The 115343-nt window shown below is 36.4% G+C and carries 84 protein-coding genes, 1 tRNA gene, 3 rRNA genes, 3 pseudogenes and 1 riboswitch (2 of these 92 only partly in view); of the genes and pseudogenes, 58 read left to right on the top strand and 33 right to left on the bottom strand.

The annotated features are described in order from the left end of the window. From ACPUVN_RS08045 to ACPUVN_RS08010, 8 genes and pseudogenes are all read left to right on the top strand, one after another. Window positions 1-2266 carry the 3' portion of an efflux RND transporter permease subunit gene (locus ACPUVN_RS08045; RefSeq protein ID WP_426357110.1) on the top strand. It extends 866 nt beyond the left edge of the window, so 2266 of the gene's 3132 nt are visible here — the last part of the coding sequence; its start codon lies beyond the left edge, outside the window; the stop codon is at window positions 2264-2266. A 209-nt stretch (window positions 2267-2475) separates the two neighbouring features. Further along, on the top strand, window positions 2476-4671 hold the full coding sequence (locus ACPUVN_RS08040; RefSeq protein WP_426370399.1) for a cytochrome c3 family protein: 2196 nt from the start codon (window positions 2476-2478) through the stop codon (window positions 4669-4671). Between the two features lie 1089 nt (window positions 4672-5760). Beyond that, entirely contained in the window at window positions 5761-6204 is a 444-nt protein-coding gene (locus tag ACPUVN_RS08035; RefSeq protein ID WP_426357112.1) for a hypothetical protein, read from the top strand. 313 nt (window positions 6205-6517) lie between these two features. Further along, window positions 6518-6893: pseudogene (locus ACPUVN_RS08030) on the top strand (DoxX-like family protein). Continuing rightward, the gene (locus tag ACPUVN_RS08025) at window positions 6890-7342 is read left to right on the top strand and encodes a thiol-disulfide oxidoreductase DCC family protein (protein ID WP_426370398.1); all 453 of its coding nucleotides are present in this window, start codon (window positions 6890-6892) and stop codon (window positions 7340-7342) included. The pseudogene ACPUVN_RS08030 and the gene ACPUVN_RS08025 overlap by 4 nt, the downstream one beginning before the upstream one ends. 147 nt (window positions 7343-7489) lie before the next feature. Further along, window positions 7490-8637, top strand: a pseudogene (gene yiaY / locus ACPUVN_RS08020) (L-threonine dehydrogenase). A gap of 203 nt (window positions 8638-8840) precedes the next feature. Beyond that, entirely contained in the window at window positions 8841-10202 is a 1362-nt protein-coding gene (locus tag ACPUVN_RS08015; protein ID WP_426357116.1) for a DEAD/DEAH box helicase, read from the top strand. A gap of 166 nt (window positions 10203-10368) precedes the next feature. Further along, on the top strand, window positions 10369-11160 hold the full coding sequence (locus tag ACPUVN_RS08010; RefSeq protein WP_426357117.1) for a hydratase: 792 nt from the start codon (window positions 10369-10371) through the stop codon (window positions 11158-11160). A gap of 90 nt (window positions 11161-11250) precedes the next feature. Here ACPUVN_RS08010 and ACPUVN_RS08005 read toward each other — a convergent pair whose 3' ends face one another. The 7 genes from ACPUVN_RS08005 to ACPUVN_RS07975 form a co-directional block, all read right to left on the bottom strand. Beyond that, window positions 11251-12075, bottom strand: a complete 825-nt coding sequence (locus tag ACPUVN_RS08005) for a redoxin domain-containing protein (protein ID WP_426357118.1) — start codon at window positions 12073-12075, stop codon at window positions 11251-11253. Window positions 12076-12435: 360 nt separating this feature from the next. Beyond that, window positions 12436-13356 (bottom strand): carbohydrate kinase family protein, encoded by a 921-nt coding sequence (locus tag ACPUVN_RS08000; protein WP_426357119.1) that lies wholly within the window; start codon window positions 13354-13356, stop codon window positions 12436-12438. Next, entirely contained in the window at window positions 13356-14891 is a 1536-nt protein-coding gene (locus tag ACPUVN_RS07995) for a mannitol dehydrogenase family protein (RefSeq protein WP_426370397.1), read from the bottom strand. Before ACPUVN_RS07995 ends, ACPUVN_RS08000 begins: the two co-directional genes overlap by 1 nt. 154 nt (window positions 14892-15045) lie before the next feature. Further along, window positions 15046-16761, bottom strand: a complete 1716-nt coding sequence (locus ACPUVN_RS07990; protein WP_426357121.1) for a purine-cytosine permease family protein — start codon at window positions 16759-16761, stop codon at window positions 15046-15048. 175 nt (window positions 16762-16936) lie between these two features. Next, a complete protein-coding gene (locus ACPUVN_RS07985; protein WP_426357122.1) occupies window positions 16937-17893 on the bottom strand; it encodes a sugar-binding transcriptional regulator in 957 nt (318 codons plus the stop codon). Window positions 17894-17988: 95 nt separating this feature from the next. Further along, window positions 17989-18666, bottom strand: coding sequence for an HAD family hydrolase (locus ACPUVN_RS07980; protein WP_426357123.1), 678 nt, complete (start codon window positions 18664-18666; stop codon window positions 17989-17991). Between the two features lie 918 nt (window positions 18667-19584). After that, window positions 19585-19944, bottom strand: coding sequence for a DUF3718 domain-containing protein (locus ACPUVN_RS07975; RefSeq protein WP_426357124.1), 360 nt, complete (start codon window positions 19942-19944; stop codon window positions 19585-19587). Window positions 19945-20004: 60 nt separating this feature from the next. Beyond that, window positions 20005-20098, bottom strand: a riboswitch (cyclic di-GMP riboswitch). 404 nt (window positions 20099-20502) lie between these two features. Here ACPUVN_RS07975 and ACPUVN_RS07970 point away from each other — a divergent pair. The 5 genes from ACPUVN_RS07970 (at window position 20503) to uxuA (ending at window position 27306) form a co-directional block, all read left to right on the top strand. After that, window positions 20503-21687 carry an acetyl-CoA C-acyltransferase gene (locus tag ACPUVN_RS07970; protein ID WP_426357125.1) on the top strand — a complete coding sequence of 395 codons (1185 nt, stop codon included), beginning with the start codon at window positions 20503-20505 and terminating at the stop codon, window positions 21685-21687. A gap of 479 nt (window positions 21688-22166) precedes the next feature. Then, window positions 22167-23393 (top strand): ROK family transcriptional regulator, encoded by a 1227-nt coding sequence (locus ACPUVN_RS07965; RefSeq protein ID WP_426357126.1) that lies wholly within the window; start codon window positions 22167-22169, stop codon window positions 23391-23393. A gap of 40 nt (window positions 23394-23433) precedes the next feature. Beyond that, the gene (locus tag ACPUVN_RS07960) at window positions 23434-24390 is read left to right on the top strand and encodes an adenosylmethionine decarboxylase (RefSeq protein WP_426370396.1); all 957 of its coding nucleotides are present in this window, start codon (window positions 23434-23436) and stop codon (window positions 24388-24390) included. 91 nt (window positions 24391-24481) lie between these two features. Next, complete coding sequence (locus tag ACPUVN_RS07955; protein WP_426370395.1) at window positions 24482-25597, top strand: enoyl-CoA hydratase/isomerase family protein; 1116 nt, start codon at window positions 24482-24484, stop codon at window positions 25595-25597. Between the two features lie 527 nt (window positions 25598-26124). Next, window positions 26125-27306 (top strand): mannonate dehydratase, encoded by a 1182-nt coding sequence (gene uxuA / locus ACPUVN_RS07950; RefSeq protein ID WP_426357129.1) that lies wholly within the window; start codon window positions 26125-26127, stop codon window positions 27304-27306. Between the two features lie 198 nt (window positions 27307-27504). On the opposite strand, the gene ACPUVN_RS07945 is transcribed toward uxuA, so the two are convergent. Further along, the gene (locus tag ACPUVN_RS07945; protein ID WP_304368086.1) at window positions 27505-28233 is read right to left on the bottom strand and encodes a FadR/GntR family transcriptional regulator; all 729 of its coding nucleotides are present in this window, start codon (window positions 28231-28233) and stop codon (window positions 27505-27507) included. Between the two features lie 314 nt (window positions 28234-28547). Between ACPUVN_RS07945 and ACPUVN_RS07940 the strand changes: the two genes are divergently transcribed. The 5 genes from ACPUVN_RS07940 to rrf all read left to right on the top strand — a co-directional run bounded on the left by ACPUVN_RS07940 (window position 28548) and on the right by rrf (window position 36862). Continuing rightward, on the top strand, window positions 28548-30026 hold the full coding sequence (locus ACPUVN_RS07940; RefSeq protein WP_426357130.1) for a mannitol dehydrogenase family protein: 1479 nt from the start codon (window positions 28548-28550) through the stop codon (window positions 30024-30026). Window positions 30027-31357: 1331 nt separating this feature from the next. Beyond that, window positions 31358-32904: ribosomal RNA gene (locus ACPUVN_RS07935) — 16S ribosomal RNA — on the top strand. A 100-nt stretch (window positions 32905-33004) separates the two neighbouring features. After that, a tRNA-Ile gene (locus tag ACPUVN_RS07930) sits at window positions 33005-33081 on the top strand. A 411-nt stretch (window positions 33082-33492) separates the two neighbouring features. Next, a 23S ribosomal RNA gene (locus ACPUVN_RS07925) occupies window positions 33493-36389 on the top strand. A 358-nt stretch (window positions 36390-36747) separates the two neighbouring features. After that, a 5S ribosomal RNA gene (gene rrf, locus ACPUVN_RS07920) occupies window positions 36748-36862 on the top strand. The 16S, 23S and 5S rRNA genes sit together here with 1 tRNA gene alongside, the layout of an rRNA operon. Window positions 36863-37497: 635 nt before the next feature. On the opposite strand, the gene ACPUVN_RS07915 is transcribed toward rrf, so the two are convergent. Beyond that, window positions 37498-37947, bottom strand: a complete 450-nt coding sequence (locus ACPUVN_RS07915) for a GNAT family N-acetyltransferase (RefSeq protein ID WP_426357131.1) — start codon at window positions 37945-37947, stop codon at window positions 37498-37500. A gap of 120 nt (window positions 37948-38067) precedes the next feature. Here ACPUVN_RS07915 and ACPUVN_RS07910 point away from each other — a divergent pair, with 120 nt between their 5' ends. Then, complete coding sequence (locus tag ACPUVN_RS07910; protein WP_426357132.1) at window positions 38068-38601, top strand: VC2046/SO_2500 family protein; 534 nt, start codon at window positions 38068-38070, stop codon at window positions 38599-38601. A gap of 220 nt (window positions 38602-38821) precedes the next feature. Here ACPUVN_RS07910 and ACPUVN_RS07905 read toward each other — a convergent pair whose 3' ends face one another. The 8 genes from ACPUVN_RS07905 to ACPUVN_RS07870 all read right to left on the bottom strand — a co-directional run bounded on the left by ACPUVN_RS07905 (window position 38822) and on the right by ACPUVN_RS07870 (window position 46587). Then, complete coding sequence (locus ACPUVN_RS07905) at window positions 38822-39292, bottom strand: YchJ family protein (protein ID WP_426370394.1); 471 nt, start codon at window positions 39290-39292, stop codon at window positions 38822-38824. 82 nt (window positions 39293-39374) lie between these two features. Continuing rightward, window positions 39375-39806, bottom strand: a complete 432-nt coding sequence (locus ACPUVN_RS07900) for a hypothetical protein (RefSeq protein WP_426357134.1) — start codon at window positions 39804-39806, stop codon at window positions 39375-39377. 922 nt (window positions 39807-40728) lie between these two features. Continuing rightward, window positions 40729-42741, bottom strand: a complete 2013-nt coding sequence (locus tag ACPUVN_RS07895; protein WP_426370393.1) for an AAA family ATPase — start codon at window positions 42739-42741, stop codon at window positions 40729-40731. Further along, complete coding sequence (locus ACPUVN_RS07890) at window positions 42742-43314, bottom strand: AAA family ATPase (protein ID WP_426357136.1); 573 nt, start codon at window positions 43312-43314, stop codon at window positions 42742-42744. Between the two features lie 704 nt (window positions 43315-44018). Then, entirely contained in the window at window positions 44019-44426 is a 408-nt protein-coding gene (locus tag ACPUVN_RS07885; RefSeq protein ID WP_426370392.1) for a lysozyme inhibitor LprI family protein, read from the bottom strand. Window positions 44427-44465: 39 nt separating this feature from the next. Beyond that, the gene (locus ACPUVN_RS07880) at window positions 44466-44768 is read right to left on the bottom strand and encodes a YciI family protein (protein WP_426357138.1); all 303 of its coding nucleotides are present in this window, start codon (window positions 44766-44768) and stop codon (window positions 44466-44468) included. Window positions 44769-44797: 29 nt separating this feature from the next. Next, entirely contained in the window at window positions 44798-45343 is a 546-nt protein-coding gene (locus tag ACPUVN_RS07875; RefSeq protein WP_426370391.1) for a septation protein A, read from the bottom strand. Between the two features lie 434 nt (window positions 45344-45777). Next, window positions 45778-46587, bottom strand: coding sequence for a hypothetical protein (locus ACPUVN_RS07870; protein WP_426357140.1), 810 nt, complete (start codon window positions 46585-46587; stop codon window positions 45778-45780). A gap of 519 nt (window positions 46588-47106) precedes the next feature. Here ACPUVN_RS07870 and ACPUVN_RS07865 point away from each other — a divergent pair. From ACPUVN_RS07865 to ACPUVN_RS07805, 13 genes are read left to right on the top strand one after another with little or no spacing between them, the layout of a single operon-like run. Beyond that, window positions 47107-47382: an STAS domain-containing protein gene (locus tag ACPUVN_RS07865; protein WP_426357141.1), complete on the top strand. Its 276-nt coding sequence runs from the start codon at window positions 47107-47109 to the stop codon at window positions 47380-47382. 38 nt (window positions 47383-47420) lie between these two features. Then, window positions 47421-47780, top strand: a complete 360-nt coding sequence (locus tag ACPUVN_RS07860; RefSeq protein WP_426357142.1) for a response regulator — start codon at window positions 47421-47423, stop codon at window positions 47778-47780. 10 nt (window positions 47781-47790) lie between these two features. Next, entirely contained in the window at window positions 47791-49956 is a 2166-nt protein-coding gene (locus ACPUVN_RS07855) for a chemotaxis protein CheA (protein ID WP_426370390.1), read from the top strand. Then, on the top strand, window positions 49956-50474 hold the full coding sequence (locus tag ACPUVN_RS07850) for a chemotaxis protein CheW (RefSeq protein WP_426357144.1): 519 nt from the start codon (window positions 49956-49958) through the stop codon (window positions 50472-50474). Before ACPUVN_RS07855 ends, ACPUVN_RS07850 begins: the two co-directional genes overlap by 1 nt. A gap of 15 nt (window positions 50475-50489) precedes the next feature. Next, window positions 50490-50972 (top strand): chemotaxis protein CheW, encoded by a 483-nt coding sequence (locus ACPUVN_RS07845; protein WP_426370388.1) that lies wholly within the window; start codon window positions 50490-50492, stop codon window positions 50970-50972. A gap of 38 nt (window positions 50973-51010) precedes the next feature. Beyond that, window positions 51011-53296, top strand: a complete 2286-nt coding sequence (locus ACPUVN_RS07840; protein ID WP_426370387.1) for a methyl-accepting chemotaxis protein — start codon at window positions 51011-51013, stop codon at window positions 53294-53296. A gap of 9 nt (window positions 53297-53305) precedes the next feature. Continuing rightward, window positions 53306-54145, top strand: a complete 840-nt coding sequence (locus ACPUVN_RS07835) for a CheR family methyltransferase (RefSeq protein WP_426357148.1) — start codon at window positions 53306-53308, stop codon at window positions 54143-54145. Window positions 54146-54181: 36 nt separating this feature from the next. After that, window positions 54182-54847: a chemoreceptor glutamine deamidase CheD gene (gene cheD / locus ACPUVN_RS07830; RefSeq protein WP_426357149.1), complete on the top strand. Its 666-nt coding sequence runs from the start codon at window positions 54182-54184 to the stop codon at window positions 54845-54847. Between the two features lie 21 nt (window positions 54848-54868). Next, a complete protein-coding gene (locus ACPUVN_RS07825; protein ID WP_426357150.1) occupies window positions 54869-55939 on the top strand; it encodes a protein-glutamate methylesterase/protein-glutamine glutaminase in 1071 nt (356 codons plus the stop codon). Then, entirely contained in the window at window positions 55929-57122 is a 1194-nt protein-coding gene (locus ACPUVN_RS07820) for a methyl-accepting chemotaxis protein (RefSeq protein ID WP_426370386.1), read from the top strand. Before ACPUVN_RS07825 ends, ACPUVN_RS07820 begins: the two co-directional genes overlap by 11 nt. A 28-nt stretch (window positions 57123-57150) precedes the next feature. Further along, the gene (locus ACPUVN_RS07815) at window positions 57151-57459 is read left to right on the top strand and encodes an STAS domain-containing protein (protein WP_426357152.1); all 309 of its coding nucleotides are present in this window, start codon (window positions 57151-57153) and stop codon (window positions 57457-57459) included. Window positions 57460-57461: 2 nt separating this feature from the next. Continuing rightward, window positions 57462-59189, top strand: a complete 1728-nt coding sequence (locus ACPUVN_RS07810) for an ATP-binding SpoIIE family protein phosphatase (protein ID WP_426357153.1) — start codon at window positions 57462-57464, stop codon at window positions 59187-59189. Window positions 59190-59236: 47 nt separating this feature from the next. After that, window positions 59237-60631 (top strand): diguanylate cyclase, encoded by a 1395-nt coding sequence (locus tag ACPUVN_RS07805; RefSeq protein ID WP_426370385.1) that lies wholly within the window; start codon window positions 59237-59239, stop codon window positions 60629-60631. A 50-nt stretch (window positions 60632-60681) separates the two neighbouring features. Here the strand turns inward: ACPUVN_RS07805 and yfaE are convergent, their stop codons facing one another. From yfaE to ubiG, 5 genes are all read right to left on the bottom strand, one after another. Further along, window positions 60682-60984, bottom strand: coding sequence for a class I ribonucleotide reductase maintenance protein YfaE (gene yfaE / locus ACPUVN_RS07800; protein WP_426357155.1), 303 nt, complete (start codon window positions 60982-60984; stop codon window positions 60682-60684). Between the two features lie 52 nt (window positions 60985-61036). Continuing rightward, on the bottom strand, window positions 61037-62167 hold the full coding sequence (gene nrdB / locus ACPUVN_RS07795; protein WP_426357156.1) for a class Ia ribonucleoside-diphosphate reductase subunit beta: 1131 nt from the start codon (window positions 62165-62167) through the stop codon (window positions 61037-61039). Window positions 62168-62255: 88 nt separating this feature from the next. Then, on the bottom strand, window positions 62256-64529 hold the full coding sequence (nrdA, locus tag ACPUVN_RS07790) for a class 1a ribonucleoside-diphosphate reductase subunit alpha (RefSeq protein WP_426370384.1): 2274 nt from the start codon (window positions 64527-64529) through the stop codon (window positions 62256-62258). A 390-nt stretch (window positions 64530-64919) separates the two neighbouring features. Continuing rightward, complete coding sequence (locus ACPUVN_RS07785; protein ID WP_426357157.1) at window positions 64920-65576, bottom strand: HAD-IA family hydrolase; 657 nt, start codon at window positions 65574-65576, stop codon at window positions 64920-64922. Window positions 65577-65583: 7 nt separating this feature from the next. Beyond that, the gene (gene ubiG, locus ACPUVN_RS07780) at window positions 65584-66294 is read right to left on the bottom strand and encodes a bifunctional 2-polyprenyl-6-hydroxyphenol methylase/3-demethylubiquinol 3-O-methyltransferase UbiG (protein WP_426370382.1); all 711 of its coding nucleotides are present in this window, start codon (window positions 66292-66294) and stop codon (window positions 65584-65586) included. Window positions 66295-66673: 379 nt separating this feature from the next. On the opposite strand from ubiG, the gene gyrA reads away from it, so the two are divergent. The 9 genes from gyrA to pyrF all read left to right on the top strand — a co-directional run bounded on the left by gyrA (window position 66674) and on the right by pyrF (window position 77207). Beyond that, the gene (gene gyrA / locus ACPUVN_RS07775) at window positions 66674-69361 is read left to right on the top strand and encodes a DNA topoisomerase (ATP-hydrolyzing) subunit A (protein WP_426370381.1); all 2688 of its coding nucleotides are present in this window, start codon (window positions 66674-66676) and stop codon (window positions 69359-69361) included. Between the two features lie 156 nt (window positions 69362-69517). Next, window positions 69518-70603 carry a 3-phosphoserine/phosphohydroxythreonine transaminase gene (gene serC, locus ACPUVN_RS07770; RefSeq protein ID WP_426370380.1) on the top strand — a complete coding sequence of 362 codons (1086 nt, stop codon included), beginning with the start codon at window positions 69518-69520 and terminating at the stop codon, window positions 70601-70603. A 1-nt stretch (window position 70604) separates the two neighbouring features. Beyond that, window positions 70605-71885 carry a 3-phosphoshikimate 1-carboxyvinyltransferase gene (aroA, locus tag ACPUVN_RS07765; protein ID WP_426357161.1) on the top strand — a complete coding sequence of 427 codons (1281 nt, stop codon included), beginning with the start codon at window positions 70605-70607 and terminating at the stop codon, window positions 71883-71885. An 85-nt stretch (window positions 71886-71970) separates the two neighbouring features. Further along, on the top strand, window positions 71971-72660 hold the full coding sequence (gene cmk / locus ACPUVN_RS07760) for a (d)CMP kinase (RefSeq protein ID WP_426357162.1): 690 nt from the start codon (window positions 71971-71973) through the stop codon (window positions 72658-72660). A gap of 100 nt (window positions 72661-72760) precedes the next feature. After that, window positions 72761-74428 carry a 30S ribosomal protein S1 gene (gene rpsA, locus ACPUVN_RS07755; RefSeq protein WP_426357163.1) on the top strand — a complete coding sequence of 556 codons (1668 nt, stop codon included), beginning with the start codon at window positions 72761-72763 and terminating at the stop codon, window positions 74426-74428. A gap of 81 nt (window positions 74429-74509) precedes the next feature. After that, window positions 74510-74809: an integration host factor subunit beta gene (gene ihfB, locus ACPUVN_RS07750; protein WP_426370560.1), complete on the top strand. Its 300-nt coding sequence runs from the start codon at window positions 74510-74512 to the stop codon at window positions 74807-74809. Between the two features lie 102 nt (window positions 74810-74911). Continuing rightward, window positions 74912-75142, top strand: a complete 231-nt coding sequence (locus ACPUVN_RS07745) for a lipopolysaccharide assembly protein LapA domain-containing protein (protein WP_426357164.1) — start codon at window positions 74912-74914, stop codon at window positions 75140-75142. Window positions 75143-75161: 19 nt separating this feature from the next. Next, complete coding sequence (gene lapB / locus ACPUVN_RS07740) at window positions 75162-76328, top strand: lipopolysaccharide assembly protein LapB (RefSeq protein ID WP_426357165.1); 1167 nt, start codon at window positions 75162-75164, stop codon at window positions 76326-76328. A gap of 183 nt (window positions 76329-76511) precedes the next feature. After that, on the top strand, window positions 76512-77207 hold the full coding sequence (gene pyrF, locus ACPUVN_RS07735; protein WP_426370379.1) for an orotidine-5'-phosphate decarboxylase: 696 nt from the start codon (window positions 76512-76514) through the stop codon (window positions 77205-77207). A 114-nt stretch (window positions 77208-77321) separates the two neighbouring features. On the opposite strand, the gene ACPUVN_RS07730 is transcribed toward pyrF, so the two are convergent. From ACPUVN_RS07730 to ACPUVN_RS07715, 4 genes are all read right to left on the bottom strand, one after another. Continuing rightward, the gene (locus ACPUVN_RS07730; protein WP_426357167.1) at window positions 77322-78308 is read right to left on the bottom strand and encodes a YeiH family protein; all 987 of its coding nucleotides are present in this window, start codon (window positions 78306-78308) and stop codon (window positions 77322-77324) included. A gap of 4 nt (window positions 78309-78312) precedes the next feature. Continuing rightward, window positions 78313-79290 (bottom strand): TauD/TfdA family dioxygenase, encoded by a 978-nt coding sequence (locus tag ACPUVN_RS07725; RefSeq protein ID WP_426357168.1) that lies wholly within the window; start codon window positions 79288-79290, stop codon window positions 78313-78315. A 9-nt stretch (window positions 79291-79299) separates the two neighbouring features. Next, window positions 79300-80259, bottom strand: a complete 960-nt coding sequence (locus ACPUVN_RS07720; RefSeq protein ID WP_426370378.1) for an aldo/keto reductase — start codon at window positions 80257-80259, stop codon at window positions 79300-79302. A gap of 210 nt (window positions 80260-80469) precedes the next feature. Further along, complete coding sequence (locus ACPUVN_RS07715) at window positions 80470-81219, bottom strand: GntR family transcriptional regulator (RefSeq protein WP_426357170.1); 750 nt, start codon at window positions 81217-81219, stop codon at window positions 80470-80472. 224 nt (window positions 81220-81443) lie between these two features. On the opposite strand from ACPUVN_RS07715, the gene ACPUVN_RS07710 reads away from it, so the two are divergent. The 3 genes and pseudogenes from ACPUVN_RS07710 (at window position 81444) to ACPUVN_RS07700 (ending at window position 88069) form a co-directional block, all read left to right on the top strand. Then, window positions 81444-83519 (top strand): alpha-xylosidase, encoded by a 2076-nt coding sequence (locus ACPUVN_RS07710; RefSeq protein WP_426370377.1) that lies wholly within the window; start codon window positions 81444-81446, stop codon window positions 83517-83519. 164 nt (window positions 83520-83683) lie between these two features. After that, window positions 83684-85411 carry a solute:sodium symporter family transporter gene (locus ACPUVN_RS07705; protein WP_426357172.1) on the top strand — a complete coding sequence of 576 codons (1728 nt, stop codon included), beginning with the start codon at window positions 83684-83686 and terminating at the stop codon, window positions 85409-85411. A 251-nt stretch (window positions 85412-85662) separates the two neighbouring features. Further along, a pseudogene (locus tag ACPUVN_RS07700) lies at window positions 85663-88069 on the top strand (TonB-dependent receptor). Between the two features lie 386 nt (window positions 88070-88455). On the opposite strand, the gene ACPUVN_RS07695 reads toward ACPUVN_RS07700, so the two are convergent. Next, entirely contained in the window at window positions 88456-91020 is a 2565-nt protein-coding gene (locus ACPUVN_RS07695) for an EAL domain-containing protein (protein WP_426370376.1), read from the bottom strand. Window positions 91021-91651: 631 nt separating this feature from the next. Here ACPUVN_RS07695 and ACPUVN_RS07690 point away from each other — a divergent pair. Then, a complete protein-coding gene (locus tag ACPUVN_RS07690) occupies window positions 91652-92284 on the top strand; it encodes a fasciclin domain-containing protein (RefSeq protein ID WP_426370375.1) in 633 nt (210 codons plus the stop codon). Further along, entirely contained in the window at window positions 92253-92864 is a 612-nt protein-coding gene (locus ACPUVN_RS07685; protein ID WP_426370374.1) for a hypothetical protein, read from the top strand. Before ACPUVN_RS07690 ends, ACPUVN_RS07685 begins: the two co-directional genes overlap by 32 nt. A gap of 671 nt (window positions 92865-93535) precedes the next feature. Here ACPUVN_RS07685 and glpD read toward each other — a convergent pair. Then, on the bottom strand, window positions 93536-95038 hold the full coding sequence (gene glpD, locus ACPUVN_RS07680) for a glycerol-3-phosphate dehydrogenase (RefSeq protein ID WP_426370373.1): 1503 nt from the start codon (window positions 95036-95038) through the stop codon (window positions 93536-93538). 210 nt (window positions 95039-95248) lie between these two features. Further along, the gene (locus tag ACPUVN_RS07675) at window positions 95249-96007 is read right to left on the bottom strand and encodes a DeoR/GlpR family transcriptional regulator (protein ID WP_426357178.1); all 759 of its coding nucleotides are present in this window, start codon (window positions 96005-96007) and stop codon (window positions 95249-95251) included. A 289-nt stretch (window positions 96008-96296) separates the two neighbouring features. On the opposite strand from ACPUVN_RS07675, the gene glpK reads away from it, so the two are divergent. After that, window positions 96297-97775, top strand: a complete 1479-nt coding sequence (glpK, locus tag ACPUVN_RS07670) for a glycerol kinase GlpK (RefSeq protein WP_426370372.1) — start codon at window positions 96297-96299, stop codon at window positions 97773-97775. Between the two features lie 185 nt (window positions 97776-97960). On the opposite strand, the gene ACPUVN_RS07665 is transcribed toward glpK, so the two are convergent. Next, window positions 97961-99670 carry a proline--tRNA ligase gene (locus ACPUVN_RS07665; protein ID WP_426357180.1) on the bottom strand — a complete coding sequence of 570 codons (1710 nt, stop codon included), beginning with the start codon at window positions 99668-99670 and terminating at the stop codon, window positions 97961-97963. Window positions 99671-99863: 193 nt separating this feature from the next. Between ACPUVN_RS07665 and ACPUVN_RS07660 the strand changes: the two genes are divergently transcribed. Then, complete coding sequence (locus ACPUVN_RS07660) at window positions 99864-100346, top strand: GNAT family N-acetyltransferase (RefSeq protein ID WP_426357181.1); 483 nt, start codon at window positions 99864-99866, stop codon at window positions 100344-100346. 103 nt (window positions 100347-100449) lie between these two features. Here the strand turns inward: ACPUVN_RS07660 and ACPUVN_RS07655 are convergent, their stop codons facing one another. The 3 genes from ACPUVN_RS07655 to ACPUVN_RS07645 all read right to left on the bottom strand — a co-directional run bounded on the left by ACPUVN_RS07655 (window position 100450) and on the right by ACPUVN_RS07645 (window position 105360). Beyond that, on the bottom strand, window positions 100450-100875 hold the full coding sequence (locus tag ACPUVN_RS07655; protein ID WP_426370371.1) for an RNA-binding S4 domain-containing protein: 426 nt from the start codon (window positions 100873-100875) through the stop codon (window positions 100450-100452). Between the two features lie 201 nt (window positions 100876-101076). Further along, window positions 101077-101964, bottom strand: a complete 888-nt coding sequence (locus tag ACPUVN_RS07650; RefSeq protein ID WP_426357183.1) for a response regulator — start codon at window positions 101962-101964, stop codon at window positions 101077-101079. 9 nt (window positions 101965-101973) lie between these two features. Beyond that, on the bottom strand, window positions 101974-105360 hold the full coding sequence (locus tag ACPUVN_RS07645; RefSeq protein ID WP_426357184.1) for an ATP-binding protein: 3387 nt from the start codon (window positions 105358-105360) through the stop codon (window positions 101974-101976). Between the two features lie 477 nt (window positions 105361-105837). Between ACPUVN_RS07645 and ACPUVN_RS07640 the strand changes: the two genes are divergently transcribed. From ACPUVN_RS07640 to ureC, 10 genes are all read left to right on the top strand, one after another. After that, window positions 105838-106830 carry an outer membrane beta-barrel protein gene (locus ACPUVN_RS07640; protein WP_426357185.1) on the top strand — a complete coding sequence of 331 codons (993 nt, stop codon included), beginning with the start codon at window positions 105838-105840 and terminating at the stop codon, window positions 106828-106830. Window positions 106831-106951: 121 nt separating this feature from the next. After that, window positions 106952-108238, top strand: coding sequence for an urea ABC transporter substrate-binding protein (urtA, locus tag ACPUVN_RS07635; RefSeq protein ID WP_426357186.1), 1287 nt, complete (start codon window positions 106952-106954; stop codon window positions 108236-108238). A 190-nt stretch (window positions 108239-108428) separates the two neighbouring features. Then, window positions 108429-110114 carry an urea ABC transporter permease subunit UrtB gene (gene urtB, locus ACPUVN_RS07630; RefSeq protein ID WP_426357187.1) on the top strand — a complete coding sequence of 562 codons (1686 nt, stop codon included), beginning with the start codon at window positions 108429-108431 and terminating at the stop codon, window positions 110112-110114. Then, on the top strand, window positions 110114-111346 hold the full coding sequence (gene urtC / locus ACPUVN_RS07625; RefSeq protein ID WP_426357188.1) for an urea ABC transporter permease subunit UrtC: 1233 nt from the start codon (window positions 110114-110116) through the stop codon (window positions 111344-111346). The genes urtB and urtC overlap by 1 nt, the downstream gene beginning before the upstream one ends. Then, on the top strand, window positions 111343-112212 hold the full coding sequence (urtD, locus tag ACPUVN_RS07620) for an urea ABC transporter ATP-binding protein UrtD (RefSeq protein ID WP_426357189.1): 870 nt from the start codon (window positions 111343-111345) through the stop codon (window positions 112210-112212). Before urtC ends, urtD begins: the two co-directional genes overlap by 4 nt. Further along, window positions 112209-112904, top strand: a complete 696-nt coding sequence (urtE, locus tag ACPUVN_RS07615; RefSeq protein ID WP_426357190.1) for an urea ABC transporter ATP-binding subunit UrtE — start codon at window positions 112209-112211, stop codon at window positions 112902-112904. Before urtD ends, urtE begins: the two co-directional genes overlap by 4 nt. Before the next feature lie 15 nt (window positions 112905-112919). Then, window positions 112920-113831, top strand: coding sequence for an urease accessory protein UreD (locus ACPUVN_RS07610; protein ID WP_426357191.1), 912 nt, complete (start codon window positions 112920-112922; stop codon window positions 113829-113831). Window positions 113832-113905: 74 nt separating this feature from the next. After that, window positions 113906-114208 carry an urease subunit gamma gene (gene ureA, locus ACPUVN_RS07605; RefSeq protein WP_426357192.1) on the top strand — a complete coding sequence of 101 codons (303 nt, stop codon included), beginning with the start codon at window positions 113906-113908 and terminating at the stop codon, window positions 114206-114208. A gap of 11 nt (window positions 114209-114219) precedes the next feature. Next, entirely contained in the window at window positions 114220-114561 is a 342-nt protein-coding gene (locus ACPUVN_RS07600; RefSeq protein ID WP_304368448.1) for an urease subunit beta, read from the top strand. Between the two features lies 1 nt (window position 114562). After that, window positions 114563-115343, top strand: partial view of an urease subunit alpha gene (gene ureC, locus ACPUVN_RS07595; protein ID WP_426357193.1) — the beginning only. The gene runs 923 nt beyond the window's last position; only the first 781 of its 1704 coding nucleotides appear in the window; it begins with the start codon at window positions 114563-114565; its stop codon lies beyond the right edge, outside the window.

Raw genomic sequence — 115343 nt, 5'->3', positions numbered from 1 at the left:
AACACCGTCACAAATTGCCGATGCCATTGAAAACATGTGGCCAGAAATACTGGCTATGCTGCCACCTAATGCAGGCATTGCGATAGTTGATGACGATGCAAAAAATTATCAAAAACGCTTAAGTTTATTATTAAGTAATGCCTTTATAGGTTTGCTATTAATTTTAATAATTATGAGCATCTTCCTACAATTTAAACTCGCCTTTTGGGTTGTCGCCGGCATCCCTAGTGCTTTTTTAGGCGCAATGTTATTTTTACCCAGTTTTGATGTCTCTATCAATATGGTGTCAATGTTTGGTTTTATTGTGGCATTAGGCATTGTTGTTGATGATGCGATTATTGCCGGGGAAAATATTTATTCCCATATGCAAGACGGTATGTCATTTGAGCAAGCTGCAATCAAAGGGGCAAATGAAGTTGCTAAGCCGCTCACCTACGCTATTTTAACCAACATTGTCGCTTTTTTACCGCTGTTGTTACTGCCGGGCAGTATGAAGTTATTATTTGGCGCAATTCCTATTGTTGTTGTACTTTGCTTTGCGGTTTCTTGGGTTGAGGCGTTATTTATTCTTCCGTCACATTTGGCCCATATTAAAGAAAAAACACCCAATAAATTTGAAAAATGGTTTAGTGGTATACAAAACACATGCAATAGTAAATTAAACCATTTTATTGAAAATATTTACTTTCCACTGCTTAACAAATGTTTGAATTGGCCTAGTTTAGTTTTATCTATTGCCAGTTTTATTTTCTGCATCGTGATTGCCTATGCGCTTAGCGGAAAAATGGGCTTTAGTTTATATCCTAAATTAGATGGACGTTGGGTAAAAGCTAGTTATGTGATTTCTGAAACGACCACAGAAAAAGAAGCGTTTATATTAAGAGATGCACTCGAGAAAAGTGCGCAGTCTATGATCAAAGATAGAGCACTGCAAAGCAGCGTGGTGAGCACGCGAAGCATCATTCGCGATAATAGTGTTGAAGTGGCTTTGTTGTTAGTTGAGAGTGAAGAGCGTGAATACGCGACAAGTGATATAAAAGAATTTTGGCGTGAACATGCAAAGCCTTTAGCTAAACTGGGTAAGTTAAGCTTTAGCGGCGCAAGGCGTGGCTCTAGTGCATTAGCTACAGCCTCGTTAACCATCGAACTTCGTCACAGTGATAGCGGTGTACTGGCACTGGCGGCTCAAGAGACCGTCGACTTTCTTGATACTAATGAATATGTTGTTGCCACCGTTAATTCAATGGAAGAAGGTAAACCTCAGTGGAAATTAACGCTTAATCAAAACGGCAGGGCCTTGGGTTTAGATGCCGCTGATTTATCAGCTCAAATGCGCGCATCTTTATACGGCGCAAGAGCGCAAAGACAACATCGCCTACGTAATGAAGTGACGACGTTAGTGAGATTACCTGAACACGAACGTACAGATGTAAATAAAATAGAGTCAATGCTAGTGCGCACTAAAGCAGGTGGTTACGCACCGCTTGGCAGCGTAGCAACCATAAATAAAGTCTTAGCACCGGGTTTTATTCTGCGTCGCAAGGGGCAACGTGTAGAAAAAGTAGGGGCTGAAATACTCCCTGAAGAAAATATACCCGCCGTAACCAAACAAGTGAGAAATTATTTGGTACCGGAATTAGAAGGGCGCTACCCTGGTATTAACGTTGTCTTTGGTGGTGATCAAGAAGAAATAGCCAACAGTGTTTCTAGGCTAGAGCTAGGAACAGGGTTTGCGCTAGCAGGGATATATATTTTATTAGCAATTGCCTTTAGAAGTTATTCTCAACCATTAATTATTATGGCTATTATTCCTTTTGGTGCTGTGGGCGCTATTCTAGGACATATGGCACTGGGGTTTGGCTTAAGTGTGGTGAGTTTAATGGGGATGCTAGCACTCGCTGGCGTGGTGGTTAACGACAGTTTGATCCTCGTGGAGTATGCGAATAAAAAAATGGCGCAAGGTCTCTCTGCAATGGAATCTATTAAGGAAGCCTGTAGAAGACGTATTAGACCTATTTTACTCACGACTATTACCACGTTTTTTGGTTTAGCGCCGATGGTGTTTGAAACATCACGACAAGCTCAGTTTGTTGTTCCTATGGCGGTATCGTTAGGTTTTGGTATTTTATTCACTACGATTGTGTGTTTATTAGTCTTACCGGCTTTGTGCCTTGTTATCAATCAAGATATTAAAGAAATTAAACGTGAGGGGGTGAACCTGCCACTCATTAAAGATCAAAGCGCGCAAGACACTATTAAGGGGTAATTCATCCTAGGTGGGGGCACTAAAAACCTGATGAGCGGTTAGCATAATCAGATTTTATACATACTTTGATAGTTTTGGTTAAATTGACAATGTATTATCAATCTATTATCAAAGTATTGAGGCTTGAATAAGCAGCTGATTAATCATCATTACGACGTTAATTATTTAAGTAAGTTATTTTGTTAAATTATTTTAAGGTAAGTAAAATTTTGAAGTTTTATCATTCTTTTTATCTGGTGTTACTCGGTTTGTTCTCGGCATTTTCTATACAAGCTTTTGAGGTCGAAGAGCACAGTTTTCACAAGGCTAACGCTATATCAAATCAGCAGTGCATTTCATGCCATGAGCAATCTCAACATGATTGGCAACAATCTGATCACAGTAAAGCCATGGCGCTTGCCGATAAAACGACAGTTTTAGCTGATTTTGATAATAAACAGGTTGAGCATTATGGACAAAAAGCTAATTTTTTTATTAAAGATAATCGTTACCAAGTCACTATTTCCTATGATGATAAAACAGATACTTACCCAATAAAATACACCTTTGGTCATTTTCCGCTTCAGCAATATTTAGTTGAAACTGAGCCTGGAAAATTACAGGTGTTACCCTTTGCTTGGGACGCAAGAGAAAAGTCTGACGGCGGGCAGCGGTGGTATCACAACTATAGCCATGAAGAAATTCAACCTGAAGATAGGTTACATTGGCGTCAACCATTACAAAATTGGAATGGCATGTGTGCCGATTGTCATTCTGATGGCTTAGTCAGAAACTATGAAACAAAAGACAACAGTTTTGACACACAGTTCGATAATATCAACGTTGGTTGCTTATCTTGTCATGATGATATGTCTACTCATGCAAAAAAAGCCATAAAACCAAAGACGGGTACTAATTTTACAGCGTCTAATCACCGCACTGGGCAATGGCTAAGAAGTCTTGGCGACAAAACTGCACATTGGCAAGGTGAAAAACGTGATAATGAGTTTATGGATGGTTGTTTTGCTTGTCATTCATTACGTGCACCATTAAACGATGGTATTAAACCGAACACACCGTTTTTAGATCAATTTACCCCACAACTATTAGCATCACCCAATTACTATGCCGATGGTCAGATCAAAGAAGAAGTGTATGTTTATGGCTCATTTTTACAAAGTAAAATGTTTGCAGCAGGGGTTAATTGCCTAGACTGTCATGACAAACACACCATGAAATTAAAGGTAGAAGGTAACGGTTTATGCCTGCAGTGTCATGGCAGCGAGGTTTATAATGTAAAAGAACATCATCAACATGAGGATAATACGAGTGGCGCACAGTGTGTTAATTGCCATATGCCTGAAAACACCTATATGGGCGTTGATGACAGGCGTGATCATAGTTTTAAAATTCCTCGCCCTGATATTTCACAAGCGTATAACACGCCTAATGCCTGTACAAAGTGTCATGAAGATAAATCGAATCAATGGGCAAGTGAGAGTTTAGAGAAATGGCATGGTCAACCTAAGCTATTACTGACGAGCAAAGAATATTTAATGGCATTAAATTCAGGACAAGCCATCGATATTGAGCAGCATTTAGCGATTATTGCTGATGTTCAACTTGATGTCATCAGTAGAGCCACCGCTATACAATTACTGAGTTACACTACGCAAACAATAACGGCCGAAATTCTAGTGCCTTATCTGAGCCATTCTGAAGGGTTAATCAGGTTAAGTGCTGCGAATATCGCTACATTATTACCTCCTAACGATAAGGTGAAATACCTTTCACCATTGCTACAAGATCAATACAAATCAATAAGAATTGCCGCGGCACGAGGTTTAATTACCAGTGAAATATCGGCTGTTGATCAACCGCTGTTTGATAAAGCATTTAAAGCATTAATTCATTCGAATGAAATTAGTAGTTGGCGCGGTGAAGGCCTTGCTAATCAAGGTGTCATTGCGATTGAATTGAATAGATTAAGTGATGCAGAGAAATCATTTATAAAGGCAATTAAAGTAGAACCTTACTTTTTAACCGGCTACATTAATTTGGCCGATATTTACCGTGCTCAACAAAAGCCATTTCAAGTAGCTTCAGTGTTGTCGAAGGGGATAAAAAACAATCCTAAATCAGCCGATTTACATTACTCTTACGGATTGCACTTTGTACGTCAGAAACAGTTAGATAAAGGGATCGAACATTTTAACAAAGCCATGACATTAATGCCTGATAATGCGCAATATGCTTATACTTATATACTGGCGTTAGATGGTGCAGGGCAGAGTGAAGAAGCCTTAACTAAATTAAAAACGTTAATCGTAAGTTATCAAAATAAGGCGCAATTGAAAGAGCTAGGCTTGTACTTATCGCAAAAATTACGCAATAAAGCCTACTATGACTTCTTTTTATCTATTTAAGTTCATTTAAGGCTTCTCAGTTGTCTAAGGTGTTTTGATTGTTTACGAGATAGCTATCTTATGGGAATTGATTAAATGATTGCTAGACAATCGACGGTGGTAAATTTTATTTAAATGGAGTTATACCAATTTGATTAATTATCTACTCATTTTTGTAATGGTTAACATAGAAAATCAGATCACTTTGCTCTTACTGATGTACCGACAACACACAATATCATCGTTCATACCATTAGAAGGTTTTGGGCATTTATAGCGCTTCAATGCGAAGCGTTTAGTTATCTTTAATTCAAATAGAATAGTGCATAAAGTGGTAATTCTTATAGTAAGATTATTCTGATTGCAGCAGTCAACTAATACTAATAAAAGGAAAAAATACGCTATGTTTTCTATCTTAATAAGGGGGAATAGTCATATCAACTTTATTATTTTAGGTGATTTTAGGCTACAGAAAATAAGAAATATTCGGTGGTATACCTTTTTGGCTCTGTTAATTGATAAGCCAAAAAAATTGTAATTTGTTCCGAATATTAATCATGTATATTACGGTTATATTGGCCTGTAAAGCCGCTTGTTATTCGGAATAAAAACACTAACTTATTGATTTTAAATATGTAAGAGCCGGTCTTGAAAACCGGCAAGGGTTTATAGCCCTTCTAGAGTTCAAATCTCTATCTCACCGCCACATTCTAAAAAACCGCTAATTTATTAGCGGTTTTTTTTCATCTAGAATTTATGAAATATCAAACTTAGGGGTTATAGCGCTAAATCTTCAGTAGAGTTCAAATCTCTATCTCACCGGCACATTCTAAAAACCCATTAATTTATTAACTGTTTCTTACGTCTAAATTTGCATATTTCAATAATAGCGAATACATCACAATACTTGTATAGAGATAGCTAATATAGCGTTTCTCTTATTCATTACTCGCTGAGAAATTTAATAATTGCCATTATATTTTCATTAAAACAGGAAAAAGCTCTATTTTTAGTATTAAATTGTTATAGTGGTTAAATAAAATACTGATTGAAATTCGTATTATAAAATTTATAACAACAATTGTAGTTTTAATTAAGGAGGGAGGTTAAATGAGTAATGATAAAAGCACGTTAATAATTAAAAATGAAAACCTATTTAGAACCCTAGTTTTTTCACCCGTTGCTATTTTATTGATAATATTTGGAGGTGAGTTTTTAGCATCATCTGGATTGTTTTTCTTTAAAGTTATCTACGTATTGATTGGCTTGTATTCTACACTTTGTGCGCTCGCATATGGTGCTTACTATACAAATGATCTTTATGAGGGCGGAGAAGAAAGTTTTATTAAAAACGACAATTTATTTAAAGCGATTGTTTTTACCCCATTGGCCATTCTTTTTACGTTTTTCGCCTTTGATTCAATAGCCGCTTCTAGCCATATAGCTTTTAATGTGATGTATATAATAATCGCTGCATATTTTATTCTTGGTACGCTCGCTTATGCTGCTTTTTATAGTAACGATTACTATGCTGAAAAATATCATGAAGCCTGATAACTTAGAATATTAAGCGTTATTATATTCTGTTGAAGTAAATAAAGGCATTACAGTTAGATTGTAGTGCCTTGAACTTATTAAATGATTCATACACAACCCCCTTCAAAAATTAAATTTTAAATGATTTCCTTAACATTATTTCTCACTGTTTATAACTAACTAATATTCAGTGCTTAATGAGCTTTAATTCAAGTAATAAATATAATCCTTCCTTTTTTAACTGACTTATTCGTTTTACAATTAAACAACATACAAGTGATTAACTATCGCTGGTTCAGAATCTTAAAACCTATAGATAAACGAGGCTAACTTGTCATCAATACAAATTACACGCTACTTCATTGCTTTTTCTTGGTTATATCATGGAATATTCCCAAAGCTTGTTCACGTTGCACCATTAGAAAAAATTATAACGGGCAGTTTCGGTTTATCAGACGAGCTTTCTTATTTAGTGACTAAGTCAGCAGGTATTGGCGAAGTGATTTTTGGCCTGATCTTCTTTTTTTTTATACCGTAATAAAAATATCGTTCTATTAAATATTGCAGCCTTAATTGGTTTATTGTTTTTTGTCGCTTTGTTCCAACCTTTATTACTTATTGAAGCATTTAATCCTGTGACTACCAATCTGGCCTTAATAGGCTTTAGTTTTATTTTATTAAATGAAGTCCGTAAGGAAGCACAATGACGGCTATTAAATATCCACCTAATGTAAAGGCGGATGATTGTATTATTTTATTTGACGGCGTATGTAAGCTTTGTAGTATTTGGAGCCAGTTTATTATTAAGTACGACACACCACAGCGCTTTAAGTTATGTAGTGTTCAATCGCCAGAAGGGCAAAGTATACTAAAGTATTTTGATATGCCGACGGATCACTTTGACACCATGTTATATGTAGAAGGGAATCAATGTTTTTATAAAAGCGACGCTTTTTTAAATGTTATACGTAAGTTTAGTTACCCTTGGCGTTTACTCTATGTATTTAAAATACTGCCCAAAGTTATAAGAAATTGGTTTTATGACCATATTGCTTTGAATCGTTACTCTTTATTTGGAAAGTACGATACCTGTGTAGTTCCTTCTAAAGAAAATGAAAATAGATTTGTAAAAAACAAGTCTAAAAACAATTCCTGATATTAGCTTAGATTCAAACTTTTGGGCTCTTTGCTTACCCTATTTTTAATTCTAGAGTGAATACTAAATCTATGTTTTAGATCAATATTATTAATGCAAGCACGTGCTAAAAATAATATGAGATAGTTAAAACTAGAGGAAAAGATGATGAGTTCTACATTTTATATGCCTGCTGTGAATATTATGGGAAGTGGTAGCCTAGTAGAGGCTGTTAACTTTATTAAAGAGCAAGGATTTAAAAAGGCTTTAATTGTAACTGACAGTGCTTTAAACAAACTTGGTGTAGTAAAACAATTCACCGATTTACTAGAGCAGCAGAAAATTGTAAGTATTGTTTTGATAAAACACAACCTAACCCTACTGTAGGAAATGTGAATGATGGGTTAAAGGTACTTAAAGAAAATAATTGTGATTTTGTTGTTTCTTTAGGTGGAGGATCTCCACATGACTGCGCTAAAGGCATAGCACTTGTTGCGAGCAATGGTGGAGAAATAAGTGATTACGAAGGTCTTGATCAATCTAAAAAACCTCAATTACCTTTAATTTCTATTAATACCACTGCAGGCACAGCCTCAGAAATGACACGTTTTGCGATAATTACAGATGAAAATAGGCATGTAAAAATGGCTATTGTGGATAAGCATACTACGCCTATGCTGTCTGTGAATGATCCTTTATTAATGGTGGGAATGCCTGCACCATTAACCGCAGCAACAGGAATGGACGCATTAACTCATGCTGTTGAAGCTTATGTTTCCACAGCCGCAACACCAATTACAGATGCTGTTTCCTTAAAAGCTATTCAGTTAATTAAAGGTAATTTAGTTACTGCTGTTGAAGATGGTGAAAATATTCATGCACGAGAGCAAATGGCGTATGCTCAGTTTATGGCTGGTATGGCATTTAATAATGCATCGTTAGGTTATGTTCATGCTATGGCGCATCAACTTGGTGGATTTTATGATTTGCCTCATGGCGTATGTAATGCGGTGCTTTTACCACATGTACAAAAATATAATGCATCTGTTTGTCCTGAACGCTTAAAAGATGTTGCATATATTTTAGGTGTTGATGTAACAGGAATGTCTGCATAGCAGGGGGCAAATACAGCTATTAGTGCTATCGAACAGCTTTCTCTGAACGTAGGTATTCCCGTAGGCTTAGCTGTACTAGGTGTTAAGAAAGATGACATTCCATTATTGGCTGAAAATGCTTTAAAAGATGTTTGTAGTTTAACTAACCCTAAACAGGCAAGCCAGAACGAGATTTGCCAGATTTACCTTTCTGCGATGTAAGTTTAACTTCATCAAATATAATTTAACTGTACTTAGTAATCCCAACCCAATTAAGTCATATTGGGTTGGTTAACACTTATTAATTAACTCACCGTACTTTTGTTATTTTTATCGTCATCATAAGATTTTATATTTATCTAACCCACGGAGCTTAAATAAGCTAAAATAGACACAATTATTTTAGCTTTAAGCCCTTTATATTAATGACCTCTGCCAAAAACACAGATACAACTGATACTACAACCATAGCTTCAACACCTACTAGCTTTACCGAGCTTAGTCTTATCCCACCGTTATTAGCACGTTTAACGGAACTGGAATATAAGCAACCAACACCTATTCAAGCGCGAGCTATTCCTAGTGTATTAGCAGGGCGAGACTTAATTGGTGGTGCTAATACGGGGTCAGGTAAAACAGCTACTTTTGCATTGCCTATTTTACAGCAACTTTCTAAAAGTAAAGACGCTGAAAAATCTTCGGGTAAAAACACCAGCTCCAAAGGTAATTTTGTTACCCAGCTAATTTTGGTGCCTACACGTGAATTAGCAAAGCAGGTTGCCGATAGTATTAAGTCTTACGCTGTGCATTTTAATGGCGAGATAAAAGTACATGCGGTTTTTGGTGGTGTGTCAGCTAATACACAAATGTTGGCATTACGAGGTGGTACCGATATTTTGGTGGCAACGCCAGGTCGTTTACTCGATTTAATTTCAAGTAATGCGATCAAGCTCGATAAAGTTAAAACCTTAGTACTTGATGAAGCTGACAGAATGTTAAGTTTAGGTTTTACTGAAGAGCTAACCGCGCTATTAGCTTTATTACCTAGCAAAAAACAAACCTTATTATTTTCTGCTACTTTTCCTGAGCAAGTTAAAGCGTTAACTCAAGAGTTATTGAATAACCCGATTGAAATACAAGTACAAAGTGCTGATGCAAGTACCTTAGTACAACGCGTATTTGAAGTGAATAAAGGTGAGAAAACAGCTGTGTTAGCTCACTTAATTATTCAATATTCGTGGCGACAAGCGCTTATTTTTGTTAATGCTAAAAACAGCTGTGAACATTTGGCTTCAAAGCTTTCTAAGCGTGGTATTACTGCTGAAGTATTTCATGGCGATAAAGGACAGGGCGCTCGTAGCCGTGTACTTGAAGGGTTTAAGAATGGCGAAATTGAAGTGTTGATTGCAACCGATATTGCTGCACGTGGTTTAGATATTGAAAAGCTGCCTGTGGTTATTAACTTTGATTTACCAAGAAGCCCGTCTGATTACATGCATCGTATTGGTCGAAGTGGTCGTGCTGGTGAAGTAGGGTTAGCATTATCTTTGATTGATCACGAAGATTATCATCACTTTAAAGTGATTGAGAAAAAGAATAAAATTTGGCTTGATCGTGAACAAGTTGAAGGCTTTGAAGTTGATGAAGATACTATTGAAGCATTGTTAGCTGAAGTAGAAGCACAATCAAAACCTATGGCTGCGCCTGAAGGCACAGGTAAGAAAAAGCGTAAAAAGAAAGCCACCATCAATGCGGATATCTGGTTGAACAGCGGTGACTCTGAGTAAGCTATCTCATCAATATTAGTGTAGGTGCTGAATAAAGTTAAGATAAAACATCATTAAATCAGCATCCTATATAACTGTTTAAGTTATATAAAAGTAAAGTTACTTCGAGTAAACTCATCATTTACTCAGCAAATTTAATTCACACAACATTAAGTACTATTAAAATATGAGCACAAAAAACTTTTCAACTGCTGCACAGCAGTACTTAGCAAGACGCGTTACAGGTACTAAAGCCCAATGTTTACCAGAAGTTGAACGTCCAACTTCAATTGAAGATGCATTAGCGGTTCATCAAGAAATGATCAAGCAACGTTCAGACACAGTAGGTGGTTGGAAGTGTTTATTACCGCTTGCTGAAGACAAAATTATTGTTGCGCCTATTTTTAGCAACACGGTTCAAACAGGTGATGTATGTCACCTGATGATGGATAAAAATGTAGCTCGTATTGAGCCAGAAATCGTTTTTATGCTGAATAAAGATTTACCCCCCCGCGCTGAAGATTATTCTGAGCAAGAAATTGATGACGCTATTGGTGGTTGTTACATGGCTTTAGAATTAATGCAAAGCCGTTTTCATGAAGACGCTGGTAATGAGTTTGCTGAGAGCTTAGCCGATTGTATGTTAAACCAAGGTTTATTTATTGGACCTGAAATTGATAAAGCATTAGCTTATGCAGCTGCTGAAATTAACATTACTGTTACTCAAACAGAAGTTGAAGGTGACGATACAGTAAAAGCACTTGAAGGTAAGCATCCTAATCCATTACCTCAATTACCTGTGTACTGGTTAATTAACTTTATGAGCAAACGTGGTACTAGCTTTAAGAAAGGCGAAGCTATTACAACAGGTTCTTATAAAGGAATTGTTGAAGTAGATTTTGATAAGCCAACTGAAATTGTTTATGAAGGTTTAGGCAAATATAGCGTTGAATTTAAAACAATAGAAAAATCTGCTTAAGCTTTAAAAAAGCTTCAACGCATAGTCATTAAAATAGCTAACTTCAATTCGAGTTAGCTTTTTTTTATCTATATTACTCGTACTTTTATTCTATTTTCCATTGAAACACTCTTCTAGTGCCGCAACAATACGTTCATTACTAGCGCGCAAGCGATAATCTTCAGATTGATCAATCCAGCGTATAATACCATTTTCATCAATCAGTAATGATGTAGGGATAGACATTGACTTAAACTTTAATTGATTCAGTTTAGGGAAGGGTAAACCAAAAACAGTCATTACATCTTGCGAGTCTGCACCTAGTGCTTTGTGATGTTCAACACCATATTTTTTGACCACATCAAGCTGAGGATCGGCTAATAGTGTTAGACCTAAATTATCGCGTTTTATATGAGCCATAGCCTCTTCTACACTATCACCAGAAAGCGCGATAACTTCTACATTATATTTGTTAAAGTCGCTCTGCATTTCATCAAACATTGTAAGTTCACGGCTACAGTATGGACACCAAGAGCCTCGAAAAAACTTCAGTAATATTCTTTTATTTTTTAAATCTTCTTGTGAAAAAGCGTGTCCTTGCGCAGATGTACTTTGAAAAGGAATGATCGAATCACCTATTTTTACTTTGATATTACCCAACGGTGTCTTTTTATTCATAAACATAAATAAGAATAAGCTACTTATAATAATGGATAACATCGCTGGAACAGCAATAGGGAGAACATTAATAATTTCATTAGGTATTGATAAGTAAAGTCCGTATATCGCAGAAGTAGTAGCAACAAAAATTGAAAAGAGTAAGCCGATTGGCGTTTTTGGTACTTTGTTTTGTATAAGCTTATAAAAATAAACAGTGATACCTAAAATTAATACGATAAGTCCTGTGAGTGAAATTAGTAATGCTAATGTATTCATATTTGATCTCTTTGTTTTTTTTGTACTGATTGGTAATTGTTTGATTTATGTACCGTAAGGTACAGAATTAGACAAGTAATAATAATTCTAAATAATATTTTAGTTGGTAAAAGTGATAATAATTATTAACTGTATAGCTCAACTGAAAATGTACGCTTTAAACATACTTTAATAAGGTTGAAATAAAGAAGTTGAAGTTGAAGGTGATGGTAAATATGAATGTGTGAAACAAATGTGAAAGGTGTTAGCCGTTGAGAATAGTTCTAACTGATTTTGAAAAGCTCTAAATGTTTCAGCGATAAAAAAGCCACTACAGAATATGTAATGGCGATTAACTTATAACTGAGCTTAAGGTTTAAGTTAAGCAGGATCCATAAATTCTTCAATGTCTTTAAGTGGTAGTTCAGGTGTTGCACCATGACTCTGTGCCACCATAGCGCCAACGGCACAAGCAAAGTTAACTGCATATTGTGCATTGGTGGTGTTACATAATTGGTAGATTAATGAACCTAAGAATGAATCACCAGCGCCTACCGTATCAACAACCTTGATAAGAAAGCCTGAGTTGTAATAGTTCTGATCATTGATTTTAAGTAAAGCACCATGCGAACCTTTAGTAACACAAAGATAAGGTGTATTAGTTTTCTCAGCAATAAACTCTAGGTTTTGTTCTAACGAGTTGAATTTAGATCCCATAGCATGAGCTATTTCGTATAGTTCATCATCGTTTAACTTAACAAAATCAGCTACTTTCATAAGTTCAATTAAGGTTTCAAGTTGGTAATGAGGCTTACGTAAGTTCACATCAAAAATCTTAAACTTAGCTACACTTATCAACTCTCTTAAGGTATTTAATGAGGTTTCTTGACGACCTATTAAACTACCAAAAACAAAAATGTCAGAAGCTTTTACTTGCTCAATAAGGGCAGGGGTTAAGGTTATGTTATCCCAAGCTGTATCAGCAACTATTTCATAAGAAGCAGAACCACTTTTATCTAAAGTCACTTCAACTGTGCTGGTTTTCTTGTCAGAATTAACGGCAATAAAGTCGGTGTTCATTTGTCGATCTTTGATTTGATCAAGAATTTCATGACCTAAAGCATCATCACCTACGGCACTTAGCATTTGTGCTTTTATACCAAGAGAGTTTAAGCGTAAACATACGTTTAATGGCGCGCCACCTAAACGTCTGCCACTAGCAAAACAATCCCATAATACTTCACCAAAGCAGTTAATGGTAATGTCGCTTGGTGCTTTATCATTGATGAATAAGCTATTCATTATAACTTCTCCGCTGCTAGTTTTTGGCTAAGTGTATTTTTCATGATGTTTTTGATGTTGCTTGTTGGAGAATACAATTCATCAATCGCTTCTGAATACGCTTTGCTTAAAGCAGGCTGTTCAATTAAATCAGCAAACAAGCTGTTAATTCTTAAGAAAGCGAGTTTGTCTTCAGTTGTTTTATGCGCATACTCAGCAAGCTCATCGTGCATTGCATCTTGAATATCTAAAGTTTCTAATGCTTGGTTAACTTGTTTATCGCTGTATAAACACCAAGTAGCTATAACTAAGGTTGCTAATGAACAGTCACGACCAACCGCTAAGTTTTCGTTAATAGTTGCTATTAAAAACTTTGGTAACTTAGCTGAACTTTCAGAACAAATACGCGCTAGGCTATCTTTAATATTTGGATTTGAGAAACGCTCAATTAACGTATCTTTGTATTCTTCTAAATCGATACCATCTAATTCATCAAGTAATGGTGTAACTTCTAAGTCCATAAAAGCACGTAAGTATTCAGCAAAGTCTTTGTCTGATACGGTTTCATCTATAGTTGCGTAACCATGAATTGAACCGAGTAAACCTAATACTGAATGACCTGCGTTTAATAAACGTATTTTCATTTTTTCAAACGGTGTTACGTCTGTTACAAATTGTGCACCAGCTAGATCCCAGTTAGGGCGACCATCGCTGAAGTTATCTTCAATAACCCATTGTGAGAATGATTCACAAGTAATAGGCCATTCGTCGGTTAAACCAAAAGTTTCAGCAACGTATTCTATGTCAGCTTTTGTTGTTACAGGTGTAATGCGATCTACCATAGCATTTGGAAATTCAACATGAGTTTCAATCCATTGGCTTAATTCTAGATCTTGCTGCTGTGTAAAAGTAAGTAACATTTTACGAGTTACAGCACCGTTATGTTGAATGTTGTCGCAAGATTGAACCGTGAAAGCCTTCATGTCTTGGCTTTTACGTAGTTGTAATGCCGCAGCGATATAGCCAAATGCTGTAGTAGGGTCTTCAGGATTAGCAATATCGTGTATGATGCTTGCGTTTTCTAAATCTAAATCACCTGTAATCGGGTTTAAGTTGTAACCCCCTTCAGTAATCGTTAACGAAACAACTTTAGTGTCGTTATGCGCTAGTTTGTCTATCACTGCTTGTTTGTTATCTGGTGCGAAAAGGAAGTCGATCATCGAACCAATAACTTTGTTATCTATTTGGCCATTTGGATGACGTACCACTAAAGAATACAAGTAATCTTGTTTAACTAAAATATCACGTAAACCGCGATTGTTTTCTAATAAACCTACACCACAAATCCCCCATTGTTCAGAACCTGGAGTTTTCAATAATTCATTAATATATACCGCTTGATGAGCACGGTGAAAACCACCTACGCCAATATGAACAATACCTGCTGTTAGCTTAGTACGATCATAAGTAGGAACATCAATGTTGCTAGGTAAATTAGCTAATGTTAATTGGTTTAACGAAGTGCTTTGTATTTCATTTAGTGGAGTAGTAGTCATGTGTTTAGCCTTACTTAATAGGATTAAACCTAAAAATAAATCTGGGTAACTGTACTGTAGTTACTCAATTTTGTTATGTTAAACGCAGCACATTAGCGTGTTATTTAGTTAAGCTAAACGATAATGTGCGCGTATTTATTGTTTCAATTCTTAATTAATTGTTTAATGCTTTTTGACGCTTAAGAGACATATAAGCACTAGCAAAGTAAACGATTGTGAAAATGAAACAGTATTGTTCAAATTGCACTTTGTTTGCATCGTAGATGTCCATCGTTGAACTGAAGAACATAACTTGAGTAGCAAACGCGGCAATAATTAATAACGAAACCGTTGATACTGCATTTAAAATTTTGCTTAATATGCTTGTATCTTCAACAAAAGGTTTGTCGTTAATTGATTGTTCAGTTTGGTAAGCAATAATTTGTTCTTGCTCAAGGTTTTCAGCAGCAACTTCTTTTGTGTAATCTTTATCTGCGCCATATTTTTTAGCTAATACAGTGTAAATAACAATACTGAAAATCCATGTAGGGATGAATAAGTAGTAGAAAGACATAACATCTAAAATGTTTAAGCCAAAACCAAAGACTAAAGCTAATGCCCAAGTTGCTATGGCTGGTACGCTGCGAGATATGTTTTGATATTTAGCCCAGTAACGCGTTAAACCTATTTTTGGAAATAACACATGCTCAGCAAATACGATGCCGCCAACAGGTACAACTAATAAACCTGCGTAAGTTAATAGTGGTAACATTTGAGAGAATACAAATGGAAAACACGCAATAATAACGGTAACAACACCAACAATAGCGGTTGTTCTTTCACGTGATTGATTTACAAAAATTGACTGAGCCGCTAAACCTGCACGGTATAAATTAGCGTTAGCTGTTGTCCAACCTGCGATAATAATAATAACAAAACCTGTTAAACCTAATGCGTGGTAAGCAACATCGCCTGGATCTAATTGTGTAATGCTGGTTTTAAGAAGTACTGCTGCGCCTGCGCCCATAATACCTGCAGATATCCATGCTAGGTAATGACCGAAGAACATACCAACACCAGAGAATAAACCGTAACTTTTACGTTTAGCAAAACGGAATATCGCCATATCGATTAAACCGAAATGAGTAATTGAATTAGCTGCCCATGCGAAACCAATAACTTCAAGTAAGCCTATGCCTTCTTCACCGTCGCCAGTAAAGCCAGTCCAAATAGAGCTATCTCCTATCGTCATAAAGTCACCCCAACCTGTTAGTGTTGTTGTGCCTAATACGTGATGTGATAACGCAGGGAATAGAGTAAATGAGCCTGCTATAAAGATAACAAACAACCAAGGCGCACATAATTTAGAGAAGTCAGCTACTGTTGAGAAACCATACATAGCAACAAACACTACAATAGAGCCTACAGCTAAAACGATAGCAACAAACCAAAAGCTACTTGGGTACCAATTAAGCTGCGCAGGTATGTCGAATAAAAATCTGACTGCAGTGGAGGATACGGTGATCATCGCTGCGGATATAACGGAGAATATAACGACGTTTGCCCAGTTATAAAGCTTGGTCATTGAATTACCTGCAATCTTATTCAGGTAATTGTATAAACTTAAACGGGTTTCAACAGCGATTGGTGCTGTTAATAACCACCAAGACATCATTGCTAATAAGTTACCGATTAATAAACCGAGTAAAATATCTTTTGTTGCAGCACCCAATGCTACAAAAGTTGCTCCGATCACAAATTCAGTTGCGGCAACATGCTCCCCAGCATATAAACCTGCGAAATGTTTCCAGCCATGCAATTTGTTTTTTGCAACTGGCATTTGTTCCTCATTTACTTGACTAAATGAGTTCTCGTTATGAGTATTGGCCATTTTATCTTTCCTTCTATCACGCTGTAGATAAACAGTTAGTGATATGTGATTTGAAATTTAAACGATTAACTACTGCTAATTAAAGGTTTAATCTTTTTATTATAAATAGCGTTTTAGGCAGTATTAAACTGAGTGTTTTAACTGTTTAAGGTGCTACTTTTTACTTTTTTTTTAATTACAGTTTGAGAATAGCCTTAGCGGTATACTCGTTTGTAATTAAAGAATTGATTAATTTACCTTTAAGTGCAGCATGAATGGCGGGAAGCTTTTCTGTGCCAGCAGCAATACCATAAACAGGTTTGCTTGCATTAACGGTTAAAGGTGAGCTAACAACACGATCATTGGTTGAGTTACTGAGTAACTTACCGTTTTGATCGTATAACCAACTGATGATTTCGCCCTGAGCACCGTCATTTTTTACTGAATCGAGATCGGATTCATTAATAAAGCCATCAAGTAATAAAGGGGAGTTATCTGTAATTTGTCCAATACCGACAAAGGTAGCGTCTGCTTCTTGTATTAAGTTGAAAATACTTTTTACCGGTTGAAGACTGTGTAGAATATGTTTTTCTTCAACCGTTGATGCAATAACAGGAAGAGGCATCGGGAAGTGTTTGGCGTTAACACGGTCTGCCATTGAAACTACAATATCAAATGCAGAAGCTGAACCATCAGTCATCATATTGCCTAACAGCGATACAATTTTGTGTTGTTGACATTGCATGGTAGGTAATTCATCGATACAAGCTTTTAAAGCTCTGCCAGTACCAAAAGCTAATGTTTTCGGTGTTTCAGACTTTAAATAACGTTCTAATATAGCGGCACCACACTGTGCAAGACCATGAGCAGACTCAGGCTCTGAAGGATCACTTGGTACTATTTCACATTCAAGTAAGCCAAATTTATCTTTTAATTGTTGAGCAAGTTCCATACACGAAGTAATAGGGTGATCTAAACGAACTTTAATTAAGCCTTCACTTACCGCTAAGGCAACTAAACGCTGCGCTGATTGACGAGAAACTTCTAGCTTTTGAGCTATTTCGTCTTGTGTGTTTTTAGCTACGTAATAAAGCCAAGCTGCGCGTGCGGCATCTTCTAAGCGTTTAAGCTCTGAATTTGATTTGTTGTTCATCTAATTACCCGTTATGTAGTTAATTTATCTTATTTTTATATTTATTTTATTGTTTTAAATTTTTATATTTATGCTAACTATTTTTATCACTAAGCTTATTTTTTAGTGCTTAATGTAGGTTGTAACTTTATAAAATCATTCCAATGTCGCATAACAGCAACTTGCGGATATTTTTCTGAAACAGCATGTGGTGCTTCAGACATATGTAAACCGCCTTTATAATGTATTACTTGCATACCCGCTGATATCGCTGCGGTAACACCTGCCATGCTGTCTTCAATAACTAAACAATGCTCTGGCGCTACTTTCATTGTGCTTGCTGCGTGTAAAAACAAATCAGGAGCTGGTTTGCCGTTCTTAACTTCAGAGGCTGTAAAAACAGTACCTTCAAAAAATGAGGTAAGATCAACAATACTTAAGGCTTTTTCAGTACGCTGAGGGCTGCTACTTGTTGCTAAACAAAATGGCACGCTAAGCTCAGAAAGTACGGTTTTAATACTTGCTGTTGTTTGTAATTTGCTATCAAACTCTTCAAGTAATGCAATACGGTATTCGTTTTCAAATGTGTCGAGCAGCTTTACATTAAACGCTTGGTGTATTTTTTCTTTTACTGAACTAAAGCTACAGCCTAAAAAATGCTGCTGAATATAGTCAATGTCTATATTTATACCTATCACTGATAACTTATCGATTAACACGTTTGCGCTAATTATCTCGCTATCAATTAATACACCGTCACAGTCAAAAATTACTAATTCAATTGGTTTACTCATTTATTTACCTTTTGGGCTGTTTTAATTTAATTAAGCATAGATTAATTATGTAACACTGAATACTATGTATAAATACTATTAAGCCTTAACTCGGTTTGTGTGATTTCTTATCAAGTCTGTATAAGGAAATATTCTTTTCTAATACCTATCAAAACCAATAAAATGAGCTTTTGCCAACCGTGTGGGCATAAGCCCTTGTTTTGGGCATAATCCCACCAAGGAAGTATAATGTCAATCCTTGATAGGCTGTTTTTTAAATAATCGAATGGTTAGGTCACCGTGAAATAATGAAAATAATATATTTTTCAGATTGTTACTGTTAATTATTAGACAGAATAAACTACTGTTATTTTTGTGGGTATTTAAACATAGATGTTTTTTATTATTTCTTTTTATACATATAATCGATGTTTATATTTCTTATAGGTATATGATAAGCATCGAATTTAAATGACTTTACCAGGGCTTTATTTCTATTTTTTTTGTCTTGATACGATAAATAATGTCGTATGCGAGGATGAATAAATTAATCCGTTTGGTATTAATATAGCACGTCTACGGGTAATCCATTTATCAGTGTTAAAGCGTTAAACTCGAATTTATCTTGTTACATATAGACTCATTAGCGTAATCAATAAGAAAGAAATAGCTTACCTTTGGTTATTGATGCTGGGTATATATAAAGAATTATTAGTCATAATCCACATTACCATTTCGGTTAGTGGGATTTAACTATTGTGATTGGCATTAAGACATAGACAAGGAGACTTGTGAGAGGGAAGGTATTCAAAGTAGAGTACTTATATTAGTTTCCATATATTTGAAGAAAAAAAAACCAGCCGAAGCTGGGTTTTTTAGTGACATAGAATTATTTCTAGTAAAACATATTGTAAACAATAACGCCTGCTAAAAATAATGTTAGCTGCTAACGCGTTCGTTAGCTGCTTCTAATAGTGGTTGTGATCCGGATTGCATCAAAGCTAAATTAGCTGAAACAACTCTCTTCGGTAATTTACTAATCATCAAAGAGCCTGTTTCAACAGAACCTTGTACTGCTGCAAACACCAACAGGTTTTTACCATTACATTCAATACCATCAAAAATACTACGTATTTTAAGTTTATTAGTCTTTAAGAAAGAACGCATGCGCTTCTTGTCATCAGCAGCCACATATTCACAAACGCTTTGAGCGATGTTCACAGCTTGAGCTTCAGGAGTTGTTACAACAGACGTTAATGTTAAAGCAGTAATAGTAGAAACTAGTAATAATTTTTTCATTTTAATAACCTTTTAATTTATGAGTTAGTAAAAGAAAAAACCACGGGATGTACCTAATAGTTCGGTAACTCCGCTGTCATAGATTTACGGAATGTAAATCCTTAGACCGGTGGTTTTGCGTAACACGTTTTCGCGTGTCTTGCCTTTTCTTTGTCAATGTTAATTATTACTAAATATGTCAATAAATGCAAGCCTGTTTTTTGTTCAACTGAAATAAAATCTAAATATATCAGTTCATTAATGAATTTTATGTGTTAATTTATTGTTAACTTTGATAAGTGTGTATTCATGTTTTATTTTTGAAACATCTATTTTTAATCGGTTTAAGAGAAAAAATAGATTTATTGAAATGTTATACAGATGTTACAAATGAAAAGTCATTATTTATTAAGGTGGTAGCAGTTATTTTTAAAAATACAATGTTTTTACATTTAATATTTATAATAAATACTGCTAATGATAAAAAATATTTAATAATGCATAGATATTTTAAAATACTCTCTGAGCATAAAGTCTATAAAATAAGTTTAAATATAAATACAAATATGAGAAATCCACATGTCTGATGAAAATTGTGTAGTTATAGTTTCTGCAGTAAGAACACCGATGGGAGGCTTTCAAGGCGGGTTATCAGCTGTTGAATCACCAACATTAGGGGCAACTGCTATTAGTGCGGCACTGAATCAAGCTAATTTAGCCGATGATCAAATAGATGAAGTTATTATGGGCTGTGTTCTACCTGCAGGTTTAAAGCAAGCCCCAGCTCGTCAGGCAGCTATAGGTGCTGGACTCAGTTTGTCTACTGTATGTACAACAATTAATAAAGTCTGTGGATCAGGTATGAAAGCTGCTATGCAAGCACATGATGCCATTATTGCTGGATCAATTAATGTAGCTATTGCTGGCGGTATGGAAAGTATGAGTAATGCTCCTTATTTGTTACCAAAAGCAAGATCTGGTATGCGAATGGGGCACGGACAAGTTATTGACCATATGATGTTAGATGGTTTAGAAAATGCTTATGATGGTGTTTCTATGGGGTGTTTTGCTCAAGCTACAGCTGATGAAGCTAACTTTAGCCGCGAAGAAATGGATGCCTTTGCTATTCGTTCTTTATCTCGTGCAAATGCTGCTATTGAATCAGGGTCATTTAAATCTGAAATTACACCTGTAACTATTAGCTCACGTAAGGGTGATGTAATATTTGATACAGATGAACAACCAGGTAATGCACGTCCAGATAAAATACCTTCTTTACGTCCTGCTTTTAAGAAAGACGGAACGATTACGGCAGCTAACTCAAGCTCAATCTCAGATGGCGCTGCAGCTCTTGTATTAATGAAAAAATCTGAAGCTGATAAACGTGGCTTAACACCATTATGTAAAATTGTTGCCCATGCAACACACGGACAAAAGCCTGAAGACTTTACTGTTGCACCTGTTAGCGCAATGAAAAAACTATTAGATAAAGCTGGCTGGACTACCGAAGATGTAGACTTATTCGAAATTAACGAAGCATTTGCCATGGTAACTATGTTGGCACTTAAAGAACTTTCTTTAGATGCAGAAAAGGTAAACGTTAACGGCGGTGCTTGTGCTTTAGGTCATCCTTTAGGTGCTAGTGGAGCACGTATTATGGTGACGTTAATTCATGCACTTAAAAATAGAGGTTTATCAAAAGGTATTGCTGCATTATGTATTGGTGGTGGTGAAGCAACGGCTATTGCATTAGAGATGCTATAACTTTTATTGATTATTAAACAGTTAAGTAAACCATCCATTAAGCCTATGATTATGTAAATCGTAGGCTTTTTTTATGTTCGATATGTTTCGAATTTATAGTTAATTACAATTTACTGATTAAAGTAATGTGAAACCGGTGGTAGAGTGATTAAAATTTTTGTTGTTAGATAAGTGCTATTTATACTCATATAGGATCATTTTTTGTTTAGGTTTTTGTTAATAATTCATTAATCTGTTCGTGTTATCATATTAATATAAATAGTTTTTTCTTCTGAGTTGTTAGCTATTATGATTACTTTCTTCGACAGCCCTTGTTGATGGTTTATTTAGTTAACTCCTTTTGATCTAAAGTAAATACCTAAACAGTTTTGTTTTGTATTTATACCTAATAAATAGAAGTAAAAACAATCGAGAAAACTAACAGACTTAACTTATTCATTTTTGAATATTCCCTAACGATTGATGGCAAATAAATAGTTATGAAAACTGAAGTTAATGATAATGCTAACCACACTAGCAATTCTGCCAGCCAGCAAAGCAAAGGCGGACGAAGTCAATCGGGCTTACGTATTCATAACGAACGCAGAATACTTTCTCTCATTAGGAAAGAAGGCGCTTTACCTAAAGCTAAAATATCAATTCAAGCAGGTCTTTCAGCTCAAGCCGTTACCGTTATTATTAACAGTTTAGAGGTTGAAAACCTTTTAATCAGGAAAGACATCAAGAAAGGTAGCATAGGACAACCCTCTATTCCTTTCGCGTTAAACCCTGATGGTGCTTTTGGTATTGGATTAAAAATAGGACGAAGAAGTTTCGATCTTACCTTAATTGATTTTGTCGGTAATGTGAGAGCGACGTTACACAAGATTTGTGACTATCCCACAGTAGAAGGGCTATTAAGCTTTTTGAAGGGTGGTATAAAACAACTTATGTTGAACCTTTCTAACGACTACGTCTGTCGAGTAAAGGGAATTGGCATTGCTACGCCTTATGAATTATGGGGCTGGGCAGAAGAAGCAGGCGCACCTATTGAAGCATTAAATGAGTGGAAAGAGTTTAACTTAGTTGAAGGCGTTTCTAAGATTAGCGATTTACCCGTTTATATTTGTAATGACGATACTGCTGCATGTTCAGCAGAACTCAGTTTTGGTAACCCTAATGGCTTTACTCATTTTCTCTATGCTTTTATTGGTACTTTTATTGGTGGTGGTGTAGTGATCGATAGTTCATTACTTACGGGGAATGCTGGAGCCATAGGTTCTTTACCTGTACCGCTAATAAAACCTAATGGGGAATTAGGTACACAACAGTTAATTATGAAGTCGTCATTATTTGTTTTAGAGAATATGCTTAATAATACTGACTACGACACTCAGCAGTTACATAATGCAGAAGACTATTGGCATGAGTGCAGTGATGTTGTCGATCAATGGATAGAGCAAGCCGCTGAAGGTTTAACATATGCCGCATTAAATTCAGCAGCTATCTTTGAAGCCGAAGCGATTGTAATAGATGGTACTTTTCCTGAGTTTGTTCGTGATAAAATTGTTGATCTAACAAAAAATAAAATCAAAGCATCTGACTTACGCGGCCTCTCTCCATTACAATGTGTAAGTGGAACGATAGGCAGCAAAGCACAGTCGGTGGGCAGTGCAAATTTACCTTTGTTAGCGACTTATTTTCAAGATCTTGATCTGTCTTTATAAATATTATTTTAAAAATTAAGCATTTTAGTAAGGAATACATTTGTTTTTCGAAGGTTCTGAAAAAAAAGTTGAAGTGATCATTAAAGACATTGGTTTCTCATTAATCAATGACGTGAATGACGAGTTTTGGTATCAATTAGTTGATAAAGCTAACGCTAAAATACTTTCTTGTATACAAAATGATGTGTGTAAAGCTTTTATACTTTCTGAATCAAGTTTGTTTGTATGGCATAACCGATTCATTATTTTAACTTGTGGTGTAACTCACTTAGTTAATGCGATTGAGTATTTTATTCAAGAGCAGGGCGTTGATGTTATTGAACATTTAAGTTATCAACGCAAGAATGAATATTACTCTCATGCTCAACCTAGTTGTTTCGGTGACGATGTTAAGGTTCTTACTCAGTACATTAAAGGTAAAGCTTTAAGGTTTGGCGAGATGGACAGCCATCATACCTTTTTATTTTATAACGACACTGATACTCAGCTTAAGCATAAGTCTTACGAGCTACTAACTTATCAAATAAGTGAAGAGGCTTCTAACAAACTTACTGATACTCAAATTTCTGCTGACGAAATAAGAATCTTCTTACAATTAGACACCTTACTTCCAGGGTTTATCTTGGATGATCATATGTTCAAACCTTATGGTTATTCCGTCAATGCAATTAAAGAAGATAAGTATCTAACCATTCATATTACCCCACAAGCTGAAAGCAGCTATGTAAGCTTTGAATCTAATATAAACTTAATAGAAATTTCTCCTATTCTATTAGAAAGACTGAAACCTAAATCGTTTGATTTATTAAGTTTTAATGACGAAAATTTTGAAGACTCAATCGAACAATATATTGATCAGAAATACGTGAGTAAATCTTTGGTTAAGCAAAACTTAACTAATGGTTGTCAGGTTCATTTTGCAAATTATGTTTTACCGCAAAAAGAATTTATAGCAGCTGCAGCATTTGATTTGTTAGATAGTCATCACGAGCTTTAAGATTATAGATGACGATCGCTATGACTATTTTATAGCGACTTGATAATGTATTTTAATTTTTAAAGAGAATTTAAAACTAAAGGCTTTTAATATGAGTGAAGTGATTTTTTCTGAATTAGCGTGTAAGCATGATCGTAAAATTGGTGTTATCGAACTCAATAAGCCTAAAGCGCTTAATGCTTTAAACCTTAATATGATTACTTTGTTGCACGAACAACTTATTTTATGGGCTAAAAATGACAAAATTAGCTTTATTCTTATACAAGGTGCAGGTGACAAAGCTTTTTGTGCAGGTGGTGATGTCGTTAGTTTATATCATGCGATTAATGGAAGTAGAGACACTACTGAAGTATTAGACGATGATGCGATTATTAATAATCCTAGTGGTGAATTTTTTACACAAGAGTACACGCTTGATTTATATATACATCAATACAAGAAGCCTATTGTCGCTTGGGGTGATGGTTATGTATTTGGTGGCGGTTTAGGTTTTTTTGCTGGCGCGAGTCATCGTATTACCACTGAAAAAACCATCATGGCGATGCCTGAAACAGCTATTGGTTTATATCCAGATGTTGGTGCTAGTTGGTTTTTAAATCAAATGCCTAATAATTTAGGACTTTTCCTTGGTATCACGGGGGCTTTTTTTAATACAGCCGACGCTAAGTACTTAGGTTTATCAAACTTCTCAATTGAAAGTGCAAAGAAACAAACGTTAGTTGATGATCTATGTGAAATCGATTGGACAGTCCAGAATGATATATCAGTTCAACTTAATGCTATTCTCAAAAATTTTGAATCAGCTTCTGTTGATGTAATGCCTGTATCTAAAATTCAAGAACATGAATCTATCATTACTTCTTTAATGTTAGGAAATACTATTGATTCAATATATAGCGCTATAGCTGACACTAATTTTGAAGATAAATGGTTAAGCACAGCTCAACAAAAATTTTGTAGCGCAAGCGTGTTAAGTATTTTACTCACCTATAAACAGCTAGAATTATCCAAAGACTTCTCAATAGCTGAATGTTTTAAGGCTGAAAAGAATTTATCTTACAGATGTTGCCAATATACTGAGTTCGCTGAAGGCGTTAGAGCACAGTTAGTCGATAAAGATAAAACGCCAAAATGGGCATTTGATAAACTTAGTGATATTGAGCCTGATCTGATCCAATGGTTTTTCTCAAAAGTGAACAATACTTAACTTTGATCTCTGTTTTAATAGCACTCTTTGTATCAAAAATATGTATTTTAATCGTTAACTACACATGAGCGCTAATCTTAAATCTTTCCTACATAACCTGAACTCGGTTTAAGGTGTTTTTAATTCATTGAAATTATTACTAATAAAAATTTAACTTATACTCTAGCTTGATAGTTTTTCTTTTTCAAGGCAAATTTCGCGTCAATAGCTAGCCTATTGCAAGTAAATTTAACGATGAAGCAAGTGAAAGTCGCTGTTAGAGAAGAATATATTAAGCCGAGCTCAGATTATATAGTGAATAATCTTGTTTAGCTCCTTTCTTGTTTAGTCCGATATTTCCTTTAAATAATTAAAAATCATTTATATCAATTGAGTTATTTAGTTGTATGAACACAAATAATCTTATAATATAATTGGACAGACCAATATAAGGTTTCTTTCTTAAGAAATACAATATTGGCTACTAACGCATAATGTTAGTAGTACGACTGTTTTAAATAATAAATATTATTGTATGGAGATTAAGCATGTTAGAAACTTGGCGCTGGTTCGGCCCAAATGACTCAGTTACCCTTAGCCACATTAAACAAGCTGGCGCAAAAGGGATCGTTACATCTTTACATCAAGTACCGACTGGAGATGTTTGGACATTACCTGATATTTTAGCGCATAAAAAAATTATCGAAGATGGTGATTTAGAATGGTCTGTTATTGAAAGTGTACCTCTTCATAATGACATTAAATTACGTACAGGTGATTTCGAAAAACATATCGAAAACTATAAAACCACGATTAAAAATGTTGGTGAAGCGGGCATAAAAACTATTTGTTATAACTTCATGCCTGTAGTTGATTGGACTCGTACTAACTTATCTTATGCGTTACCTAATCAAGCTAAAGCATTACGTTTTGAAATGTCAGACTTTGCTGCATACGATGTTTATTTATTAGAACGTGAAAATGCCCATTTAGATTACTCTGCTGACTTACTAGCTAAAGCGAAAAAACGCTTTGACTTAATGTCATCAGAAGAGAAAAAACTATTAGAAGAGAATATCATTGCAGGTTTACCTGGTGGTGAAGGCTCTTATTCTAGAGAAAGCATAAGAGAAGCTATTGCTGAATTTATCCAGTTGGGTAATGAGGGAATGCGTCGTAACCTTATCTTATTTTTAGAAGCTATTATTCCAACAGCTGAATCTGTTGGCGTGAAAATGTGTATTCATCCAGACGATCCACCGTTTTCATTATTTGGTTTACCACGTGTAGTTTCTACTGCTGATGACGCTAGACAATTGCTTAATGCGGTTCCTAGCAAATCAAATGGTTTAACACTATGTGCAGGTTCATTTGGTGCTCGTTGTGATAATGACTTAGTAGCAATAGCAAAAGAATTCGCAGCTCAAATTCACTTTGTTCATCTACGTAATGTTAAGCGTGAGAGTGATGGTTCATTTTATGAATCTGAACATCTTGATGGCGACAACGACATGATTGGTCTTATCAATGCATTATTAGATGAGCAAGAACGTCGTAAAGCTGAAGGTCGTTTAGATGACCTCATTCCAATGCGTCCAGATCATGGTCATTTGATGAGTGACGAGCTAACTCGCGATGGAATAAACCCAGGCTATTCATTTGCTGGTCGTTTGAAAGGTTTAGCTGAGCTTAGAGGTGTAATTGTAGCCTTGTCTTCTATTCGTACTTAATATTGTACTGATATATAAAGAATAATATAAAAAACCCAGTGCATAACACTGGGTTTTTTATTATCTGAATTTAATTTACGAGATAAAACTTAAGGGTAATATTTATGAATCAAATGAGACTTTGTAACTAGCGATTCATTAAGCTTATTTTTATTAACATTCGCTTCATCTTATTAGTTTAAGAGTCAGTTAATCGACTTAATCTGATACCAGCATAATATAGGCGTTAGCTACTTCATCTAAATGCATCTTCATCGCTAAACTTGCTCCTTTACCATCTCTTCTAGAAAGGTTTTCAAGAATATTGTAATGAGCTTTACTGTTAGAGTTAACACCATGATTTCTTATCTTCTTAGCAAAAACTCTACTAACTTCAGATGAATCTCTAAGTTCCCATAACCATTCTATCATTGTTGATATTGCACTATTTCTACTTGATTGGGCGATAAGTAGATGAAACTTTCGGTCGAAGCTTTCTGCTTCATCGTATCTGTTTTGACGTAAAAGCGTATCTATCTGTTCTAAAAAACTTCTCAGTTGTAATAGCTCTTCATTACTGATGCGATTAGCGGCTAGTTCAGTTGCCTGACTTTCTAGCACATTACGTGCTTCCATGATCTCTAATGGCCCTGGAGCATCTTCTTTTATTAATGAGCTTTTTATTTTATCCGATTTAATAACATAAACACCTGAACCTGCTTTAATCTCAACTAAACCTGAAATTTCCAGCGCGATAAGTGCTTCTCTTATTGTTTGTCTGCTTACATCAAATTTAGAAGAAAGTTCACGTTCAGCAGGTAACCTTGTACCGACGAGTAATTTTTCATCTTTGATGAGTTGCGCTAAATTATTAGCTATTTGTAAATAAAGACGAGTCGTATTTTGTTGTGGTACGGAACTAGTATTATTGATACTTGTAATTGTCAAAGTATTGCCTTTAAATTGGACTGACCAAATGATAATATCACTATAATTAGGATCAATTTAGCTTTTTGACAAGTAAACATCAACATTAAGTTATTTAACTGTTTATATATCAGTTACCAAATTGGTGAAGCCAGATATTATTAATGAGTTAATTAATATTAAGGTCAGTTATATGTTTAATAGGTTTACAGAAAAATTCATCATCATTAAAAAACAGCTAAGTTCAAATATTATAAAAGTATTAGTACAAGATCCTATCTCTAATTTCTTAACCTATCACTTAGCCAAAAGGCTTGTAAATTAGGAGTGTTTTAATGCAAACCAAACGTTTAAATGCGGCTTTAGTTGAAGAGTTACAACTTACGCAAAAGCCTGTTTCAGAAGCAAGGTCAGTAAAACAGATAGTTCATTTAGGGCTAGGCGCTTTTCACCGTGCACACCAAGCTGTTTATACAGAGCAAGCCAATGGCTTATCTCAAGATAACTGGTCGATTATCGGTGTATCATTAAGAAGTCCAACCGTACGAGACCAACTTGTTCCACAAGACAGCTTATATTCAGTGATAGAAACAGACATTACGGGTAATACGCACAACGTTATATCAGTAATTAAAGACGTTTTAGTTGCACCAGAAAATCCAGCAGCGGTACTTGCTGCAATGGCGCAAACCAATACAGAAATTGTATCACTTACTATTACTGAAAAAGGCTATTGTCACGACCCAGCAAGCGGTAACCTTGATAAAAACAATACAGATATTCAAGCAGATTTAGCACAGTTAAGCTCACCTAAAACAGCGATTGGCTTTTTAGTCAGTAGCTTAAAGGCTCGATACGAACAGAATTTAGCGCCTTTTACGGTACTGTGTTGCGACAACTTACCGAGTAACGGAAAAACCTTAGGTAAAATCGTTGTACAGTTTGCTCAGTTGATTGACCCTAAGTTAGCCCAGTGGATAGAGACCAAGGTTCCTTTCCCTAATACTATGGTAGACCGTATCGTACCGGCGACAACTGAAGCTGATATTAACGAATTTACCGAGCAAGCCGGCTATCAAGATTTAGCGATGGTGAAAACTGAACGTTTTAGTCAATGGGTGATTGAAGACAACTTTGTCGCATCGAGACCTGCTTGGGAAAAGGTTGGAGTTAGCTTAGTCGCTGACGTAGAGCCCTTTGAAAACGCTAAATTAAGATTACTTAATGGTGCACATTCATCATTAGCTTACTTAGGCTTTTTACGTGGTTATGATTACGTCCATCAAGTGATGCAAGATAAAGACCTAGCAGACTTCTTGAAAAACATGATGCAAAACGAAATCATTCCAACGATAGAAGCACCAGAAGGCATGGACTTGATTGCCTACAGCAATGAACTCTTACAACGTTTCTCAAACCCAGCGTTAAATCATCGTACGTATCAAATAGCGATGGATGGCTCACAAAAAATGCCACAGCGTTTATTACATACTATTGAAGACAAACTTGCTCAGGACGGTTCGTTAGATAGTTTATGTTTTGCCGTAGCAGGGTGGTTACGTTACACCATGGGCTTTGACTTAAAAGGTGATCCCATTGAAGTACAAGATCCATTAGCTAATGAACTTTTAAAGATACAACAAGATAACGCTGGTGATATCGATAAGCTTGTTGATGGATATTTAAATTTCGATAAAGTATTTTCAACAACATTAAAAAATTCAGATGTATTCAAAACCAAGTTGAAACATTACTTGGGTATGATACTTATTAATGGTATTGAGCAGTCATTACAAACCTTATTAGCGGAATAGAATATAAACTTGAACGTGATAATTTCCACTAATAGTCATTTTTCTGTAATCAATAATAGGTTATTGATACAAGATAATTAGACTAGCAGCTTATATATGTAAGCTGCATAAAAAGAAAAGACGAGTTTTACTCGTCTTTTTTGCGTTTTAGAGATTAGATACTTATAAAAGAGCATGCTTTAATCTTATCTCTTATAAATAAGCTCTACTATATAGGTCTACAACTTCATCTTTTTTACTTCTAACTAAGGGAACCCAACTGAACCGTTCGAGTTTAATTCTTATATAGTAGATAACGTATAAAATAGATAAATTAACGCTTAATAAAGATCATCTTATTAAAATAAATCAGCTCGTATATGATTATGATCGATGTATCGGTGTGATTTTAGTCATAGATAAGTTGATGGCCGTAAAGTTTGGACAAAAAAATAGTACTTATATCTAAGTTTTTTCTATTTCATAAAGAATATAAAGCCCTTAAAGAGAAAAACTATTCTCCTTATTATTAAACTAGCGACCAATAATTCATGATGTTGAAGCCTATTAAAGGTTTTTATCAGTAATTTTTAACTAAATAGATAATAATTAATCTGAGAAACATTAAAACTAAGGTCTTACTTTCCTGTTTTCTTCCTATAAAACCATATTTCAATATTGTTTATATCTGTTATCCACCTTGAATTTGCATGATTTTTGAATGATTTGATTGTTTAATAAACGCTTTCAAATTAAATTCAAATAATTAACAAAAAACAGTTGACGGGGCGGCTCAAATCCTTAAAATGCGCTCCACTTCTTAAGGGAAACCAAGAGAAGCTAAGTATAGGAAATACTTGTTTCACTTAATATGGATAGCGAAGTGAGAGTTTTGGACTGTTTAGTTAAGGGTAAATGATTAATTGAACATGAGATAACTTAGAATTTGATTTGAAATTAAATCAAAAGAATTCAAAAAGTTGTTGACATCAAAACTGAGTTGCGTAGAATGCGCATCTCGCTTCAGGCAAGGCCTGCAGCAACAAGAGCTTAACGAATGCGATTAACCTCTTTATTCTCAACGAGAATATTTCTTTAACAATTAGTTATCATGCAATTTGTGTGAACACTCACATTAAGATTGATTTTACATAGTCGGCCTTTTTACTTGATATTTATATCAGTGTTTAGGAAGACGTAAAACAGCTTATGTTGAATGTCACACAAAAAAGTATCATTTGATATTTATATCAAATCATACGTTTTATGTAGTTATCTACTTATGTAGGTAACACGACAGAATTCATTGAGCAGTAACACATCGCTTACGATGAGGTTACACAAACGATTTATAATTGAAGAGTTTGATCATGGCTCAGATTGAACGCTGGCGGCAGGCTTAACACATGCAAGTCGAGCGGTAACAGAGAATAGCTTGCTATTCTGCTGACGAGCGGCGGACGGGTGAGTAATGCTTGGGAATATGCCTTATGGTGGGGGACAACAGTTGGAAACGACTGCTAATACCGCATAACGTCTACGGACCAAAGGAGGGGATTCTTCGGAACCTTTCGCCATTTGATTAGCCCAAGTGAGATTAGCTAGTTGGTAAGGTAAAGGCTTACCAAGGCGACGATCTCTAGCTGGTTTGAGAGGATGATCAGCCACACTGGGACTGAGACACGGCCCAGACTCCTACGGGAGGCAGCAGTGGGGAATATTGCACAATGGGCGAAAGCCTGATGCAGCCATGCCGCGTGTGTGAAGAAGGCCTTCGGGTTGTAAAGCACTTTCAGCGAGGAGGAAAGGTTAGTAGTTAATAACTGCTAACTGTGACGTTACTCGCAGAAGAAGCACCGGCTAACTTCGTGCCAGCAGCCGCGGTAATACGAGGGGTGCAAGCGTTAATCGGAATTACTGGGCGTAAAGCGTGCGTAGGTGGTTTGTTAAGCAAGATGTGAAAGCCCCGGGCTCAACCTGGGAACTGCATTTTGAACTGGCAAACTAGAGTTTTGTAGAGGGTAGTGGAATTTCCAGTGTAGCGGTGAAATGCGTAGAGATTGGAAGGAACATCAGTGGCGAAGGCGGCTACCTGGACAGAGACTGACACTGAGGCACGAAAGCGTGGGGAGCAAACAGGATTAGATACCCTGGTAGTCCACGCCGTAAACGATGTCAACTAGCCGTCTGTAGACTTGATCTGTGGGTGGCGTAGCTAACGCGCTAAGTTGACCGCCTGGGGAGTACGGCCGCAAGGTTAAAACTCAAATGAATTGACGGGGGCCCGCACAAGCGGTGGAGCATGTGGTTTAATTCGATGCAACGCGAAGAACCTTACCATCCCTTGACATCCTACTAAGTTACTAGAGATAGTTTCGTGCCTTCGGGAAAGTAGTGACAGGTGCTGCATGGCTGTCGTCAGCTCGTGTTGTGAAATGTTGGGTTAAGTCCCGCAACGAGCGCAACCCCTATCCTTATTTGCTAGCGCGTAATGGCGAGAACTCTAAGGAGACTGCCGGTGATAAACCGGAGGAAGGTGGGGACGACGTCAAGTCATCATGGCCCTTACGGGATGGGCTACACACGTGCTACAATGGCAAGTACAGAGGGCAGCAATACCGCGAGGTGGAGCGAATCCCACAAAGCTTGTCGTAGTCCGGATTGGAGTCTGCAACTCGACTCCATGAAGTCGGAATCGCTAGTAATCGTAGATCAGAATGCTACGGTGAATACGTTCCCGGGCCTTGTACACACCGCCCGTCACACCATGGGAGTGGGTTGCAAAAGAAGTGGCTAGTTTAACCCTTCGGGGAGGACGGTCACCACTTTGTGATTCATGACTGGGGTGAAGTCGTAACAAGGTAACCCTAGGGGAACCTGGGGTTGGATCACCTCCTTATCTTGAAGTAAAACGTTTTAATGGAATTTACATGCAAATGTACTTTCTGAGTGTTCACACAAATTGCCTGATAACGAAATAGAAGAAATTTGAATACAATAGGTCTGTAGCTCAGCTGGTTAGAGCGCACCCCTGATAAGGGTGAGGTCGGCAGTTCAAGTCTGCCCAGACCTACCAAATTTCTTCTTTAAAGAAAGAGACCAAATTTAACGTATCTCAACGTGTAAAGTGAGATGATTTAAATTTGGTTTTTTAAACCAAATTTTTCAGTCGAATGCGTACTGGAAATTGATTCTTTAACAATCTGGAAAGCTGATATAAATACCGGTATTTATATAGCACTCAACGGTGTCGCGCTGTTGTTTGTACGTTATAAATACCAAGCTGTTGTTACTTCTTTTATCGGGAAGTAATAATGGTGATTATGTTTCCTCCTCGGAAATGTAATCAACCCGATAAAACCGTAAGGTTTTATCAACTCTTATTCAAGACACACTTTGTGTGCGTGAAAATGTCAGACTTTACAATTGGGAAGGTTTTGTCACCTTCTTGTACTGAATGATCTTTCGAGACTATTTAGGGTTGTATGGTTAAGTGACTAAGCGTATGTGGTGGATGCCTTGGCAGTTAGAGGCGATGAAGGACGTGTTAATCTGCGAAAAGCTCAGATAAGGTGATAAAAACCGTTATAGTCTGAGATGTCCGAATGGGGAAACCCACCCGTCGTAAGGCGGGTATCGTTAAGTGAATACATAGCTTAACGAGGCGAACCGGGAGAACTGAAACATCTAAGTACCCCGAGGAAAAGAAATCAACCGAGATTTCGTTAGTAGCGGCGAGCGAACGCGAATTAGCCCTTAAGTGGTTTGTAAGTTAGTGGAATCTACTGGAAAGTAGAGCGATACAGGGTGATAGCCCCGTACACGAAAATAAACTTACCATGAAATCGAGTAGGTCGGCACACGTGAAACGTTGACTGAACATGGGGGGACCATCCTCCAAGGCTAAATACTCCTAACTGACCGATAGTGAACCAGTACCGTGAGGGAAAGGCGAAAAGAACCCCTGTGAGGGGAGTGAAATAGAACCTGAAACCGCATACGTACAAGCAGTGAGAGCTAGATTTAGTCTAGTGATTGCGTACCTTTTGTATAATGGGTCAGCGACTTATATTTTGTAGCAAGGTTAACCGAATAGGGGAGCCGTAGCGAAAGCGAGTGTTAACTGCGCGTTTAGTTGCAAGGTATAGACCCGAAACCCGGCGAATCTACCCATGGGCAGGTTGAAGGTTGAGTAACATCAACTGGAGGACCGAACACACGTATGTTGAAAAATGCGGTGATGACTTGTGGGTCGGAGTGAAAGGCTAATCAAGCCGGGAGATAGCTGGTTCTCCCCGAAATCTATTTAGGTAGAGCCTCGCACGAACACCATTGGGGGTAGAGCACTGTTAAGGCTAGGGGGTCATCCCGACTTACCAACCCTTTGCAAACTCCGAATACCAATGAGTGATATGCGGGAGACACACTACGGGTGCTAACGTCCGTTGTGAAGAGGGAAACAACCCAGACCGCCAGCTAAGGTCCCAAAGTACTAGTTAAGTGGGAAACGATGTGGAAAGGCATAGACAGCTAGGAGGTTGGCTTAGAAGCAGCCATCCTTTAAAGAAAGCGTAATAGCTCACTAGTCGAGTCGGTCTGCGCGGAAGATGTAACGGGGCTAAACTAGTCACCGAAGCTGCGGATTTGAACTTAGGTTCAAGTGGTAGGGGAGCGTTCTGTAAGCCGTTGAAGGTGTGTTGTAAAGCATGCTGGAGGTATCAGAAGTGCGAATGCTGACATGAGTAACGATAAGGGGAGTGAAAAACTCCCCCGCCGAAAGACCAAGGTTTCCTGTCCCATGTTAATCAGGGCAGGGTAAGTCGGCCCCTAAGGCGAGGCGGAAACGCGTAGTCGATGGGAAACAGATTAATATTTCTGTACTTCTATATATTGCGAAGGAGGGACGGAGTAGGCTAAACAAGCACGGCGTTGGTAGTCCGTGTGAAAGTAAGTAGGTGGTTGTCTTAGGTAAATCCGGGACTTCATTTAAACACTGAGATACGAGACGAGACTCTACGGAGTTGAAGTTGTTGATGCCATGCTTCCAGGAAAAGCTTCTAAGCTTCAGATATATAGGAACCGTACCCCAAACCGACACAGGTGGTTAGGTAGAGAATACTAAGGCGCTTGAGAGAACTCGGGTGAAGGAACTAGGCAAAATAGTACCGTAACTTCGGGAGAAGGTACGCTCTCTCGTGTGAAACCCTTGCGGTGTAAGCACAGGAGAGTCGAAGTAACCAGGTGGCTGGAACTGTTTATTAAAAACACAGCACTGTGCAAAATCGAAAGATGACGTATACGGTGTGACGCCTGCCCGGTGCCGGAAGGTTAATTGATTCGGTTAGTCCTCGGACGAAGCTGATGATCGAAGCCCCGGTAAACGGCGGCCGTAACTATAACGGTCCTAAGGTAGCGAAATTCCTTGTCGGGTAAGTTCCGACCTGCACGAATGGCGTAATCATGGCCACACTGTCTCCACCCGAGACTCAGTGAAATTGAAATTGCGGTTAAGATGCCGTATACCCGCGGCTAGACGGAAAGACCCCGTGAACCTTTACTATAGCTTGACAGTGAACATTGCTCCTACATGTGTAGGATAGGTGGGAGGCTTTGAAGATGTGTCGCCAGATACATTGGAGCCAACCTTGAAATACCACCCTTGTATGCGTGATGTTCTAACCTAGGGCCCTAATCGGGCTTGGGGACACTGTCTGGTGGGTAGTTTGACTGGGGCGGTCTCCTCCCAAAGAGTAACGGAGGAGCACGAAGGTTGGCTAAGTATGGTCGGACATCATACGGTTAGTGCAATGGCATAAGCCAGCTTAACTGCGAGACAGACACGTCGAGCAGGTACGAAAGTAGGTCATAGTGATCCGGTGGTTCTGTATGGAAGGGCCATCGCTCAACGGATAAAAGGTACTCCGGGGATAACAGGCTGATACCGCCCAAGAGTTCATATCGACGGCGGTGTTTGGCACCTCGATGTCGGCTCATCACATCCTGGGGCTGAAGTCGGTCCCAAGGGTATGGCTGTTCGCCATTTAAAGTGGTACGCGAGCTGGGTTTAGAACGTCGTGAGACAGTTCGGTCCCTATCTGCCGTGGGCGTTTGAGAATTGAAGAGGGCTGCTCCTAGTACGAGAGGACCGGAGTGGACGAACCGCTGGTGTTCGGGTTGTTATGCCAATAGCATTGCCCGGTAGCTACGTTCGGAACTGATAACCGCTGAAAGCATCTAAGCGGGAAACAGGCTTTGAGATGAGTTCTCACTGGAGCTTTAAGCTCCCTAAAGGGTCGTTGGAGACTACAACGTTGATAGGTCAGGTGTGTAAGGACTGCGAGGTCTTGAGCTAACTGATACTAATTGCCCGTGAGGCTTAACCATACAACACCTAAATAGTTTTGGCTATGAAGTGAATTGTATGAAGTTTGACAAAATTACCGAGAGGTAGGTGTAGGAATACACCATCGCGTATATAAAATGTGCGAATAAGAGATTAAAATGTATTTATATTGAACATTGTATAGGACGTCCATCGCTCCTTGCCATCCATGGCATTGCGATATTAGTACATCCTGTACGTCAGCTTTCTAAGATTTTAAATCTTGTTAATTATTTACGTAGGTAAATAACATAATGACAAAGCAGCAATAGAGCGAGAAGTGGAGTTGAGTTTACTCAATGAGCATCGCAGAGATTGCAGCAATGAAGTCAGTATGGCATTTAACAAGTACAATTTTTGTCTAGCGACAATAGCGACATGGCCCCACCTGATCCCATTCCGAACTCAGAAGTGAAACGTGTTAGCGCCGATGGTAGTGTGGGAGTTCCCATGTGAGAGTAGGACATTGCTAGGCTTCTAACTCAAAAAAAAGGCTATCCTAACGGATAGCCTTTTTTGTGGGTAAAATAAAATGGACCTAATGACTTGGTTGGTCATAAGTGATTATTGTTCTTCATGTATAAATAAGCATATTCGTGTGCGTTAACAGGTCGCCGCTCTTGCACATCTCGACAACTGCTCCTGCGTTATTCTCATCCTTTATATCCATGTAAATCCTGTGCTCACGGCATTAGTGCATCTCGGTAATTACTCCTGCATTAGCCTAACTAGCTACATCCATGTAGGGACTACACGTCATTGCTAGGCTTCTAATTCAAAGAAAAGGCTATCCTAACGGATAGCCTTTTTTGTGGGTAAAATAAAGTGGAGCTAATGAATGAGTTGGTTAAAATGTATTGCTGTTATTTTCTCTAATGCGAACGTACGTTTAATTCTACGGACCTAATCACTTCATTATTATGAAACAAGCACTGTGCTTACGCCTTCAGTTCATTCTATTAATGATTATTTAGGGTTTTGATTCATAAAATTGAATTGAAGGCTCTGTAGGTTTATTAGGCCTGATTAATAATAGTTATTTGTTCTGTCTGATATCTGACAATTAAAATAGTAGTGCTTTAGATATGCTGGGAAATGGTGCTTATAGGGTTATCTATTACTTGTATCTTTACTGCTAATAAAAATGGCTAACGCTTTACTCTTTTTTACATAACTCTCGTATCTTTTTATTAAATAATTGGGAAGCTTGTTTGATACTTCTTCATTAAACCCATTACTTATATATAAAGCTTCCAGGTCTCTCTCAGCAAAACAAATAATATGGTTATGCTCACTCATTACTTTTTTAATCAGTAAGTTGGCATAACCTTCATTCCTATAACTTGGTGCTATCAATAATCCATGTAATAAAGCGTAGTGATTGTTTTCAGATTGATAAGAGGTAATTACAGCACCTATTATTTTCTCTTCTATCGCTAGTATGTAAGTGTGATCGTAACCTATAAAGCTAGCTGGATAATTATTGATTTTGTAGAAGCGCTGGATATCTTTTTTCTGAGCTTTACTTAGTCGTTGTATTGTTAGTTTTGGATCAGACATGAAGTGCTATTTCGTTAATGAGTTAAATATATTCTACAGACAAAATTAATAATAGAAATGGGTTAATTATTTTCATTACCTGCCGATACAGGTATTAAGAATATTTAGAGAGTATATTAATTGCTTGTAGATGATATAAAAAATGACATCTTAATAAATGAATTACAGTTAGGTGAAAAACTTAACGAATGTATTCATCATAAAGAGCGATCTCAATTCTCTTTGCTTTTAGCTATGCTAACAGATGATGTACAAGCACATTCTCAATTTTCATTACCAAGAACAGAAGAATTATCTTCAAGTTCCAACGAAGAGAACTTAAGAAAGTTATTTAAATTGCCTCCAGAACAAGCTTTATCATTAGATGGAGTTGAGAACATCGAAGCGTTTAATCAAGCAGATCTTATTCAAGGCAATACGTTATCAAGTCTTTATTTAACTAACGCACTCAAACCTATTCCTTTAGCTTTCAGAAACGATATCAAATTTATCTCTAAAGATGTTCTTAATAATACGAGTTTGTATTGTCAGAAAAAATATGAGGACGAGATTACAGGTCAGAAAAAAGAAATTTCAAGATTAAACTTTAAAGCAGAAGAGTGGTTAAATACTGTAAACGAAAGTATGAAAAGCCACGTTGAGCTTACTGCATAGTATTCAAACATTTACTTGTACTTTATTGGGGTTCAATAGCTAATTGATTTAGACGTTTATGAGGTACTTAATCGATAGCTATTTAGGTGATTTTATTAGGTAATTGTTAGGTTTTTAGCTCGCTTTTAGACATTTTTTTGATGGATTAGAGTTTAATAAATCAAGTTTTAGAATGATATTAACTAACAGAAATACACGTTACCTGTTATGCACGCAAAAGCTACTTACCACAACACTTTTTATATTTTTTCCCGCTAGAGCAAAGACATACATCATTTCTTTTAGGGGAGTTGAGTTCATCAAAGCTAAGGTCACTTCCATCTACATACTTCCAAGTTTTATCTTCTTTAATAAATGATGATTTTTCTCTCATTTTATAAAAGCTGCCATTGTTTTTATAAATAGCCTCAAAGGTAACTGTTGGTTCTGAGGTGACTTTATACTCACTGGCATCGATCACATCTAAATTTACCCATTGAGTTTCTTTAGCCCAAGTATCTATTTCTTGTAATGATTGCTTTTTCTGGGACGCTTTTGAGTAGGTATTAAATATATACTCACTATTTTGCAATGCATATGCACTGTATCTAGAACGCATTAATTTCTCAGGAGATTTTGCTTCTATGTTATTCAAAATAATTGTTTCGCAACATTTATTGTATTCAATATTCGTTCCGCAAGGACAAAGCATATTTTAATTCGATAATATATTTAACGGGAAATTAATCGATATTTTAGCCGTTAAACTATCTAATTAAAATCTGTGTTTATCTTTAATGCATTAAATTTTTATTATTCAAAATAATACACTGAGTATTACCTTCTTTTGCTGACGAATATAACTGTGATAATTCAACATCTGTGAATGATGCATTGTTGATAATAACAGCTGAACAGTTTCCTTTTCTTAATGCAGTTTCTATATTTTCTAATCTTACATTCACTTTATTTGAGTTAACTCTTAAAATTTTAGAGAAAGACTTTTTAGAAATATTCTCCATGCTTTCTAAAGAGCTATTTTCAGGGTTTATCATTAATATCCATTTATTATCTACATGGTGTTTTTGATAAATTGTTGAGTACTGTTTTGTTAACGAATTGACATCATTTATATCTTTAATGCTTAACCATTGCTTTGAATCATTAACTGCTTCTAACTTAGTTAGATTTAACTTTCTGATATTATTGTTGTTTAGTGCAAACATTTTTAAAAACCTCGATATACTGTGTTTATATACAGTATATCGATACGGGTTATAGATCAAGCACTATTTTCATTTCTTTTTATGGGGAGTTTCTTAGTGAAGATGTTTATTAATTACTCACATTGATAGGTAAGGGCTGTAGCTCAATTACGCTTTATAAAGGTATATATCGTTGTTGGAGTATTGTTAAGGTGTTCTCTAATAATAAGGATTACTCTTTGTGTGAGTTAAGTAGTCATTAGAATCTTCATACCTTTTTTAATTTAAAGTTCGAAAGATAATACTAGGGTTTTATTCCTGGACTCTATCTAATGACTTGAGCTTAAAAAGTGCTTTACTCAGTAGTTTAGTGAGTTAGTTTTAATGACTAAAATTAAAAGACTTGAGCTTAATAGGTTAGCGTAAACCCTATAAATTAACTTATCAGAACGTTTTATTATCTCGTTTTAAGGGGGGATTATTGGACTCTTTTTGATAGTTTGTTAATGGATTATAGTGAGTTTAATAAACGATTAGGTATCAATTATTCATTCAATGTTTATCTCATCTCTGAGGGGAGGATATAGAGTCATATCAGGTTGTGAATATTTAAAGCTTCAGAATATTATATGTGGAAAGTAACTCTGACTAGAACCACTGAATTACATTTAGATTAGCCACCTAATTACATTTAACTGTGCCAATAATATTTCGACATCGTTAGAACTCTCATTTTTGAATATATTGAACACTCCTAATGCACACTTTTGCCACATTGCTGATCTTAGCACTAACGGGCTAGAATTGAATTCGGATTAGTTTTTGTATCGCTAACGCCCGCAACACCAAATACTTTGGCGCGAAGCGTAAAATTGTTCCGAGAGCTTGCCTTTGTTAATTGCAGACACCGAGCTATCAAAGCTCTCTAGTCTTAATACGTTTGTCAAAATGCATTAATCCAAGAGGATAATGCATCAACATCGTGTTCTATCTGCTGAAGATCTGGACATGGGGCAGGAAATTCATCTGATTGAGAATGCTCAAACACTGAGTATCGAGTCATCAAATCATCAATAAGATCACAATCGCTTTGCTCTATCTTAGTTAACTTTGACAGTCGGCCCTTCGTTTGAATATCTCGACGAAACCTGACAAGAACTTCATTCAACAGTATGCTTTCTATGCATTTCTCCACTAAAATTCTAAACTCGCTACAGGTTTGCCATGCCTCTCTCTCAAAAGTATCTGCATCACCATTATCAACATGCTTTCTTAGCTGGGGAAGGAATTCGTTTTTTATTCGTGCTACAGCTTTCACTGGTTTCGAATCTCGAATGCTTAATTTAGCTGTAATTCCTGTGTCTTTCCCGAGCTTTCGTAACGTTTCCACAGTTACAGAAACCGGGGCTGGAAGACCATTTTCACGAGCTTGGTCTTTTAATCTCCTGGTCACTGACTCAACCTGAGACAAAAGTGATAGCCTATGTGTAAAAATAATAACCTGACGTTCCATCGCTAAAGCAACAAGTCGAGATACAACTTTTTCTTCAAAGTCTTGGTCAAGAGATGATATCGGATCATCAAATATGAATGGAGATTTTTGGCCAGATCCTGTGATATCAGCTAGGAAAGCCGCTAGAGCTACAACTCTGACTTCTCCTTCGCTCAAAATTATCTCAGCTGGGACAGCTGATTTACTACCTTGTAGTGTCAGTCCAAATGTTATCTTCCCCTTTCCTTGTGGTTTACTCTCTGGCTTAACAGGGAGCCTAAAGCCCCCTAGCACTCTTAGCTCTTTGGCAAAGCGTTCTTGATAGCCCGCATCAAGTTCAACTTTTGCTAATTCATTGCTTTTTGTTGTCAGGGCATTTGTGCTTGTAAGTCTAATTGCAGCATCGAAAGTAGAAATATAGTTGAGTCTTTTTCTCTCCTCTAGAATCGCGGCTTTATTTTGATTTAGCCACTGTATGGATTGCAGCGCTTTAAGTCTTGTTTCTAGCTTCAGCCGTTGCCCATCCTGTTGTAGTTCTTTTAGGGTCTTTTCCTCTATATCAATATGTTGACATGCTTTATCAAGAGGGATCAAATCAAATATAGGGACTGCCGCAAGACTATCAGCAGTATCAACAGCTTTTCGCCGTAGCGTTAGTGCTGTCATATATTTCCTAGCTAGTTCCTCTGATATTTTCAATTGATTCATTTGTATCAACCAATCATGCTCCAATGGTAGGCTAAGCATTCTCTTCGTTAGCTCATCTCTCAGTTTCTCGGCTGCTTTGGCATCTGCTTCAAGCCCTCCTTGAACATATACCTGAAAGTGATCCATGCGCTCTTTTCCATCAACTGTGAATTCTTGCTGACATAAAACACAGCGAGATCCATCTTCAGTAGATGGGAAATTGACATTTGGATATGCGTGCTTTTCTGAAAATTCCTTTGCATGCTTCCATAGTACCATCCATGTGCTTTGTCCTACCCCATCAAGGGCAGCGTTAGAAAAGACCTTTTTAGCCTCTTCATTCGCAATATATCGCTTCTTGTTTGCATCGGATCTCGCAGTAATTACAGCTTGAATTGCTTCATCAGCTAAAGCGGATTTTAGGCTATCGATCCCATCTTTTATCCTTTTGAAAACAAGTCTATCTTGCGCAATAACTTTAAGACGGCCTTCTACGTCTTTTTGAGCTAAAGCTGCTTCTGTTGCAATGCGCTCATCGTCAAGTTCTTTAGAGAACTCACATTTTTGATCAATAACTTCTAGCTTGGTGGTGGCCTTAATTGTATTTAGCCATTGGATTGGCACAGCATGGATTAACATAGGTGGGGTACTAGGAAGCTTCGACGCGAGCGTCTTTTTTTCTTGCTTTAGAAATGTTGATACACGATCACATATTGCAATTAGAGATGAATTGAAGCGCATACGACTTGGCTCGTATGTAGCTTCGTTTTTACCCATCTACATCTGTGCAGTCTTTGTATCGAAAACATGAACATGACGCAGATGTGCTAAAGCCCCGCCACTAAGAGTCCAAGTAACTGGCTGTGTTTTTCCACTTATCGATAACTCTATATCGGCAGAAGCGGGCGGTGATTCATTAGAGAATACGTTGCCTAGCAGTTCATCCTTAGCCCTTGAACCACATACCTGTTTTAGAATGCGAGAGAAGCTTGTTTTCCCTGATCCATTTGCACCATATATAACTGCAAGGTTTGTATTGCCAAATGAAATAGATGCATCTGCTTTGATTGCGTTAACACCTGAGACGCCAGAAATTTTATTTATACGTAGTTCTGGGCGCTGGGCTGCCTGCGCTAAAGCACCAGGTACTATTTTAGAGAAACCCTCCTTTGCCCCCGACGCTTCTTTAAAGCAAAGTCTTGCAAGCTCCGTTATTTCAGCGTCATTAGGCATTCTTTTTGAGTCAATAAGTAATCTCGCTGCGGATTGTAGCCACTTAGGGCGCTCATTAATCCAAGTTTCGAAGCCGTCGTGCTCTTGTGAATGATGGTCTTCTTGTATGTTATTCATCTTCTAAATCCCTGTGCGATAAATATTGACATGAGGGGCAAGATTAATTTGCCTAACAGTGTATTACCCGAGATGCCACATGTAACACAAACGACATTTACCAGTAAAACAAAAAATAATTATTATTAACCAACAACATACCTTAATTAGATTCACGGTTAAAGGTCTTTTCTAATGTTGAAAGTGAGCTAGTTTTTGACCCCATTAAGCACTCAAGGCTTAAGCAGGGTTCAGTTTGTCAATTCTTTAGAAAATATATGGCAAAATTTTTAACTCTAATGTCTTCAATGCGCACAAAGTGATCATATTTATCAGTGGCAAACCTAATGTTATTTAGTGGTCACTGTAAATGTGATTAGGTGGCAGAGTTGAATGATAATGACAGGCACTTATAATGCAATTGGGTGACACAACTGATGGTTATATATGAACAGATCATGTCTTAAAAGTGATGCATGAAAGGAGGATGTGAATAGGTTAGCTTTGTATGGACTTGCATTAGGCTTCATGAAGCTGAAGATATGATCTAAACATACAGGATGTTTATCTATTTCGAATAGTTAGAAAAATCAAAAATCAAAAATCAAAAATCAAAAATTAATCAAATGTTCTAATTTTGTAGGTATTAGGCATTAAATAGAGTGAGTATTAATACAATAGCAGTTTAAGTATTCCTTACCACTCACTCACAGTCAATTAGCTCTTTACTTACTTACTCGACTGAGTTCATTTATTCTGTCTTTGGTGGTTAGAATGTAACACTCTTTATAAACAGGAGCTGAATCATTCGATGGTAATTCAGCAAGGAATTGCCATTTACAATTACTATCTCTATAGGTGATAAAGTTCCTTTGGGCACGTTTGAACATGTTAAAAGCTGACTGTCTGCCTGTTGTTTCCGCAACATCTTCCAGTATGAATAATTGATTGTTTTCCCACGTTTCTAATTCACGATCTATTTTGATTTTTACTAAATCTAAACATTGAGAGTATGCCTTTTTCTCTAACTCTTGCTCATCACATTGGCTGATAATAGAAGATGGAGCTTTAGCAGTAACATGAAAAGAAGAGAATAAAATAGATAGGGTGGTAACAAGTAATAATTTTTTCATAAGGTTTTATTCTCTCTATTCAGCGCTAAGTATCAATAACTATGCAGGAAGGACTTTTTTATAAGGTTTAACAATTACTTTTTTATAAACGCCTGCATCTATGTAAGGGTCAACATCAGCCCAAGCTTGTGCTTCGCTTAAGTTATTAAATTCAGCTATAACGAGTGAACCTGTAAATCCTGCATCGCCAGGGTTTTCACTATCGATAGCAGGGCATGGGCCAGCCACTAATAAACGACCTTCATCTTGTAATGCTCTAAGGCGGTCTAAATGCTTTTCACGAACGCTCATGCGCAAAGATAAACTGTTTTCTACATCTTCACTATAGATTAAATAATACATTTTCACTCTCTATTTGAATTAGTTTTAAATTACTTTTCTTCGGTTTCTTCTTTTGGTAAATATTTATAGAGTGCAAATATTGATACCACTGAAAAAGCTATCATCAAGCCCGTTAAACCAAATACTTTAAAGTTAACCCACACTTCTTGTTCGAAGTTAAAGGCTACATATAGATTTAAGGCGCCACAGAATGCAAAAAATGCTGCCCAGCTTAAATTTAAGTTAGTCCAAATGTTTTCGGGTAATTCTAGTGATTCACTCAAGAATTGCTTAATAATATTCTTTTTGAAAACATATTGGCTAACAATAAGTGCTATAGCAAATACACCATTAATAACCGTTACTTTCCATTTCAAAAAAGTATCGTCGTGCATAAATATGGTTAAGCCACCAAATACGCTGATTAATCCAAAGAATATCCATGTTTTTGTAGGTACTTTTTTACCACGTACAATATAGAATAATATTTGAAGTGCTGACATAGCGATTAACGCACCCGTTGCCCAATATATGTCTGAAAATTTCCAGACAATATAAAATACAACAAGTGGGAGGAATTCTAAAAAAGATTGCATATAAAGCCATTCAAAAATAAATAATATCCAATTCTAACGAATACCCATTAATACTCCAACGTTAATCTGTCGTTCTTTATAAATAAATGTAATCAATTACGTATAAAAAATATTAAAGGCAAGGTAGATAGCCCTATAACGTAAATAACCTGAAAACTAGATAAGCAATTATGCCTCGTATTGTTATTTAACCGTCTACCTGCGTTACCTGCATGGATCCAGGTACTTAGTTTTTATCGGGAATGAAAAACTATGGTTCTCTTACTCATAGCAGCCATTAGTGGATAAAATCGCCTTATTATACGGACTAAACCCCAACATTAAGGGAAAAGTGAGTGTTATTTTCTTAGTGGGGTTTCATTGTCTAGCCTTCTAAGTTTTATGGATTACAAAATTCATTATCCAGACTTCAGGTTAAATATGATGTGTAACCCTTAAAGTAATTGTACTGACTTTAACTTTGCTTCTTGGTACAAGTCTGGCGCAGTTTTAGCAAAATGTTGTACTCGGTCAATCGCCTGTGGAAGTTCTAAATTTGCCGCATTGATTAACCAAGCTAAGCCAGTACATGGGTCTTCAATAGTTCCTTCGCCTAAGAAGAATGATCTACCCATAGCTCCCATAGATTTAACATGCCCAAGTTTTGCTGCTTGTTCAAAAAGTATAAATGCTTGATCACTTTCGCCTGCAGTTCGCTTTAGGATAGCTTGATCGAATAATTCATTAGGGTTGGATTCTATAGGTGTATTGTCGGTATTTGATTCGTGAGTTGTAGCTTCAAATTCCGTTTTTGTATTTTCACCTTTTAGGTCTGAAGTATTTGAGTTCGCATGATCAATATTATTATCAAAGGTTTCGTCAACTGGATCGAGAAAGTCATGTTCTGAGAAAATATCTTTAATATTATTAGATTGTTTATTCGGTAGCATACAGCTTATTACTGCATCGTAGCGAGTATTAAGGTGATTAATCGTTTGCTGTTGTTTATCTATTTGTTGGCGATAGTAATTCACATCGTTGTGGAGTTGTTCAATGTGTTTATTGTGTTGAGCAGATTGCTTTTCATTAATCTCTTTTAAATGTTCAATTTGTGCATGGTGAGAAGTATCAATACGCTCTTGTTGCTTAGAATTATAAGACTCGAATTTGGTTAACGTATTTTGAATAGATTGATCATAGCTTTCTTTCATTCGCTCAAACCATCTGAATATCTGACTTGGTACCTTGCGTGCTTCTTCCGACATGTTTTAATCCCTTTATTACTCACCTTAATAATCATAGTAGAAGAAATTAAATTTTGTAGTTTTACGACTTTAAATTAACGCTTTTATTGTTGATCTCTATTGCTTATCAAAATCGTAATACGCTTTATGCTTACCGTAACAACATCACATAAGCCTTTCTCATCTAAATAGCTAAAACATGCTCTTGAATAAATCCATTGTGCCTAACATCTCCTCGTTATGTTTTGTCTGTTTTTTCTACTCGTCATTCTTTTTGTTAAAAAATAGTTAAATTATTAATAAGTAATAATTTTTTTATTAAAAACTTGCAGTCTTAACAATTTGTCCTAAATTTTAGTTAGTGCATTTAATTAAGATCCGATGCGTGTTGTGTATGTGTTCGATGTTATTTATGGGTTATGAGCAAAAACCTAAGACTTTTCAAGATGATTAGTTTTTATAACAAACTGATAACACAGTAGTTGTTCTCATAACACAGTCACCCAGTGAACAAACCCTAAGTTTAATTGAAGAGATATTATGTTTACGTTTCCAGAACAGTTAACTATCGCTCAAATCGAAGTGTGTAAAGCCTCTTTACTTACGTATATCGATGACAATGTAACAGTTACGCTAAATTCAGATGAAATTCAGAAAATAGATACTTTAGGAATTCAGCTTCTACTTGCCGCTATCACTTATATTGCAGCACAAAACAAAGAAGTCATTTGGCAGTGTAACTCTCTACTAATTAAAAATAGTGTTAAGCAATTAGGGCTTAACGAAGCACTCTTAAATCAATATATAAATGTATAGCATTTGTTGTTTTTGTATTCATAGATAAGGAAGAAAGTATGACCAAAATATTGGTAGTTGATGACTCTAACTCAATTCGAGATATGGTGTGTTTTACATTAAAAAGTGCAGGTTACGACACGGTAGAAGCTAATGACGGACAACAAGGTTTGAATAAAGCCAAAATGGGATCGTTTGATTTAGTGATATCTGATGTAAACATGCCAATCATGGACGGTATAACGCTATGTGCAGAGTTACGTAAATTACCAAGTTTCAAATTCACACCTATTCTTATGTTAACCACAGAAAGTTCGGGTGATATGAAACAAAGAGGTAAAGCGGCTGGCGCTACAGGTTGGTTAGTTAAACCTTTTAATCCTGAAAAATTGATAGCAACCATTAAACGTGTTGTTTAGGTAACTTAGCATGAGCATAAATCTGTCCCAGTTTATCCCAAGCTTTTTAGAAGAAAGCTTTGAAGGTCTTGAGTTAATGGAGTCAAGTTTGCTCAATTTAGAGCAAGGCGATACTGAAACCATTAATTCGATTTTCAGAGCCGCACATTCCATTAAAGGTGGGGCAGGTACATTTGGCTTTGAAGACGTAACAACCTTTACTCATTTAGTAGAAACATTACTTGATGAGATGCGAGATGGCAGAAGAGAGATTGTTCAAAGTGATATAGAAATATTACTTGAGTCAGTTGACTGTATCCGACTGCTTGTTATGTCTATTAAAGAAGAAACCACTTGTGAAGACGTAAAAATAACAGAAGTTTCTGCGTTATTAGAAGCAACACTGGCAGCGAGTATCATTCCTTCTATTGAGCAAACATTAGAGGTTGAAGATCAAACTGACAACACAGCAAGTACAAACTCAGCTGAAACTAAATGGCTGATTGAGTTTATTCCTGAACATCATTTAGTAAAAATCGGTAACGATCCGCAATTCTTATTTAATGCTTTGGAAGATCTAGGCACTATAAGTGTTGAAGCTGATTCAACTGAATTACCTGCTTTAAATGATATGGATGCTGAAGAATTATACTTAAGTTGGAATATTACATTAACAGCTGATATCGACATTGAAGAAATCAAAGAGATTTTTGAATGGGTAGAAGACGAATGTCAGCTTACTATTACTAAAAAAGAAGTCCCACCATCTGAAATAAATAATGCAGTTGCTAACGCTCAATCTGGTAAAGAACTCAGCAAAGAATCAAGTGTAGAGCAGAGCGACTCCATTGAAGCAACTAAAAATACATTAACTGATGAACAAGCTTCGGCTCAAGTTACATCCGTTAACCAAGCACCGAGTAAAGTAAAACCTCCTGTTGCAGCTAAAACAAGTAAACCTAAAGCTGATGTCGGATCAATTCGAGTGGGTGTTGATAAAGTCGATAGCTTAATTAACTTAATGGGTGAACTTGTTATCACGCAATCTATGTTAACTGAGCTCGGCAATGACTTTGACTTATCAAAAGTTGAACGTCTTAATCGTGGCTTAGAACAACTATTACAAAACACCAAAGAGCTGCAAGAAAGCGTAATGCGTATTCGTATGTTACCTATCAGCTTTGCCTTTAATCGTTTTCCACGTTTGATTCATGACCTGTCTAATAAAACAGGCAAGCAGATAGAACTTATTTTAAAAGGTGAGCAAACCGAGCTTGATAAAACGGTTATGGAGCAAATTGGCGATCCATTAGTTCACCTTGTCAGAAATGCTGTTGATCATGGCATTGAACCCACAGATGTTCGTTTAGCTAATGGCAAACCGGCGCAAGGTACTATTATTCTTAACGCTTATCATCAAGGTGGCAGTATTGTTATCGAAATAAGCGACGACGGTGGCGGTATAAACAGAGAAGCGGTTTTAGAAAAAGCCGTAGAAAAAGGTATTGTTGATGCGCATACCTCATTAACTGACTCTCAAGTATTTGATCTGATTTTAGAACCAGGATTTTCAACAGCTAAAGAACTGAGTGATATTTCAGGGCGTGGCGTCGGTATGGATGTTGTTAAAAAGAACATCCAATCTTTGGGCGGACGTATACAAATAGAATCAATCGAGGGGCAGGGCAGCACCTTCAAAGTTCACTTACCTTTAACCCTTGCCATTTTAGATGGTCAGCTCGTTAGAGTGGGTAGCGAAACTTACATTATTCCACTTATTACTATTGTTGAATCACTACAAGCACAAAGCGAGTTAATCAATCGAGTATCAGGCGATATGGTGCTTTATCGATTACGCGAAGACAATGTCCCAGTATTACCTATGTATCAATTATTTAACTTAGAAGCAGAAACTAAAGAAGTCGACGGTTCACTATTGGTTGTTGTAGAAGCTGAAGATCAAAAAATTGGTTTAATGGTTGATGACTTATTAGCACAGCAACAAGTGGTTATTAAAAGCTTAAATGAAAATTACCAGCAAGTAGAAGGTATTTCAGGAGCAACCATTTTAGGTGATGGGTCCGTTGCTATGATTTTAGATATTCCAGGCATTATTCAAATGGCTAAAAAGAATGCACATAAAAATATCAATACTCCAAATGAAAAGCCTACGTATTCTGAAGAGGTATCACACTAATGGATATTCAAACGTTAGCTGACGAAATTCCAGTACAAGGCGAATACTCATTAGAAGGTATCGACTTTATTAGTAGTGGTGATCAGTATTTAACCTTTCTACTTGGTAACGAGCAGTATGCGGTCAATATTTTAAGTGTTGAAGAAATACGTAGCTGGGAAAAACCAACAATAATCCCCAACTCACCAATCGACGTTAAAGGCGTTATTAATATGCGCGGCATCATAGTGCCGATTATAGATTTACGCATAAAGTTCAACATTGGCGACGTTAATTATTTAGAAACAACCGTTGTTGTTGTGTTGAAAGTTGAACTAGAAGATTCAGCTCGAACGATAGGTTTTGTTGTTGATGCTGTGTCTGATGTTTTGAATACAGAAGAAGACGAAATTAAAAAATCTCCAGCTTTTGGTGGCTCTGTGCCACACCATTATATTGATGGTTTAGTGAATGTCGGAGATAACGTGGTAACGCTACTGAACGTTCAAGCGCTTCAATCTATAAAACCTCACGAATAATATAAGAGAGATACCATGGAACATGAACAAGAATATCTTACTTTTGTATTAAATGATCAAGAATTTGGTGTAGACATATTATGTGTACAAGAAATTAGAGTATGGAGTTCAGTCACGCCATTACCCAATAAACCTAGCTATATTAAAGGTGTTATTAACTTACGCGGCATTATTATTCCTATTGTGGACCTGAGGCAGCGTTTTGGTTTAGCGCCTTTAGAATATAACAAAAAAACCGTTACCATTATTCTTCGTACTCAAAATACACGAAAACCTATGGTGGTTGGCATTGTGGTTGATGCGGTATCTGAAGTGTATAAATTTGATAAAAACGCTATTCGTACAGCGCCTGAGTTTGGTCAACACATAGATAACTGTTTCGTAAAAGGTTTAGCTGATATTGACAGTAAACTGATTATTTTATTAGAGACACAAACATTACTCGATCAAGATGAGTTGTATAACGTTAATCAAGTACAGCCATCATTAGCCGTATAGTTTGCTATTGGTAACTGAGTAATTAAGAGCATGAACTTATGACCGTTAAACAATCAGTATTGGTAGAAGAAAGCTGGAAAAAGTTAAAGCCATCAGCTTATCAAACCATTAATGCTTTCTATCAAAACGTCGCAAACATAGATGATTCATTATTTTCAGGTTTAGAAAACATTAAAAATAACTCTTCTACACTTATTACTCAGCTTGATGAGGCTATTGAGGTTTTATCTGAGCCTGAGCAGCTAGAAGCATTAATCAAAAAGCTGCAAGCGCAAAATATTGCGATGCAGTTAAATGAACAACATTACGAAACAGTACAAGATGCTTTTCTCCAATATTTGGAAGAAGCTTTGATGACAAAGTTCACAGTAACGTCGCGTAAAGCCTGGACATCGGTGAGTAAAAAGATTTTAAACCATGTTCTTATTAATGCCTTAAACGACGAATCTATTGTGAATGACAACGCTCAAATCAAAGGGGATACAAACGATATGAACCAGGATAGCAAAACTTCAAATATCCAAGTTAACGAAAGTGAATACAAAGAATTGTTAGCGAAAATGGATGCAATAAGTAAGTCACAAGCGGTTATTGAATTTAATATGGACGGAACTATTATCACAGCCAATGATAACTTTTTAAACGCTGTGGGCTATTCGTTAGATGAAATTCAAGGACAACATCATAGTTTATTTGTTGAACCTAGCTATAAAACAAGCTACGAATATAAAGCCTTTTGGGACAACTTAAATAACGGTCAATACGAAAGTAATGAATATAAACGTCTTGGTAAAGGCGGTAAAGAAATATGGATACAAGCGTCTTACAATCCAATTTTAGGTGATGATGGTAAACCCACAAAAGTTGTTAAATACGCGACGGATGTCACCGAGCAAAAATTACAAAATGCTAACTTTTCAGGACAAATCAGCGCGATTGGTAAATCTCAAGCGGTTATCGAATTTAATATGGATGGCACAATCATCACGGCTAACGATAACTTTCTTAATGCTGTGGGTTACACACTTCAAGAAGTTCAAGGTCAACATCACAGCATGTTTGTTGAGCATGAATATAAAGCCAGCCACGAGTACTCAGCTTTTTGGGATAGCTTAAACAGAGGTCAGTACGACTCTAACGAATACAAGCGTATTGGCAAAGGTGGTAAAGAGGTATGGATACAAGCTTCGTACAACCCAATATTAGATCTCAATGGCAAACCTTTTAAAGTCGTGAAGTATGCGACAGATATCACGGGCAGAAAAAATGCGATTGCTCAAATTAAAGAAGCGCTCATTACTATTTCTAAAGGTGATTTGTCTCAAGGTATAGATACTGAGTTAGTTGGTGAGTTCAACATTATCGGTGGCTCAATTAATGAAGTTATCGACGTGCTTAATTCAATGGTTGATGAAATCAGAAAAGCTTCTACCAATGTATTCGATTCAGCGCGCGAAATTGCTGCAGGTAATAATGAGTTAAGCCATCGAACAGAATCACAAGCTTCTAGTCTTGAAGAAACCGCGTCAGCTATGGAAGAGTTAACCAGTACGGTTCAACAAAATGCCGAAAATGCGACGGAAGCCAGCAAATTATCTACGTCCGTAATGCTCAAAGCGAGTAATGGCGGAGAAGTAGTTAAAAACGCCATCACAGCAATGAGTGATATTAATAAATCGAGCAAAAAAATTGCCGACATTATTAGTGTTATTGATGAAATTGCCTTTCAAACCAACTTACTTGCCTTGAATGCCGCCGTTGAAGCAGCAAGAGCAGGAGAGCAAGGTCGAGGTTTTGCTGTTGTAGCAGCCGAAGTACGTAATTTAGCTCAACGTTCCGCTGGCGCCGCAAAAGAAATTAAAGGTTTAATCAACGACAGTGTTGAAGCGGTAGGACAAGGTACTAAGTTAGTTGATGAAACAGGTCAAACCTTCTCTGAATTGGTTAGCTCTATCGAAGAAGTGAGCCAGATGATCAGCGATATTGACAGCGCAGGTAAAGAACAATCAGCAGGCATAGGTGAAGTTAGCGCCGCAGTGAGTCAAATGGACGAAATGACGCAACAAAACGCTGCGCTTGTTGAAGAAGCTGCTGCCTCAAGTAAATCAATGGAAGAGCAATCACAGTCGTTATTAGACCAAGTAGCTTTTTTCAACACAGGTGAAGCACAACACAGCCATTCAAATATGAATCAAGTGGTTAATCTACAGTCAGTTAGAGGTGCTCCTCCTCAACGTAGAACACGACCTGCAGCGCCTGCAAGTGCACGATTTAATACTTCACGTGCGCCAACGCCTTCAGATCAAGAATGGGAAGAGTTTTAGGCGATAACGATGACAAACGCTAGGGATATTAAACAACAGCTGAGCGATGACGATTTTAACTTTGTTTGTGATTATGTTTATCAAAAATCAGGCATTGTATTAAGCGATAGCAAAAGGGAAATGGTGTACCGCCGTTTTACTCGTATTATTCGAGATCGACACTTAACGTCATTTTCTGATTATTGTGAGTTATTGAAGTCTGATCCTGAAGGAGAAGAACGTTATTTTATTAATGCCGTTACTACAAACCTTACTAGCTTCTTTCGTGAAGAACATCATTTTGATTATTTAGCTCAGCACGAGCTTCCTCATTTAATTAAAAAGGGTTCAAAACGGATACGTATTTGGTGTAGTGCAAGCTCTACAGGTGAAGAGCCTTACAGCATAGCAATGACAGTAAAGGAGTCTTTCAAAACCTTATTGAACACATGGGACGTTAAAATATTAGCAACCGATATAGACAGCAATGTGCTCAACACAGGCAAGCAAGGTATTTACGAGTATAAAGGTATTGAAGATATGCCTGAACACCTTGTAAAAAAATACTTCTCTAGAGGAATGGGTGTTAACAGTACAAAAGTAAAAACGACATCAGATATACAAAACCTTATTACATTTAAAGAACTTAACCTAATGAATGACTGGCCAATGAAAGGGCCATTTGATGTGATTTTCTGTCGAAATGTACTGATTTATTTTGATAAAAAAACTCAACTTGAACTCTTTGAAAGGTTCCATAAATTATTAGCTCCCAATGGACTCTTGATACTTGGGCACAGTGAAAACCTCGGGGCTTTTCAACAATACTTTAAAAGTGTCGGTCGTACCATTTTTAGAAAGCTAGATTAGAAAGCCATATTAATGAGTTCAGTAAGAGTATGCGTGATGAATCTTTATAAAAAAAGTAATGTCCAAGTAGATGAATGCATAAAAAGATGCTTGCCTGAGTTTAAGCATATTAATCATTACTGGGATAAAGACAGAGAAATTGTTGTAGCTAAAATATTACCTGGTGAGTTTTACATTACACAAGAAAATGTCGGTATAGCGACCACTTTAGGTTCGTGTGTTTCAGCCTGTATTTGGGATAATCGTACAGGCATCGGTGGCATGAATCATTTTATGCTGCCACTGACTACACAAGAGGCACACAAGGTGGACTGGGGACAAAGAGGTTTAACTTCTGACGCAACGCGTTACGGTAATTTCGCTATGGAACACTTAATTAATCTTATTTTAAAAAATGGTGGTAGGCGTTTTAACTTACGAGCAAAAGTGTTTGGTGGCGGTAAAGTTTTAAAAGGAATGTCGGATGTTGGAGAGCGGAATATTGAATTTGTTTTATCGTATCTCGCCACAGAAAACATTGTTATTGAAAGCTCAAACTTAGGTGACGTTCATCCACGTAAAGTGATGTTTTTTCCTGAAACGGGTCGTGCATTTGTTAAAACAATAGAAAATATACATAACGATACAATCGTAAGTCGTGAAACAGAATACCGAAGTAGTTTAGACAAAAATGATGTTTCTGGTGATGTGGAATTATTTTAATTCAATAATAAGGAGTGTGATTTGAATAAAGTTAAAGTGCTTATTGTTGATGACTCATCAGTGATCCGTAGCATTATAAAAGAAGTGCTCAGTAACGAAGCCGATATCGAAGTCGTCGGTGAAGCTAAAGACCCATATGTGGCACGAGACCTAATCAAAAAGTTAAACCCAGATGTACTGACTTTAGACGTTGAAATGCCGAAAATGGACGGGATCACCTTTTTAGCAAATTTAATGCGTTTAAGACCAATGCCTGTACTTATGCTTTCTACCTTAACCACTAAAGGTGCCGAAGTTACCCTTAAAGCCTTAGAACTAGGCGCAATAGACTTTATTGCTAAGCCAAGTTTTCAAGAGTTACTTTCAACAAAAGATAGCTTTCAAGAAGTACTTATAACCAAAATTAAACAAGCAGCAAATATAAATCATAAAACTAGACTATCCTCTAAGGTATCAGGTGAACAATTAGCTTTTTCTGGTTGTGCTCGTAGAAATTATTTAGTTGCAATTGGTGCTTCTACAGGTGGCACTGAAGCCATTAAAGATGTGTTAACAAGGTTGCCAGAAAATGGTCCGCCAATAGTCATAACACTGCATATACCAAAGGTTTTTAGCACTCAATTTGCCGCTAGGATGAATAAGAATTGTAATATGAATGTACAAGAAGCAAAGCACGGACAAAAGATTAAAGAAGGTAATGTTTATATAGCTCCTGGTGATATGCATTTAAAAGTTGAAAGTAAGATGGGTAACCTTTTTTGTGTTTTAGATGATTCTGAAGAAGTTAACAGGCATAAACCTGCAGTGGATGTTCTCTTTAATTCATTAATTCCTATAGCTGAAAATACCCAAGCTATTTTATTAACTGGCATGGGGCAGGATGGCGCTAAAGGATTACTTAACCTTAAAGATAATAAAGCCATGACGACTATCCAAACAGAAGCAACCAGCTTGGTTTGGGGAATGCCAGGAGCTGCTTTTAAGCTAAACGCACACGTTAAACAAACACATTTATCAGACATAGCGTCTGAGTTACTAAGTTATGCATTACTGGATAAAGCTGAAATGAAGGAATTTAAGAATGAAAACTAAATCCATGACGATTTTATTAATAGGATTTATTATCTCAATTTTTCAGCTAGCTTATATGTTTTATGCGGGATTCGATGTTATCAGTTTTATATTAGCGGCTACGTTATCGTTGGGCTTAGCTTACTTAATGTTTATAACAAAGGCTGCGTCAGCTGAAGAAGATGAGGAATTATTAGATTCTAAATCTGTCCATAGCGATAACAATGAATTGATTCAATCAACATTCGAACAAATAAGCCAATTGGTTTCACAACAAGTCTTAGTAATAGATAATGAATTAGATCGTACTAATATTCTCGTGAGAGAAGCGGCAGCCGGGCTATCACAAAGTTTTAAATATTTACAAAGTTTAAGTATTGAACAACAACAAATGATGAGTCGAGTCATTGGTAATCACCAAAATATTGGGGATGAAAAATGCACCACATTAGAAGATTTTGTTAATGACTCAAGTAGAACGTTAGAAGAGTTTGTAAACGTAATTATTACTACGAGCAAACAAAGCTTACAGGCTATGTCGTTTACTGAAGATATGTCTAAACAACTTGATGGTATTTTTAATTTATTATCCGAAGTTGAAAACTTAGCAAGCCAAACCAACTTACTCGCACTTAATGCTGCTATTGAAGCTGCAAGAGCTGGCGAAGCAGGAAGAGGCTTTGCTGTTGTCGCATCAGAAGTCAGATCTTTATCCGTAAACTCGACAAATTTAAATAATGATATTCGAAAAGAAATATCTAAAGCACAAATTATAATAGGAAACCTTCGAGACTCTGTAGAAGTTATGGCTTCTGCTGATATGACATCAACTTTAGAATCTAAAGAAAATGTTAGCAATATGGTGGTTAATGTCGGTAGAATTAATAAAGAAAGTAGTGAGATAATTGATTGTCTGGCAGCGTTAACTCCTCAAATAGACAACACAGTAATAACAGGAGTAAGATCATTACAATTTGAAGACCTTACCAATCAAACACTCACCTCTGTTAAGTATAATTTGGGTAACTTAACGTCACTAAGTCATAAATTATCAGCAATTAACCTATCAGATGAAAATATTACTAATACCTTGCAAGACATTCTGTTAAATTGCAGGGATGTGTTTGATAAAACTAATAAAGTTAATAATGAACGTTCAGTGTCACAATCATCTATGGATGAAGGCGACATTGATCTATTTTAAAGAAATTTGTAAATATTAAGGAAAAAAGATGGCTATAAAAGTTAATTTGTCAAAAGAAGATAATCAGTTACTGATTAGGATAGAGGAGCGTTTTGACTTTTCATTACATCAAGCCTTTAGAGACGCTTACATTAATGTAAAAACGAGTAATACAGAATTTGTATTAGATTTATCATCTACTTCATATATGGATAGCTCTGCATTAGGCATGATCTTACTACTAAAAGACCATGCTGAAGTACTTTCAGGGAAGGTCACTATAAGAAAACCAAGTGATACCGTGAACAAAATACTAGAGATCGCTCAATTTCATCGGTTATTAAAAATAGAGTATTAAATATGCCAAACGTTTCGACTATTCAAGAAACAAGAGTAGCGCTAGTTGTTGATGACTCTAAAATGCAATGCCGTGTACTACAGGTGTTTTTAGAAGAGGAAGGTTATCGTGTAATAACAGCTAATGATGGTGCCGAAGCTGTAGATATGTATATCCGTCATAAACCAGATCTGGTGTTGATGGATATTAACATGCCTGTAATGAATGGTTATGAAGCAACTCTAAAGATTAAAAGCTTATCTAGTGATGCTTTATGTCCTTTAATATTTATCACTAGTGATGACACCGAAAAAGCATTTATTGAGAGTGTGAAAGTGGGGGGCGATGGTATTCTTGTTCGACCATTTTCACCTGAAGTATTTAAAGCAAAAATACAATCTATTCAACGTATTATTAATTTATACGGCAAAGTAAAAGCACTACAACAAGAGCAGCAAAAAGATGCTGAGTTAGCTGAGCAATTAATGTCTGGTGTTATTGAAGCGAGAAACTTCGCGCTTGATAAAATTGGTATTGTAAAAAAACCAGCGGCCTTATTTAGTGGTGACATTCAGCTAACCGCATTATGCCCAAATGGTAACTTAAATGTTATGTTGGGCGATTTTACTGGTCATGGGCTACGTTCTTCTATCGGTGCAATCCCTTTAGCTGAAACCTTTAGAGCAATGACACGTAAAGGCTTTTCTTTAATCGATATTATCAGCCAAATTAACAAACAACTATATGATTTATTGCCAACGGATTTATTTTTAGGTGCGGTTTTTGTTACTGTTTCAGAGCATGATAAATCAGCTTATATATTTAATGGTGGCCTGCCTGATGCCTATATATTGTCTGGAGCGGGTGAAATAAAATTTAAAGTTTCGTCATCTCATCCACCTATGGGTGTATTACCTAATTTATTACCTGATACAAGCTTAACTATTTTTCCTGTTAATGGAACTGACCGAATTGCTTTGATCAGTGATGGCATTATTGAAGCTCGAAATATTGAAGGTGAAATGTTTGAATTTGATCGTTTCGAACGTTCTTTAATTAAGGGTGTACAAGAAAATAGCGTTAGCAAAACTGTTTTAAAAGATGTCATGGAGTTTTGCCAAGACATGCCACAAGAAGACGATATATCACTGATTGATATACCTTGTTCAAATTGGAATGAAACCAAGAATGTTAAAGATTCAGGAGAACTGATTCTAGACGAAAAAACCGTACCAGAAGAAGCGCTAACTGAATCGTTAAGTGCTTGGGATTGGCAATTAAAATTATCAGGTTCAAGACTCGGTAAAATAAATCCAATACCTATGGCACTTAATCAAATTACCGAGATAGAAGGGCAGTCTGAGCATTGGCAGAATTTATTTACTATACTAACTGAGTTATTTGTTAACTCTTTAGATCATGGTGTATTAGGTTTAAATTCAGACTTAAAAAGTTCTGCAGAAGGTTTCGTCTTATATTTTCATGAACGAGAGTCGCGTTTATCTAAATTAACCGATGGTTTTGTCGATATTAAATTAAGTTTTCACCCTCTGCCAAACGGTGGTCGAATCAAAATTGTTGTAAAAGACAGTGGCAAGGGATTTGATGTTGAACAATACAGAGATCAACTAAAAACACGAGATACTAGAAATCAATTAAGTGGGCGTGGTATCTATTTGTTAGAGCAGCTTTGTGAAACCTTAGTTTATAAAAATAATGGAACACTAGTAGAAGTAACTTACGCTTGGTAATTAATATTTAAGCGTAATGTACTTGTTTAAATTTTTTGGGAATATGAGTGAATACAGAAAGTAACTATAAAATTTTAGCAATAGATGACGCTAAAGACTCATTAATGCTTTTAGACTTTGATCTTTCTGAAGAAGGCTATCAGGTGATAACCGCTGAATCAGCTAAAGCGGCATTTATGTTACTCGACCATAACAATATTAATCTGATTTTATTGAACATGTATATGCCAGGTATCTCAGGTTTAGAAATGCTCAATCAATTAAAATCAAACCCTGAATATAAACATATCCCTACTATCATGTTGTCATCTTCAGATGATGAAGATCAAATAGTATCAGCACTTGATTTCGGTGCTGATGATTATGTGACTAAACCGTATATCTCCAAAGTATTATTAGCCCGCATAAAAACCTCTTTACGTTTATTTGAAAAAACTAAAGCATTAGAATCACTCGCCAATACCGACTTCTTAACGGGCTTATCAAACAAAGGTGCGTTTGAATCTCAAGCGACAAATATTGTAGGACAGGCGAGCCGAGAAGGTAAAAACGTTATTATTGGTATGCTTGATATTGATCTCTTTAAAAACGTTAATGATACTTATGGTCATGAAGCGGGTGATAAAGTATTAGTTGAGTTTTCGCAGATATTAGATGAATGTTTCAGAGGCTACGATGCCTTAGGTCGGGTAGGTGGTGAAGAGTTTTCAGTGTCTATGTCGAACATTTCTTTAGATGATGCCTTTAGTGCATTTGAAAGATTTAGGAATATTATCGAAAAACATACTATATTTATTAAATGCGACAATAATCAAGACATACCCATTACAATAACAGTCAGTATTGGTATCGCTGAAAATAATGGATCTCATTTAGTTTTTGAAGATATATTACGAGAAGCCGATAAGTATTTGTATGTAGCAAAAGAAGAAGGTCGAAATTGTATTAAAATGGAAGGAAACATGGAAAAGAATACATCTGGAACCATGTTATCAAATAGCGAAATACCTACAAATGTAGCTAATGATATTATAAAAACTAATCATAGTGAGGACGAGCTATTGAATGTTCAAAGCACAGAAAACCATCAATCCCCATTTCCTGGTATTGATTACGATATTGGTGTTGGAAATGTATTAGGGGATGAAGACTTATTCAAAGAGATCATATTGATGTTTTATGAAGATCATGCAAAAGATGCGGATAATATTCAAAAAACATTACTCGAATCAGATCAAGATACTTGTAAGCGTTTAGTTCACACTTTAAAAGGTGTTTCTTGCTCTATTGGTGCTATGACACTTTTTGAAAAAATAAAGCTGCTAGATATAGCGATAAACGAATCTAATAAAGGTCAATATCAGCTATTGTTTGATGCGTTTAAACCTGAATTTGTGAAAGTGGTAAGCGGGATTGAAACTGTTCTAGCGGATGAAATTTAATTCAATGAGTAATTAATCTGAGCTTAGCTTCTCAGATTAACTAACAAACCTTAAAGTAAGGTGATATCTATATCACCTTTAGGTTTACAACAGCAGGGTAATATCTCACCTTCACCGACATAAGCTAAAGGTTCACCTTTAAAATAATCTATTTCGCCACTGTTTAACGTTATACGGCAGGCACCACAATATCCATCTCTACAATGATAATGAATTTCATGATTTTCGCCTTCTAAACATTCTAAAAGCGTTTGTTCACTATTCGTATATTGAACAGTCGAACCTTCAACAGATATTTTTATGGGCTTATCATCAGAGCAGGAGAGAGATTGACTAGCATTAGCATCTTTCATTCTTTTATTACCTATAAATCAGCATGCTAATGCTATGTTTGATATGAATAAACTATAAATCGAAATCATCAAAGTCATCAGAAGAAACCGATGAATCGACTTGACCAACAAGGTAGCTTGAAATTTCAGTTTCTTGTGGTGCTACTTGAACATTATCACTTGATAAATAAGAGTTAATCCAAGGTAATGGGTTAGTTTTAATAGCAAAAGGAGCATCTAAACCGATAGCAGTCATTCTTTGGTTACTAATATATTCAATGTACTGCTTTAAAATTTCAGCATTAACACCGATCATTGAACCGTCTTTAAATAAGTATTCAGCCCATTCTTTTTCTTGTTCTACAACATCTAAGAATATTTGACGACCTTCTTCTTTTAACGTTGCGCAAATCTCTTTCATTTCAGGATCGTCTTGCCCATTACTCCATAAATTAAGAATGGTTTGCGTTCCTGTTAAATGTAATGCTTCATCACGTGCAATTAATTTGATAATTTTAGCATTACCTTCAAGTAACTCTCGTTCAGCAAAAGCAAATGAACAAGCAAAACTTACATAAAAACGAATAGCTTCTAACGCGTTAACTGAACATATAGCAAGGTATAAACGTTCTTTAAGTTTACGTGTAGATACTTCAATACTGTTACCGTTTACTTCGTAAGTACCTTCACCTTGAGATTGTAGTAATTGCGTTGTTAGTATTACATCATCAAAATATTTCGCGATGCTGGCGGCTCTATTTAATATGGCAGGGTTAACTACAATATCGTCAAATACTTCACCAGGATCTGTAAATAGATTTCTTAAAATATGAGTATATGAACGTGAGTGAATAGTTTCACTAAACGCCCAAGTTTCAACCCAAGTTTCAAGTTCAGGGATTGATACCAAAGGAAGTAAAACTGCGTTTACAGAGCGCGCAGCAATACTATCAAGTAATGTTTGATACTTTAGATTAGAAATGAATATATGCTTTTCTGAATCTGTTAGGCCTTGCCAATCAGCACGATCTTTAGAAACATCAATTTCTTCAGGACGCCAAAAGAAACTTAATTGCTTTTCGATCAATCGTTCAAAATTTATGAACTTTTGTTGATCGTAACGGCTAATGTTTACACTTTGCCCGAAAAACATTGGCTCTAATAAAGCATTGTGAGCCGATTGATTAAAAGTTGTATACGTCATTTATTTTCCCTGAAAATATCAAACATCAATTTGATATAAATATATTACGAGTAAAGCTTGTTATAATTTTCTTACTGACAAGTGCTTATTAAATCTTACACGCGCCGCCTTCACAGTCTTCGCTTTCAATTTCTACTTGGCTATCGGCTGCACCATCTCTTGTATTGTGGTAATACATTGTTTTAACACCTAATTTATAAGCTGTTAAAATATCTTTCAATACTTGCTTGATTGGTACTTTTCCACCTTCAAAACGTGATGGATCATAATTTGTGTTTGCAGAAATCGTTTGGTCGATAAACTTCTGCATTATGCCAACTAGCTCTAAGTAACCTTGGTTACTTGGAATATTCCATAGTAATTCGTAGTTATCTTTTAATCGTGCGTATTCAGGTACAACTTGTTTTAAAACACCATCTTTACTGGCTTTAATACTGATAAGCCCACGTGGTGGTTCAATACCATTTGTTGCATTTGATATTTGAGACGATGTTTCTGAAGGCATTAGCGCTGAAACCGTTGAGTTTCTAACACCAAATTCTACGATATCCTTACGTAAAGCTTCCCAGTCTAAATGCAATGCTTCATTAACAACGTTATCGATTTCTTTTTTATAAGTATCTATCGGTAAGATACCTTTTGATAAGCGAGTTTCATTGAATTTAGGACAAGCACCTACTTCTTTAGCTAAGTTGTTACTTGCTTTTAGTAAGTAGTATTGAATAGCTTCAAAAGTTTTATGCGTTAAGTTATTTGCACTGCCGTTAGAGTAATACAAACCATTTTTAGCTAGGTAGTAAGCATAGTTAATTACGCCTATGCCTAATGTACGTCTACCAACGGTTGCATTTTTAGCTGCTGGCATAGGGTAGTCTTGGTAGTCTAATAAACTATCTAAAGCACGTACCGCTAAATCAGCTAAGCCGTCTAGTTCGTCTAAGCTTTCAATCGCACCTAAGTTAAATGCAGAAAGGGTACAAAGGGCTATTTCGCCATTTGGATCATTAATGTCATTCATTGGTTGCGTTGGTAAAGCAATCTCTAAACAAAGGTTACTTTGTCTAATAGGTGCTTGCTTAGGATCAAATGGGCTGTGAGTATTACAGTGATCAACATTTTGTAAATAAATACGACCTGTACTCGCTCTTTCTTGAGCAAATAAAGTAAATAATTCAATTGCCTTTATGCACTTTTTACGAATAGTTGGATCAGCTTCGTATTTAGTATAAAGGGCTTCAAACTCGTCTTGGTCTTCAAAAAACGCATCATATAAACCAGGTACATCGCTTGGGCTAAATAAAGTGATTGATTCACCTTTAATTAAGCGTTGGTACATTACTTTATTGAACTGCACACCATAATCTAAATGGCGTACACGGTTTTCTTCAACACCACGGTTATTTTTTAATACTAATAAGCTTTCAACTTCTAAATGCCATAGCGGGTAAAATAATGTTGCTGCACCACCACGTACACCACCTTGAGAACAACTTTTAACCGCTGTTTGAAAGTGTTTGAAAAATGGAATACAACCTGTATGAAAAGCTTCACCATTTCTTATCGAACTACCTAATGCACGAATTCTACCTGCGTTAATACCAATACCAGCACGTTGCGATACGTATTTAACAATAGAGCTTGAAGCAGCGTTAATTGAGTCTAAGCTATCGCCACACTCAATAAGTACACATGATGAGAACTGACGTGTAGGTGTTCTTACACCCGACATAATAGGTGTAGGTAATGATATTTTGAAAAGAGAAATCGCGTTATAAAAGCCTTCAACGTACTTTAAGCGTGTTTCTTTTGGATATTTTGCAAATAAACAAGCAGCAACTAGTACATATAAGAACTGTGCACTCTCATAAATTTCACCTGTTACACGGTTTTGAACAAGGTATTTACCTTCTAACTGTTTAACAGCAGCATAACTAAAGTTTAGGTCACGACGGTGATCTAAAAATTGTTCCATTGCTTCAAATTCATCTTTTGTATAATCAGCGATTAAGTGCTGATCATATTTTCCTGATGCCACAAGAGAAATAACATGCTCGTAAAGTTTAGGTGGTTCAAACTTACCGTAGGCTTTCTTTCTTAAGTGAAAAATAGCTAAACGAGCAGATAAAAATTGATAATCAGGTGTTTCTTCAGAAATTAAATCAGCTGCTGATTTAATTATGGTTTCATGAATATCTTCTGTTTTTATTCCATCGTAAAATTGAATGTGTGACTTCAACTCAACTTGAGATACAGAAACGTTATCAAGACCTGCTGCTGCCCAGTCGATAACTTTATGGATTTTTTCTAAATCAATGGGCTCTTTTTCGCCATTGCGCTTGGTAACAAAAAGATTGTTATTCATGAAAGACCTGTTAGTAATTTATAGTTCCGTATGTTCAGTTTTGAACATTTACAATTATTATTTAACCGCTAGTTCGAATGTGTAATAAATACACTACATCTTGGGGTTTTATAAAAACAGATCACAAGATAGTGAGGTTTGACGTCTAATGCAAGTGTTAAAATTATGTGTATTTAGGTACTTTCTAGGGTATGAAAACTCGTGTTAGTAACAACTAACTTAGTAAGGCTTTTTATTTTTGATTTATAAAGAACGCAATGCTTTTTTTAAATTTAATTACGTTCATTATTTATTTTGAAAAAATGTTTTGTTTGCTTGTATTTTCAACAACCCGTTATGTTTACCAGCAGGTCAAATTTTTACCAAATATTTCATAATTTGAACACTTGATTATTTTATCGTCGCCAGTATATCCAGTGGGTTTAGCGTGATTACGTCCGCTTGCCAGTTTTTGCATTCTTCTTTGTCTAAAATGTATCCCCATTCTGCAATAATTGTATGCATATTTGCTCTGTTTCCTGACTCTATATCTCGCGGAGCATCGCCTACATAAATACAATCTGTTGGGGCACAATTTATTTTTTCAGCGGCAAATAATACAGGAGCAGGGTGTGGTTTACGCTCAGGTAAGGTATCGCCACCAATTAACGTTTTACATTGCTTAAATTGTGGGAATTGAGGGACTAAGATTTGAGCTAAATATTCGGGCTTATTGGTTACTATGCCCCAAGGGATATTCAAATCATTTAGTGAAGACAGTAAATCTTCAATACCTGGGTAGAGACATGTATGAACGGCGATGTTTTCTTCATAATAATTGAGAAAGGATACTCTTAGCTCTTCAAAATCAAATTCGCTAAGGCGATCACCAAAGCCTAACTCTAATAAACCTTTAGAACCATCAGAAGCTATAGGGCGATAAGTTTCTCTATCAACCGCTTTAAGACCTTTAGATATTAAAACATGATTTAATGCTTCACCTAAGTCATTAGCGGTGTCTAATAAAGTGCCATCTAGATCAAACAATACGCCTTTATGCTTATTCATAGGTTACCTAGCTTACTTTTTGAAAACATAAAATGTAATTAACATCGAGATTAGATGTTAACTTATGATTTTCTGTAATTGGATTGTAATGAATGCCAGCGGTATCAATACACTTTAAGTTATTATCTTCAGCCCATGCGATTAATGTAGAAGGGCGAATAAATGATTTGTGCTCATGTGTACCATCAGGAACTATCTTAAGCACTTTTTCAGCTGCTACTATAGCCATTAGGTAAGACATAATTGATTTGTTTAATGTTGAAAAGAAAACAAAACCGTTTGGTTTAACCATATTTGCACATGCAGCGATAATTGATGCGGGATCTGGAACGTGCTCTAACATTTCCATACAGGTTACAACATCGAACGTTTCAGGGCATTCTACAGCTTTTTCTTCAGCGGTGATTTTTTGATAATCAACTTTAATATTCGATTCTAATGAATGTAGCTTTGCAATATTGAGAGGTTCTTCTCCCATATCAATGCCAGTAACGTTAGCGCCCAACTTAGCTAAACTTTCACTAAGAATACCGCCACCACAACCTACATCGATTATGTTTTTATCAAAAATATTTTCAATATGCTGAATAATAAACTGAAGACGAAGAGGGTTGATTTGGTGAAGTGGTTTAAAGTCACCTGTTAAATCCCACCATTGGCTGGCTACTTTTTCAAACTTCTCTATTTCATCAAAATTTACATTAACACTATTAGACATTTTATAAGGCTCTAGCTAAATATTTTCATTAACCTGATTCTAAATCAAAAAGGTAATCAAACCTAGTTCATTACCTTATTTTATTGTGTCGTTTGGTTTTTTTCTGCTTATATATAGTATTCATTAAATACGGTTGTGTGAAATATAAACAAGGCTATTTTACCTTGTAATATTGTTTAAATATCCAACATTTTTAGATAGTGCCTTTTATTTTAAAAAACATTGAGTTATGACTATTTGTTTGTTTCTCTAATTGTAAAATAATCTAGGTTGATAAAGCAGTATTGTCTTGTAAAATTTTATGTTAGTATGCCGTGTTAATTATAACTATAATTTCGAAAATTTTGATTTTGTTCTAAGTTAAGGGAACCATCGATTTATGACCGATTTGGCTAACAATATTTCTCCAATAAATATTGAAGATGAATTAAAAAGCTCCTATTTAGATTACGCAATGAGCGTAATCGTAGGCCGTGCATTACCTGATGTTCGTGATGGATTAAAACCAGTGCATCGTCGCGTTTTATTCGCTATGAACGTACTAGGTAATGACTTCAATAAACCATATAAAAAATCAGCTCGTGTTGTTGGTGACGTAATTGGTAAATATCACCCTCATGGTGATACTGCTGTATACGATACCATTGTACGTATGGCGCAACCTTTTTCACTAAGGTATATGCTGGTAGATGGGCAAGGTAACTTCGGTTCTGTAGATGGCGATTCAGCTGCTGCAATGCGTTATACCGAAATTAGAATGTCGAAAATTGCACATTCTATTCTTGCTGATTTAGATAAAGAAACCGTCGACTTTGTTCCAAACTATGACGGCACTGAACATATCCCAGCGGTAATGCCTACGCGTATCCCTAACTTATTAGTTAATGGTACTTCAGGTATTGCGGTAGGTATGGCAACAAACATTCCTCCTCATAATTTAACTGAGGTTATCAATGCTTGTTTAGCGCTTATCGAAAATAGCGATTTATCTGTAGAAGAACTCATTGAATATATTCCTGGTCCTGATTTCCCTACTGCAGGTATTATCAGTGGTCGAGCAGGTATTCAAGAAGCCTACAGAACAGGTCGCGGAAAAATAAAAATTCGCGCACTTGCTGAAATAGAAGTGGATGAGAATTCAGGTAAAGAAACCATTATTGTTCATGAGTTACCTTACCAAGTTAACAAAGCTCGCCTGATTGAAAAAATGGCTGAGCTTGTTAAAGAAAAACGTTTAGAAGGTATTTCAGCTTTACGTGATGAGTCTGATAAAGACGGCATGCGCATGGTTATTGAAATTAAACGTGGTGAAGTAGGCGAGGTTGTTTTAAATAACCTTTTCAAACTAACTCAAATGCAAGTGTCTTTTGGTTTAAATATGGTGGCATTAACTAATGGCCAACCTAAATTATTTAACCTAAAAGAAATGCTTGAAGCGTTTATACTTCATCGCCGTGAAGTAGTAACTCGTCGTACGATATTCGAACTACGCAAAGCACGTGAAAGAGCTCATATCCTTGAAGGTTTATCAATCGCATTAGTGAATATAGATCCTATTATTGAGCTAATTAAGCAATCTCCTACACCAAGTGAAGCAAAAGAAAAGCTTGTTTCTCAAGGCTGGGAATTAGGTAATGTTGCAGACATGCTTTCAGCTGCTGGTTACGATGCAGCTCGCCCTGAATGGGTAGAACCTGAGTTTGGTATTAGAGACAACAAGTACTTCTTAACGGTACCACAAGCTCAAGCTATTTTAGACTTACGTTTACATAAATTAACGGGTCTAGAACACGAGAAGATTTTAGCTGAATACAAAGAGCTACTTGATGTTATTGCTGAGTTATTACATATCTTAGCGACTCCTACACGTTTAATGGAAGTTATCCGTGAAGAGTTAGAAGTTATTCGTGAAGACTTTGGTGATGAACGTAGAACTGAAATCTCTGATGCTTCTCATGATTTATCAATGGAAGACTTAATCACTGAAGAAGATGTTGTTGTGACACTTTCTCATGAAGGTTACGTTAAGTACCAAGTTTTAGCTGATTACGATGCACAGCGTCGTGGTGGTAAAGGTAAAGCTGCTACTAAAATGAAAGAAGAAGATTTCATTGAAAGACTTCTTGTTGCTAACACACATGACACTATTCTTTGTTTCTCAGACAAAGGCAGAATGTATTGGCTTAAAGTATTCCAATTACCATTAGCAAGCAGAACGGCAAGAGGTCGTCCTATTGTTAACATTCTTCCATTAGAGTCTGACGAAAGAATTACGGCTATTCTACCTGTACGCGAATATGAAGAAGACAAGTTCATCTTTATGGCTACTGCATCAGGTACGGTTAAGAAAACTCGTTTAACAGAATATTCTCGTCCAAGAGCTAATGGTATTATTGCTATTAACTTACGTGAAGATGATACGTTAATCGGTGTTAATATTACGAATGGCGATAACGACATCATGCTATTTTCTGACGCTGGTAAAGTAGTACGCTTTACTGAAGGTAAGAAGAAGCCTGAAGATGAAAACTTTGTTGTTAAGCCTGTAGGTCGTAACGCAACAGGTGTTCGTGGAATGAAGTTAGAAAACGACGAAAAAGTTGTTTCTCTTATTGTTCCAAATAATGACGGTCCAATCTTAACCATTACTGAAAACGGTTTTGGTAAGCGTACTGCATTAGAAGAATACCCAGCGAAGAGTCGTGCAACTAAAGGTGTTGTATCTATTAAAGTAAGTGAACGTAATGGTAAAGTTGTTGGCGCTGTTCAAGTTGAAGAGCAAGACGAAATTATGCTTATTACTGATAATGGAACCTTAGTACGAACTCGTGTAAATGAAGTAAGCGTTATTGGACGTAACACTCAAGGTGTTCGTATCATTCGTACTTCTGAAACAGAGCTAGTTGTTGCATTACAACGTATTGATGAAATTCAAACAGACGAGTTAGATGAAATTTCTGACGAAAATGCTGTTGATGAATCATCATCACCTGAAGCTAACGTTGAAACTCCTGCAGAGTCATCTGCGAGTGAGTCATCCGACGAAGCCGGTGAAGATATAGAATAACAACTGTCATAAAATAAAAACAAAAGGGCGGTTTAACCGCTCTTTTTTATGTTTGAGTAGGTATTAATAAATAAAGTGTATAAGTAGGTTTATATTGCTTCTTAGCCGTTAAGCTTACTTATTAATATAACGAAATTTCAAAAGGTTAATTTTAAAATGTCTGGTGTTTATAACTTTTGTGCTGGTCCTGCAATGTTGCCTGTCGATGTAATGACTAAAGCACAGCAAGAATTTATTAATTGGAACGATATGGGTAGTTCTGTAATGGAACTGAGTCATCGCAGCCCTGAGTATATTGCTGTTGCAGCGAAAGCTGAAGCGACACTGCGTACATTAATGGATATTCCAACTAACTATAAAGTATTATTTTGTCATGGTGGCGGTAGAGGACAGTTTTCAGCTGTGCCTTTAAACTTATTACCAGCAGGCAAAAAAGCTGATTATATTGTTTCAGGTTCATGGTCAAAATCGGCAGCTGCAGAAGCGGCTAACTTTGGCGAAGTAAATGTTATTGATGTAACGCAAGAAACTGAAAGTTCAAAATCTATTCTTCCTTTAAATGAATGGCCATTATCACCAGACGCAGCTTATGTACATTACTGTCCGAATGAGACGGTTGATGGCGTAGAGATATTTGATCTACCTGAAACAAACGGCATACCTTTAGTCGCTGATTTGTCTTCAACAATTCTTTCAAGAAAGTTTGATGTATCAAAGTTTGGTCTTATCTATGCTGGCGCTCAAAAGAACATAGGTCCTTCTGGCTTAACTATCGTTATTGTTAGAGATGATCTTATTGGTCATGCACCTAAAGCTACGCCTTGTATTATGAATTACAAAAGCTTGGCAGATAATGATTCTATGTATAATACGCCTCCAACGTATGCATGGTACTTAGCAGGTTTAGTTTTTGATTGGTTAACTAACTTAGGTGGCGTTAACGCTATTGAACAAGTTAATACTAAAAAAGCAGAACTGTTATACAACTATATTGACGAAAGCGATTTTTATCAGAATAAAATTGCCAAAGAATTCCGTAGCACTATGAATGTTCCTTTCTGGTTAATGAATGAAGAGTTAGACAAGAAATTCTTAACGGAATCAGTTAACAATGGCTTAACTGCGCTTAAAGGTCATCGTATGGTAGGTGGTATGCGTGCAAGTATTTATAACGCTATGCCTTATGAAGGTGTAGAAGCATTAGTTGCGTTTATGAAGAAATTTGCACAGGAGAACGGATAGAATGGAACAATTAACATTAAATCCTATTGAAAAAATCAATGGCGAAATCTTTTTACCTGGTTCAAAAAGCTTATCTAATCGCGCGTTATTAATAGCAGCGTTAGCCAATGGCGAAACCAAAATTACTAACTTACTCGTTAGTGAAGACATTGAACATATGCTTAACGCTTTAACAACGCTAGGTATTAAATACACATTAAGCGATTGTGGTACAGAATGTACCGTGGTTGGTAATAACGGCTTCTTCAAAACAGAGAAGCCATTAGAGTTATATTTAGGTAACGCGGGTACAGCTATGCGTCCTTTATGTGCTGCATTAGCGGCGAGTGAAGGCGAGTTTGTATTAACAGGCGAGCCAAGAATGAAAGAGCGACCTATTGGTCACTTGGTTGATGCACTCGCGCAACTTGGCGCAGGTATCGAATATCTAGAAAACAAAGATTATCCACCGGTAAAAATATCTGGCAAAGCTTTAACAGGCGATACTGTTAGTATTGATGGTTCAATCTCAAGTCAATTTCTAACCGCTATATTAATGGTGACTCCACTCCTTAAAACTAACACCAATATAGAAATTATAGGTGAGTTAGTTTCAAAACCCTATATTGATATTACTCTAGATATTATGTCTAGATTTGGTATTAAAGTGCAAAACAACGACTATCAGTCATTTACTGTGCAAGGTAACCAATCTTACCAAGCATTAGATAGATACATGGTAGAAGGTGATGCTTCATCTGCATCGTACTTTCTAGCTGCTGGCGCAATCAAAGGCGGAGAAATTACAGTACATGGTGTAGGTCGTTTAAGTGTTCAAGGTGATAAGCACTTTGCTGACGTTCTAGAAAAAATGGGCGCAGAGGTTAAATGGCATGATGAATCTATTACTGTTGTAGGTAAACCACTTACTGCCGTTGATATGGATATGAATCATATACCTGATGCTGCAATGACAATTGCAACAACAGCACTTTTTGCCAAAGGTACAACCAGCATTCGTAATATCTATAACTGGCGAGTGAAAGAAACAGACAGATTAACAGCAATGGCAACAGAGCTTAGAAAAGTAGGGGCCGAAGTGATAGAAGGCGAAGACTTTATCACGATAACACCGCCCGCTACATTAAAGCATGCTGAAATTGATACTTATAATGATCATCGCGTTGCTATGTGTTTCTCTCTTATTGCATTGAGTGATACACCTGTAACGATTAATGATCCTAAATGTACAGCAAAAACATTCCCTGACTATTTCGATAAGTTAGCGCAGGTTTCTTGCTAAATACGTTAAAAAATAAAATTTTATGCGATTTGGGGTGTTAAATCCCGTATAATCACGCCGATTTTCGACATTAGGAGAAAGATGTATGCAGCAAAACGTTCCAGTAATCACTATTGATGGACCTAGTGGGGCTGGTAAAGGCACTGTAGCTCGTATAGTTGCAGAAAAGCTTGGATGGCACCTACTTGATAGTGGTGCAATATACCGCGTTTTGGCTTTAGCGACTCATTATCATCAAGTTGATGTGACTGAAGAAGAGCCACTGATCCCTATGGCAGCACACTTGGATGTGCAATTTGAAATAAGTAGTGACGGAGAAAGTAAAGTTATCCTTGAAGGGGAAAACGTTACAGACACTATTCGTAATGAAGAAATAGGTAAACTTGCTTCTAAAGTAGCGGCTTTTCCTCGTGTAAGAGAAGCCTTATTAAGAAGACAACGCGCCTTTAAAGTAGCTCCTGGCTTAGTTGCTGACGGCCGAGATATGGGTACTATCGTATTCGCAGACGCAGCTGTTAAAGTATTCTTAACAGCGAGTGCGGAAGAAAGAGCAGAGCGCAGATTTAAACAGTTGAAAGATAAAGGGCAAGATGTTAAAATCGGGCGCCTTTTAGATGACATACGTCAGCGTGATGAGCGAGATCAGAACAGAGATGTCGCACCATTAATCGCCGCTAAAGGGGCGTTAGTTATTGATTCTACAGATATTTCTGTAGAAGCTGTAGTCGATAAAATATTATCTTTTGCGGTTAATTTAACTAAACAAACTACGTAAACATAACCTTAAGCCTAATGTAAGGATACGCTGGGCATTATTAACAACCCCATGAAACATGTATGTTGATTGGAATACAAGCTGAGTTCATATAATTATTATGACTGAAAATTTTGCACAACTTTTTGAAGAAAGTTTAAAAGAAATCGAAACCCGTCCTGGTTCTATTATCAAAGGAACCGTGGTTGCTATCAATAAAGACAACGTATTAGTTGACGCTGGTTTAAAATCAGAAAGCGTTATCTCAATCGACCAATTCAAAAACACTTCTGGTGAAATTGAAATTAGTGTTGGTGACGTTATCGACGTAGCGCTAGACGCAACGGATGATGGTTTTGGTGAAACAATACTTTCTCGTGAAAAAGCAAAACGTCACGAAGCATGGCAAGTGCTTGAAAAAGCATACGAAGAAAAAGAAACTGTTATCGGTGTTATCAACGGTAAAGTTAAAGGTGGCTTCACGGTTGAAGTTAGCAATATTCGTGCTTTCTTACCTGGTTCATTAGTAGATGTTCGCCCAATCCGCGATACAGCTCACCTTGAAGGTAAAGATTTAGAATTTAAAGTTATTAAGCTTGATCAAAAGCGTAATAACGTTGTTGTTTCTCGTCGTGCTGTTATCGAATCTGAAAGCAGTGTTGAACGTGATGCATTATTAGAGTCATTAGCTGAAGGCCTAGAAGTTAAAGGTATCGTTAAGAACCTTACTGACTACGGTGCATTCGTAGATTTAGGCGGCATTGACGGTTTACTACACATTACAGATATGGCTTGGAAACGCGTTAAGCACCCAGGCGAAATAGTAAATGTTGGTGACGAAATCCAAGTTAAAGTACTTAAATTTGACCGTGAACGTACACGTGTTTCATTAGGTATGAAGCAATTAGGCGAAGATCCATGGGTTGCTATTGCTAAGCGTTACCCTGAAGGTGCTAAACTTTCTGGTCGCGTAACTAACTTAACTGACTACGGTTGTTTTGTTGAGATCCAAGAAGGCGTTGAAGGTTTAGTTCACGTTTCTGAAATGGATTGGACTAACAAAAACATCCACCCATCTAAAGTTGTTAACTTAGGTGATACTGTTGAAGTAATGGTATTAGAAATTGACGAAGAACGTCGTCGTATTTCTCTAGGTCTTAAACAATGTATCCCGAACCCTTGGGAAGAGTTTGCTAAGAACTTCAACAAAGGTGATAAAGTATCAGGTAAGATCAAGTCAATCACTGACTTTGGTATCTTCATTGGTCTTGACGGCGGAATTGATGGTTTAGTTCACTTATCTGATATTTCATGGGCTGGCGGTGAAGAAGCTGTTCGTGAATACAAGAAAGGTGATGAAATCTCAGCTGTTGTATTACAAGTAGACCCTGAGCGTGAACGTATTTCATTAGGCGTTAAGCAAACTGAAGACGATCCGTTTAACCAGTATCTGACAGACACCAAAAAAGGTGCTATTGTTAATGGTAAGGTTCTTGAAGTAGATGCTAAAGGCGCTAAGATTGAACTAGCTGAAGGCGTTGAAGGTTACTTACGTGTAGCTGATATTTCACGTGAACGTATCGAAGATGCGACAACTGAATTATCTGTTGGTGATAGTGTTGAAACTAAGTTTGTTGGTGTAGATCGTAAGAACCGCACAATCAGCTTATCAATCAAAGCTAAAGACCAAGCAGATGAGCGTGAAGCAATGGATTCGTTGAACCAATCTGCTGAAGATACTTCTGGTTTAAGTGCTATGGCAGAAGCGTTTAAAAACGCTAAAGGCTAATAGTAACTAACTAAGCATTAAAGGAAAGTATAGTCTATACTTTCCTTTATATAATCCAATGGCGCATAAGCTAAATCACAACTGGAGGTTAATATGACCAAATCAGAACTGATTGAGAAGTTAACTGATAAATTAAGTCATTTATCGGCTAAAGATGTAGAACAATCGATTAAAGAAATTCTTGAAATGATGGCGCAAACTCTTTCAAAGGGTGATCGTATTGAAATAAGAGGTTTTGGTAGTTTTTCATTACATTATCGTGCACCGCGTGTTGGTCGTAACCCTAAAACAGGTGAGTCAGTAGAACTTGAGGGTAAATATGTACCTCATTTCAAACCTGGTAAAGAGTTACGTGAAAGAGTTAATCTTTCAATTGCTTAAGAAGTTATAAGAGTTTTTTACTCTTTGCTTTCAAATGAAATGGCATGCTTTTTAGCGTGCCTTTTTTTTATATTAAATCGACTAGAAATATAAGAGTTTATTGTGCGTTTATATTTAACTGTTATTTTATTCCTCATTTTTTTAGCTATCGCCTTTGTGTTTGGCAGTCAAAACGATCAAACATTTACACTCAATTACTTCATTGCAAGAATTGATATATCGGTAGCTGCTGCTGTAAGTTTATTTACTATTGTTGGTTTCATACTTGGCTTATTATTTTGCTTCTTATGGAAATTAATCAATGTAGTTTCTCCTAAAAAATCAAAAAAATAGCTCCTAGGATTCATTATATATGGAATGGCTTTTTCTATTATTACCCGTAGCTGTAGCTTATGGCTGGTTCATGAGAGGTAATAACCTCAAACAAAATGCACACGCCGAAAAAGAAGAATTATCAATAAAGTATTCTACTGGCTTAAACTACCTTTTCTCGAACCAACAAGACAAAGCGATTGATTACCTACTTGAAGCATTAAAAGTAGAAGATGACTCTGTTGAAGCCCATTTTGCTATGGCTAATCTATTTAGACGACGTGGTGAGCTTGATCGTGCGTTAAAAGTGCATGAGCATTTAGTAAGACAAAAACATTTACCTAATACTGCTCAACAACAAGCCGTTTTTGAGTTAGGTAAAGATTTCTTAAGTGCTGGTTTGTACGATCGTGCTGAAAACATGTTTGATCAATTATTAAAATCTAAAGTTTATGGTTTGAAATCATTAAGCTTTTTAATGCAAATTTTTCAATCAACTAAAGATTGGGAACGTGGCGTTAACTTAAAGAAAGCTATTGTTAAAACTAAAGATAAAAAGCTTAAACATAATCTTGCTAACTTTTACTGTGAATTAGCCACAGTTGCTTTGAAAAAAGATGAATTTATTGAAGTTATCGAGCTTTTAGAACAAGCACTATTACTTGACCCTGACTCATGTCGTGCAAATTGGTTGATGGCTCAAATTTATGAGAATCATCAACAATATGCTGAAGCTTGTCAGTGTTACCGTGATATTTATAAGCAAGATAAAGAATTCTTCCCTGATGTTATCATTAAAATGCACCATTGTTATACTGAGCTTGGTGAAGAAGAAGCCTTTTACAAATTTATCAGAAAAGTTTATGAAGAAACAGGAAGCTCAACTGCCTTAATCGCATATTTAACTTATCTAGAAAAAAATCATAGTTTAAGTAAAGCGAAAGATTTTATTTTACTCGCTTTAAAACGCAGGCCAACTATTCGTGGTTTCAATCACTTTGTTGAAATGCAAATGACGGAATCAGAGTTAGAAAAATCAACCGAGCATCTAGATGTTATAAAAGAACTTGTTTCTGAGTACTTAAAGCTTAAGCATAGATATAGTTGTAGAACGTGTGGTTTTAACAGTAGTACGCATTATTGGTCTTGTCCGTCTTGTCATGACTGGGAACAATTGAAGCCAGTGCGTGGGCTCGAAGGCGAGTAGTATTATTTTATCGTTGCGCTAAGCTTAAACTTCTTCGTCATAAGTACTCATTGATGTTCATCAATTCCGTGCTTCTTCCTTGAATTTTAATCATAGCGCTTAGCTAAAATTTACTACATGCTTATTAAAGAATTAAAGAATTAAAGAATTAAAGAATTAAAGAATTAAAGAATAGGGAACTCCATGTTTGATCCAAAAGTTGTTGTTGCATTAGATTTCGATAAAAAAGCAGATGCTTTATCTTTCGTAGATAAAGTACAGCCGAGTGACTGTCGCCTTAAAGTCGGTAAAGAAATGTTTACTTATTTCGGACCTGAATTTGTTAAATCGTTAACAGGCAAAGGTTTTGATGTTTTTTTAGATTTAAAATTTCATGATATTCCAAATACGGTAGCAAAAGCGGTGAGTGCTTCTGCTGACTTAGGTGTGTGGATGGTAAATGTTCATGCAAGTGGTGGTACTCAAATGATGGTAGCAGCTAAAGAAGCATTAACTTCTTATAAGCAAGATGCACCATTATTAATTGCTGTTACGGTATTAACCAGTATGGGACAAGATGACTTACTGGGTTTAGGCATTACTAAAACACCTGCTGAGCAAGTAATGGCATTAGCTACTTTAGCAAATAACAGTGGCTTAGATGGTGTTGTGTGTTCTGCATGGGAAGCTGAAGCGTTAAAGCAATCTCAAGGTAAAGAGTTTAAATTGATCACTCCAGGTATAAGACCTGCAGGTTTTTCTGCTGATGATCAAAAAAGAATAATGACGCCAAGAGAGGCTATTGATGTAGGTGTTGATTATCTAGTAATAGGGCGTCCAATTACAAAAGCTGAAGATCCACATAGTGTTTTACAAAGTATTAATGCTTCACTTCTTTAATTAGGAAGGAGTCTTTTTCTTTAGCTTTAATCTAATTGAGTAAGTAACAATCTAACGAGTTACTTACTCAACATTTCTTATATATCTTCTTAGTAACTTTCAAAATACAATTTCTTAAATAAAACAAATAGTCGCTAATATAACAGCAGCAATCCAAAGTGTTTCAACCAGCATTAATACAATAGGTTTGAACCCTACAGACTTCAGTTTAGCGAAGTTTGATTTCATACCTATAGCAGTAATCGATATAACTAACGCGAAACGAGAGAAGCTTGTAGCTGGCTCTACTATCATTGCTGGTAGTGTGAAGCATGAATTTATTATCATAAGAATAACAAAAGCGATTAAAAAACCTGGAACCTTAGCTGTTTTTGCGCCTTTATGATCACCAGTCGTTTTTAATTTAATAATAAATAGCATAGCTAATACAACCGGCATTAATAAACTTACACGCACTAATTTAACCAGTGTCGACATATCTCCAGTTTCTTCGCTAATTGAATAACCAGCTCCAACAACTTGTGCTACATCGTGAATTGTTCCACCTAAGAAGAAACCTGAATCTATATCATTTAACCCTAAATAGGTAACTAGAATAGGGTAGACAACCATGGCTATCGTTGATAAAGAAGTAACCCCAATAATAGTAACTAAGGTGTCCCTTTCTTTGTTTTTATGTTCAGGCAGTATCGCTGTGATTGCCATTGCTGCGGAAGCTCCACAAATTGCAACGGAGCCGCCAGTAAGTGCACCAAAGCTTTTACTTAACTTCATTTGCTTAGATAAAATAACGCCTAAACAAATCGTACTGGCTATAGCTACAATTAAAATTACAATTGCTTCCCAGCCTAAAGTTACTAAATCATTTAATGCTATTCTTAAACCAAGTAGAGCAACACCAACCCTTAAAATAAAGGTCGCAGCAAACTCAATACCTTTGGTACAAGGTGAGTCTTGGTAAAGAAACGACATAGCTATACCTAATAACAAGGCAAAAAGCATAGCGGGAGCACCATAATGCTCACTTAAAAACAAAGCCGCTAACCCAGTAATCGTAGTAACACTAATCCCGGGTAGTAGCGCTTTAATATCGATAGCCATAATTTTACTTTTGGCCTAAAACAACAAGAACTTTACGTTTGGTTTCGCCTGAATATGGGCGTCTTCCATGCATAGCTAAGTTATTATCTACTAAGGCAACATCGCCATTCTGCCAATCAATGTTATAAGAAACTGATTCAGAGATAGCTACAACTTTATCTAAATATGTTTTAGTGAAGAAACTATTATCACCAAAACATAGAGCGACTGAAGGATCTTTATTTACGCCTTGCCAGCCCTTGTATGCAGCAATTATTTGGTTAAAGAATACTTTTCTATCACCATTTAACGTTCTAATTGCTGGTAATGCAGCTGTTTGTGCTTTTAACGATCCGTCTCCTAACCACTGCCATGTATAACCTAATTCTTTAAGTTTTTCTTCACCACCAGCTACATCAGATACACTTAATGTACTACGCCAGCTTCGACCTTGACCTGACTCTGGTCTATCTTCGCCTGGCATTACTGTTGTGTATTTAATTCCAACTTGCTCTAGTTTATTTGTTGTCTCTGCATCAAATTCAACTAATTGCTTATAAATTTCATCAGAGCGACATATAACTGTAGCGCCACCATGATCAGCAGCTTCTTCACAAAATAGAGATATTCTTTCAGGATAAATAGGCGTTTGAGCCATTTCATTATGAAGATAAATTTCTACATCTTTAGGAGCTTCATTCGCTGTAAATACATATTCCGTATAGTTAATACGTACAGCATTTGATAAAGACTCTTTATAAGTAAAGTTTGGGTAGCCAAAAGCAGAAAAGAAATCATCATATGTTTGTGCATTTTTAACAGGGAAGCCCCTGAAAAGTATTGCGCCTGTATGACTTAACTCTTTTTGTAATACCGCTAAATTTTCAGCTATCCACGATGTAGCTTCTTCAATCGTTTTTATTGAACCATCATTGACGATAATGGCAGGAAACTCTTCAGCAGAGCTTCTTAAATCGTTGAGCATATTGCTAATGTAAGCCATAAAGGTTCCTTAATCGTAAATAGGATAAAATTTATTGAAAGCTGCTTCGCAGAAATCACCTGGATCATTAAAACGCTTATTGATGTTAAGTGCTGAAATAGCCATCATTTCATCATCAGACAAACAAAAATCGAAAATACTAATATTTTCTTTCAAACGGTTGAGGTTGCTACTTTTAGGAATAATTGAACAGCCACGTTGTACACCCCAGCGTAAAACGATTTGCGCAGGTGTTTTGTTTAAACGTTCAGCAGCTTTAACTACAACACTTTGCTCTAATACTGATTCGCTTTGTTTAGCCATATCTAACTCAAGGTAAGATAACGCACCTAAAGGTGAGAATGCAGTTACGCTGATGTTATAGCTTTTGGCTAATCTAATTAATCTTTCTTGAGTAAGGTAAGGGTGCGACTCAATTTGTAATTGAGCTGGCTTAATTTTCGCGTAAGCCATCAAGTCGTTTAATAAACCCGAAGTGTAGTTACAAATACCGATCTCTTTTACTAAGCCTTTTTCGCTTAATGCTTCCATTGCCTGCCAAGTTTCTTGTAATGGAACAGGTGCTATTACCATTTCAGGAGTTTCAGATTCTGGGTCCATTATCCATTCAGGTGGGTAACGAGTATCAAAAGGAACAAATGGTTGAGCAATCGGGAAATGTATCAAATAAGTATCTAAATAGGTTAAACCTAAATCAGATAATGATTTTTGAAAGGCAAGTTCTACATGCTCTTTCGCATGGTAAGTGTTCCAAAGTTTTGAAGTGATTTTTAAGTCTGCTCGAGTACAAATACCATCTTCAATTGCACGAGCAATACCTTTACCTATTTCAACTTCATTGCCGTAGTCGCACGCACTGTCTAAATGTCTATAACCAATTTTTATAGCGTTATATACAATATCTGCACATTCTGATTCTGGAAGTTTCCATAATCCTAAGCCAACCTTATAAATATCTATGCTTTCCATCTGTACACCTTTGTCTTATAAAATAACTATTGTTATGTATCTTATATAAGACTGTGTTTTTGTCAAACAGTTATTTGCTTAAATATAAAGTTAAGTTAAAAGAATGAACGCTGAGATAGATAAAGACAAGGAGAGGAGCAGGGTAATAATGCCTTAATATGAAGTTGAACATATATTAAGGCATGAAGTATTAAGGTATAGAGGTTCAGGTTACATTATATCCGCTAGATAATGATATTTGTCAGAAAGGCAACGAGTTTTTCTATACTCAATAAGCTTACCTTCAAGGGAGTGTGCTATACGTGTAAAGGTAAGTAGAGGATCGTTTACTAAAATATTTAATTGCTCTGCATCGCTTTCATTTGCTAGCTCGGCTTTGATCCTATCCGATATGTTATGTACCGTATGATGATAATTCGTTTGGTAAAAATGATATAAGGTGTGTGGAATATCGGCTTCTTCTATTAAGCCTTCAAAATATTTTTTAGGCAGATAAATGTCTTCTAAAATACACAGCTCACCATCTATTTTTCTTTTACGGGATAAAACGATAACTTCTTCATCAGGCTTAAGTTGTAGGTTTTCTGCTACTTCACCTGCAGCTAATTCAATTTTACGGGATAACGTTTCAGACTTTGGCAACTCAGGCTTTTTACCATCAGCTACTATAGGAAAGAATTTGTACAAAGCATTTTGACTTGTGCGTTCTGAGACGAAAGTACCAACACCTTGTTTTCTTTCTAAAATTTTATCAGCCGTTAAAATGTTTAAAGCTTTACGAACCGTACCTTGGCTAACATTAAATTCATCAGCAAGCTGAAACTCATTAGGTAACATTTCTCCTGGCTTCCATCGTTGCTCAACAATAAGTTGAGTCACATATTCTTCAACTTGTTTGTATAAAGGTTGATAAGAAGGGCCATTGGCGCTGAGCTTACTTTCGAATTTATTTTTTTTCATTGGTTACTACAAATAGTCCTAGACTGGGTTTAGTTAGATAACTTAAGGCGATTATATAAACAAATATAATGGAACAATACTATTAAACCACTATATTATAAATACTTGTCGACTATTTATCCTTTAATAAAATAATTATTGATAGATTCGATCTAAAATTACTATCTTTTATATCTTATATAAGATATCTTTTTTCGAAATAAATTAATAATTGGAGTTTAGCTATGTCTGAATTTAATGTAAACAGTCCTCAATGGAATGATATGAAACAGCTTATCATTATAGGTAAAGCTAGCATCAATAATAACGTTGTTACATTTGATACAAATGAGGGAGTTATCCGTATTTCTTTGTCAAATGCTGGTGTGCGCTTTCAATTAGGCAAAGCAAGACAACACAATTATGAAATGATAAAGAATGAACCGCAGGTTATCGAAACTGAATTACAAAGCTTGGATGATCAATCTATCATTTCAGCAGGTGACTATAAACTTATTATCGAGCATTCCCCGTTTAATTTTACACTTAGTAAGCTTGATAAGGTTATTCAGTCTACGCCTAAAGATGGTCATTTTGTTCGTCATTATCGACTTCCTCCTTTAACTAAAATTGAAGATAAATGGTTTATGTCATTTGAGCTAGGTTCTAGTGAGCCGGTTTACGGTTTAGGTGAAAAGTGGGGCAAGTTAGATAAAAGAGGGCAGTTAATCCGTTCTTTTAATCACGATGCCCTTGGTGTTAATGCTGAAATATCATATAAAAATGTGCCATTTGCATGGAGTCCATCAGGTTGGGGACTTTTCGTTCATACACCTGCACCGGTAACTCATGGGGTTGGCTTCGCTCCTTGGTCACAACGCTCATATGGTTTACTTGTAGAAGATAATTACGCAGATATTTTCTTATTACATGCAGACTCTAGTGCTGACATGCTAGATCTGTACACCCATATTACCGGTAAAGCACCAACGCCTCCTGATTGGAGCTTCGGTGTTATTTTATCTAAAGCTTATTATAAAGATGTTCCTGAATTAATGAGTACAGCAAAAGCTGTGCGTGAACATAATATGCCATGTGATGTGATCACCCTTGATGGCAGAGCTTGGCAAGATACCGATACACGTTTTGCTTTTGAATGGGATAAGTCTAGATACGATAACCCAGCTAAAGTCATCAGTGATTTAAAAGCGATGAACTTTAAAGTATGTATTTGGGAATACCCAATGATTTCAGTCGAAAACGACTTATTCGATACTTTAGATAAGAAAGGCTGGCTAATTAAAGACAAACGTACAGGAAAATCATTTCAATACGACTGGGACATGAGCGCATTTGGTGAAGTACTTACACCATTACCTAAATCAGGTATTTTAGATTTTACTCATCCAGAAGCTTACGAGTTTTGGTGTGAAAGTCATAAGCCATTATTTGATCTGGGTGTAGATATGATCAAAGCCGACTTTGGCGAACAAATTGAAGACGACAACATGCTTGCTCATAATGGTGAATCGGGACAAGCACTCCATAATATTTATACATTACTTTATAACCGCTGTGTATATGAAGCAGCACAACGTTATAGCAAAAATGGGCCTTTCTTATTCAGCCGTTCCGCCTGGATTGGCTCTCAAAACTATCCAAGCCAGTGGGGCGGAGACCCTCAAGCTGATTGGGGTGGTTTGGCTGCTAGTATTCGTGGTGGATTATCTTGGGGACTTTCAGGTTCACCATTTTATGCAACTGATGTGGGTGGGTTCTATAAAGATACACGTGACGCAGAACTTTTTGTACGTTGGATTCAAGCAAGTGTATTTTCAGCTCATATGCGTTTACATGGTATTGGTCAACGCGAACCATGGGCATATGGCGAAGAAGCTGAGGTATGTGCTAACCAAGCATTAAAACTAAGATATAAACTTTTACCTTATATTCAAAAAACAGCACAGCAAGCTACAGCTTCAGGTTTACCTGTTCAAAGAGCTATGGTGTTAGCTTTTCCTGAAGATAAAGCGGCATGGCATTTTGAAGACCAATACATGTTTGGTGATGATTTACTTGTTGTTCCTTGTTTACAGCCAGGTGGAGACGTAGAGTTTTATTTACCTGAAGGTGAATGGAAGATGATGAACGACAGTCAAAACCGAAGCTTTACTGGGGGGAAAGTTCACCAGCTAACATTACAGCTTTCAGAAATCGCTGTTTTCGCATTAGTAGGTAAAACTATTCCTTTAGGTGCTGAAATTGAACATACTGATGAAGTAGATTCAATAGCAACTATTACTGATTATTGGACTGTGTAAAGTAAAAAAACATATAAAAACTATAATAAAAAGATACTAACTGATCCACGTTCTTACTGTTCATTAAAATAAATATTAAAGAGCAACAAGCTCTAATAAATCTGAACATAAAAAAGTTTTAACGTGTAAAGGTTAGTATCTTCATAAACGGGGATTTTTCAAACATGTCATCGCTACAAATTTTTTCGACACTGGCATCATGTATGTTTTTTATGGGAGTAGTTGCATGGATCTCTTATCAAAAAACAAAAGGTGAAACCGACTCAAAAGATGGTTACTTCCTTGCAGGCAGGGGACTAACTGGTGTATTCATTGCTGGTTCTATGCTGCTTACTAACTTATCAGCAGAGCAGCTTATCGGGCTAAACGGTTCAGCTTACAAATTCAACTTAAGCGCTATGGCTTGGGAGGTTACGGCTGGTTTCGCAACCATCGTGATGGCACTAGTTTTCTTACCTAAATACCTCGCTGGCGCTTTTACTACCTTACCTGAATTCCTAAAAACTCGTTTTGATGACTCTGTTAGACGTATGACGGTCGTTCTATTTATGGTGGGTTATGGCTTAATCACTATTCCTTCTGTTTTATATGCTGGCTCTGTTGCTGTTTTACGCTTATTTGATGTGCCTGAACTTCTTAATTTAAGCTATGAAGTTAGCTTAGTGCTTACTATAGTAATGGTTGGTAGCATTGGATCTTTATATGCGATATTTGGTGGATTAAAAGCAGTTGCTGTATCTGATACTTTAAATGGTGTTGGACTACTTATTATTGGAATTTTAGTGCCTGTGCTCGGTTTGTCTTTATTGGGTGATGGAGATATTGGAGCGGGTGTGAATACTATTTTAAATGATCATACCGAAAAACTTAATGCTATTGGTGGTGAAAGCGATCCCGTACCTTTTGGAACTATTTTCACGGGGATGATTTTTGCTAACCTCTTCTATTGGTGTACTAATCAATATGTAATACAAAGAACATTAGGCGCTAAAAACTTAGCTGAAGGTCAAAAAGGTGTTCTGTTATCAGGCTACTTTAAATTACTTGTACCATTTTTAATGATGTTACCTGGTGTGATCGCATTTCATTTATACCAAGGTAAAGAACTACCATCATTCGATTTAGCTTACCCACAATTGGTTAAAGATGTATTACCTAACTATATGTCAGGCTTTTTCTTGGCGGTATTATTAGGGACTGTATTTAGCTCTTTCAATTCATTATTGAATAGTGCCGCTACATTGTTTTGTTTAGATGTTTATATGCCTTTTAAAAAAGACAAAGTATCTGATAAACAGCTTATTAAAGTAGCTAAAATTGCGAGTGTAGTCATAGCTTTGTTTTCATTTATTGTTGCGCCGTTACTAATGTTTGCTCCAGAAGGTTTATGGCAAATAATCCGTATATTTACAGGCTTTTATAATATACCTGTTATCACCATTGTTTTAGTGGGATTTTTCACTGCTAAAGTACCAGCAATAGCCGCTAAAATAGTCATTATATTCCACGTAATTACCTACGGTATTCTTAAGTTCGTCATAGAAGTTGATATTAACTTTATCCATATATACGCCATTCTATTCGTTATTGAAGTCAGTATGATGTTGCTAATAGGTTATTTATATCCACGTAAAGGTGAGATTATATTTAATGTAACAGGCTCTGTAGATCTTGTACCTTGGAAATATGCCCAACCGGTAGCTATTACGTTAGCAGCTCTAATTGTTCAGTTATATCTACTATTTTCACCTATAGGCTTGGTTGATGGCTTTAGTGAGTATTACTTACCTTGTAGTTTAACTGTACTACTTCTTAACATTATTTTTTGTTCTATTGTTATTCAAAGATGGAATAGAAAACATGCACTAGAAACCAATATCCCTTTAAACTAAAAGACCAGAATATATAAGAGTTAGTCGTGTTTTAATGCCTTAACTCTTGAAATATATACATATTTATTATCATTAGTCTTATATAAGATATTAGTTGTTTTATCAAGTATAAGAGTGTAATCTAAAATTACAGTGTTGATGGTTTGAACATAAAATCTTTCACTAGAAAATAATAATACCAATGCTCAAAAGAGCATGAAAAACCAAACGATATATAACAATCTATAACAGCAAGTAAATCGGGGAATCATATGAATAACAAAAAAAACAAGCTTTCATTAGCAATTGTTTCGGCATTAGCTATCACAAGTGTTGCTATGCCGGCACTAGCAGAAGAAAGTTCGAAGAAAGAAGGTTTAGAAACTATTACCGTTACATCGCAAAAGCGTGTAGAACGAGTTTCTGAAATTCCAGTAGCTGTTTCTGTTTTAAGCAGCGACCAAATAGACTCTTCTTTCTCAAGTAGCTTTGAAGGTCTTCAAAACTTAGTGCCTTCTGTAAGTTTCAGTAAAGGTTCAACAACTCGAAATTCAGCAATAACTGTTCGTGGTATAGGTACTATCTCATTTAGTGTTGCAGCAGAGCCTAGTGTGTCAACAGTAGTTGATGGTGTTGTGTTGGGTCGGTCAGGTCAAGCTTTTACTGATTTATACGATTTAGAACGAATTGAAGTATTACGTGGCCCACAAGGTACACTGTTCGGTAAAAATGCCTCAGCAGGTGTAGTAAATATTACAACCAAACGTCCAACAGGTGAAACTGGTGGTATGGTTGAAGCAACCTTAATGCAAGGTAATGAATATAAGTTAAAAGGTAAACTTGAAGGCGAAATTAATGACAGTGCTGCAGCAAGTATTGTTGTAACTAAGTCTGGCTACGATGGTTACCTTTACAACGTTTATAATAATGAAAATGTTAACGGCTACGACAAGCAAGGCTTTAGAGCAATGCTTGATTTAGAATTGTCTTCTGATACAAAAGCATTATTTATTTTTGAAAGTGCAAGTTCAGATGATGATTGTTGTGCCGATGTTGAAGGGTTACCTAGTGGTAGAAATCCTGCTTCTGAAGCTGCTCCTAATAGTAACGGTGTAGTTAATGATGTAGCAGACTTTGATTTAGATCAGCGTTTAGTTGACCATGATTTTGAATCTCGCACTATTGATAATACTACTGCATTCTCTGTACAAATAGATAAAGAGTTAGGTGATTATACGTTAACTTCAATTACGGCATACAGAGAGTGGGAGAACACTGAATACCGTGAAGGTGATTTTACTTCAATAGCTGGCGACTCTACAGAAACAGTAACTTTTGACAATACCCCTCCATTTCAACTACATGATGTTGGCCCACAAACTTGGCGTCAATTTTCACAAGAAGTTCGTATAGCTTCTCCTATTGGTGATGCATTAGATTGGCAAGCAGGTGCATTTTTCTGGAAAATGGATTCAGAGCGTAGCTTTACACGTGAAGCAAGTTGTCAAAATAATGGTACTCAATTAAATGATGCTATTTCAAATTACTTGATGACAACACAGGGTGTTGATGCTCCAACAGATACTGAAGTTTCTGATTTTATCTCTGCCGAAGGTATTACATGTGGTGCTAATGATATTGTTAGTGCAACTGCTTATATGAAAACAGAGTTTGTAAACTGGGCTCTATTTGGTGATGGTAAATATCACGTATCTGACGATTTTAGATTATTATTTGGTGCGCGTTATACTAACGATGAAGTTAGCTATACTCATAACAGAGTAAGTGATGACCAATATGGTCGTACTGGTGTCGGTGTAAGACCTGCAACTCAAAATACAGATTTCGCTGGCGAAACGGATAATACCAATACATCGTTTAAACTAGGTGCTCAATACGACATCAACGAAGATAGTATGGTTTATACAACATGGGCGCAAGGTTATAAAGGACCAGGCTTCAATGTTTTCTATAATATGTCTGCAAATGATGCAGACCCAATCGCTGAAGAAACCAATGACGCTTATGAAATTGGCTATAAGTATGCATCAAGTAATTTTGTATTTAATGCAGCAATATTTAGAACCGAAATTGAAGGTTTTCAAGCAAATAACTTTGATAACTCTAGTGGTGTAACAATTACTCGTTTAACCAATGCAGGTAATGTTTCTACTCAAGGTATAGAGGCTGATTTTGTTTGGCAGGCAACTGACAATTTAACTCTAACGGGGGGGGGTTGCCAAAGTTGATGCTGAAATTGATGAGTTTTTCTGTCCGGTAGGTGAGCCTTGTACAGATCGTTCTGGTTTAGATGTTCCATATTCACCAGACTTAAAATACTCATTTTCAACTGAATATGTAACTGAACTTGAAGGCATGAATATTATTTGGAATGCATCTTATGTATACACAGATGAACAGCGAGCAGTCTTGCCCAACAACGAACCTGACCAGATAACAGGTAGTTACTACAGTCCTGTCACATTATTACCAGATTACGCATTAGTAAATGCAAGTGTTGCTTTCTCGTTTGATGACGATAAATACCGAGTATCATTAATTGGTAAAAACTTAACAGATGAGAAATTCTTCACGAGTTACAGTGGAGATGGTTTCAGATATCAAGTATCACGTGATGCTGATAGACATTTCGGTATTCAGTTCAGATCGAATTTTTAATGGTTAATCTTTTATCTTAATAATACGTTAAGTTAAAATGTCATCTTAACTAAGCCTGCGAAAGCAGGCTTTTTTTGTTTAAATTTTAAAGTAATACATACAGCCAATAATAGATGGATAATATGAGTATAGGCTTTAGGTAAAGCTTTAATGAATACAATAGTTAACGTAAGAGTGAAGACGACAGTATTAAATTTAGAAAATACTTTTATTAGATATAATTATAGATGGAAGGAGATCTAAGCGGTTAAATAACATTTCCGTGGTTAATCGCCATGACTACTACGATAACCAGCCTTGAACAGTGGATATGTTTTTAGATCATTGATTTTATAAATAACCACTGATAAATAATGAATGCTAACCGCTAAATACATTCACACTTATCAGACTTTTTTTGGAATAAACTCACCATGAAAATCATCAGGCGTTTTACCGTTTACTTGTAACGACAACCACTCTAAATAGGTCTTAATAGGTAAAGCTTCAGAATAATAATAACCTTGACCAATATCACAACCAAATGCTGTTAATGTCGCTTCATCTTGCGCAGTAGTTAATCCTTCAGCTACAACCTCTAACCCAACACCTTTAGCCATTTTTACTGTAGTTTCGGCAATGACTCGGCGTTTATCATCATTGTGAATATTCTCAACAAATTGTTGGTCTATTTTTAGTTCTTGGAAGGGGAGCTTATCTAAATTAGCCAGCGAAGAATAACCTGTACCGAAGTCATCAATACTTACTTTTATACCTAAAGAAGTAAACTTATCAATTACCTGTACAGCGTGTTCATTTTTAGCAATATTAGCGGATTCAGTTATTTCAAAAATAATTTTTTCTGTCGGTACAGCAAACTTATCGACTATGGCTAACATCTCTTGATAAAAGCCCTTAGAGGTTAAATTAATACCACTAATATTAATCGACACCATATGGCTACGATAATCTTCCATAATCAAGGTATGTTGAGCTAAAGACTGCTCTAAAACCCACAATGTTATTTTATTAATTAACCCCATATCTTCAGCTACAGGAATAAAAATAGAAGGAGAAATAAATCCTTTAGTTGGATGATCCCAGCGGATCAAACACTCACTGCCACACACTTTACTTGTTTTTAAATCTATTTGAGGTTGATGATAAACCTGTAACTCTTTATTACGTAAGGCATGTTGAATATCAGAAGCAAGCTCGAGTAAAAAGGTTGAACTATCGCGTGTATGAATTGCATAAGTTGCCCATTTCTCTGGTGTATTCTGAGCTTCTATTATCGCTAAAATCGCATTCTTAATTAGATGTTTACCTGTTGAACCATGCTCAGGTGAATGTGCAATACCTATAACACCCGTTAACGATAAGTTAAGATCTTTTATCGTATAAGCCTTACAAAGAATGTCTTGTATGTTTTGGATGAAAACCTCAGTAGATACAGTCAGTTCATCTAAATTAACAACAAAGCCGATACATTTTCCTTGAATATAGCTAAGTTTTTCATCATCCAATGTAATAGGGATAATTGCCGTATTATTTTTAAAATATGAGCTTAAGCTCTGATTAAATCGCTTAAATAAAGCAAATAAGGTGAGATCGTCCACATAGTGTTGTATGTTTTGAATATGTTCAGGTTGTATCACAATAACACTAAAATTTTTATTGTGATTGCTGAGTTTCTTTATTGCGTTTGTTAAGTTTAATTGGCGTGGTAAACCTGATCTAATGTGATGACTTAAATGATGTAGTTTGTCTTGTTCATTCTTTCTCATTCTTTCAGTTAAAGCCAAAGCGATAAAACCAACTTGTGCTATCACACCTAAAATAAAAGCATTTTTGCCAACAAACGAACATTCGATATAACCAACAGAAATCAAATATTGTGTTATCGAACCGGCTAAGTAAGGCAGCCAAGATATATAATAAAACTTTGCCCAAACAAACTTTTTACTAATATTCCTGCAAACGACCAATAAGCCAAATAACCAAAGTAGAGGCTGTAACCACAAAAAGATGGTTAAGTCGCTTGAGTAGATAAATTGAGCCGCTAAAACTAATAAGATAAAGGCGGTAATGAAAGAATAAACTCTGGTTTTATACGCTTTGTTTGTCATTACTCTGTCTTGTAAAAAATACAGAGAAAAAATGATCAAATAGATATTAAGTGCATATTGAAAATATAAAGTCTGTTGATTTAGCCAGAGCTGAAAATCATTTGAAAACAGCAAGTAACCAAAGCCACTTGTGGTTGAAAAAACTAAAAAAGTGCAAATTAAGTAAGCCGCATAAGTAAAGTTAACTCTATCCTTAAGAGAAACATACAAAGCAACATTATCTTTAGCTACCAATAAAACAATACCAATAAATGCACCAAATAAAGCGATTGAACTATGAATGTAGCGATCAAAATATCCAGAATCATAAATATTTACAGGAACAACACGGTTGGTATTGGTTTTAAGTTGAATAAAAAATGAAACAGATTCATTAGGGGGTAAAGTAAAAGAAAAATGAGGGAACATGTGCTGAAAAATTGAATTTTCTAACGCTAATTTTTCTGTAGATGTATCATTTTTGCTTACTTGATAATAAGAGAATATATTTTCTGAAAGGGCATCTACATGTAAAATCCGCTCTAGTTCTTTATCGGTTTTATTTGTAATATTTAACTTAACCCAATAAAAACTATTAATTATTTTTTCAGAATTTAAGCCTTCTTTATTAATAAATAAATGTTGCTGAGAAATAGGCGGTTGTAAATTAGGTTTGTCCTGTTCAGTTAATAGGTATTGATATTCTATCGATATTTCATCAGAAACCATATTTTGATAATCGCCTAAAACCCAAAGGTTTTTTGCAACTAACCATAAAACGGTACTTATTGAAGCAATAAATAAAAGCAGAAAACTTAGTTTAATCGCTTTATTAGCTTGTTCGAAAAAAGAGGTGATGTGCATGTTAAAGGAAACCTAATACTTTAGAATCTAATCTAAAAAGTACCTTTAGTAGTATTTTTATTATCTAAATATAATAGCCTCTAAAGCCTGATATTGCACGGTGAATCATTATTTAAATCGCATTGTAGAAGGAAATATCATCACTTTATCTCACTTCATTGAATTTTAATTAACTCACACAATTTTATGAGTTGTTTAGCTCGTATTTCATGTTCTTGTTTATATTATTGTTATTACTCTACAAGCTTATATTAATTTAAACATATTCACCCATTCGGTGATAAATCATATTGTTTTGATGAGTCTGTAGAGGCATGAAGCAATATTTCTTTTTACTGTGTATTGGTAGCTCTTCTTTATTAAATAGACCTTGTTTCACGATACGGAACACATATATAGATTTACGATTGGCTAGACGCTACCTTCAAATTCAGGTTTTGTGTAAAGGCGTTATTTCTTGCGGCGTGAGAAATAGTCTCTTTTTTTCGGCCTTTAATCCGAATGTTGTAGAAGTGTGCGTAAGGCTTGTTTATGACCAAAAAACAAAGTAAATCATTGATGATTATACTAATTGCGTAATAGGAAGTAGATTACTATGAATGTAGGCATGTTTAACTTATCGTTTAAAAGAATGTTGCTCTTACCGATTTTAACTTGTGTTTTAGCGGCTTGTGGGGGAGGAAATGATAATAAAGTTGCTGTTGAAGAAAGTGGAGGCCAAGTTATTGTTCCAGCGGAAGAAATGAATATTTTACAAGTGCTTGAAGCTGATACCAGTTTTAGTCGCTTTCTAGGTTCCCTTGAATTAGCAGGTTTGACTGATAGATTCGCAGATACTAGTCGTCAATTCACCATTTTCGTACCTAATAATAGTGCATTTGATTTATTAGGAGATATAAGTGGTTTAACTAATGACCAGTTGAATTCTTTATTGCTCTATCACGTGTTAGATAATCAGGTGGATGGGACTACAATTGCATCTTTAAAAGATCAGCTTACTTTCACTGAAAATAGCCAAGCAATTACTTATAAAGTAGATGACAGTAATAATTTGTATATTAATGATGCCCAAATTGTCATTACAGATATCGTAGCTACGAACGGTATCGTTCATGTGTTATCAGAGGTATTGGCTCCAGAGCTCGATCCAAAGTTTTTATGGACCTCATTTGATGAGACTGAATTAGTTGCTCACGAAAATGTTCCTAGTGCGTTATTTTCAGACGTAGGCAGTGATACTTACATACGTTTTTTACGGACATAACTTAGATAAATCAATTGCGACCGATGTGGGGGCTGGAGATGTTTCTGGTCATTGGCAAGCTGGAACAGATAGTGATCCTTATCCATACCAAGTTTGGATACCAGAAGCGCAAACTGAGAGTATGCCTTTGGTGCTTATCCTGCATACACGTGGGGAACAGGGAGATGATAATAATGCACAGATCATTACAGAATTAGCTAGCACATGGGCTAATAACGTTGAAGAGCCAAGTATTTTATTGGCGCCTCAAGCACCATCAGGGACAGGAGCATGGTCGGTAACTGATCTTGATAACATCATTTACGAAATACAGTCCAATTATAATATTGACCTTAATCGCTTATATATTACTGGACACTCATTTGGCGGTAGAGGCGTGTTAAATATGCTGTCAGGTTCAGATCACAAATTTGCGGCTGCAACGTTGTTTGCACCTTCAGGCAAGGGGTTCGATGATCTTGATACATCGACATTAGGTGAAACGCCACAATGGTATGTAGTATCAAAAAGTGATGTGATTGTGGACGACGAAGCTGTTTATAACTACTTCTTAGAAGTGTATGCATCTGACTCACAATAATCCACAACAAAGGTAGCTTACCGCACACTATAACCATTACAATTATGTGGCGGCCGCTGGCCGTCGTGTTTTTAAATCGAATATTCAATTTAATCTATAAAGGTACTTTGGACATATCTTATTCGAGGTAAGAAAATAGCACTAAAAATCATTCAACACTTCGCAATCTTTAGGCTAAATATTCGCGATCTATTTTTTATATTTGTACTTAACCCTATCTGGACTTACTTAAACAAATCCTGCTCGTAGCACTTAATTTAGGTACCTAATTTGATAATGTAGCCTTTATCAAATTAGTAAGCAGTAGCTAGTCTTAATTCCAAATTATCGTTTATATCTGTCATTATAATGTGAAGTACAACGAGACGATGCCACGATGATACTAAGTATTCTAAGATGAATGGCTCATTAAGGGAGGTTTAAAATCTAATATCAAAGTTTAATCTGCTATTTAAATGAGTTAGTATTTGTTTTTTTGTAACGCGTACCTATTAAGTTGCTGTTAAATAATTAGTAAATGTTATCGCTTATATTCGTATACCTAAACATATATTTACTATGCTACACGTTGCTTTAACATTTTTATTTATGAAAAGGCATCTAATTAAGCCTTTTCTTAGTCGTATAAATTATCTGGTTTTTTATAAATATGTAAATCAAATCAAGCTGAATTAAGCTAAACGCTTAGCAACTATTGGATGAGCGCTTATATAATTTTGTAGTGTATTTATTTCAGCTTCACTCAAATATAAACCACGTTTACTGCGTCGCCAAATGATGTCTTCTACAGTTAACGCCCATTCATTTTCGATTAAATAATTCACTTCAATTTCATATAAATCTTTGCCAAAACACTGACCCATAGCTCCCATACTTTCAGCTTCTTTTAAAAATAGATATGTATAAGTTCCATAACTTCTAACATAACGAGTAATTAAATTCGAAGATAACCACGGGTATTTACTTTCCATCTCAGCTTGCAAAGTTCCTTTCGCTTCAAAGTTTCCACCAGGTAATGCTTTTAAGGCTGTCCACTTATCGCCAATGTTCGAGAAGTAGGGGGCTATTTTATTTACAGCGGCTTCAGACAGTTTTCTGTATGTTGTAATCTTTCCACCAAAAATAGATAAAATAGGCGCTTTATCGTCTTCATCACTTAACTCTAATGTGTAATCACGAGTTACTGCTTGGGCAGAATCAGATTCGTCATCAAGTAAAGGTCTTACGCCCGAATAGGTGGTTACAATATCTGGACGTGAAATCTTCTTCTTGAAGTAATCGTTGGTAATATTAATTAAGTAGTTAATTTCATCGTCAGATATTTCAACGTCTCTTGGATTTTCTTTATATTCAACGTCGGTTGTACCTATAAGTGAAAACTCATCTTCAAACGGAATAACAAATACAATACGTTGATCTGCGTTTTGTAGCATATAGGCTTGTTCTTCATCATGTATACGAGGAACAACGATATGACTGCCTTTAACTAAACGTACTTTCTGAGGCGATTTAATCGTAAGAGCGTCACTAAATAACTTAGCCACCCAAGGACCAGAAGCATTCACAATAGCTTTGCTTTTAACTGTTTTTTCTTCGCCAGTTAATACATCTTTCAGTACAACAACCCAAAGATCATTTTCTCTGTAAGCTTTAATGCATTGAGTACGGGTTAAAATAGCCGCGCCATTTTCTTTTGCAGACATCGCATTAAGAACAACTAAGCGAGCATCGTCTACCCAGCCATCTGAATATTCAAAACCTTTTTTAATTGAGGGTACTAAAGCACTATCTTCTAAAAACTTTATACCTTTAGAAGAAGGTAAGGTAACGCGCTTAGCTAAATTGTCGTACATGAATAGACCTATCCGGATCATCCACGAAGGTCTTAAATGTCTTTGGTGAGGTAATCGAAAAGCTAAAGGTTTAATAATATGAGGAGCATTCTTAATCAGTGTTTCGCGCTCGGCTAAAGCTTCTCTAACTAAACGAAACTCGTAATGCTCTAAGTAACGTAAACCGCCATGAATAAGTTTGCTGCTATTTGATGATGTGGCAGATGCTAAATCGTCTTGTTCACATAATAGAACATTCAAACCTCTACCTGCTGCATCAGCTGCTACACCTGTACCGTTTATACCACCGCCTATAACAACGATATCAAAGGTATTATCCATTTTGTTCACTCACTTATTTAAATGTGTTACTTAATAATTAAATCATCAAACTATCACCTAATGGCACTTAATGATTTTCGTTAGTGAGTATTTTAATGTTCGTTTATGTTCGAATGCAAGTAATAAAGAAAATAAATAATATTTAGACATAAAAAAATGCAGATAAACTGCATTAATTATAAAGAATAGCTGTGCTCTTACTGGGTTTAATTAAACAACATAAGTTTGAACATTATTAGTTTCTAAAATCTCATTCAAATCACCCGGCGGTACTTCATCTGTAAAGAAGTGATCTATTTGTGAAATATTACCTTGTTTGACCATAGCGTTTCGACCAAACTTTGAATGATCCGTCGCTAATATAACGGTCGTTGAATTTTGTATTATGGCTTGTGCAACTTTTACTTCTCTAAAATCAAACTCGAGTAAAGAACCATCATTACTGATACCACTAATCCCGATAATGCCGAAATCCATATGAAACTGACTGATGAAATCACATGTTGCTTCACCAATAATACCACCATCTTTATGGCGTACTTCACCAGCAGCAATAATCACAGTAAAGTCTTCTTTAGCTGATAGAATGGTTGCTACATGAATGTTATTCGTTACTATATTTAAGTTTGAGTGATTCAGCAGTGCTTTAGCAATAGTCTCGGTTGTCGTGCCAATGTTAATAAAAACCGATGCGCCATTAGGTATCATGGCTGCAACTTGCTTTGCTATTTTTTCTTTAGCATCAAGGTTCATTATTTTACGTGATTGATAAGAGGTATTTGCACTACTTGATGTTGCTTCAGCACCACCATGATGTCTAATGATATTTCCGTTTTCAGCAAGCTTATTCAAATCTCTTCTGATGGTTTGTGGCGTAACATCAAAGTGTTGAACTAGGGTATCTATATTTACAAACCCATTATTATGTACAAACTCAACCAGTTCAGTTTGTCGCTGATTTAAACTCATTTTAATCGCCTTAATTTGATCACTTCTAATCGACTCTTTATCATAAATAATTTATAAAATTCTTAATTAATGTATAAGCTAGTCACACGTTTAATCACTTAAATAACAAAATATTTAAACAAGTTCTTAGTCTTACTTATTTCACAATAATTATCACATATAAGGACTTTAACTCACAATTCATAAATCCTTATAAATGTTCGATATAGAAAATTAATTATTGCTTTAGCGATTTTTTATGTGCATTATCGAATAAATATAACCTATTTACTCAATAAAAGTTATCACAATGTCTAAATATATTTTATCGATAGATCAAGGAACAACCAGTTCTAGAGCCATTTTATTTACTACAAAAGGGCAAGTGTTCGCTGTTGCGCAAGCAGAGTTTGAACAGCACTTTCCAAAAAATGGTTGGGTTGAACATAAACCTGAAGATATATGGAACACAGTTGTTGAGGTTTGTCAGCGTGTATTAAGTGAAAATAACGTCGCAGCAAGTCAAGTGATAACAATAGGTATAACTAATCAGCGAGAAACTACTTTAGTTTGGAACAAAAAAACAGGCAAGGCGTTATATAACGCGATTGTTTGGCAAGACAGAAGAACTGCAGAATATTGTGATTCTATCAATAATCCTGAAACCGCAGAATTAATTAATAGCAAAACGGGATTATTATTAGATCCTTATTTTTCTGCCACTAAAATTAAATGGATTTTAGACAACGTAGAAGGTGCTAGAGAAAAAGCTGATAAAGGTGAACTCGCTTTTGGTACTGTTGATAGTTTTCTTTTATGGCACTTAACCTCAGGTGAAGTACATAGAACTGATGCTACAAATGCGTCACGTACCATGATTTTTAATATTCATACTCAAGAGTGGGATGAAGAATTACTTACGTTGTTTAATATTCCTAAATCATTATTACCAGAAGTGATGGACTCATCGTGTGAGTTCGGACTTTCTTCTCCTGAAATATTAGGACAATCCATTCCCATTCAAGGTATTGCAGGCGATCAGCAAGCGGCTTTATTTGGTCAAGCTTGTTTTGAGCAAGGCATGGCTAAAAGCACCTACGGTACTGGCTGTTTTTTAATGTTAAATACTGGTGATAAACCTTTAGTTTCCAAACATCGATTATTGACTACCGTGGCTTATAGATTAAACGGTAAACCGACCTATGCTATTGAAGGTAGCATCTTTATGGCTGGCGCTACCATACAGTGGATCCGAGATGGCTTAAAACTCATTACTAATGCGAGCGAAGCTGAAGACATTGTTGAAGGCGTACCTTTTGACCATGGTGTTGTGTTAGTACCTGCATTTACTGGTTTAGGCGCTCCTTATTGGGATCCTAATGCACGAGGTGCAATTTTGGGTTTAACACGCGATTCAGGCATTAAAGAAATAGTTACAGCAGCATTGCAGTCTGTTTGTTATCAAACGAAAGACTTACAAAAAGCCATGGAAAGTGATGGTTTACGTTTAACTAAATTACGAGTTGATGGCGGTATGGTAGCCAATAATTGGGTATTGTCTTTCTTAGCGAATATTTTAGGCGCTGAAGTTGATAGACCAGAAATTATTGAAACTACAGCTTTGGGTGTTGCTTATTTAGCTGGTTTGCAGGCTGGCGTGTTTTCTTCTACTGAAGAGTTAGCCAGTATGTGGCATTGCGAACGTAAATTTGAACCAAGTATGTTACCTAAGCAAAGAAATGATTTATATGATCATTGGTTAGCGGCAATTAAAAAAGTACAAAGCTAACAAATGAGTAAAATTATGTAGTCTCTTAAAATAGGTTAACTCATTTGTTACCTAAAATTTGAACGAAATCCTATTTTATCAAAATGAAGCATAAACAAAAAAGCCGCTTTTCATCACGAAAAGCGGCTTTTTGATATTTAATTCTTAAACTAAACTAAACTAAACTAAGTTAACTTAAATCAGTTCTATGCAAATAAAGACATTACGTCTTCTATTTTGATCATAGTTTTCTCACCAGTGATTCTGTTCTTAACTTCAAGTTCTTGGTTATCTAAATTACGTTCACCAATAACTAATAGCAAAGGAGTTCCGATTAATTCATGATCTGCGAACATTACACCAGGTCTTTCTTTTCTGTCATCAAATATAACTTCAATACCAGCTTGTTGTAGTTGTTCATACATGGCTTCAGCTGTTTCTTTAACACGGGCCGATTTTGCCATGTTCATTGGAACAATAGCCACTTGGTAAGGTGCAATAGCTGCTGGCCATTTGATACCATATTTATCGTGGTTTTGTTCAATAGCGGCAGCAACAATTCTTGAAACACCGATACCGTAACAACCCATCGTTAATGTTTTGTTTTTACCTTGCTCAGTTAAAACACCGCAGTTCATTGCTTCTGCGTATTTTTGACCTAATTGGAAAATATGACCTACTTCAATACCACGTTTGATAACAATGTTACCTGAACCACATGGGCTAGGATCACCTTCAACAACGTTACGAATGTCAGCAACAGTGTATTCTGCACAATCACGATCCCAGTTAGCACCAGTAAAGTGAACATCATTTTTGTTAGCGCCACAAACAAAGTCAGCTAAGTGAGCTGCACTACGGTCAACAATTACTTGAATGCTTAAGCCGACAGGACCAATGGAACCTGCATCACAACCAGCTGCTGCTAAGATTTGCTCATCTGAAGCAAAAGTTAGTGGAGTCGCAACTAAAGGTAAATGCTCAGCTTTAATTTCGTTTAATTGATGATCGCCTCTTAATACAAGTGCGATAACTGGAGTAGATTGACCTTTAACTTCTTCACCTAAAACAAGTAATGTTTTAGCTGTTGCTTTTACGTCAACTTTTAAGAAGTTAGCCACATCTTCAATAGACTTAACATTCGGTGTAGAAACCTCAGTTAAATCTTGTGTAGCAGCAGGGCGTTCACCTGCAGGGGCTAAAGCTTCAGCTTTTTCAATGTTAGCAGCAAATTCACTTGCGTCACTGAAAGCGATATCATCTTCACCAGAATCAGCTAAAACATGAAACTCATGTGAAGCTTCACCACCGATAGAACCTGTATCAGCAATAACAGGGCGGTAATCTAAACCTAAGCGATCGAATATTCTGCAATAAGTATCAAACATGATTTGATAAGTTTTTTCTAAACACTCATCCGTTAAATGAAAAGAGTAAGCATCTTTCATTAAAAATTCACGACCACGCATAATACCGAAGCGAGGACGTATTTCATCACGGAATTTTGATTGTATTTGGTACACGTTTAAAGGTAACTGTTTATAGCTACTAATTTCGTTAGCGACTAACTTAGTAATGACTTCTTCGTGAGTTGGGCCTAAAACAAAAGGGCGATTATGGCGATCGTTTAAGCGTAATAACTCAGGACCGTAATCATCCCAACGACCAGACTCTTCCCATAAATCAGCAGGTTGAACCATAGGCATTAATACTTCTAAAGCGCCAGCACGTTCCATTTCTTCGCGTACTATGTTTTCCACTTTTCTTAAAACTTTTAAACCAGTGGGTAGCCAAGTATATAAACCTGAAGCTAAATTACGCACTAAACCTGCACGTAACATTAATTGATGGCTGATAACTTCAGCGCTTGCTGGAGTTTCTTTCAGTGTAGAAAGTAAATATTGACTAGTACGCATGGATAAAAATTTCCGTTAAATAGACGTGTTATATCTTAATGGCGCTATTCTAGCAGGGCACTTTAGTTGGCAAAAGCTATAAATAAATTTTATTAAGGTTTTTAATATAATTACTACTGCTTACAGGGTTATATTCTGTTATTTATTACGTTACATTATTGAAAAACTAGGGGAAATAACAAGGAAAAAACTTATGACTATAGAAGTAATACAAGCGGATTATCAGAACGAGCAACACACCACTGATTTACTCTTTTTGTTAAATGATTATGCGATGGATGCTATGGGCGGCGGTGAGCCACTTTCTGAATACACGCAACAACATTTAATTGAGAGCTTAAAACAACAAAGTAATGTTTTTACGGTATTAGCTTATGTTGATGGGAAACCTGCAGGTATCGCTAATTGTGTAATCGGTTTTTCAACATTTGCCGCCAAACCTTTGGTTAACTTTCATGATGTATCGGTTGTTAAAGCTTTTAGAAGGCAAGGCATAACCAACTTACTGTTTGATAAAGTTGAACAAATAGCGAAAGACATGGGGTGTTGTAAGTTAACGTTAGAAGTACTGCAAGGTAATGCTGTGGCTAAAGCTGCTTATGCGAAAGAAGGTTTTGCGGGTTACGAGTTAGATCCTAAAATGGGACAAGCTGTTTTCTGGCAGAAGAAGCTGTAAAGTTATATTCTGGCTATTTTTAGCTAATGTTAGCGTTAAGTCAAAACAGTAACTTAACGCTAAACCCGCATCTGCATTCTAAATGTAAATTAGAATGCTTTAGCTAGAATGAAATAGGTCTTCTTTTTGCAGGCTTACCTGGTTCAGCAAAATTATCAACAAATTGTGGTGAATTCACGTTATCAGGCTTATTGTTTTGTGCCTTATTTTGAGATTTGTTTTTGGACTTAGGGTTTGAATTACCTTTAGCTTTTTTGTTTGCTTGAGGAGACGCATGCGCTTTAACAGGTTTACTTGCAGATAAATTAGAACAAACCACTTGCACTACATCACCATTAAATTCAATGACATCGTTATCGTATACTTTCTTTCTTTTTTGAAATTCAACTTCACCATTTAAATAGACGTAACCTTCGCTGATCACTATTTTAGCTTCACCACCGCCTGAAACCATATTCGCTATTTTAAGTAATTTACATAGTTCAATGGGTTGATAAGAAATAGTAACAATAGGGTATTCATCAGACATTGGATTTTCTCTAAGGTGCTAATCAGCTTGGAATAAAAAAGAGCTGTAAAATAATTGGCGCTAGTTTACCACAAAAGCCTAAAACCCATATAAATTAAGATGGGTTATATTAAGGGTGCTATTTGTATTAAAGAATATCTTGTCTAAAAATAATCATGAATGAACAATCTTATGATGTTCACTCATCATTTCTATAAATTCTTAACTCTCTAATATTCTCAGAGCAATAGCTGCAGCCGAAGTTCGGTTATCAACACCTAACTTTTTGAATATTTGTTCTAAGTGCTTATTTACAGTACGTGGACTCATTTCTAAAATTTGAGACGTTTCCCAACTGGTTTTACCGTAAGACACCCAATACAGCACTTCTGATTCACGCTTGGTAATGGGGAGTTTAGCTTTAAGATCTTCAGGTGTTTTTTGAGAACTGGTTTGAACAATTCTTAATAAATGTAAATCGTCTTGTTTACGTTCATATGAAATATTGAAAGGCGAGGTGAATGAGGTGATCATTAAATCTAGGTTGGTATCTGTATCTAACCAATCTTTTATCTCATCAGCTAATGTACTCCAAGGTGTAGGGTTCGTATCAGCAAGCGCTTCTATTATTTCGTGAACTTGTGGTGTCGCCCAAGCTAATCGACCTTGATTACTGACACAAAATACATTTTTACCAGCATGATCCAAAGCATCATGAGCACTTAAGGCAAGCTTAGCTGTGTTTACATGGGTTTTTATACGCGCAATAACTTCATCAGGCGATATAGGCTTAGTGACATAATCTACACCGCCAGCATTAAAGCCTTTTACAACATCTTCAACATCAGTTAATCCTGTCATAAAAATAATGGGTGTATGTGGCAGTATGGCCTTTAATTTTTTACAGGTTTCAAACCCGTCCATTTCAGGCATAACAGCGTCGAGCAAAATAACATCAGGTTCAACTTTCTCTACAATAGATAAAGCCTGTAAACCGTTTAATGCCACTAATGCTGTATATCCTTGTGTATTAAGGGCTACATTTAACATCCCTAACGATTCAGGAGAATCGTCTACAACTAATACCACATCGCTCATTTTATTTTTCATCGCTGCTTCTTATATGTTTGATTTACTTTGATTGATCAGTTCGTTTAAATATTGAATGATTTTTGGAAAATTACACTGTGCAACATATTCGTTCAACTGAGATTTTACATTATTAGGTAAATGAAATTCATCATCAATCTTATCCATTTGTTCTTTAAAGCCCGATAAGTAACCGATTTCAGAAATAGCGATTAAGGTTTGATAATGATCATCAGTTACCTTTGATATTGATTCTATTTCTGCCACTTTTTCAGGAATAATAGGTGCGCTATTTATATTCTCATATTGCCATTCTATATGAAGAAATTGCGCAATTTTCCCTAACAACGCATCAATGTTTACAGGCTTGGCAATATAACCGTTATGAAAACTCTTAGCTTGTAAGCTTGCTTCTGCGTCTCTAGCATTGGCTGACACCATTAAAATTGGCATTACGTAGCTCAGATCGCGTAGTTTCTCAGCCATTTGCCAACCATCCATATCAGGCATTCTTACATCTAAAAGTAATAAGTCGACCGTATTATTTTCTAAAACCTGCAAGCCAGTTTCAGCATTAGGCGCAAGTAATACTTTAAAGCCTAATGGGTTGAGAAGATCGTGCATTAATCGATGTTGATTCGGGTCATCATCTACCACTAATATAGTTTTTTCAGGTCCTGTATAAGCTACAGCTTTTGTAATGGCATATTCAGGTTCTTTAGGAGCTTCTTTTGTTTGCGACAACATTAATCGCAGAGTAAAGGTTGAACCTTGATCAATCACACTTTTTAAAGTGATTTCACCACCCATCAATTCAGCTAACGATTGAGAAATAGTTAAGCCTAAACCTGTACCACCTATGCCTTGAGTATGTGTATTTCTAATTTGCTCAAAAGGTTTAAAGACCAACTCTTGATTGGCTTGCGATATACCAACACCTGTATCGGTAATACTAAATTGAGCCACATTATTGCGGTAGGTTACATCAAAGTTCACAGAGCCTTTTTCGGTATATTTAATCGCGTTAGATATTAAGTTAATCAATATTTGTCTAAAGCGTTGTTTATCCGTGGCAACATAAGTCGGTAAGTTTTTACTGATATGATAAGTAAATGCGATGCCTTTTTGGTTGGCTTGCATTTGAAACATATTCACTAACTGCATAAGAATAGAATTAAGATTAATGTCATCATTTTGCAGCGTGATTTTACCCGCTTCAATTTTAGATATTTCTAATAAACCTTCAATTAAATCAGCTAAATGTTCACCATTCCTTTTTACTATCGACAAGGTTTCCCGCTGCCTGCTTGGTATTGCATTGTCTTGACTTAACAACTGTGCGTAACCTAAAAGTACATTTAATGGGGTTCTTAATTCGTGACTTAACCCTGCTAAGTATCGGCTTTTAGCTTCGTTAGCAGATTCAGCCACCTCTTTAGAATTTTGCAGGGCGATTGAGGTAACTTCATGGGCATCTATTTCTATTGCTAAAGCATTGGTTTGTGAACGTAACTCTTTTAACGCCGAGCGGTTTCCACTTCTAGCTAATATAAATAACCAGCTAACCACACCAATAATAATAAGTAATAAGAAGAATATTTTAATGAGCGTGCTGGCGAACACCTGTTTAATGCTGTCGTCGTCTAAAGGAACTTGTAAATAAATCAAAAATAAAATGCCAGCGCCAACAAAACTTAAACTCAATGTTACAGCAACAAATTGCATTAAAGGCGTGGTTAATCGTCTTAATAATGCCGTAGTTAAAAAGCGACTGAAAAAATGATGTGATTGTTTAGCAATAGTAGCTTTAGGTCGACACTTATCACCACACCTAACATCTAAACTGCAACATAAAGAGCAAATGGCATTTCTGTATGCAGGGCAGTAGGTCATGTCTTCTTTTTCAAATTCATTTTCACAAATATGACAAATAGTGGATTTTTTTATCTCAGGTAAGTTGTTATCAACAAGGTAGAATTGCCCCTTAGTTAAATAGCCAATTAACGGTACAAGAATAAAAGGTAAACCGAAGGCAATAAACGAAGCGAGTGCTTTAATCGTTTCACCGTACCAGCCAAAGTGAGCAGTAAAGCCAACAAAGGTGGCAATAATCATAGAGCCAACACCAACAGGGTTTATATCGTGTAAGCGCGAGCGTTTAAATTCAATACCTTTTGGGCTGATACCTAATGGTTTGTTAATAATTAAATCGGCAACAACAGAGCTCAACCAAGCTAATACCACCACAGAATAAACCGTTAACATTTTCTCAATGGTTTGATAAATACCGAGTTCCATTAATAGCAGGGCAATGCCTAAATTGAACAGCATCCAAACCACACGACCTGGATGATTATGTGTAACACGCGAGAAGAAGTTAGACCAAGCTAAACTCCCCGCATAAGCGTTAGCTACATTGATTTTTAATTGCGAGATCACCACAAAGGTACAAGCAACAATTAAGCTCACATTGGTATTGTCGAACACATAGCTAAAGGCCAAATTGTACATATGAGCTGGGTCGCCAGCTAACGCGTATTCAACACCTTGTTGTAAAGCGAAGTAAGCTAAGAATGATCCGAGTAAGAGTTTTAACCCGCCAAATATTATCCAGCCTGGACCACCAGCAACTAAAGCTAACCACCATTTCCATGGGCTCTTCTTAGGTTTTTCAGGTAAAAAACGCAGAAAATCTACTTGCTCACCAATCTGTGCAACTAAAGCCAGTAATACCGCTGATGCTGAACCAAATAACAATAAGTTGAATGATGAGCCAGTCTCGCCAGCTTTACCTGTAAATTCAAACCATCCTTGTACGTCAGTGTCAGCATGATTGAAGACAAAAAATAACGGTAAAACTTGTAATATTGCCCATATAGGCTGTGTCCATACCTGAAACTTACTAATATAAGCGATGCCATGAGTAACCAGTGGGATCACCGCCACCGCACTAATAACATAACCAATATATAAAGGCAGATCGAACAAAAGATAAAGCGCCATCGACATAACGGCAGCTTCAAGGGCGAAAAAGATAAAAGTGAAGGAGGCATATACTAAAGACGCAATAGTAGAACCAATATAACCAAAGCCTGCACCTCGGCTGAGTAAATCAATATCTACACCGTATTTAGCTGAATAGTAGCTGATCGGTAAGCCGCTAAAAAATATAACAAATACAACCGCTAAAATAGCCCATACTGAATTAACAAAACCATAGTTTAGGGTTACTGCACCACCTATGGCTTCTAATACTAAAAACGACACTATACCTAGCGCTGTTATCGCTATTTTACCTACCGAATGCTGGCGTGCACGTTTAGCGGTAAAACGTAAGGCAAAGTCTTCCATCATCTCGTTAGCAACGAGCTTATTATAGGTTCGACGTGTGGTTAGTATTTTTTGATTAGATTGCAACTTGTCTATCTTTTAAATAACTCATGGACGGCACGTTATCATCTTACACAAAAATACAATATTGATATATGCGCAGTTTTGCGTAGGTTGGGGCAGAGGAGATCTTTATTACTTTTAATGTTTATAAGAACAAACAAAATGAGTCATCTTATGAGAGGCAATGGAAAAACTATTTGATATCAATTCATCAATATAATACATCTATTCTTTTTATAACATTCCTAACTAAACCTCTATAACCAATCTAAAACTACGCAATTATGCGTATGCCTTTGCGCGCTTTTACTCATATTAACTCTTTACAAAATCCTCAATACTTATCTCATCCTCATTGGGTCAATGAATTGTGCAGTTACTGCTTATATTTTCTTTCTTAGCGGTTCATTCATTAATCAAAAGGGATAAACCAAGCGTGTTACTTGTTTAAACATAAAAACTATAGAACACGATATTGAAATACATTAAGGGACGGAAAATATGAACATTTTACAAAAGTTAACACCTATCGCTGCAACGGTTTTATTGTCATTAGGTTCAGTATCTGCGGCGCAGGCAGACGATTCAAAATATACATCAGTAATGGATAACTTAAGCATTTCAGGTTTCATTGATATGTCTTACGTATATTCAGATCCAGACGGCGGTGATTCAGTTAGCGTATCTGGTATCGACCAAGCAGAAATCGATATTACTTACGATTTTGGGAACAAGTTAACGGCAACCGTTGATATTGAATACCAGAATTCAACTGAAGGTGTAGACCTTGAGCAAGCATTCATTACTTACGCAGTATCAGACAACTTTAGTGTTAAAGCTGGTCGCTTTTTAAGTTACACCGGTTGGGAAACTGAAGAGCCTACAGGATTATTTCAATATTCAGGTGCAGGTTATGCGCCTTATTTTTATGGTTACTACCAACAAGGTATTTCAGGTTTATACAACGGCGATGGTTTTAGTGCTGCTGTTTCGTTAGTTAACGATCTTGCTGGTCCTCAGTCAGTTGATTCTGAAGAGATTGGTGTTGAAACCATGTTAGCCATCATGCCATCAGATTCTGTAACAGTTAAAGGTTTTTACTCATTCGAGAAATTAGCCGGAACAGATGAAGACACAACCTTAGTTAACTTATGGGCGAGCTATTCGTTAGACGCGTTAACTCTTGCTGCTGAATACAACATATCGGAAAACGCGCCAGCTTATGTTTGGAGTGGTGCGGGTGTTGATGCTGAAGCAAAAGGTTTCTTATTGATGGCTAATTATGGTTTTGAGAAATTTGCTTTAACCGTTCGTTACCACGATTGGGAAATTGAGAACGCTGCAGGCGCAACATTTGAAGACGCGAGCGGTATTACTATTTCTCCAAGCTTCTCAGTTAACGAAAATCTATTAATGGTTTTTGAATACCGCATGGACGAAATCAACGATGTTGATATCAATACTTTTGCTGTTGAAGCGTTAGTTACCTTTTAATTCAAACTTTGGATAAGCCCGTTTCTGACTTGGATTTTTGATTCAAATTTCTGAATTATATTTCTAAGACGGGTTTTTAAAGAACCATCTTTGTTATTTATAAATAAAACAGGACATTAAAATGAAATTGAAAAAACTTATCATCGCGAGTTCAATCGTAGCGAGTAGTTTAGTAACAAGCATCTCATATGCTGCAGACACCATCAAAGTAGGCGTACTTCATTCTTTGTCAGGCACTATGGCGATCAGTGAAACAACCCTTAAAGATACCGTATTAATGATGATCGATAAGCAAAATAAAGCCGGTGGTATTTTAGGTAAGCAACTTGAAGCCGTAGTTGTCGATCCTGCATCTAATTGGCCGCTATTTGCTGAGAAAACACGTGAACTATTAGCAAAAGAAAAAGTAGATGTTATTTTTGGTTGTTGGACATCAGTATCACGTAAGTCAGCTTTACCTGTATTAGAAGAGCTTAACGGTTTACTTTTTTATCCAGTTCAGTATGAAGGTGAAGAGTCATCTAAAAACGTTTTTTACACAGGTGCAGCGCCAAACCAACAAGCAATTCCAGCCATTGATTACTTAATGAATGACATCGGAGCTGAGCGTTGGGTTTTAGCGGGTACAGATTATGTTTACCCACGTACAACCAACAAAGTATTAAAAGCTTACTTAAAATCTAAAGGCGTTAAAGATGAAGACATTATGGTGAATTATACACCATTTGGTCATTCAGATTGGCAGAGTATAGTCGCTGAAGTTAAAAAGTTTGGTTCAACAGGTAAGAAAACAGCTGTTGTTTCAACCATTAACGGTGATGCAAACATTCCATTTTATAAAGAGTTAGGCAACCAAGGTATTTCTGCTGAAGACATTCCTGTAGTGGCATTCTCTGTAGGTGAAGAAGAGCTTTCTGGTTTTGATACTAAACCGTTAGTAGGGCATTTAGCGGCTTGGAATTACTTCCAAAGTGTTGAGTCTGATGACAATGAAACTTTTATTGCTGATTGGAAAAAATACATTGGTGATGACAAGCGTGTAACTAACGATCCTATGGAAGCGACTTATATCGGTTTCAACATGTGGGCTAAAGCAGTTGAGAAAGCTGGAACTACAGATGTTAACGCGGTTGAGCAAGCGATGATTGGTATTGCTGTTCCTAACTTAACAGGTGGTACTGCGGTAATGAACTCGAACCATCATTTATCTAAGCCAGTGTTAATTGGTGAAATTCAAGAAGACGGTCAATTTGAAGTGGTTTGGGAAACACCAGATACGGTTATTGGTGATGCTTGGTCAGACTTTTTACCTAGCTCTAAAAACTTGATTTCAGATTGGACTGCGCCAGTTAAATGCGGAAACTTTGATGTAACAACAGCAAAGTGTTCAGGTCAAAACTTCGAATAAATTATTCATCACTAAACGCTAATGGGAAGCCTAGCTTCCCATTTACTCAAAGCATTTTTTATCAACTCTAGTTATGAATAAAGAATGCTTTGAGTAAACGTTTATTCGCTTGTATTGAACCTATTTTAATTCACCACGCTTATAAACATTACACTGTTTTATTTTCATGTTAACTCTTAAGGAAAACGCAATGTTGCGCATATTTTCTATTTTGATTTGTTGTTTACTCGCTGGGCAAAGTTTTGCTAGCGAAGTTACCGCAAAAGCAAGCGACAAAGAAGTCGTTAGTGTTGAGGCTACATCAGCTAAAATACAAACAAACGAACAAGGTCAGTTAATCGCTTTGTTTAAAAAGCTTCCTAGCACTAAGCTTTCAAAAATGCCGTTGTTAATCGATCAACTTTCACAAACAAAGGCACCACAAGTTAAGCAAACTTTTAACGCTTTAATTAATGGCGACTTGTATTACCTTAAAGCTAATAAGCAAATAGTAAATGCTCAGCGTAATACAGATAACAAGTATGAGCTCATTGATGTATTAACTAATACCAAGCTTGAAGCCGTAACAAAAAGCAAAATCAGAAAAGTTAAAACCAACAATAGATTACGCGGAAAAATACGTAGTTTATTAGCGCAGTTAGATTTAACTTTCCCAGATAAAACGGTACGCATTGAAGCGGTTAAACAAATTCTAGATAAACCTAATGACATAGGTATCGAAACTATTAGAAAGCTGATCAACTCAGAGCAAGATGATGATGTTCGCGAGTTAATGTCAGTAACTTTATTGGTTCAACAGTTGTTAGAAGGTGAGCACACAGAAAAGTTAGCGGCTGTTAAACAATTAAAAACAAGTTTAGAGCCTTCGGTATTAAATGCGATGGCGACAGAACTTTCTAAAGTTGAAAAGCCAGCTTCACCAGAAGACAAAGCTTTAAAAGTCGCGCTAGAAAAAGCAATGGCAGATATCGATGGCAGAAAAGGTATTTTTGAATTTGCTGAAAATCTATTTTTTGGTATTAGCTTAGGTTCAGTATTGCTACTAGCTGCTATCGGCTTAGCTATTACCTTTGGTGTTATGGGTGTTATTAACATGGCACATGGCGAGATGATGATGCTGGGAGCTTACACCACTTATGTAATTCAACAAGCCTTTCCTCAACTTATTGAATACTCGTTGTTAATGGCGGTACCTGCTGCCTTTTTAGTGTCAGGCTTAGTAGGTGTTGCAATTGAACGTGGTGTTATTCGTCATTTAAAAGGTCGTCCGTTAGAAACACTATTAGCGACTTTTGGTATTAGTTTGATATTACAACAACTGGTAAGAACCATATTCTCTCCGTTAAACCGTCAAGTCTTAGCTCCAGAGTGGATGAGTGGTTCGTGGCAAATCAATCCTATTTTCTCGTTAACCTTTAACCGTTTATACATCATCATTTTTTCATTAATGGTTTTCGTTTCCTTGTTAATGATTTTAAAGAAAACCTCATTAGGCTTACATGTACGTGCTGTATCTCAAAACCGTGACATGGCCAGAGCATTAAGTATTAAAAGTGATTGGGTAGATGCGATTACCTTTGGTTTAGGTTCAGGTATTGCGGGTGTAGCAGGTGTGGTATTAAGCCAGTTAACTAACGTGGGCCCTAATTTAGGACAAGCGTATATTATCGATTCTTTCTTAGTGGTTGTATTTGGCGGTGTGGGTAACTTATGGGGAACCTTAGTTGCGGCGATGTCGTTAGGTGCATTTAATAAATTCTTAGAACCTGTAACAGGCTCAGTACTGGCCAATATTATTGTATTAGTTGGTTTGGTGTTGTTCATCCAGAAAAAACCTAAAGGTCTATTTCCACAAAAAGGGAGATCAACAGACTAATGACTATTTCAACAAACTCAACTCACTCAACAAATATATCGCAACAACTGGGTATAACAACAATCACAGATAAGCTAGCAAAGCTTGGTAGTTTACGTGTAGTTATTGGCTTTCTATTGATATCAGCGTTTTACGTCACTTTTTGTAATATCGCTTTTGCTGAAGGATCTTTCTTTCACGTAAGCGACTACACAGTTAGCTTATTTGGTAAATACTTATGTTATGCCTTACTCGCTCTCGCTGTAGATTTAGTATGGGGATATTGCGGAATACTTAGCTTAGGTCACGGGGCATTCTTTGCGCTAGGTGGCTACGCTATGGGTATGTACTTAATGCGTCAAATTGGCGACCGAGGTGTATACGGGAATCCAGATTTACCTGACTTTATGGTGTTTTTAAACTTAACTGAACTACCTTGGTATTGGGCGGGATCAGATAGCGTTATTTGGATGATCGCTATGGTGTTTATCGGCCCAGGTTTATTAGCTTATGTATTTGGTTCTTTAGCGTTTCGTTCTCGTGTAAGTGGTGTTTACCTATCGATTATGACGCAAGCGGTAACTTACGCGTTAATGCTGGCGTTTTTCCGTAACGAAATGGGCTTTGGTGGTAATAACGGCTTAACGGATTTTAAAGAAATACTAGGTTTCTCATTACAAGAACCATCAACCAAACTCGGTTTATTTGTTGCTACGGCGATTGCTTTAGCTATCGGTTACGCTATCAGTGATTACATTGTTAAATCTAAAATGGGTCGAGTAGTGACAGCTATTCGAGATGCAGAATCACGTGTTCGTTTCGTTGGCTTTAAACCAGAACATTACAAACTTTGGATTTATATCGTTTCAGCTATGTTAGCGGGTGTTGCTGGCGCTTTGTATGTGCCGCAAGTCGGTATTATTAATCCAGGCGAATTCTCACCACTTAATTCAATTGAAATGGTGGTATGGGTTGCAATTGGCGGTAGAGGAACATTATACGGCGCGTTAATTGGTGCAGTAGTTGTAAGTTACGCTAAAACTCGTTTTACGGCGATTATGCCAGAAGCATGGTTGTTCGCTTTAGGTGGTTTATTTGTATTAGTTACTTTGTATCTTCCAAAAGGTATTGCTGGTTTGTTACCACATTTATTAAGTAAAAAAGATAACGAAGATGATAGCGCCAACAGCAAAGGTACGGATAGTAAAAATAATAGCAGTACCGACATTGCTAAAACGGAGGTTCAATCATGATAGTCGATAAAAGTGGTTCGCCTTTATTAGCAGACGAAAACATTAAACCAGATACACGACATGGCGTTATTTTATATGTTGAAGACGTGAGTGTTAGTTTTGATGGCTTTAAAGCCCTAAACGATTTGAACCTTTACATAAACGATGGTGAATTACGTTGTTTAATTGGTGCTAACGGTGCAGGTAAAACCACCTTAATGGATGTTATTACCGGTAAAACGCGTCCTGATAAAGGTACGGTAAGTTTTGGTCAGCAAGTCGATTTATTACAATTAAGTGAAGCTGAAATCGCCAGAGCAGGTATCGGACGTAAATTTCAAAAGCCAACGGTGTTTGAAGAGTTATCTGTATTTGAAAATATCGAGTTAAGTTTAGCTGGCGACAAAGGTATTTGGACATCACTCTTTCACAAACTTAGCGGAGAGCAAAAAGACCGTATTGCTGAAATACTTTCTACCATAGGGTTAACACAAGAATGTTACTACCCAGCAGGTCGTTTATCCCACGGACAAAAACAGTGGTTAGAAATAGGCATGCTTTTAGCGGCTGAACCACGAGTATTACTTGTAGATGAACCTGTAGCAGGGATGACAGGACAAGAAACTGAACGTACAGCTGAATTGTTAACATCACTAGCAGGTAAGCATTCAGTTGTCGTGGTAGAGCATGACATGGCATTTGTTCGTTCAATCGCTAAGCAAGTTACGGTATTACATCAAGGTTCGGTATTGGCAGAAGGCACTATGTCAGAAATCCAATCAAATAAAGATGTTATTCAAGTTTACTTAGGTGAAGACGACGGTAACGCAAATGGTTCAGACGATATTGAAGTAGCAATGAATAAAGCGCAGGAGCAAACAGTATGATCGAGTTAACCTCTGTTAATCAACAATATGGCGGTACGCAAATACTGTGGGATTTAAACCTTAAAATTAAAAAAGGATCTCGCACCTGTATTATGGGTCGTAACGGCGTAGGTAAAACAACTTTACTTAAGTCTATTATGGGCTTATTGCCTATTAGTTCGGGGAGCTTGATCATCAACGATGTTGATGTGGTTAAAAAAGGCGTGGAAACACGACCTGAAATCGGGGTAGGTTATGTACCACAAGGACGTGATATTTTTCCTCAACTTACCGTGGAAGAGAACCTAAAGCTGAGCTTAAATTGTAAACGTCAAAAAAGTAAAACTATCCCTGATCATATATTTACGCTATTTCCTGTACTTAAAGAAATGTTACATCGTAGAGGTGGAGATTTATCAGGTGGTCAGCAACAACAATTAGCCATCGGTAGGGCGTTAGTACTTAACCCTGACATTTTGATCCTTGATGAGCCCAACGAAGGTATTCAACCCAATATTGTACAACTTATTCGTGATGTTCTACTTAAACTAAACAAAGAACACGGTATGACTATTGTCTTAGTTGAACAGAAATTACCTTTTGCTCGCGCAGTAGGCGAAGAATTCCATTTAATGGAAAAAGGCAATGTTATTGCGTCGGGTGAAATGGTAGAGTTAACGGATGAGTTAGTGAGTAAGTATTTATCTGTGTAACAGTATGAAAAATATGTGAATAATAAGCCTCGAATGATTATAAAAGAAACAAATAAAGTTGAACCTAGGCAATGGTTGGCTAAATTAGCGTTAACGTTTAGTCACAATGCCTACGGAACTCAACTAAAAACAACATCGCGCAAAGGACCTTTATCGGTTCAAAAAGCTTTTTACCCAGAAGGGCAAGAATGCGCCCATATATACTTGCTACATCCACCTGCAGGTATCGTCTCGGGTGACGAGCTTAATGTTGAAATAAACATTGAAGAGCAAGCTCATGTTTTAGTGACCACACCTGGTGCTAACCGCTTTTATCGTGCTCGCGAAGACTTATCAATCGGTGAAACTAAACAAACGCAAATTACTTCATTACATTTAGCTAATGAAGCTATAGTTGAAAACTTCCCACAAGAAACTATCGTATACGAAGGTGCTGACGGTTTTAATACTGTTGATGTGCATATGAGTGACAATAGTATTTACTTTGGTTGGGATATTACGTGTTTAGGTTTACCGAGTTCAGATCAATATTTCAATAAAGGCCAATACACTCAGCTTAACCGTTTGTATTGTGGTGATACGCTTATTTATCACGACCGTATAGAAATCTCACCTAAGAACCAGTTACTTCATCATATGGCTGGTTTAGCTAGTAACCCCGTATTTGGTACATTCCTAGTTTATGCGCCTTTACAATTAAACGAGCTAAAACAACGTAAACAAATTATTGAAGCATTGCGTGACATTATTGATATTGAAAATGCCCAAGAGTTGATTAGTATTACCGATATTAGAGGTTTGTTTGTTATTCGATATTTAGGCGAGCAAGCGCATCAATGTAAACACTTATTTATAAAGTTATGGCAGCATTTACGTCCTCTTATTATCGAGGCGTCAGCCATTGAACCTAGAATTTGGCATACTTAATTTTTATAAGATCAGCTTTACTGACCTTGTAACTTACTTTTATTAAAAAGCCTATTAAAGTCTAAGAGAAACATATGGATTTATTACCTAGAGAAAAAGACAAACTACTTTTATTTACCGCAGCGTTATTAGCCGAACGTCGTTTAAATCGTGGCGTTAAGCTCAACTATCCTGAATCAATGGCGTATATTTCTATGGAAATTATGGAAGGCGCACGTGATGGTAAAACTGTTGCACAAATGATGGATTACGGCAGAACACTACTAAGTCGCGATCAAGTAATGGAAGGTATTCCTGAGCTTTTATCTGAAGTACAAGTAGAAGCAACGTTTCCTGATGGAACTAAGCTTGTAACGGTTCATAACCCTATCGTGTAAAGGAGCATCAAATGTCTTCATCTTCACCTATCAATACATCAGGCAGATTAATTCCTGGCGAAATAAAAACAGATAGCGGTAATCGCGAGCTTAATGTGGGTCGCGAACAACTTAAAGTGACTGTTGCCAATTCAGGCGATCGTCCTATTCAAATAGGATCTCACTATCACTTTTATGAAGTGAATCCAGCGTTAACGTTTGACCGTGAACTAACTAAAGGCTATCGCCTCGATATTACTTCAGGCACCGCAGTACGTTTTGAACCAGGACAAGAGCGCGAAGTCACCTTAATCGCTTATCGTGGTAAACGCAGAGTATTTGGCTTTAGAGCTGAAGTGCAGGGAGATTTATAAAATGGCAACTATTGATAAACATTCATATGCTCACATGTTTGGTCCAACCGTTGGTGACCGAGTTCGTTTAGCCGATACTGACTTGTGGCTAGAAGTTGAAAAAGATTACACCGAATACGGTGAAGAAGTTAAATTTGGTGGTGGTAAGGTTATTCGAGATGGAATGGGACAAAGCCAAGCGTCTTGTTACGAAACAGTCGATCTTGTTATTACCAACGCACTGATTGTTGATCATTGGGGCATAGTTAAAGCTGATGTGGGCGTTAAAGATGGTCGTATTGCCATCATTGGTAAAGCGGGCAATCCAGACATTCAAGACAATATTGATATTGAAGTAGGTCCTGGCACTGAAGTTATTGCTGGCGAAGGTCAAATATTAACAGCTGGCGGCATAGACGCGCATATTCATTTCATTTGTCCGCAACAAATTGATGAAGCCTTAATGTCTGGCGTAACCACTATGATAGGCGGTGGGACAGGGCCTGCAACAGGTACAAACGCAACAACGTGTACACCAGGTCCTTGGTATATTCATAAAATGCTACAAGCAACAAACGACTTTCCCATGAACTTTGGCTTCTTAGGTAAAGGGAACGCAAGTTTACCGCTAGCCATTGAAGAGCAAATTGAAGCAGGCGTATGTGGTTTAAAACTTCATGAAGATTGGGGCACAACACCAGCCGCTATTGATAACTGTTTAACGGTTGCAGAAAGATACGATGTGCAAGTGGCTATTCATACCGACACCTTAAACGAATCAGGCTTTGTAGAAGACACTATCG

The organism is Pseudocolwellia antarctica, from assembly GCF_049933045.1.
In the GTDB taxonomy this organism is placed as follows: Bacteria; Pseudomonadota; Gammaproteobacteria; order Enterobacterales; family Alteromonadaceae; genus Pseudocolwellia.
This window is presented reverse-complemented; position numbering and strand designations above follow the sequence as displayed.

What these genes read in the sequence shown, in the direction of transcription:
- ACPUVN_RS07975 (WP_426357124.1), bottom strand. Translation starts at nt 19,944, where the DNA reads ATGAAAAAATTATTACTAGTTTCTACTATTACTGCTTTAACATTAACG.
- ACPUVN_RS07865 (WP_426357141.1), top strand. Translation starts at nt 47,107, where the DNA reads ATGTTTACGTTTCCAGAACAGTTAACTATCGCTCAAATCGAAGTGTGT.
- yfaE (WP_426357155.1), bottom strand. Translation starts at nt 60,984, where the DNA reads ATGAAAGATGCTAATGCTAGTCAATCTCTCTCCTGCTCTGATGATAAG.
- ACPUVN_RS07855 (WP_426370390.1), top strand. Translation starts at nt 47,791, where the DNA reads ATGAGCATAAATCTGTCCCAGTTTATCCCAAGCTTTTTAGAAGAAAGC.
- ACPUVN_RS07655 (WP_426370371.1), bottom strand. Translation starts at nt 100,875, where the DNA reads ATGTCTGATGAATACCCTATTGTTACTATTTCTTATCAACCCATTGAA.
- uxuA (WP_426357129.1), top strand. Translation starts at nt 26,125, where the DNA reads ATGTTAGAAACTTGGCGCTGGTTCGGCCCAAATGACTCAGTTACCCTT.
- nrdB (WP_426357156.1), bottom strand. Translation starts at nt 62,167, where the DNA reads ATGACGTATACAACTTTTAATCAATCGGCTCACAATGCTTTATTAGAG.
- glpK (WP_426370372.1), top strand. Translation starts at nt 96,297, where the DNA reads ATGTCTAAATATATTTTATCGATAGATCAAGGAACAACCAGTTCTAGA.
- ACPUVN_RS07815 (WP_426357152.1), top strand. Translation starts at nt 57,151, where the DNA reads ATGGCTATAAAAGTTAATTTGTCAAAAGAAGATAATCAGTTACTGATT.
- cmk (WP_426357162.1), top strand. Translation starts at nt 71,971, where the DNA reads ATGCAGCAAAACGTTCCAGTAATCACTATTGATGGACCTAGTGGGGCT.
- ACPUVN_RS07715 (WP_426357170.1), bottom strand. Translation starts at nt 81,219, where the DNA reads ATGAAAAAAAATAAATTCGAAAGTAAGCTCAGCGCCAATGGCCCTTCT.
- ACPUVN_RS07820 (WP_426370386.1), top strand. Translation starts at nt 55,929, where the DNA reads ATGAAAACTAAATCCATGACGATTTTATTAATAGGATTTATTATCTCA.
- ubiG (WP_426370382.1), bottom strand. Translation starts at nt 66,294, where the DNA reads ATGTCTAATAGTGTTAATGTAAATTTTGATGAAATAGAGAAGTTTGAA.
- ACPUVN_RS07785 (WP_426357157.1), bottom strand. Translation starts at nt 65,576, where the DNA reads ATGAATAAGCATAAAGGCGTATTGTTTGATCTAGATGGCACTTTATTA.
- ACPUVN_RS08015 (WP_426357116.1), top strand. Translation starts at nt 8,841, where the DNA reads ATGACCTCTGCCAAAAACACAGATACAACTGATACTACAACCATAGCT.
- pyrF (WP_426370379.1), top strand. Translation starts at nt 76,512, where the DNA reads ATGTTTGATCCAAAAGTTGTTGTTGCATTAGATTTCGATAAAAAAGCA.
- ACPUVN_RS07675 (WP_426357178.1), bottom strand. Translation starts at nt 96,007, where the DNA reads ATGAGTTTAAATCAGCGACAAACTGAACTGGTTGAGTTTGTACATAAT.
- ACPUVN_RS07835 (WP_426357148.1), top strand. Translation starts at nt 53,306, where the DNA reads ATGACAAACGCTAGGGATATTAAACAACAGCTGAGCGATGACGATTTT.
- cheD (WP_426357149.1), top strand. Translation starts at nt 54,182, where the DNA reads ATGAATCTTTATAAAAAAAGTAATGTCCAAGTAGATGAATGCATAAAA.
- ACPUVN_RS07695 (WP_426370376.1), bottom strand. Translation starts at nt 91,020, where the DNA reads ATGCACATCACCTCTTTTTTCGAACAAGCTAATAAAGCGATTAAACTA.
- ureA (WP_426357192.1), top strand. Translation starts at nt 113,906, where the DNA reads ATGGATTTATTACCTAGAGAAAAAGACAAACTACTTTTATTTACCGCA.
- ACPUVN_RS07690 (WP_426370375.1), top strand. Translation starts at nt 91,652, where the DNA reads ATGTTGCTCTTACCGATTTTAACTTGTGTTTTAGCGGCTTGTGGGGGA.
- lapB (WP_426357165.1), top strand. Translation starts at nt 75,162, where the DNA reads ATGGAATGGCTTTTTCTATTATTACCCGTAGCTGTAGCTTATGGCTGG.
- ACPUVN_RS07860 (WP_426357142.1), top strand. Translation starts at nt 47,421, where the DNA reads ATGACCAAAATATTGGTAGTTGATGACTCTAACTCAATTCGAGATATG.
- urtD (WP_426357189.1), top strand. Translation starts at nt 111,343, where the DNA reads ATGATAGTCGATAAAAGTGGTTCGCCTTTATTAGCAGACGAAAACATT.
- urtE (WP_426357190.1), top strand. Translation starts at nt 112,209, where the DNA reads ATGATCGAGTTAACCTCTGTTAATCAACAATATGGCGGTACGCAAATA.
- ACPUVN_RS07965 (WP_426357126.1), top strand. Translation starts at nt 22,167, where the DNA reads ATGAAAACTGAAGTTAATGATAATGCTAACCACACTAGCAATTCTGCC.
- ACPUVN_RS07980 (WP_426357123.1), bottom strand. Translation starts at nt 18,666, where the DNA reads ATGAGTAAACCAATTGAATTAGTAATTTTTGACTGTGACGGTGTATTA.
- ACPUVN_RS07915 (WP_426357131.1), bottom strand. Translation starts at nt 37,947, where the DNA reads ATGTCTGATCCAAAACTAACAATACAACGACTAAGTAAAGCTCAGAAA.
- ACPUVN_RS07870 (WP_426357140.1), bottom strand. Translation starts at nt 46,587, where the DNA reads ATGTCGGAAGAAGCACGCAAGGTACCAAGTCAGATATTCAGATGGTTT.
- ACPUVN_RS07840 (WP_426370387.1), top strand. Translation starts at nt 51,011, where the DNA reads ATGACCGTTAAACAATCAGTATTGGTAGAAGAAAGCTGGAAAAAGTTA.
- ACPUVN_RS07810 (WP_426357153.1), top strand. Translation starts at nt 57,462, where the DNA reads ATGCCAAACGTTTCGACTATTCAAGAAACAAGAGTAGCGCTAGTTGTT.
- ACPUVN_RS08025 (WP_426370398.1), top strand. Translation starts at nt 6,890, where the DNA reads ATGACGGCTATTAAATATCCACCTAATGTAAAGGCGGATGATTGTATT.
- ACPUVN_RS07665 (WP_426357180.1), bottom strand. Translation starts at nt 99,670, where the DNA reads ATGCGTACTAGTCAATATTTACTTTCTACACTGAAAGAAACTCCAGCA.
- ACPUVN_RS07985 (WP_426357122.1), bottom strand. Translation starts at nt 17,893, where the DNA reads ATGAACAACAAATCAAATTCAGAGCTTAAACGCTTAGAAGATGCCGCA.
- urtB (WP_426357187.1), top strand. Translation starts at nt 108,429, where the DNA reads ATGTTGCGCATATTTTCTATTTTGATTTGTTGTTTACTCGCTGGGCAA.
- ACPUVN_RS07705 (WP_426357172.1), top strand. Translation starts at nt 83,684, where the DNA reads ATGTCATCGCTACAAATTTTTTCGACACTGGCATCATGTATGTTTTTT.
- ACPUVN_RS07880 (WP_426357138.1), bottom strand. Translation starts at nt 44,768, where the DNA reads ATGTATTATTTAATCTATAGTGAAGATGTAGAAAACAGTTTATCTTTG.
- ACPUVN_RS07890 (WP_426357136.1), bottom strand. Translation starts at nt 43,314, where the DNA reads ATGAATAACATACAAGAAGACCATCATTCACAAGAGCACGACGGCTTC.
- ACPUVN_RS07970 (WP_426357125.1), top strand. Translation starts at nt 20,503, where the DNA reads ATGTCTGATGAAAATTGTGTAGTTATAGTTTCTGCAGTAAGAACACCG.
- ACPUVN_RS07940 (WP_426357130.1), top strand. Translation starts at nt 28,548, where the DNA reads ATGCAAACCAAACGTTTAAATGCGGCTTTAGTTGAAGAGTTACAACTT.
- ACPUVN_RS07955 (WP_426370395.1), top strand. Translation starts at nt 24,482, where the DNA reads ATGAGTGAAGTGATTTTTTCTGAATTAGCGTGTAAGCATGATCGTAAA.
- ACPUVN_RS07640 (WP_426357185.1), top strand. Translation starts at nt 105,838, where the DNA reads ATGAACATTTTACAAAAGTTAACACCTATCGCTGCAACGGTTTTATTG.
- ACPUVN_RS07875 (WP_426370391.1), bottom strand. Translation starts at nt 45,343, where the DNA reads ATGCAATCTTTTTTAGAATTCCTCCCACTTGTTGTATTTTATATTGTC.
- ACPUVN_RS07885 (WP_426370392.1), bottom strand. Translation starts at nt 44,426, where the DNA reads ATGAAAAAATTATTACTTGTTACCACCCTATCTATTTTATTCTCTTCT.
- urtC (WP_426357188.1), top strand. Translation starts at nt 110,114, where the DNA reads ATGACTATTTCAACAAACTCAACTCACTCAACAAATATATCGCAACAA.
- ACPUVN_RS07710 (WP_426370377.1), top strand. Translation starts at nt 81,444, where the DNA reads ATGTCTGAATTTAATGTAAACAGTCCTCAATGGAATGATATGAAACAG.
- ACPUVN_RS07895 (WP_426370393.1), bottom strand. Translation starts at nt 42,741, where the DNA reads ATGGGTAAAAACGAAGCTACATACGAGCCAAGTCGTATGCGCTTCAAT.
- ACPUVN_RS07720 (WP_426370378.1), bottom strand. Translation starts at nt 80,259, where the DNA reads ATGGAAAGCATAGATATTTATAAGGTTGGCTTAGGATTATGGAAACTT.
- ACPUVN_RS08010 (WP_426357117.1), top strand. Translation starts at nt 10,369, where the DNA reads ATGAGCACAAAAAACTTTTCAACTGCTGCACAGCAGTACTTAGCAAGA.
- ACPUVN_RS07650 (WP_426357183.1), bottom strand. Translation starts at nt 101,964, where the DNA reads ATGAAAAATAAAATGAGCGATGTGGTATTAGTTGTAGACGATTCTCCT.
- aroA (WP_426357161.1), top strand. Translation starts at nt 70,605, where the DNA reads ATGGAACAATTAACATTAAATCCTATTGAAAAAATCAATGGCGAAATC.
- ACPUVN_RS07900 (WP_426357134.1), bottom strand. Translation starts at nt 39,806, where the DNA reads ATGTTTGCACTAAACAACAATAATATCAGAAAGTTAAATCTAACTAAG.
- nrdA (WP_426370384.1), bottom strand. Translation starts at nt 64,529, where the DNA reads ATGAATAACAATCTTTTTGTTACCAAGCGCAATGGCGAAAAAGAGCCC.
- ACPUVN_RS07730 (WP_426357167.1), bottom strand. Translation starts at nt 78,308, where the DNA reads ATGGCTATCGATATTAAAGCGCTACTACCCGGGATTAGTGTTACTACG.
- ACPUVN_RS07850 (WP_426357144.1), top strand. Translation starts at nt 49,956, where the DNA reads ATGGATATTCAAACGTTAGCTGACGAAATTCCAGTACAAGGCGAATAC.
- ACPUVN_RS07905 (WP_426370394.1), bottom strand. Translation starts at nt 39,292, where the DNA reads ATGCTTTGTCCTTGCGGAACGAATATTGAATACAATAAATGTTGCGAA.
- ACPUVN_RS07600 (WP_304368448.1), top strand. Translation starts at nt 114,220, where the DNA reads ATGTCTTCATCTTCACCTATCAATACATCAGGCAGATTAATTCCTGGC.
- rpsA (WP_426357163.1), top strand. Translation starts at nt 72,761, where the DNA reads ATGACTGAAAATTTTGCACAACTTTTTGAAGAAAGTTTAAAAGAAATC.
- ACPUVN_RS08000 (WP_426357119.1), bottom strand. Translation starts at nt 13,356, where the DNA reads ATGAATAGCTTATTCATCAATGATAAAGCACCAAGCGACATTACCATT.
- ACPUVN_RS08005 (WP_426357118.1), bottom strand. Translation starts at nt 12,075, where the DNA reads ATGAATACATTAGCATTACTAATTTCACTCACAGGACTTATCGTATTA.
- urtA (WP_426357186.1), top strand. Translation starts at nt 106,952, where the DNA reads ATGAAATTGAAAAAACTTATCATCGCGAGTTCAATCGTAGCGAGTAGT.
- glpD (WP_426370373.1), bottom strand. Translation starts at nt 95,038, where the DNA reads ATGGATAATACCTTTGATATCGTTGTTATAGGCGGTGGTATAAACGGT.
- ACPUVN_RS07995 (WP_426370397.1), bottom strand. Translation starts at nt 14,891, where the DNA reads ATGACTACTACTCCACTAAATGAAATACAAAGCACTTCGTTAAACCAA.
- ACPUVN_RS07845 (WP_426370388.1), top strand. Translation starts at nt 50,490, where the DNA reads ATGGAACATGAACAAGAATATCTTACTTTTGTATTAAATGATCAAGAA.
- ACPUVN_RS07725 (WP_426357168.1), bottom strand. Translation starts at nt 79,290, where the DNA reads ATGGCTTACATTAGCAATATGCTCAACGATTTAAGAAGCTCTGCTGAA.
- ACPUVN_RS07660 (WP_426357181.1), top strand. Translation starts at nt 99,864, where the DNA reads ATGACTATAGAAGTAATACAAGCGGATTATCAGAACGAGCAACACACC.
- serC (WP_426370380.1), top strand. Translation starts at nt 69,518, where the DNA reads ATGTCTGGTGTTTATAACTTTTGTGCTGGTCCTGCAATGTTGCCTGTC.
- ACPUVN_RS08035 (WP_426357112.1), top strand. Translation starts at nt 5,761, where the DNA reads ATGAGTAATGATAAAAGCACGTTAATAATTAAAAATGAAAACCTATTT.
- gyrA (WP_426370381.1), top strand. Translation starts at nt 66,674, where the DNA reads ATGACCGATTTGGCTAACAATATTTCTCCAATAAATATTGAAGATGAA.
- ACPUVN_RS07990 (WP_426357121.1), bottom strand. Translation starts at nt 16,761, where the DNA reads ATGGCCAATACTCATAACGAGAACTCATTTAGTCAAGTAAATGAGGAA.